The organism is Streptomyces sp. V4I23, assembly GCF_030817975.1.
Classification (GTDB): Bacteria; Actinomycetota; Actinomycetes; order Streptomycetales; family Streptomycetaceae; genus Streptomyces.
On record NZ_JAUSZW010000004.1, the window covers coordinates 854128 to 966095 of the forward strand.

104 protein-coding genes and 2 pseudogenes (2 of these 106 only partly in view) are annotated in these 111968 nt (G+C 71.8%); 46 read left to right on the forward strand and 60 right to left on the reverse strand.

Annotation, left to right across the window (positions count from 1 at the left end):
- From QFZ82_RS06010 to QFZ82_RS06040, 7 genes are all read left to right on the forward strand, one after another.
- Positions 1-719 carry the final stretch of an IucA/IucC family protein gene (locus QFZ82_RS06010; RefSeq protein ID WP_307712134.1) on the forward strand. The gene continues 1060 nt to the left of window position 1, outside the view, so only the last 719 of its 1779 coding nucleotides appear in the window; its start codon lies off the left edge, out of view; its stop codon occupies positions 717-719.
- 94 nt (positions 720-813) lie between these two features.
- Positions 814-2580 carry an IucA/IucC family siderophore biosynthesis protein gene (locus tag QFZ82_RS06015; RefSeq protein WP_307712135.1) on the forward strand — a complete coding sequence of 589 codons (1767 nt, stop codon included), beginning with the start codon at positions 814-816 and terminating at the stop codon, positions 2578-2580.
- Positions 2577-3785, forward strand: a complete 1209-nt coding sequence (locus QFZ82_RS06020; protein ID WP_307712136.1) for a type III PLP-dependent enzyme — start codon at positions 2577-2579, stop codon at positions 3783-3785. The genes QFZ82_RS06015 and QFZ82_RS06020 overlap by 4 nt, the downstream gene beginning before the upstream one ends.
- Positions 3786-4468: 683 nt before the next feature.
- The gene (locus tag QFZ82_RS06025; protein ID WP_307712137.1) at positions 4469-5119 is read left to right on the forward strand and encodes a (2Fe-2S)-binding protein; all 651 of its coding nucleotides are present in this window, start codon (positions 4469-4471) and stop codon (positions 5117-5119) included.
- A gap of 12 nt (positions 5120-5131) precedes the next feature.
- Positions 5132-6112 (forward strand): xanthine dehydrogenase family protein subunit M, encoded by a 981-nt coding sequence (locus QFZ82_RS06030; RefSeq protein WP_307712138.1) that lies wholly within the window; start codon positions 5132-5134, stop codon positions 6110-6112.
- The gene (locus QFZ82_RS06035) at positions 6109-8304 is read left to right on the forward strand and encodes a xanthine dehydrogenase family protein molybdopterin-binding subunit (protein ID WP_307712139.1); all 2196 of its coding nucleotides are present in this window, start codon (positions 6109-6111) and stop codon (positions 8302-8304) included. Before QFZ82_RS06030 ends, QFZ82_RS06035 begins: the two co-directional genes overlap by 4 nt.
- A gap of 153 nt (positions 8305-8457) precedes the next feature.
- Positions 8458-9669 (forward strand): XdhC family protein, encoded by a 1212-nt coding sequence (locus tag QFZ82_RS06040; protein ID WP_307712140.1) that lies wholly within the window; start codon positions 8458-8460, stop codon positions 9667-9669.
- A 14-nt stretch (positions 9670-9683) separates the two neighbouring features.
- Here the strand turns inward: QFZ82_RS06040 and QFZ82_RS06045 are convergent.
- From QFZ82_RS06045 to QFZ82_RS06065, 5 genes and pseudogenes are all read right to left on the reverse strand, one after another.
- Positions 9684-9866, reverse strand: a pseudogene (locus QFZ82_RS06045) (SDR family NAD(P)-dependent oxidoreductase); the annotation flags it as partial.
- An 11-nt stretch (positions 9867-9877) separates the two neighbouring features.
- On the reverse strand, positions 9878-11134 hold the full coding sequence (locus tag QFZ82_RS06050; protein ID WP_307712141.1) for an MFS transporter: 1257 nt from the start codon (positions 11132-11134) through the stop codon (positions 9878-9880).
- Between the two features lie 32 nt (positions 11135-11166).
- The gene (locus QFZ82_RS06055) at positions 11167-11706 is read right to left on the reverse strand and encodes a cyclophilin-like fold protein (RefSeq protein WP_307712142.1); all 540 of its coding nucleotides are present in this window, start codon (positions 11704-11706) and stop codon (positions 11167-11169) included.
- Between the two features lie 17 nt (positions 11707-11723).
- Positions 11724-12389, reverse strand: a complete 666-nt coding sequence (locus tag QFZ82_RS06060; protein WP_307712143.1) for an SDR family oxidoreductase — start codon at positions 12387-12389, stop codon at positions 11724-11726.
- Positions 12390-12480: 91 nt separating this feature from the next.
- Complete coding sequence (locus tag QFZ82_RS06065) at positions 12481-13497, reverse strand: zinc-dependent alcohol dehydrogenase family protein (RefSeq protein ID WP_307712144.1); 1017 nt, start codon at positions 13495-13497, stop codon at positions 12481-12483.
- A gap of 172 nt (positions 13498-13669) precedes the next feature.
- On the opposite strand from QFZ82_RS06065, the gene QFZ82_RS06070 reads away from it, so the two are divergent.
- Complete coding sequence (locus QFZ82_RS06070; protein ID WP_373429240.1) at positions 13670-14551, forward strand: helix-turn-helix domain-containing protein; 882 nt, start codon at positions 13670-13672, stop codon at positions 14549-14551.
- Between the two features lie 200 nt (positions 14552-14751).
- On the opposite strand, the gene QFZ82_RS06075 is transcribed toward QFZ82_RS06070, so the two are convergent.
- Positions 14752-15888, reverse strand: a complete 1137-nt coding sequence (locus tag QFZ82_RS06075; RefSeq protein WP_307712146.1) for an ROK family transcriptional regulator — start codon at positions 15886-15888, stop codon at positions 14752-14754.
- A gap of 275 nt (positions 15889-16163) precedes the next feature.
- On the opposite strand from QFZ82_RS06075, the gene QFZ82_RS06080 reads away from it, so the two are divergent.
- From QFZ82_RS06080 to QFZ82_RS06105, 6 genes are all read left to right on the forward strand, one after another.
- Positions 16164-18329: an alpha-galactosidase gene (locus QFZ82_RS06080; RefSeq protein WP_307712147.1), complete on the forward strand. Its 2166-nt coding sequence runs from the start codon at positions 16164-16166 to the stop codon at positions 18327-18329.
- Positions 18330-18405: 76 nt separating this feature from the next.
- Entirely contained in the window at positions 18406-19650 is a 1245-nt protein-coding gene (locus QFZ82_RS06085; RefSeq protein WP_307712148.1) for an ABC transporter substrate-binding protein, read from the forward strand.
- A 23-nt stretch (positions 19651-19673) separates the two neighbouring features.
- Positions 19674-20612: a carbohydrate ABC transporter permease gene (locus QFZ82_RS06090; RefSeq protein ID WP_307712149.1), complete on the forward strand. Its 939-nt coding sequence runs from the start codon at positions 19674-19676 to the stop codon at positions 20610-20612.
- Positions 20612-21472 (forward strand): carbohydrate ABC transporter permease, encoded by an 861-nt coding sequence (locus QFZ82_RS06095; RefSeq protein ID WP_307712150.1) that lies wholly within the window; start codon positions 20612-20614, stop codon positions 21470-21472. The genes QFZ82_RS06090 and QFZ82_RS06095 overlap by 1 nt, the downstream gene beginning before the upstream one ends.
- Positions 21469-23181 (forward strand): alpha-glucosidase, encoded by a 1713-nt coding sequence (locus QFZ82_RS06100; protein WP_307712151.1) that lies wholly within the window; start codon positions 21469-21471, stop codon positions 23179-23181. The genes QFZ82_RS06095 and QFZ82_RS06100 overlap by 4 nt, the downstream gene beginning before the upstream one ends.
- Before the next feature lie 266 nt (positions 23182-23447).
- Positions 23448-24362, forward strand: a complete 915-nt coding sequence (locus QFZ82_RS06105) for a triacylglycerol lipase (protein WP_307712152.1) — start codon at positions 23448-23450, stop codon at positions 24360-24362.
- A 78-nt stretch (positions 24363-24440) separates the two neighbouring features.
- Here QFZ82_RS06105 and QFZ82_RS06110 read toward each other — a convergent pair whose 3' ends face one another.
- Entirely contained in the window at positions 24441-25406 is a 966-nt protein-coding gene (locus QFZ82_RS06110) for a pirin family protein (RefSeq protein ID WP_307712153.1), read from the reverse strand.
- Between the two features lie 125 nt (positions 25407-25531).
- On the opposite strand from QFZ82_RS06110, the gene QFZ82_RS06115 reads away from it, so the two are divergent.
- The gene (locus QFZ82_RS06115) at positions 25532-25876 is read left to right on the forward strand and encodes a tetratricopeptide repeat protein (protein WP_177147263.1); all 345 of its coding nucleotides are present in this window, start codon (positions 25532-25534) and stop codon (positions 25874-25876) included.
- A gap of 145 nt (positions 25877-26021) precedes the next feature.
- Here the strand turns inward: QFZ82_RS06115 and QFZ82_RS06120 are convergent, their stop codons facing one another.
- Positions 26022-27248 (reverse strand): glycoside hydrolase family 64 protein, encoded by a 1227-nt coding sequence (locus QFZ82_RS06120; RefSeq protein ID WP_307712154.1) that lies wholly within the window; start codon positions 27246-27248, stop codon positions 26022-26024.
- A gap of 167 nt (positions 27249-27415) precedes the next feature.
- The gene (locus QFZ82_RS06125) at positions 27416-28849 is read right to left on the reverse strand and encodes an NAD(P)/FAD-dependent oxidoreductase (RefSeq protein WP_307712155.1); all 1434 of its coding nucleotides are present in this window, start codon (positions 28847-28849) and stop codon (positions 27416-27418) included.
- Between the two features lie 119 nt (positions 28850-28968).
- On the opposite strand from QFZ82_RS06125, the gene trxA reads away from it, so the two are divergent.
- Positions 28969-29355, forward strand: a complete 387-nt coding sequence (trxA, locus tag QFZ82_RS06130; protein WP_177147266.1) for a thioredoxin — start codon at positions 28969-28971, stop codon at positions 29353-29355.
- A 200-nt stretch (positions 29356-29555) separates the two neighbouring features.
- Here the strand turns inward: trxA and QFZ82_RS06135 are convergent.
- From QFZ82_RS06135 to QFZ82_RS06150, 4 genes and pseudogenes are all read right to left on the reverse strand, one after another.
- Positions 29556-30739, reverse strand: a pseudogene (locus QFZ82_RS06135) (acetyl-CoA C-acyltransferase).
- Between the two features lie 118 nt (positions 30740-30857).
- The gene (locus QFZ82_RS06140; protein ID WP_177147267.1) at positions 30858-31127 is read right to left on the reverse strand and encodes a hypothetical protein; all 270 of its coding nucleotides are present in this window, start codon (positions 31125-31127) and stop codon (positions 30858-30860) included.
- Positions 31128-31199: 72 nt separating this feature from the next.
- Positions 31200-32222, reverse strand: a complete 1023-nt coding sequence (locus QFZ82_RS06145; protein ID WP_307712156.1) for a LacI family DNA-binding transcriptional regulator — start codon at positions 32220-32222, stop codon at positions 31200-31202.
- Positions 32223-32450: 228 nt separating this feature from the next.
- On the reverse strand, positions 32451-33320 hold the full coding sequence (locus QFZ82_RS06150; RefSeq protein WP_307712157.1) for a TIGR02452 family protein: 870 nt from the start codon (positions 33318-33320) through the stop codon (positions 32451-32453).
- A 140-nt stretch (positions 33321-33460) separates the two neighbouring features.
- On the opposite strand from QFZ82_RS06150, the gene egtA reads away from it, so the two are divergent.
- The 4 genes from egtA to egtD are packed head-to-tail and all read left to right on the forward strand — an operon-like array spanning position 33461 to position 37762.
- Entirely contained in the window at positions 33461-34735 is a 1275-nt protein-coding gene (egtA, locus tag QFZ82_RS06155) for an ergothioneine biosynthesis glutamate--cysteine ligase EgtA (protein ID WP_307712158.1), read from the forward strand.
- Positions 34732-36048, forward strand: coding sequence for an ergothioneine biosynthesis protein EgtB (egtB, locus tag QFZ82_RS06160; protein ID WP_307712159.1), 1317 nt, complete (start codon positions 34732-34734; stop codon positions 36046-36048). Before egtA ends, egtB begins: the two co-directional genes overlap by 4 nt.
- Positions 36048-36803 (forward strand): ergothioneine biosynthesis protein EgtC, encoded by a 756-nt coding sequence (gene egtC / locus QFZ82_RS06165; protein ID WP_307712160.1) that lies wholly within the window; start codon positions 36048-36050, stop codon positions 36801-36803. Before egtB ends, egtC begins: the two co-directional genes overlap by 1 nt.
- Positions 36800-37762, forward strand: a complete 963-nt coding sequence (gene egtD, locus QFZ82_RS06170; RefSeq protein ID WP_307712161.1) for an L-histidine N(alpha)-methyltransferase — start codon at positions 36800-36802, stop codon at positions 37760-37762. The genes egtC and egtD overlap by 4 nt, the downstream gene beginning before the upstream one ends.
- On the opposite strand, the gene QFZ82_RS06175 is transcribed toward egtD, so the two are convergent.
- The 3 genes from QFZ82_RS06175 to QFZ82_RS06185 all read right to left on the reverse strand — a co-directional run bounded on the left by QFZ82_RS06175 (position 37657) and on the right by QFZ82_RS06185 (position 40780).
- A complete protein-coding gene (locus tag QFZ82_RS06175) occupies positions 37657-38526 on the reverse strand; it encodes a 1-acyl-sn-glycerol-3-phosphate acyltransferase (RefSeq protein ID WP_307712162.1) in 870 nt (289 codons plus the stop codon). The two genes, egtD and QFZ82_RS06175, sit on opposite strands and share 106 nt — an antisense overlap.
- On the reverse strand, positions 38523-39359 hold the full coding sequence (locus QFZ82_RS06180) for a GNAT family N-acetyltransferase (RefSeq protein ID WP_307712163.1): 837 nt from the start codon (positions 39357-39359) through the stop codon (positions 38523-38525). The genes QFZ82_RS06175 and QFZ82_RS06180 overlap by 4 nt, the downstream gene beginning before the upstream one ends.
- A gap of 173 nt (positions 39360-39532) precedes the next feature.
- Positions 39533-40780 (reverse strand): extracellular solute-binding protein, encoded by a 1248-nt coding sequence (locus QFZ82_RS06185; RefSeq protein ID WP_307712164.1) that lies wholly within the window; start codon positions 40778-40780, stop codon positions 39533-39535.
- 289 nt (positions 40781-41069) lie between these two features.
- On the opposite strand from QFZ82_RS06185, the gene QFZ82_RS06190 reads away from it, so the two are divergent.
- Together QFZ82_RS06190 and QFZ82_RS06195 are read left to right on the forward strand one after the other, a co-directional pair.
- Positions 41070-42086 carry a tetratricopeptide repeat protein gene (locus tag QFZ82_RS06190; protein ID WP_307712165.1) on the forward strand — a complete coding sequence of 339 codons (1017 nt, stop codon included), beginning with the start codon at positions 41070-41072 and terminating at the stop codon, positions 42084-42086.
- Positions 42087-42620: 534 nt separating this feature from the next.
- Complete coding sequence (locus QFZ82_RS06195) at positions 42621-42836, forward strand: dodecin (protein ID WP_307712166.1); 216 nt, start codon at positions 42621-42623, stop codon at positions 42834-42836.
- Positions 42837-42861: 25 nt separating this feature from the next.
- Here QFZ82_RS06195 and QFZ82_RS06200 read toward each other — a convergent pair whose 3' ends face one another.
- Positions 42862-43356 (reverse strand): hypothetical protein, encoded by a 495-nt coding sequence (locus QFZ82_RS06200; protein WP_307712167.1) that lies wholly within the window; start codon positions 43354-43356, stop codon positions 42862-42864.
- 79 nt (positions 43357-43435) lie between these two features.
- Between QFZ82_RS06200 and QFZ82_RS06205 the strand changes: the two genes are divergently transcribed.
- Entirely contained in the window at positions 43436-44473 is a 1038-nt protein-coding gene (locus tag QFZ82_RS06205) for an MsnO8 family LLM class oxidoreductase (protein WP_307712168.1), read from the forward strand.
- A gap of 28 nt (positions 44474-44501) precedes the next feature.
- Positions 44502-46841, forward strand: coding sequence for an excinuclease ABC subunit UvrA (locus tag QFZ82_RS06210; RefSeq protein ID WP_307712169.1), 2340 nt, complete (start codon positions 44502-44504; stop codon positions 46839-46841).
- A gap of 201 nt (positions 46842-47042) precedes the next feature.
- Here the strand turns inward: QFZ82_RS06210 and QFZ82_RS06215 are convergent, their stop codons facing one another.
- Entirely contained in the window at positions 47043-47996 is a 954-nt protein-coding gene (locus QFZ82_RS06215; RefSeq protein ID WP_307712170.1) for a LysR family transcriptional regulator, read from the reverse strand.
- Positions 47997-48087: 91 nt separating this feature from the next.
- On the opposite strand from QFZ82_RS06215, the gene QFZ82_RS06220 reads away from it, so the two are divergent.
- Together QFZ82_RS06220 and QFZ82_RS06225 are read left to right on the forward strand one after the other, a co-directional pair.
- A complete protein-coding gene (locus QFZ82_RS06220) occupies positions 48088-48930 on the forward strand; it encodes a serine hydrolase (RefSeq protein ID WP_307717638.1) in 843 nt (280 codons plus the stop codon).
- Between the two features lie 84 nt (positions 48931-49014).
- Positions 49015-50025, forward strand: coding sequence for an MBL fold metallo-hydrolase (locus QFZ82_RS06225; protein WP_307712171.1), 1011 nt, complete (start codon positions 49015-49017; stop codon positions 50023-50025).
- Here the strand turns inward: QFZ82_RS06225 and QFZ82_RS06230 are convergent.
- Genes QFZ82_RS06230 through QFZ82_RS06240 form a run of 3 tightly spaced genes read right to left on the reverse strand, consistent with a single transcriptional unit; the run spans position 50015 to position 53425 of the window.
- Positions 50015-50761 (reverse strand): succinate dehydrogenase/fumarate reductase iron-sulfur subunit, encoded by a 747-nt coding sequence (locus tag QFZ82_RS06230; RefSeq protein ID WP_177147301.1) that lies wholly within the window; start codon positions 50759-50761, stop codon positions 50015-50017. The two genes, QFZ82_RS06225 and QFZ82_RS06230, sit on opposite strands and share 11 nt — an antisense overlap.
- Positions 50758-52716: a fumarate reductase/succinate dehydrogenase flavoprotein subunit gene (locus QFZ82_RS06235; protein WP_307712172.1), complete on the reverse strand. Its 1959-nt coding sequence runs from the start codon at positions 52714-52716 to the stop codon at positions 50758-50760. Before QFZ82_RS06235 ends, QFZ82_RS06230 begins: the two co-directional genes overlap by 4 nt.
- 1 nt (position 52717) lies before the next feature.
- Entirely contained in the window at positions 52718-53425 is a 708-nt protein-coding gene (locus QFZ82_RS06240; RefSeq protein WP_307712173.1) for a succinate dehydrogenase, read from the reverse strand.
- 93 nt (positions 53426-53518) lie between these two features.
- Here QFZ82_RS06240 and QFZ82_RS06245 point away from each other — a divergent pair, with 93 nt between their 5' ends.
- Complete coding sequence (locus tag QFZ82_RS06245) at positions 53519-54400, forward strand: LysR family transcriptional regulator (protein ID WP_307712174.1); 882 nt, start codon at positions 53519-53521, stop codon at positions 54398-54400.
- 352 nt (positions 54401-54752) lie between these two features.
- Here QFZ82_RS06245 and QFZ82_RS06250 read toward each other — a convergent pair whose 3' ends face one another.
- From QFZ82_RS06250 to QFZ82_RS06260, 3 genes are all read right to left on the reverse strand, one after another.
- Complete coding sequence (locus QFZ82_RS06250; protein ID WP_307712175.1) at positions 54753-56915, reverse strand: bifunctional diguanylate cyclase/phosphodiesterase; 2163 nt, start codon at positions 56913-56915, stop codon at positions 54753-54755.
- The gene (locus QFZ82_RS06255) at positions 56912-57724 is read right to left on the reverse strand and encodes an SAM-dependent methyltransferase (RefSeq protein ID WP_307712176.1); all 813 of its coding nucleotides are present in this window, start codon (positions 57722-57724) and stop codon (positions 56912-56914) included. The genes QFZ82_RS06250 and QFZ82_RS06255 overlap by 4 nt, the downstream gene beginning before the upstream one ends.
- Positions 57725-58010: 286 nt before the next feature.
- Entirely contained in the window at positions 58011-58994 is a 984-nt protein-coding gene (locus QFZ82_RS06260; RefSeq protein WP_307712177.1) for an SCO0930 family lipoprotein, read from the reverse strand.
- Between the two features lie 724 nt (positions 58995-59718).
- Here QFZ82_RS06260 and QFZ82_RS06265 point away from each other — a divergent pair.
- Positions 59719-60234 (forward strand): hypothetical protein, encoded by a 516-nt coding sequence (locus QFZ82_RS06265; RefSeq protein ID WP_307712178.1) that lies wholly within the window; start codon positions 59719-59721, stop codon positions 60232-60234.
- Positions 60235-60340: 106 nt separating this feature from the next.
- On the opposite strand, the gene QFZ82_RS06270 is transcribed toward QFZ82_RS06265, so the two are convergent.
- Positions 60341-60496: a hypothetical protein gene (locus QFZ82_RS06270; RefSeq protein ID WP_307712179.1), complete on the reverse strand. Its 156-nt coding sequence runs from the start codon at positions 60494-60496 to the stop codon at positions 60341-60343.
- A gap of 51 nt (positions 60497-60547) precedes the next feature.
- Here QFZ82_RS06270 and QFZ82_RS06275 point away from each other — a divergent pair, with 51 nt between their 5' ends.
- Positions 60548-61507, forward strand: a complete 960-nt coding sequence (locus QFZ82_RS06275; RefSeq protein WP_307712180.1) for a hypothetical protein — start codon at positions 60548-60550, stop codon at positions 61505-61507.
- Positions 61508-61789: 282 nt separating this feature from the next.
- A complete protein-coding gene (locus tag QFZ82_RS06280; protein WP_307712181.1) occupies positions 61790-62461 on the forward strand; it encodes a class F sortase in 672 nt (223 codons plus the stop codon).
- Between the two features lie 67 nt (positions 62462-62528).
- Here QFZ82_RS06280 and QFZ82_RS06285 read toward each other — a convergent pair whose 3' ends face one another.
- A complete protein-coding gene (locus QFZ82_RS06285; RefSeq protein WP_307712182.1) occupies positions 62529-63383 on the reverse strand; it encodes a polysaccharide deacetylase family protein in 855 nt (284 codons plus the stop codon).
- 155 nt (positions 63384-63538) lie between these two features.
- On the opposite strand from QFZ82_RS06285, the gene QFZ82_RS06290 reads away from it, so the two are divergent.
- The 3 genes from QFZ82_RS06290 to QFZ82_RS06300 all read left to right on the forward strand — a co-directional run bounded on the left by QFZ82_RS06290 (position 63539) and on the right by QFZ82_RS06300 (position 65659).
- Positions 63539-64000, forward strand: a complete 462-nt coding sequence (locus QFZ82_RS06290) for a universal stress protein (protein ID WP_307712183.1) — start codon at positions 63539-63541, stop codon at positions 63998-64000.
- Between the two features lie 440 nt (positions 64001-64440).
- The gene (locus QFZ82_RS06295) at positions 64441-65058 is read left to right on the forward strand and encodes a sigma-70 family RNA polymerase sigma factor (RefSeq protein ID WP_307712184.1); all 618 of its coding nucleotides are present in this window, start codon (positions 64441-64443) and stop codon (positions 65056-65058) included.
- A gap of 136 nt (positions 65059-65194) precedes the next feature.
- Positions 65195-65659, forward strand: coding sequence for a hypothetical protein (locus QFZ82_RS06300; RefSeq protein WP_307717639.1), 465 nt, complete (start codon positions 65195-65197; stop codon positions 65657-65659).
- 24 nt (positions 65660-65683) lie between these two features.
- Here the strand turns inward: QFZ82_RS06300 and QFZ82_RS06305 are convergent, their stop codons facing one another.
- The 5 genes from QFZ82_RS06305 to QFZ82_RS06325 all read right to left on the reverse strand — a co-directional run bounded on the left by QFZ82_RS06305 (position 65684) and on the right by QFZ82_RS06325 (position 70447).
- A complete protein-coding gene (locus QFZ82_RS06305) occupies positions 65684-66913 on the reverse strand; it encodes a sensor histidine kinase (protein WP_307712185.1) in 1230 nt (409 codons plus the stop codon).
- Positions 66910-68643 carry a cation acetate symporter gene (locus tag QFZ82_RS06310; RefSeq protein WP_307712186.1) on the reverse strand — a complete coding sequence of 578 codons (1734 nt, stop codon included), beginning with the start codon at positions 68641-68643 and terminating at the stop codon, positions 66910-66912. The genes QFZ82_RS06305 and QFZ82_RS06310 overlap by 4 nt, the downstream gene beginning before the upstream one ends.
- A 2-nt stretch (positions 68644-68645) precedes the next feature.
- A complete protein-coding gene (locus QFZ82_RS06315) occupies positions 68646-69026 on the reverse strand; it encodes a hypothetical protein (protein ID WP_307712187.1) in 381 nt (126 codons plus the stop codon).
- Between the two features lie 175 nt (positions 69027-69201).
- The gene (locus QFZ82_RS06320; protein ID WP_177147315.1) at positions 69202-69471 is read right to left on the reverse strand and encodes a hypothetical protein; all 270 of its coding nucleotides are present in this window, start codon (positions 69469-69471) and stop codon (positions 69202-69204) included.
- Between the two features lie 148 nt (positions 69472-69619).
- Positions 69620-70447 carry a LytTR family DNA-binding domain-containing protein gene (locus QFZ82_RS06325; RefSeq protein WP_307712188.1) on the reverse strand — a complete coding sequence of 276 codons (828 nt, stop codon included), beginning with the start codon at positions 70445-70447 and terminating at the stop codon, positions 69620-69622.
- 158 nt (positions 70448-70605) lie between these two features.
- Between QFZ82_RS06325 and QFZ82_RS06330 the strand changes: the two genes are divergently transcribed.
- Complete coding sequence (locus tag QFZ82_RS06330) at positions 70606-71280, forward strand: anti-sigma factor (RefSeq protein ID WP_307712189.1); 675 nt, start codon at positions 70606-70608, stop codon at positions 71278-71280.
- 83 nt (positions 71281-71363) lie between these two features.
- Here the strand turns inward: QFZ82_RS06330 and QFZ82_RS06335 are convergent, their stop codons facing one another.
- Positions 71364-72224 (reverse strand): Fpg/Nei family DNA glycosylase, encoded by an 861-nt coding sequence (locus QFZ82_RS06335; protein ID WP_307712190.1) that lies wholly within the window; start codon positions 72222-72224, stop codon positions 71364-71366.
- A gap of 327 nt (positions 72225-72551) precedes the next feature.
- Between QFZ82_RS06335 and QFZ82_RS06340 the strand changes: the two genes are divergently transcribed.
- Positions 72552-73718, forward strand: a complete 1167-nt coding sequence (locus QFZ82_RS06340; RefSeq protein WP_307712191.1) for a PP2C family protein-serine/threonine phosphatase — start codon at positions 72552-72554, stop codon at positions 73716-73718.
- Between the two features lie 339 nt (positions 73719-74057).
- Here the strand turns inward: QFZ82_RS06340 and QFZ82_RS06345 are convergent, their stop codons facing one another.
- Complete coding sequence (locus tag QFZ82_RS06345) at positions 74058-74261, reverse strand: hypothetical protein (protein WP_307712192.1); 204 nt, start codon at positions 74259-74261, stop codon at positions 74058-74060.
- Positions 74262-75164: 903 nt separating this feature from the next.
- Between QFZ82_RS06345 and QFZ82_RS06350 the strand changes: the two genes are divergently transcribed.
- Together QFZ82_RS06350 and QFZ82_RS06355 are read left to right on the forward strand one after the other, a co-directional pair.
- Complete coding sequence (locus QFZ82_RS06350; RefSeq protein ID WP_307712193.1) at positions 75165-76124, forward strand: serine protease; 960 nt, start codon at positions 75165-75167, stop codon at positions 76122-76124.
- A 53-nt stretch (positions 76125-76177) separates the two neighbouring features.
- Positions 76178-76405 (forward strand): hypothetical protein, encoded by a 228-nt coding sequence (locus QFZ82_RS06355; RefSeq protein WP_307712194.1) that lies wholly within the window; start codon positions 76178-76180, stop codon positions 76403-76405.
- Positions 76406-76579: 174 nt separating this feature from the next.
- Here QFZ82_RS06355 and QFZ82_RS06360 read toward each other — a convergent pair whose 3' ends face one another.
- From QFZ82_RS06360 to QFZ82_RS06390, 7 genes are all read right to left on the reverse strand, one after another.
- On the reverse strand, positions 76580-76708 hold the full coding sequence (locus QFZ82_RS06360; RefSeq protein ID WP_307712195.1) for a hypothetical protein: 129 nt from the start codon (positions 76706-76708) through the stop codon (positions 76580-76582).
- Positions 76709-76786: 78 nt separating this feature from the next.
- Positions 76787-77653 carry an amidohydrolase gene (locus QFZ82_RS06365; RefSeq protein ID WP_307712196.1) on the reverse strand — a complete coding sequence of 289 codons (867 nt, stop codon included), beginning with the start codon at positions 77651-77653 and terminating at the stop codon, positions 76787-76789.
- Entirely contained in the window at positions 77626-77952 is a 327-nt protein-coding gene (locus QFZ82_RS06370; RefSeq protein WP_307712197.1) for an L-rhamnose mutarotase, read from the reverse strand. Before QFZ82_RS06370 ends, QFZ82_RS06365 begins: the two co-directional genes overlap by 28 nt.
- The gene (locus QFZ82_RS06375) at positions 77949-79043 is read right to left on the reverse strand and encodes an aldo/keto reductase (RefSeq protein WP_307712198.1); all 1095 of its coding nucleotides are present in this window, start codon (positions 79041-79043) and stop codon (positions 77949-77951) included. Before QFZ82_RS06375 ends, QFZ82_RS06370 begins: the two co-directional genes overlap by 4 nt.
- 129 nt (positions 79044-79172) lie before the next feature.
- Positions 79173-80540 (reverse strand): wax ester/triacylglycerol synthase family O-acyltransferase, encoded by a 1368-nt coding sequence (locus QFZ82_RS06380; RefSeq protein ID WP_307712199.1) that lies wholly within the window; start codon positions 80538-80540, stop codon positions 79173-79175.
- Between the two features lie 102 nt (positions 80541-80642).
- Positions 80643-82715 carry a SpoIIE family protein phosphatase gene (locus tag QFZ82_RS06385; RefSeq protein WP_307712200.1) on the reverse strand — a complete coding sequence of 691 codons (2073 nt, stop codon included), beginning with the start codon at positions 82713-82715 and terminating at the stop codon, positions 80643-80645.
- A gap of 55 nt (positions 82716-82770) precedes the next feature.
- Positions 82771-83940 (reverse strand): DUF6777 domain-containing protein, encoded by a 1170-nt coding sequence (locus QFZ82_RS06390; RefSeq protein WP_307712201.1) that lies wholly within the window; start codon positions 83938-83940, stop codon positions 82771-82773.
- 155 nt (positions 83941-84095) lie between these two features.
- On the opposite strand from QFZ82_RS06390, the gene QFZ82_RS06395 reads away from it, so the two are divergent.
- Genes QFZ82_RS06395 through QFZ82_RS06405 form a run of 3 tightly spaced genes read left to right on the forward strand, consistent with a single transcriptional unit; the run spans position 84096 to position 86894 of the window.
- Entirely contained in the window at positions 84096-84917 is an 822-nt protein-coding gene (locus tag QFZ82_RS06395; protein WP_307712202.1) for a YndJ family protein, read from the forward strand.
- Complete coding sequence (locus QFZ82_RS06400) at positions 84914-85456, forward strand: DUF1990 family protein (protein ID WP_307712203.1); 543 nt, start codon at positions 84914-84916, stop codon at positions 85454-85456. Before QFZ82_RS06395 ends, QFZ82_RS06400 begins: the two co-directional genes overlap by 4 nt.
- Positions 85457-85487: 31 nt before the next feature.
- Complete coding sequence (locus QFZ82_RS06405) at positions 85488-86894, forward strand: lipase maturation factor family protein (RefSeq protein WP_307712204.1); 1407 nt, start codon at positions 85488-85490, stop codon at positions 86892-86894.
- 100 nt (positions 86895-86994) lie between these two features.
- Here QFZ82_RS06405 and QFZ82_RS06410 read toward each other — a convergent pair whose 3' ends face one another.
- The 3 genes from QFZ82_RS06410 to QFZ82_RS06420 form a co-directional block, all read right to left on the reverse strand.
- Complete coding sequence (locus QFZ82_RS06410) at positions 86995-87165, reverse strand: hypothetical protein (protein ID WP_177147326.1); 171 nt, start codon at positions 87163-87165, stop codon at positions 86995-86997.
- 298 nt (positions 87166-87463) lie between these two features.
- Positions 87464-88927, reverse strand: coding sequence for an SDR family NAD(P)-dependent oxidoreductase (locus QFZ82_RS06415; protein ID WP_307712205.1), 1464 nt, complete (start codon positions 88925-88927; stop codon positions 87464-87466).
- A 93-nt stretch (positions 88928-89020) separates the two neighbouring features.
- On the reverse strand, positions 89021-89731 hold the full coding sequence (locus QFZ82_RS06420; RefSeq protein ID WP_307712206.1) for a (2Fe-2S)-binding protein: 711 nt from the start codon (positions 89729-89731) through the stop codon (positions 89021-89023).
- A gap of 330 nt (positions 89732-90061) precedes the next feature.
- Between QFZ82_RS06420 and QFZ82_RS06425 the strand changes: the two genes are divergently transcribed.
- Positions 90062-91099, forward strand: a complete 1038-nt coding sequence (locus tag QFZ82_RS06425) for a DMT family transporter (RefSeq protein WP_307712207.1) — start codon at positions 90062-90064, stop codon at positions 91097-91099.
- Here QFZ82_RS06425 and QFZ82_RS06430 read toward each other — a convergent pair.
- The 6 genes from QFZ82_RS06430 to QFZ82_RS06455 form a co-directional block, all read right to left on the reverse strand.
- On the reverse strand, positions 90980-92308 hold the full coding sequence (locus QFZ82_RS06430) for a peptidoglycan DD-metalloendopeptidase family protein (RefSeq protein WP_307712208.1): 1329 nt from the start codon (positions 92306-92308) through the stop codon (positions 90980-90982). The two genes, QFZ82_RS06425 and QFZ82_RS06430, sit on opposite strands and share 120 nt — an antisense overlap.
- Before the next feature lie 159 nt (positions 92309-92467).
- Positions 92468-93457 carry a zinc-dependent alcohol dehydrogenase family protein gene (locus QFZ82_RS06435; RefSeq protein WP_307712209.1) on the reverse strand — a complete coding sequence of 330 codons (990 nt, stop codon included), beginning with the start codon at positions 93455-93457 and terminating at the stop codon, positions 92468-92470.
- Positions 93454-94329 carry a carbohydrate ABC transporter permease gene (locus tag QFZ82_RS06440; RefSeq protein ID WP_307712210.1) on the reverse strand — a complete coding sequence of 292 codons (876 nt, stop codon included), beginning with the start codon at positions 94327-94329 and terminating at the stop codon, positions 93454-93456. The genes QFZ82_RS06435 and QFZ82_RS06440 overlap by 4 nt, the downstream gene beginning before the upstream one ends.
- Positions 94326-95315, reverse strand: a complete 990-nt coding sequence (locus QFZ82_RS06445; protein WP_307712211.1) for a carbohydrate ABC transporter permease — start codon at positions 95313-95315, stop codon at positions 94326-94328. The genes QFZ82_RS06440 and QFZ82_RS06445 overlap by 4 nt, the downstream gene beginning before the upstream one ends.
- Positions 95312-96667 carry a sugar ABC transporter substrate-binding protein gene (locus tag QFZ82_RS06450; protein ID WP_307712212.1) on the reverse strand — a complete coding sequence of 452 codons (1356 nt, stop codon included), beginning with the start codon at positions 96665-96667 and terminating at the stop codon, positions 95312-95314. Before QFZ82_RS06450 ends, QFZ82_RS06445 begins: the two co-directional genes overlap by 4 nt.
- A gap of 118 nt (positions 96668-96785) precedes the next feature.
- Positions 96786-97547: a DeoR/GlpR family DNA-binding transcription regulator gene (locus QFZ82_RS06455; RefSeq protein WP_307712213.1), complete on the reverse strand. Its 762-nt coding sequence runs from the start codon at positions 97545-97547 to the stop codon at positions 96786-96788.
- Between the two features lie 384 nt (positions 97548-97931).
- On the opposite strand from QFZ82_RS06455, the gene gndA reads away from it, so the two are divergent.
- On the forward strand, positions 97932-99374 hold the full coding sequence (gndA, locus tag QFZ82_RS06460; protein WP_307712214.1) for an NADP-dependent phosphogluconate dehydrogenase: 1443 nt from the start codon (positions 97932-97934) through the stop codon (positions 99372-99374).
- Between the two features lie 372 nt (positions 99375-99746).
- On the opposite strand, the gene QFZ82_RS06465 is transcribed toward gndA, so the two are convergent.
- The 11 genes from QFZ82_RS06465 to dhaM form a co-directional block, all read right to left on the reverse strand.
- On the reverse strand, positions 99747-100457 hold the full coding sequence (locus tag QFZ82_RS06465) for an aspartate/glutamate racemase family protein (RefSeq protein ID WP_307712215.1): 711 nt from the start codon (positions 100455-100457) through the stop codon (positions 99747-99749).
- Positions 100458-100501: 44 nt separating this feature from the next.
- Positions 100502-101314, reverse strand: coding sequence for an MBL fold metallo-hydrolase (locus QFZ82_RS06470; RefSeq protein ID WP_307712216.1), 813 nt, complete (start codon positions 101312-101314; stop codon positions 100502-100504).
- 223 nt (positions 101315-101537) lie between these two features.
- A complete protein-coding gene (locus QFZ82_RS06475) occupies positions 101538-101879 on the reverse strand; it encodes a GNAT family N-acetyltransferase (RefSeq protein ID WP_307712217.1) in 342 nt (113 codons plus the stop codon).
- Positions 101880-101952: 73 nt separating this feature from the next.
- Complete coding sequence (panD, locus tag QFZ82_RS06480; RefSeq protein WP_307712218.1) at positions 101953-102369, reverse strand: aspartate 1-decarboxylase; 417 nt, start codon at positions 102367-102369, stop codon at positions 101953-101955.
- A gap of 735 nt (positions 102370-103104) precedes the next feature.
- Positions 103105-103347, reverse strand: a complete 243-nt coding sequence (locus QFZ82_RS06485; protein ID WP_307712219.1) for a DUF5302 domain-containing protein — start codon at positions 103345-103347, stop codon at positions 103105-103107.
- A 191-nt stretch (positions 103348-103538) separates the two neighbouring features.
- Positions 103539-104954 carry a DEAD/DEAH box helicase gene (locus QFZ82_RS06490; protein ID WP_307712220.1) on the reverse strand — a complete coding sequence of 472 codons (1416 nt, stop codon included), beginning with the start codon at positions 104952-104954 and terminating at the stop codon, positions 103539-103541.
- A 618-nt stretch (positions 104955-105572) separates the two neighbouring features.
- Positions 105573-105809 carry a hypothetical protein gene (locus QFZ82_RS06495; protein WP_307717640.1) on the reverse strand — a complete coding sequence of 79 codons (237 nt, stop codon included), beginning with the start codon at positions 105807-105809 and terminating at the stop codon, positions 105573-105575.
- Between the two features lie 242 nt (positions 105810-106051).
- On the reverse strand, positions 106052-106420 hold the full coding sequence (locus tag QFZ82_RS06500; protein ID WP_373429241.1) for a hypothetical protein: 369 nt from the start codon (positions 106418-106420) through the stop codon (positions 106052-106054).
- Positions 106421-106437: 17 nt separating this feature from the next.
- A complete protein-coding gene (locus QFZ82_RS06505; RefSeq protein ID WP_307712221.1) occupies positions 106438-106929 on the reverse strand; it encodes an ATP-binding protein in 492 nt (163 codons plus the stop codon).
- Positions 106913-107197: an HPr family phosphocarrier protein gene (locus tag QFZ82_RS06510; RefSeq protein WP_307712222.1), complete on the reverse strand. Its 285-nt coding sequence runs from the start codon at positions 107195-107197 to the stop codon at positions 106913-106915. The genes QFZ82_RS06505 and QFZ82_RS06510 overlap by 17 nt, the downstream gene beginning before the upstream one ends.
- Positions 107181-107564, reverse strand: coding sequence for a dihydroxyacetone kinase phosphoryl donor subunit DhaM (dhaM, locus tag QFZ82_RS06515; RefSeq protein ID WP_307712223.1), 384 nt, complete (start codon positions 107562-107564; stop codon positions 107181-107183). Before dhaM ends, QFZ82_RS06510 begins: the two co-directional genes overlap by 17 nt.
- A gap of 68 nt (positions 107565-107632) precedes the next feature.
- Here dhaM and QFZ82_RS06520 point away from each other — a divergent pair, with 68 nt between their 5' ends.
- The 4 genes from QFZ82_RS06520 to QFZ82_RS06535 form a co-directional block, all read left to right on the forward strand.
- A complete protein-coding gene (locus QFZ82_RS06520) occupies positions 107633-108397 on the forward strand; it encodes an IclR family transcriptional regulator (RefSeq protein ID WP_307712224.1) in 765 nt (254 codons plus the stop codon).
- Positions 108398-108937: 540 nt separating this feature from the next.
- Positions 108938-109564: a dihydroxyacetone kinase subunit DhaL gene (gene dhaL, locus QFZ82_RS06525; protein ID WP_307712225.1), complete on the forward strand. Its 627-nt coding sequence runs from the start codon at positions 108938-108940 to the stop codon at positions 109562-109564.
- A gap of 119 nt (positions 109565-109683) precedes the next feature.
- Complete coding sequence (locus QFZ82_RS06530) at positions 109684-110658, forward strand: aldo/keto reductase (RefSeq protein ID WP_307712226.1); 975 nt, start codon at positions 109684-109686, stop codon at positions 110656-110658.
- Positions 110659-110710: 52 nt separating this feature from the next.
- Positions 110711-111968, forward strand: the 5' portion of a protein-coding gene (locus tag QFZ82_RS06535; protein ID WP_307717641.1) for a dihydroxyacetone kinase subunit DhaK. Its footprint extends 143 nt past the window's final position; only the first 1258 of its 1401 coding nucleotides appear in the window; it begins with the start codon at positions 110711-110713; its stop codon lies off the right edge, out of view.

The window sequence follows — 111968 nt, forward strand, 5'->3', positions numbered from 1 at the left end:
CCCGCCGCTACCCCGCCGGACTCGACGCCGCCGTCGTCACGCCCATGGCCGCCCTGCTGAGCGAGGCACCGAGCGGCGCAATGGTGATCGACCACCTCGCCGACCGCTTCTACGGCGGCGACCCGATCGCGCTGCTCGACGCCTGCCTCACCCTGCTCTTCGACTGGCAGACCACGCTCTTCGGCTACGGCATCGCGCTGGAGTCCCACCAGCAGAACGTCTCCGTCGTCCTGGACCGGGACGGGGAGAGCCGAACACGTCTACGGCTGCTGCTCAAGGACAACGACGGGCCGCGGATCAACACCGCCCGCATGCGAGAGGCGCTGGGAGCCGACGCCCCGGAGCCGTCCGACTTCGACGACGCCCGGATCTTCGGCGAGGACGACAGGCCGGTCACCGACCTGTTCACCACCATTACCGTCCACCTGTGCACCGGGGCCTACGCCTTCGGGCTCGCCCGGCAGGGCCGCGCCCCGCTGGGAACGCTGCTGGATCTCGTACGCGACCGGCTCACCGAGGCCGTCGACCGGCTCGGTACCGGGGCCGGGAAGCCGGGCGGGATCCTGCGCGCCCATGTGCTCGACGCCCACGAGCTGCCGGTCAAGGCGATGGTCACCGCGGGAACGCTGCTCACCAAGGAGCGTTCGGGGGCAGCGGACATCAACAAGCACTACACCACCGGCCCCAACTACCTCCTGCGGGCGGCGATGGCACGATGAGCGCCCCCGCGCTCCCCAAGCCCCTGGCCGGCCACGGCAAACGCCGCCCTCCGTCCCTGAACCTCCGTTCTCTCCGCATCCGCTGGAGCCGTTCATGCCGCTGACCGATTCGATCGGTGCCACCCCCGTCTCCGCCACCCCCAGCGGGCTTCCCACCGCGGACGACGCCGTGGCCCACACCCTCCTCAACTGCCTGGTGCGGGAGATGCCCGGCCCTGAGCACCGGACCGTCACCGACGGCCACCTGCTGCTGCGTCTGCCCCGCCGCGGCGTACTGCTGCGCGTCGCCCTGCGCCGCACGTCGCTGCTGGGCGCGCACCGCTTCACCGGGCCGGTGCGGGAGCAGCGCGACGGCGACTGGAGGGAGATCGACTGGCGGCGCCTCGCCGCGTACACGCAGGACGAGTTGTCGTCGCGCACGGGCGTGCGCAACGAGGAGTTCCTGGACCAGATCGCCTCCAGCCACCAGGCGGTCGCGGCCGCCCTCGGCGTACGCGCCGCACGGCCCCAGCCGCGCGCCGGCGTCATGGACGGCCTCGCCACCTATCTGGCCTCCGAGCAGTCGCTGCTGTTCGGCCATCGCTTCCACCCCACCCCCAAGGCACGCAGCGGCGACCCCGCCTCATGGCTGTCGTACGCGCCCGAGACCGGGGTCTCCTTCCCCCTCCGCCACCTCGCGGTGCGCGAGCATCTCATCGCGCAGGAGACCGCCGAGCGCGGCTCGGCCGACGTGCTCGACCGGCTGCGTCCCGACGTCCCGGCCGGCTACCGGCTGCTGCCGGCCCACCCGTGGCAGTACGAGATGCTGAGCGCACACCCCGGGCTGCGCGAGGCCGTCGAGCGGGGCGACATCCTGGAACTGGCCCCGGCCGGGAAGCCGTTCGCCGCCACCGCGTCCGTGCGCACCCTGTACGACGGCGAGACGTTCCTGAAGTTCAGCCTGAACGTCCGCATCACCAACTGCCTGCGCAAGAACGCCAGTTACGAGCTGTCCGGCGCGGTGGCCATGACCCGGCTGCTGGGGCCGGTCCTGAACGCCATGGCCACCCGCTTCCCCGGCAGCGCCGTGCTCCGCGAGCCCGCCTACCGAAGCCTGCTTCTGCCGGGGCCCGACGGTGCTCCGGACCGCGCCCTGCTCGAAGGCTTCGGCGTGATCGTCCGCGAGGGCCTTGCGGCGAGGCTGTTGCCGGGCACCACCCCGCTGCTCGCGGCGGCCGTCGCCGACGAGTACCCGACCGGTCCCGGCCACATCTCCCGGCTCCTCGAAGGGGCAGGGCCGGGGACCGCCCTCGACTGGTGGTCGGCGTACCTGAAGCTGCTCGTCCCACCCGTCCTGGCCGGGTACTTCGACCACGGCCTGGTCCTGGAGCCGCACCTGCAGAACGTCCTCGTCTGCGTCGACGAAGAGGGCATGCCCGCCCAAGTCCTCTTCCGCGACCTGGAGGGCACCAAGCTCGTCCCCGAGCACCACGCCGACGCCCTCGACGGGCTGCCCGCCGCGGTCGCCGGCCCCATGACGTACGACGCCGAGCGCGGCTGGGACCGGGTCGTCTACTGCCTGCTGGTCAACCACGTCGCCGACATGCTCGCCGCCCTCGCCGACCTGCATCCGCAGACCGAGCGCGCCCTGTGGGCCGAGGTCCGGGCCACCCTCCAGGCGTATGCGGACCGGTACGGCTGCCCGCCGCGGCTCGCCGCGCTGCTCGCGGGCGTACCGCTGCCCGCCAAGGCCAACCTGCTGACGCGCTGGGAACGCAAGGCCGACCGCGAAGCCGGTTACGTCCGCCTGCCCTCGCCGCTCGCCGAGGACGTGCTGTCCGAAACGGTCCATGACCACGACACCTGGAGCGACGCCCGATGACCGCCCCCACCGCCGCGGTGCGTGACCGCGTCCTGTCCCTGCCCGCCGACGAGCTCCCGGCGTACGTCTACGACCTGGCGGCGCTGCGCGAGCACGCAGCCGCCGTGCGGGCGGCCCTGCCCGAGCACGTCGAGCTGTACTACGCCGCGAAGGCCAACCCGGAGCCGGAGATCCTCGCCGCGCTGGGCCCGTACGTCGACGGCTACGAGGTCTCCTCGGGTGGGGAGCTCGCCCACGTCCGCAAGGCGGTACCGGGCCGCCCGCTGGCCATCGGCGGCCCCGGCAAGACGCCGGCCGAGATCGCCTCGGCCCTGGAACTGGGCGTGGAACGCTTCCACGTCGAGAGCATGTACGAGCTGCACATGCTGGCGGAGCTGGCCCGGCGGGCGGACGCGATGGCCGGGGTCCTGCTCCGCTTCAACCTCGCGGTGTCCGACGGCTCACTGGCGGACAGCTCGCTGGCGATGGGCGGCCGGCCCACCCCGTTCGGCCTCGACCCGGCCGACGCCGACACGGCCGTCCGCCTGCTCAGCGACGGCACGTACCCGCATCTGGGGCTGCGCGGCGTCCACGCCCACCTGGCCAGCGGCCTGCGCGCCCCCGAACAGCTCGCGGTCGCCGAATCCATCGTGACGTGGGCGACGGAGCTGGCCGCCCGCCACCGCGTCCGCCTCGCCGAGGTGAATGTCGGCGGCGGCATGACCGTCGACTACGCCGCGCCCGACCAGCGCTTCGACTGGACGGCGTACGGAGTCGGGCTCGCCCGCCTCGCGGCCGCCCATCCCGCCCTCACCCTGCGCATCGAGCCGGGCCGCGCCCTGACCGCGTACTGCGGTTGGTACGCCACCGAGGTGCTGGACGTGAAGCACAGCCACGGTGAGGAGTTCGCCGTCGTCCGCGGCGGCACGCACCACCTGCGCACCCCGGCGACCAAGGGTCACGACCAGCCCTGCTCCGTCCTCCCGGTGGACACCTGGCCCCACCCCTGGCCCCGTCCGGCTGCCCAGCAGGACCGGGTCACGCTGACCGGCCAGCTGTGCACCCCCAAGGACCTCCTGGCCCGTCACGTCCCGGCACCGGGTCTGCGCGCCGGCGACCGGGTGGCATTCGCCCTCGCGGGTGCCTACGCGTGGAACATCTCGCACCACGACTTCCTCATGCACCCCCGGCCCGGCTTCCACTTCCTCGACCGGACAGGAGCCTGACCGGGGCCCGTGCGACGGGGGCGAGGCGACTCCCTCGGCACATCGCGGCCACGCCGCGCTGCGGCGCCAGGACGGCTTTCATTGAGAGATCTCTCCCTGGAACCCTCATTCCCCCGGAGGCTGTGCTCCCCCCTCCCGCCCCCTGAACTCGGAAAGCGATCACACGCATTCCGGTGGGATACCTTCCGCGGGCAGGTCCTGTCGCCGCTTCACTGACTTGTCCGCGCCGCATGGGCCCGCAAAAGGATGATTCCTTCCTGAGAGGGCGACAGCCAGGGCGGAAACCCTCCCCCTCACCCTGCCGGCGAACGGTGCCGGACTCGGCGCACATGACGACACAGGCCAGTGGTGTCGGAGACGACGGCCCGGCAGCCGCCGCCGTCCACACGGCACTCCCCAGTGGGCGACATATTCCCTGTTCCTGGACGTTCCTGTGCCGGCGCCCCCGCCCTTTTCTGCTGATGCCGGTGCGTCTTTGCTGTCCGCGGAAATCAGGTGCCGAATGGATTGGGGGGAGAAAGTTCTCCCTGCCACCGGCACCGCGGATGATGTCAGACTTCCCGCGTGACCAGCCGCGGCTCTCTGAGCGTGCTGCTTCCGGGGTCCTGCGGCGACGACGCGGGCCCACGTCCGGCCAAGCCTCTGTGCAAGGCCGAATCCGTCCGCGATTCGAAAGCGTGCGTATGTCCACTGAGCTGAATGATTCTGCCGTTGAACCTCCCACCGATTGCGGCGATTCCTCCTCGGCGCCCACCCGGCGCACCTTCATCGCCACGACCGCTGCGGTCGGTGGTGCCGTGGTCGCGGGCAGCCTGATCGCAGGATCGCCCCTCATCGGAGCAGAGGAGGCGGCCTCATCCGAGGCACCGCCCACCAGCAGCATCACCCTGACCGTCAACGGCACCCGACACAACGTCACCGTCGACAACCGCACCTCACTGCTTGATCTGTTGCGCGAGCACTTCGGCCTCACCGGCTCCAAGAAGGGCTGCAATGCCGGCGCCTGCGGCGCTTGCACGGTGCTGGTGGACGGCCGGCGGGTCAACTCCTGCCTGACCCTCGCGGTCCGTCTGGAGGGTGCTGAGGTCACCACGATCGAGGGTCTCTCCGTCGGTGACCAACTGCACCCGTTGCAGCAGGCGTTCATCGACGAGGACGCCTTCCAGTGCGGCTACTGCACTCCCGGGCAGATCATGTCCGGCGTCGGCTGCATGCAGGAGGGCCACACCGGTTCGCCGGAAGAGATCCGTGAGTGGATGAGCGGCAACATCTGCCGCTGCGGCTGCTACGTGAAGATCGTGCGCGCGGTCGAGCAGACGGCCGGCCGGAACTGAAGGAGCGGCCGAATGTATCCCTTCTCCTACACCAAAGTCTCCGGCACCGGTGCGGCGCTTGCGGCGGGCCGGCGTGGTGGCCGGTACATCGCCGGGGGCACCACGCTGGTCGACCTGATGCGCGAGACCGTCGAGCGGCCTGAGACGCTGGTCGACATCAGCGGCCTGCCGCTGGGCGAGGTCACCGTCACCGAGCGTGGCGGGCTGCGCATCGGTGCGTTGGTGACCATGTCCGAGGCCGCCGCCCATCGCAAGGTGCGCACCCTGTATCCCGTCGTCTCCGAGGCGCTGGAGCTGAGCGCGTCGGCCCAGCTGCGGAACATGGCGACCATCGGCGGCAACATCATGCAGCGCACTCGTTGCACGTACTTCCGTGATGTGACCGCCGCCTGCAACAAGCGCGAGCCCGGTTCGGGGTGTGCCGCCCGTGAGGGCTTCAACCGCATGCACGCCGTCCTCGGCACCTCCGACTCCTGTGTGGCCACCCATCCCTCCGATGTCGCCGTGGCGTTCGCGGCACTGGAGGCGACGGTGCACCTGCTGGGCCCGGACGGGGAGCGCACCGTCCCCTTCACGGACTTCCTGCTGCGGCCGGGCAGCAGCCCCGACCGTGAACAAGCCCTTCGAAGGGGCGAGTTGATCACGGCGGTGGAGATTCCCGCTCTTCCGCGTCCGCTGAAGTCCGGCTATCTGAAGGTGCGCGACCGGCAGTCCTACGAGTTCGCGCTGACCTCGGCGGCGGTGGCGCTGCATGTGCGCGGCGGGGTGATCCGTGAGGCGAAGGTCGCCGCCGGTGGCGTGGGCACCGTGCCGTGGAAGCTGCCCGCGGTCGAACAGCGCCTCGTCGGTGAGCGCCCGTCCGAGGCCCTGTGGGCCGCTGCCGCCGCGCGGGCGGCGGAGGGAGCCCGCCCGCTCGCCCACAACCGGTTCAAGGTCGAGCTGCTGCAGCGGACCGTGGAACGCCAGCTGCGTATCGTAGGAGAGAACGCATGAGTCCCCAGCCACAGGCAGCCGTTGGTGCGCCGCTGTCCCGGGTGGACGGCCGGGCGAAGGTCACCGGTCGGGCGCTGTATGCCGCCGAGCACGATGTCGATGGTGCGGTGCACGCCGTCATCGTGGATGCGAGTATCGGCCGCGGCCGCATCACCTCGATCGACGCCCGTGATGCCGAGGCCCACCGGGGTGTGCTGCGGGTGATCCACCACGGCAACGCGCCGCGGCTGCCCTACCGTGACAACGCCGGGTCGAACAACCCGGCCGGCCGCAGGCTGCGCGTGTTCCAGGACGACCGGGTGCTCTTCCACGGTCAGCCGGTCGCCGTCGTGGTGGCCAGCACCCTGGAGGCCGCGCAGCACGGCGCGAGTCTGGTCGTGGTCGAGTATGACGCCGAGCGGTCCTCGACCGATCTGGCCGAGGCGGAGCCGGGCGAGCCGACGAACTACGCGCGTGGTGATGTCGAGGTGGGACTGCGTGAGGCGGCCGTGCGGCTGGATCTGACGTACCACTTGGCGCGCAACCACCACAATCCGATGGAGCCGCACGCCACCATCGCCCGCTGGAACGGCAACAAGCTCACCGTCTGGGACAAGACCCAGTGGGTGATGGGCACGCGGGACGAACTCGCCGCAGTGTTCGATCTGTCCGCGGACTCGGTGCGGGTCGTCTCGCCGTTCGTCGGCGGCGGCTTCGGCAGCGGACTGCGATGCTGGCCGCACGTCCCCATCGCCGCCCTGGCGGCGCGGGAGACGGGCCGTCCGGTCAAGCTCGTACTGAGCCGCAAGCAGATGTTCTTCGGTGTCGGCTTCCGGCCCTCCTACGAGTACCGTCTGCGCGTGGGCGCCGACGGGCGGGGCCGGCTTGTCGCCATGGACCACGAGATGGACCACGAGACCTCCTCGTACGAGACGTTCGTCGAGGGCGTGATGGACCCGGGCCGGATGCTCTACAGCACGCCGAACGTGAGCCAGGCGTACCGGACGGTGCCGCTCGATGTGAGCACCCCGATCTGGATGCGTGGCCCGGGCCCTGCGACGGCGTCCTACGTGATCGAGTCGGCGCTGGACGAACTCGCCAACGAGCTCGGTATCGATCCGATCGAGCTGCGCCGACGCAACGAGCCGGCCGAGGACGAGTCGTCCGGACTGCCGTGGTCCACCCGCCGGCTGCGCGAGTGCTACACCGTGGGCGCCCGTGAGTTCGGCTGGGACCGCCGGCCCACCAGGCCGCGCTCGCGGCGGGAGGGCGACTGGCTGATCGGCATGGGTATGGCCGCGGGTGTCTACCACACCGCGCGTATGCCTGCCGAAGCCCGGGTCCGACTGGACGCCGACGGCACGGCTGTGGTCGAGACCGCGTCCAGTGACATGGGGCCGGGTACCTACACGTCCCAGACCCAGGTCGCCGCCGACGCGCTCGGGCTGACCATGCGCGCGGTGACTTTCCGGCTCGGCGACTCCCTCTACCCGCAGACCGGGCCGCACGGCGGCTCGATGACCATGGCGAGTGTCGGCTCCGCCGTCCTCGACGGCTGCAACCGGGTCCGCGAGCAGGCGGTCAAACTGGCGATCGAGGACGAGGAGTCGCCGCTGTACGGCGTGGCCGCAGAGGACGTCGTGGTGCGCAGCGGCCGACTGCACGTAAGGAACAACACGGCTCGGGGCGAGACGTACCAGCGGCTGCTGACCCGCAACAACCGCTCCCGCCTCGAAGCGCACGGCTCCTACGCCGGGCCGCCGTCGTCCGAGCGGCACTCCTTCCACGCCTACAACGCGACCTTCGCCGAGGTGGCCGTCGACGCCACGCTGGGCGTGGTGCGGGTGCGGCGGGTGCTCGGCGTGTACGACGCGGGCCGCATCATCAGCCCCAAGCTCGCCGACAGCCAGGCGATCGGCGGCATGGTGGGCGGCATCGGCCAGGCACTGCTGGAACACACGGTCACCGACCACCGCGACGGCCGGATCGTGAACGCCGGCCTTGCCGACTACCTCGTCCCCGTCAACGCCGACGTCTCCGACCTCACGGCGATCTACCTGGACGGCGAAGACCGCGAGGCCGACCCGCTCGGCGTCAAGGGACTCGGCGAGGTCGTCATGGTCGGCGTGGCCCCGGCCATCGCCAATGCGGTCTTCAACGCCACCGGCCGCCGCATCCGGGAACTGCCCATCACCGCCGAGGCGTTGCTCTGACCCGTGCACCCATGACCGTGCACGCCCGTACGTCCGGCAGGCCCACACCGCCCGGCCTGCCGGACTTCCGGGGCCGCCGCCGCACTCGCGCCCCCCTTGGGCGCGGCGGCGGCCCACTCACCTACTCCGGTCGCCTGCTGTGGAGAGCCCCTCATGCTGAACATCGTGGACACACTGCACCACTGGTGCCGGGAGGCGCGTCCCTTCGCCCTTGCCACCGTCGTCGACGTCACCGGCAGCGCACCTCTGCCGGCCGGCACCTCGGTCGCGGTGGACGAAGACGGCAACGCCGTCGGCAGCATCTCGGGCGGCTGCGTCGAAGGAGCCGTCTACGAGCTGTGCCGGCAAGTGCTCCACGATCAGGCTGCTCCCCAGCGCGCCCGGTTCGGGTACTCGGACGACGACGCCTTCGCCGCCGGGCTGACCTGTGGTGGCGAACTCGACGTCCTCGTCCAGCGCATCGATCCCGCAACCCAGCCGCACCTTTGCACGGCCCTCGCCGAAGTCGTCCAGGGCAGGCCCGCCGCCGTCGCCCAAGTCGTCGACGCTCCGAATGACCTGACAGGCCGGATGTTGTGCGTCGGCGCCGGTGGAGGCACGCAGGGCATTCTGGGCGGCGACGCAGCGGAGCGGCAGGTGCGCGCGCAGGCCGAGGCGCTGCTCCAGGCCGGCCGCACCGCCCGGGTGGATGTGGGAGGCGATGCTGCGACGTGTCCCGAACGGCTGTCTGTACTGGTTCACGTCCATGCGTCCCGGCCGCGCATGCTGATCTTCGGCGCCATCGACTTCGCGGCGGCTCTCAGCCAGGCCGGCCGATTCCTCGGTTACCGGGTCACCGTCTGCGACGCCCGCCCCGTCTTCGCCACCCCGGCCCGCTTCCCCCACGCCGACGACGTCGTCGTCGACTGGCCCCACCGCTATCTGCGGCGCACGCAGGTGGATGCCCGCACCGCGGTGTGCGTCCTCACCCATGACGTCAAGTTCGACATCCCGCTGCTGCGCCTCGCGCTGGAACTACCCGTGGGCTACATCGGTGCGATGGGGTCCCGCCGCACCCACGACCGGCGCTTGGACCTGTTGCGTGAGGCCGGGGTACCAGCGGAGCAGTTGGCCCGGCTGCGCTCCCCCATCGGTCTGGATCTGGGCGCGCGCACCCCTGAGGAGACGGCCGTCTCCATCGCGGCGGAGATCATCGCTCACAGCAACGACCGCACCGGCCTGCCGCTGTCCACCCGCATCGGCCCGATCCACCCGCAGCTTCCCCAGGGGCGACTGGTGGGGGCAGGTGACGGCATCGCACAGAACCCTCGCAGTGAAGGAAGCACCCCTCTGCGCGGAGCAGCCATCCACGCCCCCGCGACATAGGTTCGAGGTACCCGACGACCGGGACCGCCGTCGACGGGGAGGGCGACGCCGTGGACGAAGCCGCCGAGGGACGAGCAGTTGACGGTGGCTCCGCTGCTCTGGGCCCGCATGTGCCTCAGCTCGTGCTTCGTGCCGGCCCAGACACCGCGGAGGTTGATGGCGTTGACGCGGTCGAACCTATCGGCAGGTTCCTCGGCGCAGGCGTGAATCAGTGCTGAGAGGGCGCCGGTGCGGGTTCGTCGTGTCGCGTGTGGGTCGGGGTGGTGCGCTGGGCGACGATCCGAGCGGTGTGGGACGTGCCGCTGAGGGCAAGGGCAATCAGCGGAACCAGGGTGAGGGCGGCGCAGACGGTGCCAACCAGGGCGGGGCCGGTCAGGCCGAGGGAGGAGCTCAGGGCCGTGCCGGCGATCGCCGAGCCGGCGGCGATGCCGGTGTTGTAGGCGGAGGTGGTCAGCGCCGAGGTGAGGGTGGGGGCGTCGCCGGCGAAGCGGACGGCGAGCGAGGTGACGACCGGGTTGACGGTGAACCCGGCCAGGGACATGAGGAAGACCAAGGCGATGGCCGTCACCGGGCTGGTCGACAGCGGGATCAGCAGGAGAAGGGTCAGGGCGGTGGCTGCGGCGGCGGTGATGGTCGTGGCCATCGGGCGCCGGTCGCCGAGTCGGCCGCCGATGGCGGTGCCGCCCAGAGCCCCGACACCGAAAGCAATCAGGACCAGCGGCACTGCACCTGCCGGGATGCCGGCACGGTCGGTCAGCAGCGGGGTGATGTACGTGTAGGTCGCCAGGACCCCGCCCATGATCAGCACCGCGGCGGTCAGCGCGAGCCACAGCCGGCCCTGCCGCAGAGCCCGGACCTCGGCCCGTACCGACACATCGGCGCGCTGCCCGATGGTCGGGAGGAAGCGGCCGACGAACGCGGCGGCGAGGGCGGAGAGAACGGCCAGTGCCCAGAAGGGGCCGCGCCAGCCGGTGAACTGGCCGGCGAAGGAGCCGATCGGCACGCCGACGACGTTGGCCAGGGTCAGGCCGCCCATCATCACGCTGACGGCGCGCGTGGAGTTTCCGGGGCCCGCGGCGGCGGTGGCGATGACGAACCCGACGGCCCAGAACGCTCCGGTGGCCAGTGCGGTGACGACGCGGGCGATGAGAACGATCGAGAAGGAGTCGCTGAGGGCAGCGGCGACATGGCCGAGGGCGAAGACGGCCAGGGCCCGGACCAGTGTCTGACGCTGAGGCAGGCGCAGGGTGGCCAGCGCCATGGTCGGCCCGCCGATGATCATGCCGATGGCGAAGGCAGTGATCAGCAGGCCGGCGTGGGAGACGCTGACTCCGAGGTCAACGGACATCTGCGGCAGCAGACCGGCGATGACGAACTCAGTGGTTCCCATCAGGAACGTGCCGGCGGCAAGTACCCAGACGACGAAGGGCAGCTTGCCGGGAGTGCTTCCGGATGCGGAAGACATGGATGTGGTCTCTCCTTGTGCGGAGTGCGGGGTCAGGCGGCGGCTTCGATGGTGACGTGCTCGGCCGTGGCGAGCCGGTCGGTGTCGCCGTCGACGTGGCCGAGGATGAACAGGTCTGCGGAGGCGGAGGCGCCGTCGCGGTAGAACAGGGCCAGGTTGCCCCAGGGGGCGTAATAGGCGAGGTCACCGGCCCGGGGCGCGGACGTATCCGAAACACCGGAGGTGTCGAGCCTGCGGGGCAGGTCCGCGATCCGCTCCGTCTGGTGGAAGTCCTCCAGGTCCAGGGTCAGCGGGAACAGCGAGGCGAAGTCACGCGCGGCGGCGCTGTCGTTCAAGGTGGCGTCGAGCGGGTGGCCGTCGATGGTGAGCCGGATGTTCATGGCGGTGTTCCTGTCGGAGGGTGCGGTGGATGCCGGGGCAGTCGACGTCCGCTGTTGCCCGGCGGAGGACGACACAGACGACGGTGAGGAGGGAGAGGCCGCCGGCGAGGTGTCGGTGCAGGCGGCCACGGCCAGCAGCACGGCGGCGGCCGACAGCACACGGGCGGGGATGCGAAGGGCGGCAGGGATCACGGATGTCGTCCTGGAGGTCAGTCGGGCATCGGCTCGGCGTAGTGCCGGAAGCCGGTCCGCCCGGTGTGGATGTCGTACAGGCGCTGGGCAAGGACGTCGGGGCTGCTGTGCTCGGCATCGGGCTGAATCGCCCCGGTGATGATCAGCTGGCCGGCGTGGATGTTCTCCCAGGCGAGAGCGTCGTGGAGCATGCGGGCGTAGGCGCTCTCGGCGGCGAAGGCGACCGAGGTGCCGGCACGGTCGGGGTGGGGCCGCACGGCGCTGCCGCCGTTCACGAACAGCAGCGTCCCGCGGCCGAGCGCACGCATGCCGGGCAGAACGGCGTTCACGCAGGTGACGGGTCCCTTGACGGAGAAGCTGAGCGGCGCGTCAAGGTCGTCTGCGCCGGTGTCGAGGACCGGCTTCATGAAGTCGGCGCGGGGCACGGGGCTGTACTGGAGGACCTCGATGGGCCCGAGGGTGTCGGTGGCCTCGTCGAGGGCCGCGGTGAGGGTGGCGGGTTCGAGAACGTCGGCGGCGAAGCCGCGGGCCTGGATGCCCTCGCGGCTCAGTTCGGCCGTCAGGCCGTCCAGGTGCTCGGCGCTGCGGGAGATGAGGGCGACGCCGTGGCCGGCTGCTCCGAAGCGGCGGCCGGTGGCAAGCCCCAGGCCGGGGCCGGCGCCGATGAGGGCGAACGTGGTCATGGTGAGTCCTGGAGTGGGAGTGGGTGTCGTGGGCAGGGGCGGGCCGGGGCTGGGCACCATTGCTGTCCAGCCCCGGACGGACCGGTTGTGGTCAGGGAGTCAGGAGGGTCTTGATGGCGCGGCGCTCGTCCATGGCCTTGTAACCCTCGGCGACCTGCTCGAGTGGGAGGGTGAGGTCGAAGACCTTGCCCGGGTGGATCCGGCCGGACAGGACCCGGTCGATCAGATCGGGCAGGAAGCGTCGCACCGGGGCGGGGCCGCCGCGCAGGCCGACGTGGGAGTAGAACAGCTCCTCGCCGTCGATCTGCACGTCGTGCGGGACGCCGACGAAGCCGACGTTGCCGCCGGGCCGGGCCGAGCGCAGCGCCTGCTGCATGGCCTCGGGGGTGCCGACGCACTCCAGCACCGAGTCGGCGCCGATGCCGTCGGTGAGGTCCTTGACGCAGGCGATGCCCTCGTCGCCGCGTTCGCTGATGATGTCGGTGGCGCCGAACTCGAGGGCGAGCCTCTGTCGGGGTTCGTGGCGGCTCATGGCGATGATCCGTTCGGCCCCGAGTTCCTTGGCGGCGATGACGCCGCACAGGCCGACCGCGCCGTCACCGACCACGACGGCGGTGGAGCCGGGCCGGACCTCGGCTGCGACAGCGGCGTACCAGCCGGTGCCCATCACATCGGAGACGGCGAGCAGACTGGGCACGAACTCGCCGGTCGGGTGCTCGTCGGTGGCGACGAGGGTGCCGTGGGCGTTGGGGATGCGGACGTACTCGGCCTGGCAGGTGCTCATGAACTCGCGGCGCAGGCAGTTGGACTGCCAGCCGTTACGGCAGTTCGCGCAGGTGTTGTCCGAGGTGGCGAACGAGCCGACCACGAACTGGCCCGGCGTGACCGAGGTGACCTCGCTGCCGACCTCCTCGACGATGCCGACGTACTCGTGCCCCATGGGGTGGGGCGCCTCCACCGGCTCCAGACCGCGGTAGGGCCACAGGTCCGAGCCGCACACACAGGTGGCGACCGTGCGGATCACCGCATCGGTCGGCTGGACGATCCTCGGGTCCTCGAGCTCCTGGAGACGCACGTCGCCGGGGCCTTGGATGACTGCTCCGCGCATGGCTGGGTCTTCCTTCACTGCGAGGGTCTGGTGCCGCAGCCGTGACTTGCATACGGCCGCACACGGTCGAACCTCGCACACGAGAGCAGGCACGAAAAGCGGAGAAATACATCCAGGGAGGGAAATAACCTGGGAGTAAATTCTCCTCCCTTCTCCACGTGCGATCGGTGTCATGCTGGGCAGCATGGCCAGCAACGTTCCCCTCAGTGAGCTGGGAGAATTCCTCAAGAAGCGCCGTTCGGAGCTGAGCCCGCGCACGGTCGGGCTGCCCGAGACCGGCCGCCCCCGGCGGGTCGCTGGGCTGCGCCGCGAGGAGGTCGCCCAGCTCGCCAGCATCAGTACGGACTACTACACCCGGCTCGAACAGGGCCGTATGCAGGCCTCCGCGCCCGTGCTGGACGTCCTCGCCCGGGTACTCCATCTGGACGACGACGAGCGGGGCTACCTCTTCCAGCTCGCCGGCAAGACCACCACCCGCACCCGGCGCCGTGGCCGGCAGACGGTCCAGCCGCAGTTGCAGCGCGTCCTGGACGACCTCACCGCCACTCCGGCCATCGTGCAGGGCCGGCGCGGCGACATTCTGGCCTGGAACGCGCTGGCCGCAGCCCTGGTCACCGACTTCTCACGCCTCCCGGAAAAGCACCGCAACTATCCCAGGATCCAGTTCACCGATCCGGCCATGCGCACCCTGTACGCCGACTGGGAGACCTCCGCCCAGATCGCGGTGGCGCAGCTGCGGATGGAGGCCGCGCAGTACCCCGACGACCCCCGCCTGATCGAGCTGGTCGGTGAACTGTCCACGCACGACAAGCAGTTCGCCCAGTGGTGGGGCGACCACCGCGTCGCCGCCCGCACCGTCGGCACGAAGACGCTCAACCACCCGGTGGTGGGCGAGCTGGTCCTGGACTGGGACACCCTCACCGCCAACACGGACCCCGACCAGCACCTGACCGTCTGGACCGCCGAGCCCGGCTCGCCCACCCACGAGCGACTGCGCATTCTCGCCTCCTGGGCCGCCGACCAGAACCTCTCGGCGTCCCACTCCCTCACCTGACCACGGCCGGGAAAGCGGTCGGCGCGTCGAGCCATCCCTGGGGACTGTGGCTGGCCCGTGCCCACCTCGCCAGGGCGGCGGCACCCGCCAACGCGCCGCCCACGCCGTCGAACCGGCGCAGCGGACCACGGATCGGGAGCCGGCCGCGCAGCCAGTGCACACGAGGCTGCGGCCAGGTCCGTGCCGTGAGTGACCGGACCTCAGCCCGTTGCCGTCACGTCGCCCAGGACGTAGGCCTGGATGGCGGTGGCCGCCGCGCCGCGGGCCCAGTGGGTGAAGTCGCTGTGCCGGACATCCACATCGAGGGGGGCAGCACTCGGGGCACGGTCGGTTCGTACGCCCTCGTCCACGGCGGTGCGGGCCACCTCGGCCAGGCGCACGCCTTCCCCCGTGAGCACGATCTTCTGCACCAGCGTGAAGTTGGCGACCGCGGCAAGGAGGCGGCCGAGGGCGCGTCCGGCTGCGGTGATGACCGGTGTGGCGACCGGGTCACCGCCCGCGGCGAGGTCCAGGCACTCGTCGTAGGTCACTGGACGGCGCAGTCCGACGGAGACGGCAGCGCAGATGGAGGGCTCGGACAGCATGGCCGTGGCGCAGCCTCGGTGCCCGCTCGGGCAGAGCGGGCCCATCGGGTCGAGGGGGCAGTGCCCCAGCAGTCCGACGCCGACGTCCGGGGTGTCGACGATGGTGTCATGCATGACCAGGCCGTAGCCGACGCCGGCGCCGATGGTGAGGACCGCGAAGCGGTCGTGACCTCGGGCGGTCCCGAACCAGTGTTCGGCCCGGGTCAGCGCCAGCAGATCGTTGTCGATGGTGACGGGGAGGCCGAGAGCGTCTGCGAGGAGGCTGCCGAGGGGGACGTCCTCGGACCATCCCAGGAACGGCGCGTGCGTGACGGTCGTGTGGTGCGTGACGCGCCCGCCGAGGCTGACTCCGACCCTGCTGATCCGCGGGCCCGCGGCGGTGAGTTCTTCGGTCAGTTCGCAGACGGCCGCCACGACGGAAGCCGGGTCCCGGCCAGGCAGAGACGTGCGCGCGGAGGCGACGATCCCGGCACGCATCGTCGTGAGCACGGCGTGGACCTCGTCGCCGGTCACCTTGGCGCCGATGAAGTGGTGGGCGGCTGGATTGATGTCCAGTGGCCGGGTCCGGCGCACTGTCCCGGACTCGTGATCGGGACCGGCGTCCACCTCCACGAGCAGACCGTTGTCGACGAGCGGCTTGGTGAGGCGGGTGAGGCTGCCGGCCGACATGTCCAGGCGGCGGGCCATCTCGCTGCGGGAGACCGGCCCGCGCAGCAGCACTTCCAGGGCGACGGCGCGGCTGGCGCCTGTCATCGGGGGCGACGGCGCTGACGTCGTGGCATCCACCGGGTGGCCCTCCGCAGGGTCGACTGTCGACAGGTGGGGCCAGCATCCCACACACCCCCGTTACTTCCAACATAAAAATGATCAGCCGAGGCGCCTCGTGTTTCGTCCGAAAAAAGAGAGTGTTTCCGAGGGGTTGACGCGACAATGCTTCCGCATTGAAAGTTCCATGCGAGTCGAACGGCTCACCTCCCCACCCGCCTGATGGGTGTCGGGGCGTTCTCACTCCTCTCAAGGGATCCCGTATGGCCGAGCGTCTTCACGACGACTACCTGCACTTCCGCGCCGCCGGTATGAGCCTCGTCCTGGACTGCACCGGCGGTCTGCTCCCACGGGTCGTCCACTGGGGCGCGGATCTCGGAGACCTCACCCGCGACGCCCTGGCCTTCCTGGCCCTCACCGAAGCGGCGCAGGTCATGTCGTGCTCGCTCGACGAGCCGGTGCCGGTCAGCGTGCTGCCCCAGCAGTCCGCCGGATGGCTCGGCACGGCCGGGCTCACGGGGCACCGGAACGGGGAGGACTTCTCCACGTCCTTCTCCGTCCGATCCGTGCGATCCGTGCGACCTGGTGCCGGGGAAGGCCCGGTGGCGCACCGCCTGACCGTGGACGCCGTCGACGGCCAGGCGGAACTCGCGCTGGCGCTGGAGATCGAGGTCACCACATCGGGCCTCGTACGGCAGCGGGCCACCCTCACCAACGAGAGCGACCGCCCCTACACCGTGGACGGCCTGCTCCTGACCCTGCCCGTGCCCGGCCAGGCCACCGAGCTGCTCGACCTCACCGGCCGGCATCTGCGCGAACGCTCCCCGCAGCGGCACCAGTTCACGCTCGGGACGCATCTGCGGGAGAACTGGCGGGGCCGTACCGGCATCGACGCGACGCTCGTGCACGTCGCGGGCGAGAGCGGTTTCGGATTCCGCACCGGTGAGGTGTGGGGACTGCACGTCGCCTGGAGCGGCAACCATCGCTCGCTGGCCGAGCGCACCCCGGCGGGCGTGAGCCTGCTCGGCGGGGGCGAAAGCCTGCTGCCCGGCGAGGTCCGGCTCGCCGCCGGCGAGTGCTACACCTCGCCGTGGATCTACGGGTCGTACGGACACGGGCTCGACGAGCTGGCCGGGCGCTTCCACGGCTACCTGCGGGACCGCGCGCACCACCCCCGTTCGCCGCGGCCGGTCACGCTCAACACCTGGGAGGCCGTCTACTTCCAGCACGACGTGAGCAAACTGAAGGCGCTCGCCGACGCGGCGGCCGAGGTCGGCGCAGAACGCTTCGTCCTCGACGACGGCTGGTTCCAGGGCCGCCGGAACGACACCGCCGGGCTCGGCGACTGGTACGTCGACAAGGACGTCTGGCCCGACGGGCTGCATCCGCTGGTGGATCATGTGCACGCGCTGGGCATGCAGTTCGGCCTCTGGTTCGAGCCTGAGATGGTCAATCCCGACTCCGACCTCGCCCGCGCCCATCCCGAGTGGATCATGGCCACGGGCGGGCGCACCCCGCCGACCGCCCGCAACCAGCAGGTCCTCGATCTCGGCCACCCGGAGGCGTACGCCTACCTCCTGGAGCGCCTGGACGCCCTCGTCACCGAATACCGCATCGGCTACATCAAGTGGGACCACAACCGGGACCTGGTCGAAGCCGGGCACAGCCCGCGAGGGACGGCGGGGGTCCACGCCCAGACCGCCGCCGTGTACCGGCTCATCGATGAACTGCGCGTACGCCACACCGGGTTGGAGATCGAGTCCTGCTCCTCCGGCGGCGGACGTATCGACCTGGGCATCCTGGAGCGCACCGACCGGGTGTGGACCAGCGACTGCATCGACGCCCTGGAGCGCCAGCAGATCCAGCGCTGGACCGGTCTGCTCCTGCCGCCCGAACTCCTGGGCACCCACGTCGCCTCTCCCGTCGCGCACACGACGGGCCGCGCCCACACCCTCGACTTCCGTGCGGGAACGGCTCTGTTCGGACACTTCGGTATCGAGTGGGACCTCACCCTCGCCTCCGCCGAGGAGCGCGCTCGCCTCGCGGAGTGGGTCTCGGCGTACAAGCGGCTGCGGCCCCTGCTGCATTCGGGCACCGTCGTCCGCGCCGACCACCCCGATCCGGCCCTGTGGCTGCACGGCGTCGTCGCGCCCGACCGGTCCCGTGCCGTCTATGCCCTGGTGCAGACGGCCACCAGCGTGCAGTCCCCGCCCGGGCGCGTCCGCCTGCCCGGCCTCGACCCCGACGCGGTCTACCGCCTCTCCCCGCTTCCGCCCGGAAACAGCCCCGAGGGTCCCACCGGCTATGCACTCCCCTGGTGGCAAGGCGACAAGGTGGAGCTGGCCGGACGGGTCCTGGGCACCGCCGGCATCCAGGCCCCCGCGCTGTACCCGGAGCGCATGGTCCTCGTCGAAGCCCGCCGCGTCTGACGCCACCCGTCACCGCGCACAAGCGCCGGGCACCTCGGCACGGCGCCCGGCACCCGCTCCGTACCAGGAGAGAACCATGATTCGTGCAAGAGGCAGGGCCGCCGTGTCCGCCTGCCTGGCCGCCGTGCTGCTGAGCGCCTGCGGCTCCCCTCCCCAGCGCCAGGACGAACCGGTGTCCTTGGACTTCTTCCAGTTCAAGCCCGAAGCCGTCGAGACGTTCGACAAGCTCATCGCCGACTTCGAGGCCGAGCACCCGGGCATCGAGGTGAAGCAGCACCACGTCCCCGAGCCGGAGACCGCCATCCGCGCCCGGCTGGTGAAGGACAACGTTCCCGACGTCATCAGCCTCAACGGGAACAGCACGTTCGGCGAGCTGGCCTCGGCCGGCGTGTTCTACGACTTCTCCCGGGAGAAGGCGGCGGACGAGATCGTGCCCGGGGTGCAGCAGGTGCTGAGCGACCTCGGCACCGCTTCCGAGGGCGAGGTCAACGGACTGCCCTTCGCCTCCAATGCCAGCGGCGTCCTTTACAACAAGGGACTGTTCGCCAAGTACGGGGTCGAGGTCCCCAGAACCTGGGACGAGCTGATCGAAGCGGCGAAGACCTTCGAGGAAGCCGGAGTCATCCCCTTCTACGGGGCCCTGAAGGACGCCTGGACCTCGCTGCCGCCGTTCAACCAGCTCGCCGCCAACGCCGTCCCGCCCGATGCATTCTGGGACGCCCGCATCCAGGGCCGTACCAGTTTCGCCAAGGAGTACCCCGAGGTCGCACGGAAGCTGGCGGAAATCTACCGTTACACCCAGAAGAACACGTTCTCCCGGGACTACAACGCGGCGAATCAGGCCTTCGCCAGGGGAGAGGCGGCCATGTACGTGCAGGGCAGCTATGCCCTGCCGCCCGTCAAGTCGTTCAAGCCGGCGTTCGACATCGGGTTGTTCCCCCTGCCGGCCGGGAACGACCCCGGGGCGACCCGCCTGGTCTCGGGTGTGGACGTGGCGCTCACCATGGGCCGCACCCCCCGGCACCCCAAGGAGTCGATGGCGTTCATCACCTACCTCATGCGGCCCGAGGTGGTGAGCGCGTACGCCGAGGAGCAGAGCGCCATTCCCCCGCTGAAGGGCACGGCGCCCTCCGATCCGGCCCTCCGGCCGCTGCTGCCGTACGTCACCGACGGCCGGATCACCGGCTATCCCGATCACCGGATACCGCGGGCCGTCAACCTCGAAGCGGTCGCCCAGCAGTTCCTCATCGACGGCAGACAGGCCGCGTTCCTGCGGACCCTCGACAGCGAGTACACGAAGGTCGTCAAGCGCCGGTCGTGACAGCCGGAGAAGGAGGAAAGACGATGACAGCGGTCGCCGCTCCACCCCGCGCCGCATCCATGGACCCCGGCGAACCGCGGCGTGGCTCCGGCCGACGCCCCCGGTCCACCGGCCGGGCCTACTACCTGATGGTGGTTCCCGCCCTCGCCCTGTTCCTGCTCCTCCACACCTTCCCGGTGCTGCAGGGCGTGTACTACAGCCTCACCGACTACGCGGGCTACGGCCGCTACGACTTCGTGGGGCTGAGCAACTACCTCGACCTCTTCGAGGACAGCCGCATCTGGGAGAGCTACCTCTTCACGTTCCAGTTCGCCCTCGTCGCCACCGTGCTGACCAACCTCATAGCGCTGGCCATCGCCCTGGGCCTCAACGGCAGGATCCGCTTCCGCAACACCCTGCGCGGAGTGTTCTTCATTCCCAACGTGCTGGCGATCCTCATCGTCGGCTACATCTTCAACTACCTCTTCTCCAACTCCCTTCCCTACATCGCCGAAAAGCTGGGCATCGGGGCGCTGAGCACCAGCATGCTCGCCGACCCCGATCTGGCCTGGGTGGGGGTGGTGATTCTCGCCGTGTGGCAGGCCGTGGCGTTCAACGTCATCATCTACCTGGCCGGGCTGCAGACCGTCCCCGAGGACCTGTACGAGGCCGCCACCCTGGACGGGGCCGGGGCCTGGCAGCGGTTCCGGTCCGTCACCCTCCCGCTCATCGGACCGTTCGTGACCATCAACATGGTCCTGGCGCTGCGCAACTTCCTGCAGGTCTTCGACCACATCGCCGCCCTGACCAAAGGCGGCCCCGGAACGTCGACGACCTCGGTCGCCTATCTCATCTACAACGGCGGTCTCAACGGCGGCGAGTACGCCTACCAGACGGCCAATGCGGTGGTGTTCTTCGTCTGCATCGTCGTGATCTCGATCTTCCAGCTGGGCATACTCCAGCGCCGCGAGGGGAGCAGCTGATGTCCACCACCGTCCCCGGGAACGTATCTCTCCCACGACCGAGCAAACCGCGCGTCAACTGGTGGCTGACGTCCCTGATGGCCGTGCTGTCCCTGACGGTCATCGTTCCGCTGTACTTCACCGTCGTCACCGCCCTGAAGACCCCGGACCAGCTGGACGGCTCCGGATTCGGCCTGCCGACGAACATCCGCTGGAGCAACTTCTCCGACGCCTGGAACCTGACGGACTTCCCCTCGGCGCTGATGAACAGCGCCTTGATCACCGTGGGCGCGGTGGTGCTCACGTTGCTGACCAACTCCCTGGTCGCCTACGCCATCGCCCGCAACATGCACCGCAGGTTCTTCAAGGGGCTGTACTACTACTTCGTCTCGGCTCTGTTCGTCCCGTTCCCCATCATCATGCTGCCGGTCGTCAAGCAGACCGCCCTGCTGGGCCTGGACAACCAGGCCGGACTGATCCTGCTGTACGTCGTCTACGGACTGTCCTTCAACATCTTCCTGTACGTCGGCTTCCTGCGGTCGGTGCCCAGGGAACTCGAAGAGGCGGCCCGTACCGACGGCGCCGGCACCTGGACGATCTTCTGGCGGATCATCTTCCCCCTGCTCGCCCCGATGAACGCCACCGTCGGCATCCTCACCTGCCTGTGGGCCTGGAACGACTTCCTGCTGCCGCTGGTCGTCCTCTCCGACCCGAGCGCGCAGACGCTGCCCCTGGTGCAGTTCATCTTCCAGAGCCAGTTCAACACCAACTACACCGTGGCCTTCGCCTCCTACCTCATGGCGCTGGCGCCGGTTCTCCTTGTGTACGTCTTCGCCCAGCGCTGGGTGATCTCCGGAGTGATGCGAGGTTCCATCAAATGACCGAGCCACACCCCTGGTGGACATCGGCCGTCGTCTACCAGATCTACCCTCGCAGCTTCGCCGACAGCAACGGTGACGGCATCGGCGATCTTCCCGGCATCACCAGCCGCCTGGACTACCTCGCCGGCCTCGGCGTCGACGTCCTGTGGCTGTCACCCGTCTGCCCGTCACCCCAGGACGACAACGGGTACGACATCAGCGACTACCAGGACATCGACCCGACCTTCGGCACCCTGGACGACTTCGACAAACTGCTGGCCGCCGTCCACGAGCGCGACATGAAGCTCGTCATGGACCTGGTCGTCCATCACACCTCCGACGAACACCCATGGTTCGCCGAGTCCCGCAGCGGCCCGGACAGCCCCAAGCGCGACTGGTACTGGTGGCGGCCCGCCCGCCCCGGCATGGAGCCCGGTACGCCCGGGGCCGAGCCGAACAACTGGGGCTCGGCCTTCTCGGGGCCGGCGTGGGATTACGACCCGGACAGCGGCGAGTACTACCTCCACCTCTTCTCACCCAAGCAGCCCGACCTCAACTGGGAGAACCCCGAGGTCCGACAGGCCGTGTACGCCATGATGCGCTGGTGGCTCGACCGCGGCGTCGACGGCTTCCGTATGGACGTCATCAACTGCATCTCCAAGGACCCGGCCCTGCCGGACGGCCATGTGCCCGAGGGCAGCCGGTTCGGGGACGGATCGCCGTCCTTCAACTGCGGTCCCCGCATCCACGAGTTCCTCCAGGAGATGCACCGCGAGGTCTTCGCCGGCCGCCAGAACCGTCTCCTGACCGTCGGCGAAATGCCCGGGGTGACCGTCGAGGAGGCCAAACTCTTCACCGACCCGGCCCGTGCAGAGGTCGACATGGTCTTCCAGTTCGAACACGTCGCTCTCGACCACGGGGACAGCAAGTTCGACGTTCGGCCACTGCGCCTGCACGACCTCAAAGCATCGCTCGGCCGCTGGCAGGCCGGGCTCAACGACACCGGCTGGAACAGCCTCTACTGGAACAACCACGACCAGCCGCGGATCGTCTCACGCTTCGGCGACGACGGCCCGCAGTACCGCGAGCGGTCCGCGACCATGCTGGCCACAGTCCTGCACCTGCACCGCGGAACGCCCTACATCTACCAGGGCGAGGAACTCGGCATGACCAACGCCGCGTTCACCTCGATCGACGACTTCCGGGACATCGAGTCGCTCAACCACTACGCCCACGCGGTCGCGAGCGGCGAAGACCCCGAGCGGGTCCTCGAGGGTCTGCGGGCCATGAGCCGGGACAACGCCCGCACCCCCATGCAGTGGGACGGCTCCCCCAACGCCGGCTTCACCACCGGCGAGCCGTGGATCCCCGTCCACCCCGACCACGTGGAGATCAACGCCGAGAAGGCCCTCGCCGACAGCGCGTCCGTGTACCACTACTACCGGCGCCTGATCGCTCTGAGACACACCGAACCCGTCGTGGCCCACGGCGACTTCACGCCACTGCTCCCGGACGACGAGCGCGTGTACGCCTTCACACGGCGCTACGAGGACATGGAGCTCCTCGTCCTCGGCAACTTCACAGGCGAACCGGCGCACGTCCGCCTTCCCGCTGATTGGGAGCACGCCGAGCTTGTCATCGGAAACGTCCAGGACGCCGCCCCCTTGAAAGCGTCACTGACTCTGGAGCCCTGGGAGGCACGCGTGCACCGCAGAGGGCCGGCTCAGTGAGAATCCGCTCACGCAGGCGGTGCTCCGACGAACAGCTGAAGACCCACCTGACCTGACCTGACCAGGTCAGTCGAGTGTCGAAGACAGACGGGTGAGCCTCTTGTGGGAGGCTCACCCGTCGCGTCGTCTCCACGGTCTCTTCCGGGACAGGCCGCTGACCAGTTGGGACAGCACGGATGTGTCCGGGACACTCACGGACCGTCGACGCGGCCTCGTGCGGGGTGCCACCGTCGCTCACGTCAGGAACTCCATCACAAGCAGGGGGAATGATGGGCAGACGAGTTCGTGCCCTGGCCGTGGCGACCACGTGTGCAGTTGCGCTCCTGGGGCTCGGCGCACCGAGCGCCATTGCTGACCCGGGCCCGACACCGCCGCCGCGCGACAACACCAGCACCGAGACGGTCTACCTGGTCAAAGGCTACGACCCGGACGGCAGGCCGGGCGTCAACTGCGCGAGCCGCTGGGACGGCGCCATCAGCGCGATGAAGCGCTGGGGGTGGAAGGGGGATTTCGTCCGCGTGGGCTTCTACACGGGCGACAAGAAGAAGAACGGCTGTGACATCAACCTGGCCAAAAGGGACGGCACTCGAGACCTCGGCATCAAGGAGCTCGGGCGGCGGCTGGCGTGGAACATCCACCTCAACCATTCCCGGTGGGACAGGAGCGTGGACCTGGTCGGTCACTCCATGGGCAGCCTCATCATCAGGGCCGCTCTGGCAGGCACCCAACGGCAGGAGAAGGGCTGGCCGCCGTACATCTACGTCGAGGACGCCGTCACCCTCGGGGGCCCGCACTACGGCTCACGGTGGGCCACGGTCTGCAAGGAGTTGCAGGCGTACCAGCAGTGCGTCGACATCTCGTACCCGTCGAAGTTCCAGAGCTGGCTGCACACGACCGGTGTTCCGCAGTCGGAGCAGGGCACCGACTGGACGCTGGTCGGCTCCAAGGCCGACACCACAGTGCACAGCAACAGCGCGGTACCGGATCAGGACGGTGCGCCGCACCTGGTCCTCTACACCGCGTCGAGCCGGATCGAGCACAGTCAGCTCCGGCAGATCGCGTACGGCTGGTGGCCCATGCGCTACTCCGACAACGGTGGCAGCAGCTGGGCGAACGACAGCAGCGGAGCCGCGCCGCTCCGGGTCGCCTTCAACGCCCTGTACTGGGAGTCCAAGTGGTGACGTACCCGTAGCGGCGTGGGGCGGGACCCGTGCGGATGCCCGACACGGGTCCCGCCACCGCGGCCCGGGGCACCCACGTCACCGCACGCGCCCCCGCGGCTTCAGCGCCACCGGCGGCAGTGCCGGGGCCGGGAGGCGGCCCCCGTCGTAACCGTGGACCTCGCCGAAGCGGGAGCTCTCCATCCAGTCCGTACGGGCCGCCTCGATCTCCTCGTGGGACCGGCCGATGAAGTTCCACCACATCACGATCTCCTCCTCGAACGGCTCCCCGCCGAGCAGCATCAGGCCGGCGTCCGACTCGGCGCGCAGCGGGAGTTCGGAGCGGCCGCAGCCGAGGTAGAGCATCGAGCCGGGGAGCACCGGGACCCCGTCCACGTGGGCCTCGCCCGACATGGACAGCACCGCGTACTCGAAGTCCGGATCGAGGGGCAGCATCGCCTCCGCGCTGCGGGCCAGGGTCAGGTCCGCGCCGACGATCGGGGTGTACGTCGTGCCCGGCGACGTCGCTCCGTCGAGGGTGCCGAGCACGACCGTCGCGGTCAGCCCCGGGGCGGTGACCTGCGGAAGCTCGGCGTGGTGCTGGAAGTGCGGCTCGACCGTCCGGTGCGCGTCCGGCAGCGCCACCCACAGCTGGGCGCCGTGCAGGAAGCGGGCGTGCTGCCGGGGGCTCTCCTCCGAGTGGCTGATCGCCCGCCCCGAGGTCATGAGTCCCAGTTCCCTCGGGCGGATGGTCGCCAGCGAGCCCGTGCTGTCGCGGTGCAGCACCTCGCCCTCGTGCAGCCAGCTGACGGTCTGCAGGCCCATGTGCGGATGCGGCGGGACCTGCATGCCGGGTTCGTCGGCGATGTCGTCGGGGCCGTAGTGGTCGACGAAGGCCCAGGCGCCCACCATGCGGCGGCCGAGGTTGGGCAGCAGCCGGCGGACCTCGGTGGACTCGCCGAGCTGGACTCGGCGGGGGCTCAGGAGCTCGCGGACGGGCTCGGCAACGACGAAGCCCCGGCCGCCGCACACGGACGGGGCGGCCTGACGATCGAGATTGCTCATGGGCACAACCTAGTTCCTGTTCGGTGTCCCGGTCCGGTCATGGGCCCGACTTCCTGAGGTGGAATGGAAGGACCCGCCGTGCTGTTGACGGGGTCGGCAAGCGCGTGACCGGGGAAGGAGAGCACATGAGCGAGAGCTACTACGAGTTCGGGACGGCCGCGGAGCGGTGGAACCGGGCACAGCTGTTCTTCGACGCCAAGGAGTACATGACGGCGGTCCGCATCCTGCGCGGTCTGGTCGAGGAGGTGCCCGAGCAGGTGGCGCCCCGGCTGCTGCTGGCCCGTGCCTACTACCACTCGGCGCAGCTGGGCAGGGCCGAGACCGAGCTGCGTGCCGTCCTGGAGCGCGACCCGGTCGAGCACTACGCGCGGCTGATGCTCGGCCGCACGCTGGAACGGCAGGGCAGGCCGGACGAGGCGGCGCCGCACCTGCGGATGGCGGCGGCGATGGCGGGTGAGCAGCCGGTCTGACCGCGTCGGCTCCCGGCCGGCGCCCGCCCCGGTATCCGCGTCGGCGTCCGAGCCGGCTCACGCCGGCATCCAGGCGATCGCGGACAGCGAGCCGCTCCCGGGACCACGGTCCCGGGAGCGGCCGCTGCGCGGTAAGGCGGGGCGCTCAGTCGAACGGGTCCAGCGTGATGTACGCGTGCTGCGGGTTGCCGTCGTGCACCAGCGATTCGTGGGCGCCGACGTCGTCGAAGGCGAAGGCGTACGCCTTGCCGTCCGCCATCTGCGCGTGGATCTTGCGGGCGTAGTGGTTGGTGACCGTGTCCCGGTAGAAGTTCGCGTTGCCGCTGTCGGGCTGGTTGGGGTTGACCAGCAGTGTGGAGCGGTTGAATCCGGCACACAGGGTGCGCGAAATGGGCCCGCGCACCTGGTCGTTGGGCGCGTCCAGTTTCTTGTAGCAGCCGAAGATGCTGTCCGCGTCGGGCTTCTGGAACGAGGTGACCACGGCACCGGAGGCGTCGGTGAAGTTCATGACGCCGCCCGAGACGCGTCCGTAGTACTTGGTGCCCGGCCGGTCGGCGAACGGGGTGACCGTGAGCGTCGAGCCGGCGTACTTGTTCCAGACGCGGTTGACGTAGTCGTCCATGACGCCCGCGGGCAGGGCGCCGGCCGCCATGCCGTGGCCGGGGGCGAGGGCGCGCAGGACGGTGCCGTCGGAGCGGGTCTGGATGAGGTTCGCCCAGCCGCCGGGCTGGCCGCGCAGCGCGTTGTAGAACCCGCGGTAGCCGCCGGGCTTCAGCCGGCCGGTGTTCCTCACCGTGCCGTCGGCCGCCTTCACGCCGACCGCGTACGGGGCGGAGAACATGTCGACCTGGGTGCTGTTGAGCCAGAGGCCGGCGTCGTTGAGCGTGTACTCAGACCAGTTGAAGAGGATGTTGCGGTTGGGGTCGGACGGGTTCTGCACGGCGGGCTGCACGAGGCCGCCGGTGGTGAGTTTGAAGACCAGCTTCTGCCCGAACGAGAAGTAGATCCGGCCGGAGAACTTGGGGACGCGGATGGTGAGGGAACGGCCGTTGGCCGGACCGGCGATCGAGGCGTCGGGTGCGGGAGTGGGCGGGTTGCCGCCGGCCGGCCAGGCGTGGAACGTGCCGGAGGCGTCGGCCCAGCCCTGACGGCCACTGCTCAGCTGGGTGCCGAGGTTGTAGACGTGGACCGGTTCACTGCGGCCCGAGTTGTTGGTGATGGTCAGCGGTACGGTCTCCGGAACCGCGGCGCCGGCCCGGGCGTCGGCCGGGATCGTGGCGTCGGCCGGGGCCGGCGGCCCGGCGGCGGTGAAGCCCGCGGCGCACAGCAGGGCGGCGGCCGCGAGTGCGAGCGTTTTCCGTGGAACACGCATGTTCCACCTCCTCGGCGTCGATGTCGGTGGGGGTCGGCCATCTCCGTGAGAGCGCTCTCAGACTCGGGGGCGAGGAGCCGCCCGTCAAGGTGCCGGACAAGGATTTCCGGGCCCGGACACGACGGCGCCCGGTCCGGACGCACCGGACCGGGCACCGTGACGCGGCATCAGCCCCGGTATGTCTCCAGCAGCCGCAGCCAGATCTCGCTGATCGTCGGGAACGCCGGAACGGCGTGCCACAGACGGTCGATCGGCACCTCGCCCGCGACCGCGACGGTCGCCGAGTGCAGCAGCTCGCCGACGCCCGGGCCGACGAAGGTGACGCCGAGCAGCACCTCGCGGTCCAGGTCGACGACCATGCGCGCCTGGCCGCGGTAGCCCTCCGCGTACAGCGCCGCTCCCGACACCGAGCCGAGGTCGTAGTCGACGGCGCGTACGCGGTGGCCCGCCTTCTCGGCCTCGGCGAGCGAGAGGCCGACGGCCGCCGCCTCGGGGTCGCTGAAGACGACCTGGGGCACGGCGAAGTGGTCGGCGGACGCGCTGTGTGCTCCCCAGCGGTCGTTCTCCAGCACGGGTACCTGCCGGGCCCTCGCCGCGATGGCCGCCCCGGCGATCCGGGCCTGGTACTTGCCCTGATGGGTCAGCAGGGCGCGGCGGTTGACGTCCCCGACCGCGTAGAGCCAGTCGGTTCCGTCGACCAGGCAGCTGTCGTCGACGGTCAGCCAGGAGCCGTCCTCCAGGCCGACGGAGTCCAGTCCGATGCCGTCGGTGCGCGGGGCGCGTCCGGTGGCGAACAGGATCTCGTCCGCCTCCGCCCTGCTGCCGTCCTCCAGGACCAGCGTCACGGGCCCGGTGCGGCCGCCGGGGCGGTCGACGGCCGCGACGGAGGTGCCGAGCCGCACGTCCGCGCCCGCCTCCTTGAGCGCCGCCGCGACGTGTTCGCCGACGAACGGCTCCATGCGGGGCAGGAGCCCGTCGCCGCGTGCGAACAGCGCGACCTGGGAGCCCAGGGCCTGCCAGGCGGTGGCCATCTCGACGCCGACGACTCCCCCGCCCACGATCGCGAGCCGCCCGGGCGCCTCGCGCGCGCTGGTGGCCTCACGGCTCGTCCACGGGTGCGCGCCCCTGAGGCCGGGCAGGTCGGGCACGACGGCGCGGCTGCCCGTGCAGACGGCGACGGCGTGCCGGGCGGTCAGCACATGGTGCTCACCCTCGGGCCCGTCGACGACGACCGTTCTGGGGCCGTGCAGCCTGCCGCGACCGCGGTGGACGCGGGCGCCGATCGAGTCGAGCCAGGCGGCCTGGCCGTCGTCCTTCCAGTGGGAGACCTGCTCGTCGCGGCGGGCCAGGACGGCCCGGGTGTCGAGGGGGCCCTGGACCGCGTCGCTCAGTCCCGGGAGCCGTCGGGCGTCCGCGCGGGCGATCACCGGCCGCAGCAGCGCCTTGCTGGGGATACAGGCCCAGTACGAGCAGTCACCCCCGAGCAGCTCGCTCTCCACGACCGCGGTGCTCAGGCCCGCCGCTCTGGTCCGGTCGGCCACGTTCTCCCCCACGGGGCCCGCACCGAGCACTACGACGTCGTACTCCACAGCTTGGGTCATAGGGTCAGTCTGCTGCCGGGTGTGCGACCTGGCCACATGGGCAGGGGCAGGAATAGCACGGCCCCGGGCGCCGTTGTGCGGGGCGAGTCCACCGGACACCAGGAAGAGGTAGACAGGCGATGAGCACACTCGAGCTCACCAAGGAAAACTTCGATCAGGTCGTGACCGACAACGACTTCATCCTGATCGACTTCTGGGCTTCCTGGTGCGGACCCTGCCGTCAGTTCGCCCCCGTCTTCGAGGGCGCCTCGGAGCGGCACCCCGATCTGGTCTTCGCCAAGGTCGACACGGAGGCGCAGCAGGAGCTGGCCGCGGCCTTCGAGATCCGTTCCATCCCGACGCTGATGATCGTCCGCGACAACGTGGCCGTGTTCGCGCAGCCCGGTGCGCTGCCGGAGGCCACGCTGGAGGACGTGATCGGGCAGGCTCGCGCGCTGGACATGGACGAGGTGCGCAAGTCGATCGAGGAGGCGCAGAAGAACGGCGGCGCACCGGAAGCCGGCTGACCCGGCGCGGTCCGGCCGGCGGCAGCGACGCTCGGCACACACGGTTACGGCCGGGGTTCCGCGAGGGCTCATCCCTCGCGGAACCCCGGCCTCCGCGTCTCGTGCGTGTCAGGGCCCGCGCAGGCGTTCCCGCCGTCGGCCCGCGTCTCGTGCCTGTCAGGGCCCCGCGGGCGTTCCCGCCGTCCGCGTGGCGCCCGTCGTCAGCGTTCGAGGACCAGGGCGAGGCCCTGCCCCACACCGATGCACAGCGCCGCGACGCCCGTGCCGGAGCCGGCCGCCGCGAGCTGGTGGGCGACCGCACCGGCCAGCCGCGCCCCGGACGCGCCGAGCGGATGACCGATGGCGATGGCGCCACCGCGCGGGTTGACCACGGCCGGGTCCAGCTCCGGCCATTCGGCGAGACAGCCGAGTGACTGGGCGGCGAAGGCCTCGTTGAGCTCGAAGGCCGTCAGATCGCCGAACGACCGGTCCGCCTTCGCCAGCGCCCGCTGCACCGCCTCCACCGGTCCGAGGCCGAACAGCTGCGGCTCGATGCCCGTCACCGCTGAGGCGCGGACACGGGCCAGCGGTTCCCGGCCCGTCGCCCGCAGTCCTTCCTCGTCGACGAGGAGCAACGCGGCCGCACCGTCGTTGAGCGGTGAGGCGTGCCCGCGGTCACCGTGCCGTCGGGGCGGAAGGAGGGCTTCAGCTTGGCGAGCGCCTCCATCGAGGTCGTGTCGCGGATGCATTCGTCGCGCGGCAGCTCCACGCCCTCGTACGCGACGACCTCGCCGTCGTAGAGCCCCTTCGCCCACGCCTCCGCGGCCTTGCGGTGGCTGGCGAGGGCGAACGCGTCCTGCTGCTCGCGGCCGATGCCGTGCTTGTCGGCGACGAGTTCGGCGCCCTCGCCGAGCTGCACGGTCCACTCCGCGGGCATGCGCGGGTTGGTCATGCGCCAGCCCAGGGTGGTCGAGTGGAGCTGCTGGTGACCGGCGGGGAAGGCGCGCTCCGGCTTCTGCAGCACCCACGGGGCGCGGGACATGGACTCGACGCCTCCCGCGATCGCGATCGAGGCGTCGCCGAGTGCGACGGCCCGGGCGGCCTGGATGACGGCCTCGAGTCCGGAGCCGCACAGGCGGTTGACGGTCACACCGGGCACGGAGACGGGCAGGCCGGCCAGCAGTACCGCCATCCGGGCGACGTCGCGGTTGTCCTCGCCCGCGCCGTTGGCGTCGCCGAAGACGACGTCGTCGATACGGGCCGGGTCGAGCTCCGGAGTACGGTCCACGAGCGCCTTGACGACATGGGCGGCGAGGTCGTCGGGCCGCACGGAGGAGAGGGCGCCCCCGAACCTTCCGATCGGGGTGCGGACGGCGTCGACGATGTAGACGTCGCGGATACTCATCGATTCTCTCCCGGGCCAGGACCGAGGTTCCCCTGATGAACCATGGTCCACAATCGAGTCGCCCGAGTCTGTGCCGGTCCCCGCCCTCTGTCAACGGCCGCCCGGGGCCGGCGGCCGCTCAGGCGTCCGCGGCGTCCACCACCCGCACGGTGAGCCCGTAGCCGAGCTCGGCCCCGTCGACCAGCAGCGCCTCCACCGTGCGGGTCAGCGGGTCGATGTCGGCCTCGACCCCGTCGCCGACGTAGCGCGGGTAGCCGGAGGCGCCCAGCTCGCCGGTGGCGTCGACGACGGCCGAGCGGATCGCGCTGTCGGCCGCGGTGACCGGGTCGTCGCCCTCGACGTGCTCGGGCAGGATCAGGATCCCGAAGCGCTGCGGTTGAGTACTCATGCAGGCGACGCTAGACACCCCCCGCCGCCCTCGCATGTCGTCTCCACGGGCCGGGCGCCTCTCCCCGCGGCGTCAGCTCGACTCACGCTGCACCGGCCCCACCGCCATCAGCTCGTGCCGCTCGGGCCGCGTAGCCGGCTCGCGGACCACGCGGTCCACGAGCTCGGCGAGCCGGCGTCCGCTGACGAGGTCGATGCTCACCGTGCTCAGCCGGGGCCGCAGCAGCCTGCCGAGCAGCAGGTCCCCGGCGCCGATCACGGCCGTCTCGCCGGGGATGTCGACGCCCTCGTCCTGCAGGGCGCGCATGAGCAGCATCGCGTACTCGTCGTCGTACGCGTAGACGCCGTCCAGGCCGAGTGCGCGCCAGCGGGCGGCGAGCACCGCCGCCGACTCCTCCTCGTACGCCATGGTCAGCGGGACGATGCGCGCGCCCGTGCCGTCGGCGGCGGCGAACGCGCCTTCCAGGCGCGCCCCGGCGGTCGGACGCAGCGCCGCCTCCTCGGGCACGACCACCCCCACGGCCCGCCGGCCGCGCCGGATCAGATGCGCCGCCGCGCAGCCGCCGACCGCGCGCTGGTCCATGACGAGCGCGTGCGCGCCCTCCACGATGTGCGGCCCGAGGGTGACGACGGCCCGGGCACCGGACCGTTTGAGCACCTCCACGCCGTGTGCCGTGGGCTCCGCGTCGCCGAGGCACACGACGGCGACCGGACGCAACTCGGCCCAGGCCCGCGCGGCTTCGTCCCCTTCGAGGCCGAGGCTGCCGTACTGGACGACGGTGTAGTCCAGGCGGCGCAGGGCCCGCTGGAACTCGTCGGAGAAGGGCCCGGGCAGCGGTCCGAGCGGCAGATGGGCCGTGGGCAGCAGCACGGTGCGGGTGCGTCCGGCGCGCAGACTGCGGGCCGCGGCGTGGGGCACGTACCCCAGTTCCTCGGCGGCGGCGCGGACCCTCAGCCGGGTGGCTTCGCTGATCCGGACCGACGCGGTGTTGTTGAGGACGTACGAGACGGTGGCCCGGGAGACTCCGGCCAGCCGGGCGACGTCGGCACTGGTCGGGACGGAGCGTTCCACGGGCAGTTCGGGTGTCTGGCTCATCGCCCGCGTCATCCTTCCAGACCGGCCGTGCACCGGATCCGGCGCATGGCCGGAAACACCGCTGGCACCAACTCTGCGGCAACAAAGAGCAATTGCGCGGACGAACTGCTCACGGGGGTGCTGCGGGCCTGCTCGCGGCGCCCGTCATGGCGTGGCCCCGGCAGCCCCGGCGCCCGCGCCCCGAGACGCCGGATGGCCGGATCTCACGCCGGCACGCCGAAGGCGGCGCTACGCGGCCTCGCCGCCGAGGACCCGGCGGAACGCCCCGAGGGTTCTCTCGCCCGCCGTGCGGTCCAGGACGGCGAACACGACCTCGTCGAAGTGGCCCGCGAACCGGCCGCCGGGTCCCAGCAGCGCACGGAACGCACCGGCGACCTCGGCGGGGTCGTTGCGGAAGACTCCGCAGCCCCAGGCGCCGAGCACGAGGCGGCGGTAGCTGTTGACGGCGGCGACCTCCAGGACGCGTTCCGCACGGGCGACGAGAGCGGCGGGGATGCGGTGCGCCTCCTCCGGCGTACGGCGGGTGATCACTCCGGCGTTCGGGGCGGGCGAGGTGAGGAATCCGACCGGGTACGGGGCTTCCAGGAGCTGGCCCCGGTCGTCGCGGAAGACGGGGACGTTCGGGGAGTGGATGACGCGGTCCGAGTAGAACGGGCTGCGGTCCGCGCGATGGTGCTCGTAGTACGCGGGAGCGCGCAGCAGCGTGGTGTACAGCGCGGAGGCGCGGCACAGGGCCTCTTCCTGCGCCTGTGCGCCGTTCACGTAGCCGCCTCCGGGATTGCGCGCGGAGGCGAAGTTGAGCACGGCGACCGAAGCGAGACCTGGGGGTCCCCCCGGCCGAAGGGTGGAGGGTCCGGGTTCCGCGGCGGTCAGCCGCCGGGCCGCCTGGGTGCTGCTCTCGCCGGTGACCTCGACGACGGTCGCGCGATCGGTGTCGGGCGTGACCTCGACGGGCTCGGGGCCGTACAGCCGCGTTGCCTCGACGGCGGCGGCGACGGCCTCCCCCAGGCGTATCTCACGGCCGTCCGGCAGGCGGTATCCCCCCGTCGCGACGATCTCCTCGTTCTGCTTCGCGATCCCCCGCAGTCGTGCGCTCATGGCGGCATGCTCCGTGACCAGTGAGGACACGGGCAACCGTATTTCCGCTCCTCAAGGGCACTCTTGTGCGAACCGGCGGCGGTGGCCTTAGGTTGAAGCTTCAGGCCCTGCCGAGGGCCTGCGACGGGAGGAGTGGATTCATGCATCCACCGGATACCGGCGACTTCGGTCCTCCGATATCGGAGGACGAAGCCGAGGACCTGCTCCGATGTATCTGCTTCAAGACCGGCCCGCCGCGCACCGTGGGCGTGGAGGTCGAGTGGCTGGTCCATGATCTCGACCGGCCCCGCACACCCGTACCGTCCGGACGCCTCGCGGCGGCGTTCGACGAGGTACGTGCCCTGACGCTGGACTCGGCTCTGACGTTCGAGCCGGGCGGCCAGCTGGAGCTCAGCTCCCGTCCCGCCGCGAGCCTGATGGAGTGCATCGACTCCACCGCCGCCGACCTGCGCGCCGTACGGGCCGTGCTGCGCACCGCGGGTCTGGCCACGACCGGATACGGTCTCGATCCCTGGCACCCGCCCCGCCGCCTCCTCCACGATCCGCGCTACGACGCGATGGAACGGCATCTGGACCGTTCCGGTCCGGCCGGGCGCACGATGATGTGCAGTTCCGCGTCCGTGCAGGTCTGCCTGGACGCGGGCGAGGAGGAACCCGGCCCGCTCGGACACGCCAGACGCTGGCTGCTGGCCCATCTGCTGGGCGCGGTTCTCGTGGCCGCCTTCGCCAACTCCTCCGTGCGCGCCGGACGCCGCACCGGTTGGCGTTCGGCCCGGCAGGCCGTGTGGGACGCCCTCGACCCCGTGCGCCCGATGGCCCCGGACCCGCTGCGGGAGCCGCGCTCCGCCTGGGCCGTGCACGCCCTGGACGCGCCGGTGATGTGCCTGCGCCGGGAGGAGGGCGACTGGGACTCCCCGCAAGGGCTCACATTCCGGCAGTGGCTGCGCTCGCGAGCGCCGCGGCCGCCGACGGCAGAGGACCTCGACTACCACCTGACCACCCTCTTCCCGCCGGTCCGGCCGCGCGGGCACCTCGAGCTGCGCATGATCGACGCCCAGCCGGGCGAGGACGGCTGGATGGTGCCGCTCGCCGTCACCACCGCGCTGTTCGACGATCCGGAGGCCGCGGAGACGGTGTACCGGGCGGTCAAACCGCTGGCGGAGTACGCCGGTTCGCGGCGGGCGCCGCGCAACCCGCTGTGGGTGGCCGCCGCCCGGCACGGGCTCGCCGACCCCGAGCTGCACGCCGCGGCCCTCACCTGCTTCGCCGTCGCGCTGGAGGCCCTGGACCGCATGGGCGCGTCCGAGGCCGTGCGCGGGAGCGTCGCCGCATTCCACGAGCGCCACGTCCTGCCGGGCCGGTGCCCCGCCGACGACCAGCTCGATTCCTCCGTGCCCTGGGAGCCTGTCTCATGACCGACGAACTGCGGCGCGACGCACTCGACGCGCTGACCCGTGCCCGTTCCCGTACCGCCGTCCTCACCTCGTGCCTCGACGACGGCGAACTGACGGCCCAGCACTCGCCGTTGATGTCCCCCCTGGTGTGGGACCTGGCGCACATCGGCAACCAGGAGGAGCAGTGGCTGGTGCGCGCCGTCGGCGGCCGTGAGGCGCTGCGGCCGGACATCGACTCCCTGTACGACGCCTTCGAGCACCCCCGGGCGTCCCGCCCGTCTCTGCCGCTGCTGGCTCCGGCCGAGGCGCGGGTGTACGCCGACGACGTACGCGGCCGGGTGCTGGACATCCTGGAGCGCACCCCGCTGGAGGGGGCTCCGCTGGTCGACGCCGCCTTCGCGTTCGGCATGATCGCGCAGCACGAACAGCAGCACGACGAGACGATGCTGATCACCCATCAGCTCCGCAAGGGCCCCGCGGCGCTCACCGCGCCGGAGCCGCCCGCCCACCCCGTGGAGCCTCTTCCGGCCGAGATCCTGGTGCCCGGCGGGCCTTTCACCATGGGAACCTCGACGGAACCGTGGGCGCTGGACAACGAGCGGCCCGCGCACCGCCGGGACGTGCCCGCCTTCTGGATCGACACGGTCCCGGTGACGTGCGGCGCGTACCAGGCGTTCATCGACGACGGCGGCTACACGGAACGGCGCTGGTGGGCCGAGGAGGGCTGGGACCAGATCCGGGCCCATGACATCGCGGCACCGCTGTTCTGGCGGCGCGAGGGCGGGGTGTGGCTGCGGCGGCGCTTCGGTGTCACCGAGGAGGTGCCGGCGGACGAGCCGGTGCTGCACGTGAGCTGGTACGAGGCCGACGCGTACGCCCGCTGGGCCGGCCGCAGGCTGCCGACCGAGGAAGAGTGGGAGAAGGCGGCCCGGCACGATCCGGAGTCGGGACGCTCCCGGCGCTACCCGTGGGGCGACGCCGATCCGGAGCCGGTCCACGCCAATCTGGGGCAGCGGCATCTGCGGCCCGCCCGGGCCGGCGGCTACCCCGGGGGCGCCTCGCCGCTCGGGGTGCGTCAGCTGATCGGCGACGTGTGGGAGTGGACGGCGAGCGACTTCCTGCCGTATCCCGGTTTCGCCGCGTTCCCGTACCGCGAGTACTCCGAGGTGTTCTTCGGCAGCGCGCACAAGGTGCTGCGGGGCGGGTCGTTCGCCGTGGACCCGGTGGCCTGCCGGGGCACCTTCCGCAACTGGGACCTGCCGGTGCGCCGGCAGATCTTCTCCGGCTTCCGTACCGCGCGGGACGCCGAGGTGCGCACGGGAGGTGCCGCCTGATGTGCCGGCACCTCGCCTACCTCGGGCCGCCGGAGCCGCTGGGCGCACTGCTCACCGCCCCGGAGCACGCCCTGATGCGCCAGTCGTGGGCGCCCCGTCGGCAGCGCTACGGCACGGTGAACGCGGACGGTTTCGGTGTCGGCTGGTACGCGCAGGGCGATCCGCTGCCCGCCCGCTACCGTCGCGCCGGGCCGATCTGGGCCGACCTGTCCTTCACCGATCTCGCCCGGGTCGTGCGCAGCGAGGCGCTGCTCGCGGCCGTGCGCGATGCCACCGAGCCCGGGGCGGACAACGAGGCGGCGGCCGCGCCGTTCGCCTCGGGCCGGTGGCTGTTCAGCCACAACGGCGCGGTGAAGGGCTGGCCGGGTTCCCTGGCGGGCCTGGCCGCGTCACTGCCGGCGGCGGAGCTGCTGTCGCTGGAGGCGCGCAACGACTCGGCCCTGATCTGGGCACTGGTGCTGCACCGGCTGCGGGCGGGCGACAGCCTCGGTCAGGCCCTCGCCGACACCGTGCGCGACACGGCTGCTGCGGCCGGCGAGTCCCGGCTGAACCTCCTCCTCACCGACGGCCGCGCGATCGCCGCGACCGCGTGGGGCGACACCCTGTGGTACCTCACCGGTTCCGGCGGCCGCCTGGTCGTCGCCTCGGAGCCGTACGACGACGATCCCCGCTGGCAGGAGGTGCCGGACCGGACCCTGCTGACCGCGACGCGCGCCGATCTCCTGCTGACCGAGCTCAAGGAGCCGACCCAGTGAGCCCGTTCCTGCTGACCCGCACCCTGCCCGAGGACGCGACGGACGCCGATCTGCGTGCCGACGTGCTGCACGGCCTGACCCGCACGCCGAAGGTGCTGCCGCCCAAGTGGTTCTACGACGCCCGCGGCAGCGAGCTGTTCGAGGAGATCACACGGCTGCCCGAGTACTACCCCACCCGTGCCGAGCGGGAGATCCTGGCCGCGCGCGCCGGGGAGATCGCGGCGGCGACCGGGGCACGCACGCTCGTCGAGCTGGGGTCGGGGTCGTCGGAGAAGACGCGTTTCCTCCTGGACGCGCTGACGGATCTGCACACCTACGTACCCGTGGACGTGAGCGAGAGCGCCCTGACGGGAGCCGCGAAGGCGTTGCTCGCCCAGCGGCCCGAGCTCGCTGTGCACGCGCTGATCGCCGACTTCACCCGCGGCCTGGCGCTGCCCGGCACGCCGGGGCCGAGGCTGGTCGCGTTCCTCGGCGGCACGATCGGCAATCTGCTGCCGGCCGAGCGCGCGGTGTTCCTGAAGTCGGTGCGCGATCTGCTGTCGCCGGGCGACTCGCTGCTGCTGGGCACCGACCTGGTGAAGGACGAGGACGTGCTGGTGCGCGCGTACGACGACGCGGCCGGGGTGACGGCGCAGTTCAACAAGAACGTGCTCGCCGTCATCGCCCGGGAGCTGGGCGCGGACGTGGACCCGGCCGATTTCGACCACGTGGCGGTCTGGGACCGCGAGAACGAGTGGATCGAGATGCGGCTGCGGGCCCGTGCCGCGCTCAGCGTGAAAATCCGTGCGCTGGATCTGGTGGTGCCGTTCGAGGCGGGCGAGGAGCTGCGCACCGAGGTGTCGGCGAAGTTCCGTCAGGCCGGTGTGCGCAGCGAACTGGCGGGTGCGGGAATGGAGTTGACGCACTGGTGGACCGACGAGGCGGGCCGCTTCGCGCTGAGCCTGTCGACGGCGAGCTGAGCCGACAGGGCGAGTGAACGGCGGTCGGTGCGGCTGCCGGGGAGGATCGGCGGCAGCAGCCGTATCTCCGCGGTCAGAGCACCGGCCGTCACGACCCGCCACAGGGACGCCGGGAGCGGGTCGTCGCCCACGAACGCGGCCGCGCCGGTGGGCCCGTAGCCGATGTGCACGGGCTGGACGGCGGCGCCCGCGTCCAGGGCGGCCTGGAACGCGGCGGGCCGGAACCGGCCCTGGCCCCGGCCGCACCAGGTGGAGCCCTCGGGGAAGACGATCACCCGGGCGCCGCCGCGGAGGGCGTCGGCCATCGCGGCGACGGTGGCGGGCAGGGCACGCAGCCGGTCGCGTTCGAGGAACAGCGTGCCGCCGCGGGCCGCCAGCGGGCCGAGGACCGGCCAGCGGCGCACCTCGGTCTTGGCCAGCATCCGGCCCGGCATCACGGCGGCGATCAGCGGGATGTCCAGCCAGGAGATGTGGTTGGCGACGACGAGCGAGGCGCGTTCGCCGTGCGGGACGCCGGTGACGCGCAGGCGTACGCCGAAGGCCCGCAGCACCGCGCGCGCCCAGTACCGGGTCAGCGCGTGCCCTGCCCGCGGGCCGAACAGCAGGCCGAGCAGCGCCGCGAACGGGGAGAGGACCACCCCGGCGAGGACGGCCGACACGCCGGCGAGCAGGCGGAGCACGGCGAGCGGCGCGGCGGCCGTCCGTCCCATGTGGGTGGCGCACGCCTCGGGCGTGCACGGCGCCGTGGGCAGCCAGACGCTCATCGCACCGGGGCGAGGGAGAGGAAGTGGCGCAGGTAGCGGGGATTGGTGCGGCGCAGCGACAGCAGGACGTACAGGTCGGCGACGTTGAAGTCGGGGTCGTGCGCGGGGGCGCCGCAGACCCAGGCGCCGAGCCGCAGGTAGCCGCGGAGCAGGGGCGGGAGTTCGACGCGTCCCGCGGGGCGGGCGACGCCGTCGGCGTTCCAGAGCTTGTGCGGGGTGACCCAGTACTCCTGCGGGGCGAGGTTCTTGGCGCGCACGGTGTCCCAGGTCGCGGCGGCGAGCGTGCCGCCGTCGGCGAGCGGGAGGGAGCAGCAGCCGGCCAGCCAGTTGTGCCCGGTGCGGGTCATGTAGCGGGCGAGGCCGGCCCAGATCAGGGCGATGACGGCGCCGTTGCGGTGCAGCGGGTGCACGCAGGAGCGGCCGACCTCGACGAGGTCGTCCCGGATGGGCTCCAGGCGGGCGAGGTCGAACTCGCCCTCCGAGTAGAGGCGGCCGGCGATGCGGGCGCGCTCGGGGGGCAGCAGCCGGTAGGTGCCGACGACGTCGCCGGTCACCGCCTCGCGGACGAGGAGGTGGTCGCAGTACGCGTCGAAGGCGTCGGTGTCGAGCCCCGGCTCCGGGCCGTCGAGGCGGGCGCCCATCTCTCCGGCGAACACCTGGTGGCGCAGCCGCTGGGCCGCGCGCACGTCCTCCTGGTCCCGGGCGAGCGAGACGATGTAGCGGGGCTCGTCGGCCTCGGGGGTCTGGGCCGGCGCCGGGGCTGGGGCGGGGGCGGGGGCGGGCGCCGGGATCAGGGCGGGCGCCGGGGCGACGACGACGGGCGATGCTGGCATGGCGGTCTCCTGTGCCGGACGAAGGGGACGGACCGCGGGTGCGGCGGCCCGGCTCCTTACTTCTTCCGTGGCCGGCTGGATTCGACATGACCGCCCGGCGGAGAGCGGATGTGGGGACGCTGAATGCCGGGCATTCGGCGTACGGATCCGTTCACCCGCCGGTGTCCCCGTGGTCAGGGAAGCAGCGCGGCGGTGATGCGGTCGGAGGCGGTCCGCGCGGCGCGCCGCGCGTCCCGGCCCGTCAGGACGGCCGTCATGTACGGCTTGATCGGGTTGTCCGCCTCGACGTTCGCCCACTGCGGGGAGTTCGGGGTGGCCCTGCCCTGTGCGGCGCCGGCGGCCATGGCGGAGGTGCTCTCCTCGCCCTCCAGCTCGTCGGCGAGCGTGGTCTTGTTCGGCACGTAGTTCATCGTGCGGGCGAGGTCGAGCTGCCATGTGTCGCTCGCCAGGGCGGAGACCACCTCGACGGCGGCGGCCCGCTCGGCGGAGTTCTCGGGCACGATGAGGTCGGAGCCGCCGATGAAGACCGCGCCCGGCTCGGCGGCGGTCCGGCCGGGTACCGGGAAGAAGCCGAGCTTGCCCTTGAGCGCGGGGTTGGCCTGCTCGATGACGGTGGCCGCGCTGGGCACCGCGATCATCTGGGCGACCGTGCCCTTGGCGAAGACCTGGGCCTGGGGCGGGGTCTCCTCGTCGCCGTCCTTGGGTCCGGAGCCGTGCGACTGGAGCCGCTTGTAGAAGTCCATGCCGCGCAGGGCGGCCGGGGTGTGCAGCGCGCCCTCCCATTCGCCGGCCTTCTCCACGGCGAGCTCGCCGCCCTCGTCCCAGATGAAGCCGGCCAGTGTGTACCAGTCCTGGCCGGACAGGTAGATGCCGTCGATGCCCGCGGTGTTGAGCCGTTCGGAGACCTCCAGCCACTCCGCACGGGTCTTCGGCGGCTCCTCGACGCCGGCCTCGGCGAAGAGGTCCTTGTGGTAGATGACGACGCGATTGGCCGCGTACCAGGGGATGCCGTACTGGGAGCCGCTGATGCTGCCCGGTTCCGCGAGGCCGGGCAGCCAGTCCTCGTTGCCGAGGTCGCGGACGGACTCGAGGGTCAGGTCGCGCAGGTCGCCGCTCTCGGCGTACTGGGCGACCTGGGTGTTGCCGACCTCGATAATCTCGGGGGCGTCGTCGCTCGCCAGGGCCGCGGTGACCTTCTTCCCGATGCCGGTCCACTCCTGGAAGGCGACGTCGAGCTCGATGCCGGGGTGCTGCTTCTCGAAGGCTTCGGTGAAGCGGTCGAGGAAGTCCTGGGAGACGCTGTCCTTCATCAGCCAGATGTGCACGGTCCGGGTGCCGGATCCGCCGGGCACGAGCCCGCAGCCGCCGAGCGTGACGGCACACACAAGAGCGGTGGACAGGACGAGCGCGCGGTTCTTCACGGGGTCACCTTCTGCGTGAGGGCACGGAGGACGGACCCGACATGGGGGGAAGCGCGCGCGCTCGCACGGGTGTGGCTGGATTTTGGTATGGACCAAAGGACGGGTCAACCCCCGCGCCGGACCGTGCGGGCCGGTATCGCCCGCGACCCGTCCGCCGTAATGACGACCCGGCACCGCCGCGTAGCACTTGGGGCCGACCTCGCGAACACATCAGCAGGCTGATCCGGGCTACGCGCCGACGCTCATAGCTTCTTGATCGAACCCCCCACGGTCAGGAGGCGCTTTCGACATGTACGGCAAGGCATTCGCTCCGGAGTACCAGGGCGATCTGGGCTCGGCGCTCGGCGTGAACTCCTCGTACGACGAGGTCCTCGCCACCGCGCTGCGCGCCCGGCACGAGGCGGGATCGGCCCTCGAGCGGGCCCGGGCCGCACTGGCGCTCGCCGAGGCCAACCGGCGGCTGGGGCGCTCCGCCGACGCGAGGGCAGCGTGGCACGACAGCTACCGCTGCGCGCGCGAGGCCGGTGACACGGCGGGGATGGCGTGGGCGCTGTGGAGCGGCGGGACGCTGGCACGGCAGTGCGGCGCCCTGCGGCTCGCGCGCAGGCTGCTGTCCGCCGCCGTCTCGTGCGCGGACGCGGCGGGCGACCGCATCGCCCACGGCTACGCCCTCGCCGGTCTCGCCGAGACCGGCCGGATACAGGGCGACTACGCGGCCGTGGCCGACCTGCACGAGCAACTCCTGCGGCAGGCGCGGGCGCACGGCGAGTCGCGGCACATGGTGTGGGCGATGTCCGGCATCGCCCAGATGCACCGGAACACCGGCGACCACGCCACGGCGTTGGAGCTGTTCACGGAGTGCGTACGGATCGCGTCCGAGGCGGACGACGCCCGCGGGCGCGCCTGGTCGCTGCGCGGCATGGCCGACGTGCTGTCGCTGCGGGGCGCGACGGACCGGGCCCTCGGGCTGCTGACGCGGGCCGAGGCCGTCTGCCGGGAGATGGAGCTGGCGGGAGCGCTGGCGTACAACCACAAGATGCGCGGCAACGTCCTGTTCCGGGCGGGGCGTTACGAGGAGGCCTGCGCGGTCTACGGAATGGCGCTGCGCGAGTTCGAGGAGATGGACGAGGCGCGGGGCGCGGCGCTGGCCCGCCTGGGCCTCGCCCGGTCACGCTTCCGCTGCGGCCGCCCGCAGGACGAGAGCCTGGCCGAACTCACCGCGCTGGAGGGCGAGTTCGACCGCATCGGCCTGCGCGAGGCCCGCCGGACGGCTGCGTCGTTCCGCGCGGAGCTCCTGGCGGCGTGACGGGGGGTAGGGGCCGTCGCGGCCCCGGCGGCGCAGGTACGGACAGTGCACGGGCTGCGCCCGCACGTCCGGCCTCGCCCGTGGAGGGCGTCGTGGTGCCCACGGATCGCTTCGCGCACCGGACGGCGCATCCGGGCGCGCGCCGGAGCGGCACCGGCTACCACCGCTCCGACCGGCGGGACGGCGCGCGAACCGGGTCGCCGCGGGCAGCGGCCGATGGCCGGCTCCCCGGCGCACCGCGTCGGACTTCCCACGGGCGCCTATCAGGTGCAGGACACCCGACGCACGTGTACGCCATGGCCGCCGGCCCCCGAGCGCCCCGTGCAACTGGTGCAGGCAGCGGCTCCGGCACGGGCGGCACGGGCGGGGCCTCGCGCCCCTCGGCGTCGGCCGCCCCCACGCGCCGGCTCACGTTCAGGGGAGGGCGCAGCGGCCAGGTGGTCGCAACGGGACCGTCGCCCGGATGCGACGTCTCGCGGGACTCCCTCCGGTGGGGCACCGTGGAGGGAACGCATCGAGAGGAGCGCGACGCACATGTCGAACCACACCTACCGTGTCACCGAGATCGTGGGCACTTCCACGGACGGCCTCGACCAGGCCATCCGCAACGGCATCTCGCGCGCGTCCCAGACGCTGCGGGGCCTCGACTGGTTCGAGGTGACGCAGGTCAGGGGCCATATCGTCGAGGGGCAGATCGAGCACTACCAGGTCGGGCTGAAGGTCGGCTTCCGCCTGGAGGACGGCGCCTGAGGCCCGGCCCGGGCGCAGCGGGGCCTCAGGTACGCCCCTCGCGCTCCTGCGCGTCCTTCATCGCCTCACTCGTGCTCCTCGCGCCCCACCGCGCCCGCACCACCCGGAATCCCGCGCGCTCGGCGTCCTGACACACCAGCTCGTCGTCGTCGACGAACATACGGATCTCCCGGTCGCGGCCGAGCCGCCGCAGGATCTCCAGCTTGGTCCTGCGGGCCGGCCGCCGGTCGTCGTTGCGCCGCATGAACAGGCGTCCTTCGGGCAGCCCCTGGGCGGCGATCCAGTCGAGGGAGTCCGCGCGGCACCGCTCGGGCCGGCCCGTGAGGTACAGGACCTCGCACTCCTCGGCCGCCTCCCTGCACAGCCGGATACCCTCCGGCAGCGGCGGGTCCTGCGGGGCCGCGGCGAAGAAGGCGTCCCAGTCGCGCGGCCTGCGTTCCAGCAGGTACTGGCGGTGCCCGGCGTCCGACAGCGTCCCGTCGAGGTCGAATACGGCCAACGGCCCGGTGTTTCGCGTCACGGCAGGAGACTAGAACGGCACCGGACGACGAGTCCGCGCGGTGCGGGAATCTGCCCGGCTCAGCGGCGTTGAACAGAAGGTGAGCTCAGTGATCGCCGCCACCCGTCTGTCCGTACTGGACCGTTCCCGTACCCGCGAGGGGCACAGCGGGCCGGCCGCGCTGCGCGACACCGTCCGCCTCGCCCAGGAGCTGGAGGCACTGGGCTATCACCGGTTCTGGGTGTCCGAGCACCACAGCGTGCCCGGTGTCGCCGGTTCGGCGCCCACCGTGCTCGCCGCGGCGGTCGCCGCGGCCACCTCCACCATCCGGGTCGGCACGGGCGGCGTGATGCTGCCCAACCACCAACCTCTCGTGGTGGCCGAGCAGTTCGGGGTGCTGGAGTCGCTGTTCCCGGGCCGGATCGACATGGGCCTCGGGCGCTCGGTCGGCTTCACCGACGGCATCCGCAGGGCGCTCGGCCGGGACAAGAAGGACGCCGACGACTTCGCCGCACAGCTCCACGAGCTGCTGGGCTGGTTCACGGGCGGGCAGCGGGCGCATCCGCAGGTGCACGCCCGGCCCGCCGAGGGCCTCAGGGTCCCTCCGTACGTGCTCGCCACCGGCGAGGGGGCCGCGATCGCGGCCCGGGCCGGGCTTCCGCTGGTCATCGGTGACCTGCGGGGCAGGAAGAAGCTGCTGGACGCGGTCGAGGGCTACCGGAGCGGCTTCGAGCCGTCCGAGTGGTCCGAGCGGCCGTACGTGGTCGTCGCCGGCACGGTCGCGGTCGCCGCGACCGAGAAGGACGCCCGCCGGCTCCTCGTGCCGGAGGCGTGGTCGATGGCGTACTCGCGTACGCACGGCGTCTTCCCGCCCCTGCTGCCGCCGGAGCGGATCGAGGCGCTGACCATGACCGACAAGGAGCGCGGCTTCTACCTCGCGGGGCTCGAGGGCCACATCGCCGGCACGGAGGAGCAGGTCGCGGACGCCCTGGAGACGGTGATCAAGGACACCGGCGCGGACGAGGTGCTGGTGACGACCAGCACGTACGACCGCGACGCGCTGCTCGGTTCCTTCCGGCGCCTCGCCCGCGTCGCCGATCTGCCCGGGGCCGTCCCGGCCCGGCCGACGGCGGCCTGACCAGCGCGGACGCCTAGACTCGTTCCTCATGCACAGCAGCCCCCACGACTCGTACGTCCGTGTCCGCGGCGCACGGGAGCACAATCTGCGCGGTGTCGACGTCGACATCCCGCGCGACGCGCTCGTCGTCTTCACCGGCGTCTCGGGATCCGGCAAGTCCTCGCTGGCCTTCGGCACGATCTACGCGGAGGCGCAGCGGCGCTACTTCGAGTCCGTCGCCCCGTACGCCCGCCGGCTGATCCACCAGGTCGGCGCGCCGAAGGTCGGGGAGATCACCGGGCTGCCGCCCGCCGTCTCCCTGGAGCAGCGACGCTCGGCCCCCACCTCCCGCTCCTCGGTCGGCACGGTCACCACCCTGTCCAACTCGCTGCGCATGCTCTTCTCACGGGCCGGCCGCCATCCCGAGGGAGCGCCGCGGCTCGATTCGGACGCCTTCTCGCCGAACACGGCCGCCGGCGCCTGCCCCGAGTGCCACGGCCTCGGCCGGGTCCACGGCACGACGGAAGAGCTGCTGGTCCCCGATCCGTCGCTGTCGATCCGCGAGGGCGCGATCGCGGCCTGGCCGGGCGCCTGGCAGGGCAAGAACCTGCGGGACGTGCTGGACACGCTCGGTTACGACGTGGACCGGCCGTGGCGCGAGCTCGCTGCCCGGGACCGGGAGTGGATCCTGTTCACTGACGAGCAGCCGGTCGTCACCGTGCATCCGGTACGGGAGGCGGGACGTATCCAACGTCCTTACCAGGGCACGTACATGAGCGCCCGCCGCTATGTGATGCACACCTTCGCGGACTCCAGGAGCCAGACGCTGCGCGCCAGGGCCGAGCGGTTCCTCACCAGTGAGCCGTGTCCGGTGTGCCGGGGCAGCCGGCTGCGTCCGGAGGCTCTGGCGGTGACCTTCGCGGACCGTACGATCGCCGAACTGGCCGCGCTGCCGCTGACCGAGCTGGCGGCCGTCCTGCGGCACGAGGAGGGCGACGAGACGGCCCGCGTGCTCACCGCGGACCTCCTGGCCCGTCTCGGCACGGTGACCGAGCTGGGCCTCGGCTACCTGAGCCTGGACCGGGCGACCCCGACGCTCTCCAGCGGGGAACTGCAGCGGCTGCGCCTGGCGACGCAGCTGCGGTCGGGGCTGTTCGGCGTCGTCTACGTGCTGGACGAGCCGTCGGCCGGGCTGCACCCGGCGGACACGGAGGCGCTGCTGGTCGTCCTCGACCGGTTGAAGGCGGGCGGCAACACGGTCTTCGTCGTGGAACACCATCTCGACGTGGTGCGCCGCGCCGACTGGCTGGTCGACGTCGGGCCCCGCGCGGGCGAGCACGGGGGGCGGGTGCTGCACAGCGGCCCGCCGGGAGAGCTCGCCGGGGTGGCCGAGTCGGCGACCGCCCGTTTCCTGTTCGGCGCGGGCCCGGCGCCGGTACGGACGCCGAGGGAGCCGTCGGGGCACCTCGCGCTCGGCCCGCTGACCCGCCACAACCTGCGCGGCCTGACGACCCGGCTCCCGCTCGGGGTGCTGACGGCGGTCACGGGGGTGTCGGGCTCAGGCAAGTCGACGCTGGTCGGTTCGATCACGGAGGAACTGCCGGGCGTGGAACGGCTGGTGGCGGTGGACCAGAGGCCGATCGGCCGCACGCCCCGGTCCAACCTGGCCACGTACACGGGGCTGTTCCACGTGGTGCGCAAGCTGTTCACCGGCACCGACGCGGCGCGCGAGCGCGGCTACCGGCCCGGCCGCTTCTCGTTCAACGTGGCCGGCGGGCGGTGCGAGACCTGCCAGGGCGAGGGGTTCGTCTCCGTCGAGCTGCTGTTCCTGCCCAGCACGTACGCCCCCTGTCCGGACTGCGGAGGCGCCCGCTACAACCCGCAGACGCTGGAGGTCGGTTACCGGGGCCTGAACATCGCCGAGGTGCTGGACCTGACGGTGGAGGCGGCGTCCGACTTCTTCGCGGACGTGCCGACGGCGGCCCGCAGTCTGCGCGCGCTGACGGACGTGGGACTCGGCTACCTGCGGCTCGGCCAGCCGGCGACGGAGCTGTCCGGCGGCGAGGCGCAGCGCATCAAGCTGGCGAGCGAGTTGCAGAGGATGCGCCGCGGTCACACGCTCTACGTGCTCGACGAGCCGACGACGGGACTGCATCCCGCCGATGTGGAGGTGCTGATGCGCCAGCTGAACGGGCTGGTGGACGCGGGGCACTCGGTGGTGGTGGTCGAGCACGACATGGACGTGGTGGCCGGCGCGGACTGGGTGATCGACCTCGGCCCCGGCGGCGGCGACGAGGGCGGCCGGATCGTGGCGTCCGGTACGCCGGCGGAGGTGGCGTCCGCGCCGGAGAGCCGTACGGCGCCGTACCTGGCCGGGGCCCTCGGCTGACGGCAGAGGGAATGCCGACGCGTCTCGCCGCCAGGCCGTCCTCGCGCGGCCTCTCGGCGCGGGGCCGTCCGCACGTGGCCGCCGCCAGGAGTCGGCCGGCCGCGCAAGGCCATGGGCACGACGCGCTCGACACGGCCCGAGGCCGGCCCCCCGCACGCAGCCGCGGCTGCCCGAGGCGCCCGTCGGCACGACCGGCCCTGCTCAGCCGAAGACCACCGACCACGGGCGCGGTGCCTCCCCCGCGTCGCCCATCGGCACGGCCGTCGTGTGGTCGCGCGCCAGCACGTCCGCCGCGACCGCGGCGAACTCCCGCGCGCCCGGGTGCGGTGACTGCCGCGGCCAGGCCGCGCGGATCCGCTGGGTGAGCGGCCGCCCGGCCAGTGGCCGCCACGCCACCCTGGGCTCCTTGCGGGCCACCGGCCCCTGGTCGAAGGCGACTCCGTGGCCCGCCGTGACGAGCCCGATCAGGAACTCGGGGTTACGGGCGTGGCGTACGCGGCCGGGCACGAACCCCGCCGCGCGGCAGATGCCGAGCGTCCTGTCGTACCAGCCGGGTGCGGTGGAGCGCGGGAAGAGCACCAGGTCGTGGCCCGCGAGTTCGGCGAGTGCCACCTCGGGCAGCCGGACGAGGGGCGACGTCCTCGGCAGCACGACTCCGAGGTCGACGCCGGTCTCGGGACCGAGGACGATGTCGGTCGCGTCGACGGGGGCATGCACCAGGCCGACGTCCAGCCCGCCGGACGCCAGCAGGCGCACCTGCTCGTCCGTCGTCACCTCCTGGAGGTCGACCCGCAGCGCGGGTGCCCGGTCGGCGCACTCCGCGAGGAGGGCGCCGAGGACCGCTGCCGAGATGTCGGGCGGCACCCCGGCGCGCAGGGTGCCGAGGTCGCCGTCGCGGGCACGCCGTATCAGGACGCGGGTGCGCTCCTCGCGCGCCAGCAGGTCCCGCGCCTCGTCGAGGAGGACCGTGCCGGCCGGCGTGAGCCGGATCTGTCGCCGTGAGCGGTCGAAGAGTTCGGCGCCGAGGTCGTCCTCCAGTCTGCGGACGGCGCGGCTGAGCGGGGGCTGGGCCATGCCGAGCCGCTCGGCGGCCCGCCCGAAGTTCATCTCGTCGGCGACGGCGAGGAAGATACGCAGGTGGCGCAAGAGATCCACGGGACGACAGTAGGCGAGGGGGCGGGGGCTCGGGGTGCGGATCGAGGACAGGCTGGGCGCGGTGTTCGCGGCAGCGGGTGCGGAGGGCAGGATGCACGCGCTGGACATCGATTCCGGCGGGGACGTGGGGTGCGGCGCCGACGAACCGGTCGTGGTCGCCTCGGTGTTCAAGGTGCTGCTGGTGCTGGAGTTCGCCCGGCAGGCGGCGGCCGGTCAGCTCGATCCGCGGGAGCGGGTGCTGGTCACGGCCGGGCACCGGCTCGGCGGCTGGGGCACGGCGGGGTGCCTGGACGACGTGGAGGTCTCCCTGCGGGACCTCGCGCACTTCGCGATGTCGGTCAGCGACAACACGGCCGCGGATCTCCTGCTGGAGCGGGTGGGCGTGGACACCGTGAACCTGCTGGCGAAGGAGCTGGGGCTCGTGCGCACGCGGATCGTGGGCGGCCCCCGGCAGCTGCTGGAGTCGATGCTCGCGGAGGTGGGGGCGCGGGACGAGCGGGAGTTCGCCGCCCTGTTCCCGGCGTTGTCCCCGGCCGAGGTCGGTGCGCTCGGCGTCTTCGACCCGGCGCGGACGAACGCGAGCACACCCCGGGAGATGACGCGGCTGCTGCGGATGATCTGGTGCGACGAGGCCGGTCCCGCGCAGGCGTGCGCCCAGGTACGGGACCTGATGATGCGTCAGGTGTTCCGGCACCGGCTCGCGGCGGGGTTCGGGGACGGCGTGCGGGTCGCGGCGAAGACGGGCACGCTGCCGGGACTCCACAACGAGGTCGGTGTGGCCGCGTACCCGGACGGCGGGCGGTACGCGGTCGCGGTCTTCGCCCGTACGCCGGATCCGGTGGCGAACCGCACGCGGACGGACGTGGCGATCGGCACGGCGGCGCGGACGGCGGTGGATTTCCTGCGCGCCCCGTCCGGTGGACAGAGCCGGTGACCAGGTGTCATACACCTGACGGTATGGGTCATGAGCGGCTCCGGTCTTGGACGCGCACGGCCTGGGGCTGATCTTCTGCGTGTCATGAGCGAATTCGAGAACACCACGGAGGAAGGCGGCCGGCGGTCTTTCGTCCGCAGGACGCTGCTGCGCGGCGCCGCGCTCGGAGCGACGGCACCCCTGCTGCCCGTCGCGGCCGGGGCGGCGGAACGGAGCGGCGACGCGGCCGCGCGGGTACGGGCGGACAGCGCGACCCTGCGCTGGCTCGGCACCTCCGGCTGGCGTGTCGGCATCGGCGGGCGCGGTGTCCTCTTCGACCCGTACATCACGCGTTTCGAGACCGGCCTGTTCGGCCCGAAGGGCGGCTTCGACCCGGCCACGGAGCTGACCTGTGACGAGGACCTGGTGACCCGGCACGCGGGCAGGCCGGAGACCGTCCTGGTCAGCCACACCCACTGGGACCACGTCAACGACGTCCCGTACATCGCGAAGTCCACGGGCGCACGGGTCTTCGGCACGGAGACGACGTACCACGTGCTGCGGTCCCTAGGGGTCGATGCGGCGCAGATCAGCGTCGTCAAGGGCGGCGAGGTGCTGGACTTCGGCGACTACACGGTCGAGGTGGTCTCCAGTCGGCACAGCCGCAACGCGAAGTGGTCGTACTTCGCCCCGGGCACGCTGCACGCGCCGCCGCCGCGTGCCCCGCGCACCGTCTCGGACCTGCCGGAGGGCGACACGCTGGCGTTCCAGCTGACGGTGGCGGGCGGTCCTTCGGTGTTCTTCATGGGCGCGAGCGACGTCGACGAGCGCGCGGTGGCCGGGCTGCGCCCGGACGTCCTGATGGCGGCGGTGCCCTCCAGCCGGGCGACGCACCGCTATGTCCCGCGGCTGCTGGGTGCGCTCGGCGGCCCCGCGACCGTCGTCCCGGTGCACTGGGACCACTTCGAGAGGCCGTTGAGCGGGCCGCCTCTGCGGGATCCGGTGATGGACCTCGACGGTTTCGTCGCCGAGGTCCGCCGGTGCAGCCCCACTTCCCGGGTGGTCGTCCCTGACTACACGACGGTCTTCGGGGCAGACCTGACGCCTATCGCCTGACCTTGCGGTTCGCCCGCAGCCACTCCTTGTTCATCGCCGCGATCGACGGCAGCGGGATGCCCTTGGGGCAGGCGGTGGCGCACTCGCCGGTCAGCGTGCAGCCGCCGAAGCCCTCCTCGTCCATGGCGGCGACCATGTCGAGCACGCGGGTCTCGCGCTCCGGGGCGCCCTGCGGCAGCACGTTGAGGTGGTTGATCTTCGCCGAGGTGAAGAGCATGGCGGAGCCGTTGGGGCAGGCCGCCACGCAGGCGCCGCAGCCGATGCACTCGGCGTGCTCGAAGGCGAGGTCGGCGTCGGGCTTCGGCACCGGCGTCGCGTGGGCCTCGGGTGCGGATCCGGTGGGGGCGCTGATGTAGCCGCCGGCCTGGATGATCCGGTCGAAGGCGGTGCGGTCGACGACCAGGTCCCTGACGACCGGGAAGGCGGCCGCCCGCCACGGCTCGACGTCGATGGTGTCGCCGTCCTGGAAGGAGCGCATGTGGAGCTGGCACGTGGTGGTGCGCTCGGGGCCGTGGGCGTCGCCGTTGATGACGAGCGAGCAGGCGCCGCAGATGCCCTCGCGGCAGTCGTGGTCGAAGGCGACCGGCTCCTCGCCGCGCAGGATGAGGTCCTCGTTGAGGGTGTCGAGCATTTCCAGGAAGGACATGTCCGGGGAGATCCCGTCCACCTCGTAGGTGGCCATGGCGCCGGGGGCGTCGGCGTTCTTCTGGCGCCAGACGCGCAGGTTGAGCTTCATGCGTAGCTCCGCTGGGTGGGGTGGACGTACTCGAAGACGAGGTCTTCCTTGTGGAGGACGGGGGCTCGGCCCGTGTCTGTGAACTCCCAGGCCGCGGCGTAGGAGAACTCCTCGTCCTTGCGGGCCGCCTCGCCGTCCGGCGTCTGGGACTCCTCGCGGAAGTGACCGCCGCAGGACTCGGTGCGGTGCAGCGCGTCGAGGCACATCAGCTCGGCGAGTTCCAGGTAGTCGACGATGCGGTTGGCCTTCTCCAGCGACTGGTTGAACTCCTCGCCGCTGCCCGGCACCTTGATGCGGCACCAGAACTCCTCGCGGATCTGCGGGATCCGTTCCAGCGCCTTGCGCAGCCCGGTCTCGGTGCGGGCCATGCCGCAGTACTCCCACATGAGCTCACCGATCTCGCGGTGGAAGGAGTCAGGGGTGCGGTCGCCGTCGACGGAGAGCAGCAGGCTGATCCGGTCCTCGGTCTCGGCCACGGCCCCTTGCACGACCGGGTGTTCGACGGTGACCGGCTCCTTGTGCGGGTTGCGGGCCAGGTAGTCGTTGATGGTGGAGGGGAGCACGAAGTAACCGTCGGCGAGGCCCTGCATGAGGGCGGAGGCGCCGAGCCGGTTGGCTCCGTGGTCGGAGAAGTTGGCCTCGCCGATGGCGAAGAGGCCCGGGACGGTGGTCTGGAGGTCGTAGTCGACCCACAGTCCGCCCATCGTGTAGTGCACGGCGGGGTAGATCCGCATCGGCACCTCGTACGGGTTCTCCGCGGTGATCCGCTCGTACATGTCGAAGAGGTTGCCGTACTTCTCCTCGACCTTCGCCCGGCCCATGCGGGCGACGGCGTCGGCGAAGTCGAGGTAGACGCCCTGGCCGCCGGGGCCGACGCCGCGCCCCTCGTCGCAGACGTTCTTCGCGGCGCGCGAGGCGATGTCGCGCGGCACGAGGTTGCCGAAGGACGGGTACATCCGCTCCAGGTAGTAGTCCCGCTCGTCCTCGGGGATCTCGTTCGGCGGGCGGTGGTCGCCGCGTGCTCTGGGGACCCAGATGCGTCCGTCGTTGCGCAGCGACTCGCTCATCAGGGTCAGCTTGGACTGGTGGTCGCCGGTGCGCGGGATGCAGGTGGGGTGGATCTGGGTGAAGCAGGGGTTGGCGAAGTAGGCGCCGCGCCGGTGGGCGCGCCAGATCGCGGTGGCGTTGGAGTTCATGGCGTTCGTCGACAGGTAGAAGACGTTGCCGTAGCCGCCGGTCGCGAGGACGACCGCGTCGGCGACGTACGTGGAGATCCGGCCGGTGACGAGGTCGCGGGCGACGATGCCTCGGGCGCGGCCGTCCACCACGATCAGGTCGAGCATCTCGGTGCGGGCGTGCAGGGTGACGTTGCCCGCGGCGATCTGGCGGGAGAGGGCCTGGTAGGCGCCGAGGAGGAGCTGCTGGCCCGTCTGCCCGCGGGCGTAGAAGGTGCGGGAGACCTGGACGCCGCCGAAGGAGCGGGTGTCGAGCAGTCCGCCGTACTCGCGGGCGAAGGGGACGCCCTGCGCCACGCACTGGTCGATGATCTCGACGGAGATCTGGGCGAGCCGGTGGACGTTGGACTCGCGGGCGCGGAAGTCTCCGCCCTTGACCGTGTCGTAGAAGAGGCGGTGGATGGAGTCGCCGTCGTTGCGGTAGTTCTTGGCCGCGTTGATGCCGCCCTGGGCGGCGATGGAGTGGGCTCGCCGCGGGGAGTCCTGGTAGCAGAACTGCTCGACGTGGTAGCCCTGTTCGGCGAGTGTGGCGCCGGCGGCGCCGCCGGCGAGGCCGGTGCCGACGACGATGACGGTGTGGCCGCGGCGGTTGGCGGGGTTGACGAGCTTCGCCTCGAAGCGCCGCTTGTCCCAGCGTTCGGCGACGGGCCCTTCGGGCGCTTTGGCGTCGGCGAGCGGGGCGCCGACCTCGTAGCCTGTGTAGTCGACGAAGTCGTTCATGTCAGCTCACCACTTCGGTCATGACGGCGACGGGTACGGAGAGGAATCCGGCGGTCAGTGCGAGCGCCAGCACGTTCGCGGTGGTCTTGAGGACGCGGTCGCGGGTGGCGCTGCCGACGCCGAGCGTCTGGGCGGCGCTCCAGAAGCCGTGCCGGATGTGGAGTCCGACGGCGAGCATGGCGACGATGTAGATCACGTTGCCGTACCAGGTGGAGAAGGTGTCCACGACGTTCTGGTAGGGGTGGCCCTCCTGGAATCCGCCCGTGTGCACGGTGCCGGTCGTCAGGTCGAGGAGGTGCCAGACGATGAAGAGGCCGAGGATGACACCGCCCCAGCGCATGGTGCGGGTGGCGTAGCTCGCGCGCGGCCGCTTGTTGACGTAGCGGCTGGGACGGGCCTTGATGTCGCGGCGGCTGAGCTGGTACGCGGAGACCGCGTGCCCGATCACGGCCGCGAGCAGCACCACGCGGACGAGCCACAGTGCCCAGGAGTGGTGCAGGACCGGGGCGCCCATGGTGCGCAGCCAGTGGCCGTACGCGTTGAACTCGCCCGGCCCGAAGAAGATCTTCAGGTTGCCGAACATGTGGGCGACCAGATACCCGAGCATGATCAGACCGCTGACGGCCATGACCGTCTTCTTGCCGATGGTCGATGCCCAGAAGGTGCGCGTCCTGGACGGTTGTCGTTCCGTCCGCGTTGCCAGAGCCATGCCGTCGACGCTAGGGCGGAGAACACGAGAGGTCCAAGACATGATTCTGCTCGGGTCAATAGGCTGGCCCTATGGAAGCTCTAGAGTGGTGCCATGCAGCTCCAGCAGCTCCGCTACTTCGTCGCGGTCGCGGAAACCCGTCACTTCACCCGCGCCGCCGAGCGCGTCCATGTCTCCCAGCCCTCCCTCTCCCAGCAGATCCGGGCCCTGGAGCAGGAGCTCGGCGCCGACCTCTTCGCCCGCGCCCGGGGCAACATCGCCCTCACGGACGCCGGTGACGCGCTGCTCCCGCTGGCGCGCCGCATCCTCGCCGACACCGAGACGGCCCGCCGCGAGGTGCAGGAACTGGCCCAGCTGCGCCGGGGCCGGGTCCGTCTCGGCGCCACGCCGAGCCTGTGCACCGGTCTGCTGCCGCAGGTACTGCGCACCTTCCACGATCTGCATCCGGGCATCGAGATCCTGATCGAGGAGTCCGGCTCGCACGATCTCGTACGGGAGCTGGCGCGCGGTGCGCTCGACCTGGCGCTCGTCGTGCTGCCCCTGCCCTCGCCCTCGCCGGCGCTCACCACCGTCGAACTGCTGCGGGAGGACCTGGTGGTGATCTCCTCACCGGCGGCCGCGGCGCCGCCGGCTCCGGCGCGGATCGCGGATCTCGCGGGCGAGCCGCTGGTGATGTTCCGCCACGGGTATGACCTGCGGGAGCTGACGGTGGCCGCCTGCCGCGCGGAGGGCTTCGAGCCGTCGTTCACGGTGGAGGGCGGCGAGATGGACGCCGTGCTGGGGTTCGTCCGGGCGGGGCTCGGCGTCGCCGTCGTGCCCAGCATGGTCGCGGAGGGCGCCGGAGGGGGCCTGCGGGTCACCCCGCTGGCCCGCCCCGGTCTGCGGCGCACGATCGCGCTCGCCCACCGCAGCGATGTGGCGCCGCCGCGTGCGGCCCGCGAGGTGCAGCGGGTACTGCTGGACTCGCGGACCTGAGCGGCCGGCCTTACCGGAGCGCCGGGGCCTCCGGCGCCCGGAACGGTCCCGGACCGGGGCCGACAGGTCCGGACCGCGGCCGACGGCCACCGGGGAGGCTTCCCCACCCCGCCCTCCCCCTACGGCCTGGCGGCCGTGGATGGGGTCCCCTCGGCGAAGCCAGGGGGTAACCCCCATCCCGAACCGGGGCTCCGCCCCAGGCCTTCGGTACCGCGCTTCGCGCGGTGTCCTCAATCGCCGGACGGGCTGGATGTACCGCAGGCAGATCACGCCCCGCTGGGGGCACCTCCCACGGCCGCCAGGCCGTAGGGGGAGATTGAGGCGCGGGGTTCCGGTGGGGACCCCCACCGGATCAGACCGCGTCCGCCAGGACCAGCGCGTGGATGCGGTCCGGCGCACCGGGCCGTGCGTAGTACCAGCCCTGGGCCGTGTCGCAGCCGAGCTCGCGCAGCTGCTCGGCCTGGGCTCCGGTCTCCACACCCTCCACGGTCACGGCGAGTTCGAGACTGTGCGCCAGCGACACGATGCCCTCGACGATCTTCAGATCGACGGGGTCGGCGGGGTGCTGCTGCATCCCCTGCGTGAAGGAACGATCCAGCTTGAGCACGCTCACCGGCAGTCTGCGCAGGTTGGCCAGGTTCGAGTAGCCGGTGCCGAAATCGTCGAGCGCGATGTCCACGCCCATCTCGGCGAGTTGGCGCAGCGGCTTGAGCAGGTCCTCGTCGGCGCCGATGAGCGCGGACTCGGTGACCTCCAGGCACAGGGCGCCGGGCTCCAGGCCCGAGCGCTCCAGCACGTCCACCGTGTCCGCGACGAGCCCCGGGTGCTGGAGCTGGGCCGGCGAGAGGTTGACGTTGATGCGCAGCGGGCCGCCGTCGGTGTGCCGAATGCTCCAGAACCGGGCCTGCCGTACGGCCTCCTGGAGAACCCAGCGGCCGAGCGGCACGATCAGCCCGGTGCGTTCGGCGAGCGGGATGAAGCGGTCGGGCCCGAGCACCCCGTACTGCGGGTGGCACCAGCGCACGAGCGCCTCGGCGCCGTGCACGCTGCCGTCGCCGAGGTGGACGAGCGGCTGGTACTCGATGAAGAACTCGTCGCGCTCCAGCGCGGCGGGCAGGGCGTTGGTCAGCCCGTGCCGGGTGATGGCGCGGGCGTCGGCCTCCGGGTCGGCCAGCTCGAAGCGGTTGCCGCCCGCCGACTTGGCCCGGTACATGGTGATGTCGGCACTGCGCAGCACCTCGGCGCTGGTCCGCTCGCCCCCCGGGCCCTCGACGATGCCGATGCTGCCGCGCACGGTGAACTCGCGCCCGTCGATGGTCACCGGTGAGGCGAGCGAGCCGAGGATGCGGGAGGCGAGCTCGTCGACCTCGCGCTCGGTGTCGGGTCCGGTGGTCAGCGCGACGAACTCGTCCCCACCGAGCCGGGCGACCATCTCCCCCGGCGCGGTGGCACAGCTCTGCAGCCGGTCGGCGACCTCCACGAGCAGCCGGTCGCCGGTGGCGTGTCCGAGGCTGTCGTTGATGGCCTTGAAACCGTCGAGGTCGAGGTAGCAGAGCCCGAAGCGGGCGCCGTCGCCGGCCGACACGGCCTTCTCGAGCCGCTCGAAGAACAGGGTGCGGTTGGGCAGTCCGGTCAGCGCGTCGTGCGTGGCCTCGTAGCGCAGCCGCAGGTTGAGGAGCCGGCGCTCGGTGGTGTCCTCCAGGAGGGCCAACTGGTACTGCGGGGCTCCCTCGGCGTCGCGCAGCAGCGAGACGGTGAGGTTGGTCCACAGAACCGTCCCGTCGTTGCGGTAGAACGGCTTCTCCGTCCGGTAGTGCTCGCGCTCGCCGCGCACCAGTTCCCGGTAGAGGTCCCAGACCTGGGGCCGGTCCTCGGGGTGCACCCACTCGGTGACCTTGCGGCTGCGCACGTGGTGTTCGAGGCCGCCGAACATCTGCATGAGGGTGTCGTTGACCTCCAGCAGATTGCCGTCGAGGTCGGCGATCCCGATGCCGATCGCGGCCCCGTCGAACACCGCCCGGAAGCGGACCTCGGTGGCGTGCATCGCCTCCAGGGCGTCGTTGCGCGCGAGCAGCGAGGAGCGGGCGATGGCCTCCTGCTCGGCGAGGGTGCGTTCGCGCAGCGCCGCCGCGAACCCGGCGGCGACGGCGTGCTGGAGCCGGGCGCAGCGCGCCCTGTTCTCGTCGGCGGTCTGCTCGTGGTCGCCGCAGTACAGCACGAGGTAGGACTCGACGACGCCGAGCGTGCGGCTGAGCGCGTCGGGGTCCGTGCAGTGGGCGTCGACGAGCGACCTGCCGATCCGCTGCGCGGACTGCGGGTTGAACGGGCGCTCGCGCAGTACGCGGCACAGGTCCCGTGCCACCGGCAGCAGATGCTGTTCCAACTCCGGCCGGGTGAGCGACGTCGACGTCACCGGGAAGACGGCCCGGCTCCAGATCGTCGCGAACCGTCTGAGTCTGTCCTCAAGGGCGTCCGCCTCCGCGTCGGGACCGGTCGCCTGCGACGACGGCTTCACGCCTTGCGCCCCACCCCGGAGAAGCCCGAGAAGGCATATGGGTCCTCCTGGTCGACGGGGGTGTCGGGCCGCCAGTGGGGCATGGCGACCAGTCCGGGCTCGACCATGTCGTATCCCTCGAAGAAGGCCGCGATCTCCTCGCGGGTGCGCATGACCAGGGGGTTGCGGATCTCCTCGTAGACGGCGACCGCGCCGCCCGCCACGTCCTCGGGGACCGGTATCCCCTCGTACGAGGCGTGGGTGATGATCAAGAGGCTGCCCGGCGCGAGCGCGTCGCGCAGTTCCGCCACCGCCGCGTACGGGTCGTCCGCGTCCTCGAGGAAGTGCAGTACGGCCACGAGCAGCAGGGCCACCGGCCGCTCCAGGTCGAGCAGCCCGGTGACCTCGGGGCTGTCGAGGATCTGCCCCGGCTTGCGGAGGTCGGCGCAGACCACGCCCGACCGCTCGTCCCCGGCGAGTATGGTCCGGCTGTGGGCGACGGCCACGGCGTCGTGGTCGACGTAGACGACACGTGCCTCGGGGTCCGCCGCGCGGGCCACTTCGTGGACGTTGCCGAACGTGGGAATGCCGGAGCCGATGTCGAGGAACTGGCTGATCCCCTCGCCCACCGCGTAATTCACTGCCCTGCGCATGAACGCGCGGTTCGCCTGCATGATCTTCGGGAGGCCCGGCATGAACCGCATCGCCTTGCGCGCCGCTTCCCGGTCGGCCTCGAAATTGTGCGAGCCGCCCAGGTAGAAGTCGTAAATGCGGGACACGCTCGGCACCGATATGTCGATGCTCTGCGGGGCCCAGGCGGGACGCTCCATCGATGTCTCCAACAAGTCGCCACGGCGGATCGGCCATGTCCATGGCCAGCGTTCGAGCCGAGGCTACTGATCGCCCGCCAAGAGGGCGAGCCCAAACGGAAATTAGCGGTCCGTTCTTGGTCACACGTCGTCGTCACGTACACGGGTCATGACCGATCGTCACAGGACCGCGGTACGGTCCCCCCGCACATGCGGCCGGCCCGCCGTCACACCCTGGGGGTGCGAGGCGGGCCGGCGGGGGGCCTTTCCCCGAGAAAGGCCCCGGGTCGGAGGCGCGGTGTGGGGACTACTTGGGCGCTCCGACCGGCTTGCCCTCCGGCGACACGGCGTACCAGGTGCCGCCGACGCCCTGGCCGTTGGTGTCACCGGGCTTGGCGTCGCCGGAGAAGGTGTAGATGGGCCAGCAGTCGATGGTCTGCTGCTCGATTCCGTCGGGCCGGTCGAAGGTGACGAAGCCCTTCTTGAGGATTCCCTCGGTGTCGTTCTTGTCGACGGGCTCGACGACGGGCCACTTCTCCAGGCACTCGCCGGTGCAGGCCGTCTTCATGGGCCAGGCCGAGTCCTTCATGAAGCGGTAGACGGTCATGCCGTTCTTGTCGACGACGATCTCGCCGAGCTTGGGGTCCTTGCGTACGGACAGGCCCACGAGATCCGCCGCCTCGCCGCTCTCCTCCTCGCCGCCCTCGGCACCGCCGCCCTCGGCACCGCCGCCGGGTGCCGCCTTCTTGCCGTCGGGGGCGGACGCGTACCAGGTGCCGCCGACGCCCTGACCGTTGACGTCGCCGGCCTTGGTGTCCTTGGCGTAGCGGTACATGGGCCAGCCGTCGATGGTGAGCTGCTTCGTGCCGTCCTCCCTGGTCACCTCGCCGATCAGGGACGGGTCGACACCGGGCGCCGCGGTCGCGCCGCCGGCGGCCACGACGGGCCACGCCTTCGCGCAGTCCCCGTCGCAGTTGGACTTCGGCGGCTTGGCGGTGTCCTTGTCGAACCGGTAGAGCGTGAAGCCCGCGCTGTCTGTGACGACCTTGCCGAGGTCCTTGCTCTCCCAGACGGCGAGCTGGCCCGCGGGCTTGGCCGCGGCCGCCTCCCCCCCGGCGCCGGATCCGTACCCGGCGTCCGCTCCGTAGCCTCCGCTGCCTGGCTGCGCGGGATTCGCGGCGCCCACCGCCTGGCCGGGGGTTTCGGTGCCCTGGTCCTGACCGCACGCCGTCGTCAGCGCGAGTACGGCCGCCGCAGTCACCGCGAGCGAGGCGTTCCGCCAGGTGTTCATGTCCACTCCCGTAGTTCTTCCAGCCGGTTCCGGCGCCTGGGGGCGCCGTTCATGGCCCTAGGTACGGACGGGGGAGCGGCCTGTGTTCAATGCGCGCGAAAAAATCTTCGAAGCCGGCGCGGACACGAATGGGGAAATCCCGGTGGCACCAGGTGAATTCACCCCGATCCGGCAGCGCGGGAAATGGCTTGAACTCAACTCAACCATGTGGCCCTTGTGTCACGCCGGCGCCGGTGTCTCACCAGCGGCGGTCCCGTGCGGGGCGCATCCGCGTACGCAGTTCTGTGCTCCCCTTGTGCCCCGAATCCTCCATTCGACGACCAGTTCCGCACCGGTACGGGGCCGCGGACAGGATCGCCCTCTCTGCGGGCCGGGGGCGCGGCGGGCGAAGCAACGACCGGCCATCCCCATCGGCGCGAGACGCGCCGTCGTCGGCCGCCCGCCGTGCGGGTCCGGCCCCGTCGTACGAGTCCAGGACAGGACGGCTCTCCCCGACCCTGCCGGCCCCGCGAACAGCGGCGTCGTCGCCTTTCGCATCCCCGGCCCGTACAGATACGCCGACACGCCCGGCATCTCCCCCGCTTGGCGCAGCGTTATGCCCCGTTTGACCTACACCGATCGCGTCCGTCCCACGCCGCTCTTAACGTTTCGGTGATCGAGGAGCACTCCCCGACCTGTGCGGAACGGTTCCGCTACTGCTCCTCGAGAACCCGGAGGTCCGACCATGCGCGCGATACGTGCCGCGTCCGCCGCTCTGCTCGGAGCGGCCGCACTCGCCCTGACCGCTCCCACCGCAGCCTTCGCCGTGAACAACACGCCGTACGACTTCCGCGTGACGCCCTCGACCGTCGCCCCGGGCGGCCGCGTGACCCTGACCGCGGGCGGCTGCCCGAGCACGACCACCGTGACGTCCGGTGTCTTCGACGCCGTCACCATCCCCCAGAACGGCGCGGCCACGGCCGTGGTCGACCGGGACGCCGCGCCGGGCGCCGTGTACTCGGTCCAGTTCAACTGCATCGGCCGGATCGGCACCCTCGATCTCCGGATCTCCGGCGGCACCTCCACACCGACCGTGAGTTCCACGACGACCATCGCCCCCTCGGGTGTGGGCGGCGGCCTGGGCGGCAGCTTCGAGGACGTGAACACGACCGAGATCGTGGCGGGCGGTGTCCTGGTCGCGGCCGCCGCCACGGCGACCGTCCTCGTCGTCCGCAGGCGCGCGGCGCACCGCCGTCACTGATGAGCGGCCAACGCCCTTCTCAACCGGACCCCACCGCCCGCCGCCCCGAGTCCCGCACAGGACTCGGGGCAACGGGCGGTTGGGTCCGACCGGGAGGTTCGACCGATCAGGCCTGACCGCTGACCGTGCGGCGGCGGCGGACGATGAAGAGGCAGCCTCCGACGGCCGCCGTGGCAACCAGGCCGGCGCCGACCGCCATCTCGGTGCCGGTGGGCCCGATCGACCCGCCGAGACCGCCCGCCGCACCGCGTGCGCGGATCACCGTGAACGAGGCGGTGGCGGTCCGCGAGCTGTCGTTGCACCGGACCGTCAGGTGGTAGGTGCCGGGAGCAGCGTTGTTGCGGACGCGGGCCGTGGCCGTGGCCGTACCCCCACCGTCACCGCCAAAGTTTCCGCCGTCACCGCCAAAGTTGCCACCGTCCCCACCAAAGTTGCCACCGTCCCCACCACGCGGGTCACTGTCCCCACCACGGTTGTCACCCTCGTCGCCACGGTTGCCGCCGTCACCGCCTTCGTCACCACGGTTGCCACCGTCATCACCACGGTTGCCACCGTCGCCGCCACGGCCCCCACCGTCACCACCAAAGTCGCCACCGTTGTCACCGCGGTTGCCGCCGTCACCGCCAAAGTCGCCGCCGTCACCGCCACGGCCCCCGCCGTCATCACCACGGTTGCCACCGTCGCCACCACGGCCGCCGCCGTCACCGCCAAAGTTGCCGCCGTCGCCACCACGGCCCCCACCGTCACCACCAAAGTTGCCGCCGTCGCCACCACGGCCCCCACCGTCACCACCGCGGTTGCCACCGTTGTCACCGCGGTTGCCGCCGTCACCACCAAAGTTGCCACCGTCGCCACCACGACCGCCGCGGTTGCCACCGTCGCCACCACGGCCCCCACCGTCACCACCACGACCGCCACCGTCGCCGCCACGGCCCCCACCGTCACCACCACGACCGCCCCCGTCACCACCACGACCCCCACCGTCACCACCACGGCCCCTACCGTCCCCACCAAAGTTGCCGCCATCACCACCACGGCCGCCGTCGTTCCGGGAGAGCACGGCGTCGGGAAAGGCGTTCGAGCTGACGACGCCACCGCGGTGGCAGCCGTCGACGCTGATCGTCAGGGTGCCTCCGGGGAAGACCGAGGACGGGCTGACGTGGACGTTCCTCGGGCCGTCGCCACCGCCGGCGGCGGCCAGCGGAGCGCAGAGCCCGACGGCCGCGAAAGCGGTCGCGGTCGCCGCGAGAGCGCGTGTAGCACGCATCGTTGAACCTCCAGCGGAAGACGCTCCGGAGCGGCGCTCCGGGATATTCGACGAGGACGCCTCCCATGACGAACCCTCACCGCCAGTGACGTGGGTCGCATTTCGGCCTTGGTCCACCCCAGTGAGCGACACGCCGTGCGGGCGACCCGCCACCTGACGGAGTCGCAGGTCACAGACCGTCAGGATGTTTATCAGCCCGTTACTCGGATGGGTCACCCCGAGTGGCCGCCGCCACCCGTTCGCCCTTCCCTTCTCGCAGCGCCCGGCGACCGCACTTAGCGTGACCACATGCGCACAATGGGGAGAACCAAGGGCCAGGACATCTACGGCTCCGAGCGGAGACGACGCTCGCCCTGGGGCGTGCTGGCCCTCGTCATGCTCAGCGGGATCGCGCTGATGAGGAACGGCGTCGACGCGGGGATCGGGCCCCCGCAGCCCGCGGCCGCCGCGTCGCTCGGCAAGCACGCGGGCGAGACGTTCCTGCCCGTGCCGCTCGAACCGCTGCCGTACGCGCCCCCGACCCGGGTACGCGTCTCCTCGCTCAAGGTGGACGCGCCGATCATGGACGTCGGCCTGGACGAGAAGGGGTGGATCGCGGCACCGCCTGCGCAGGAGCCCAACCTCGCGGGCTGGTTCCAGAACGGCGTGGCCCCCGGTCAGCGCGGCACCGCCGTGATCGTCGGGCACGTCGACAACCAGGCGGGCCCGGCGGTGTTCTACGGTCTCGGCTCGGTGAAGCCCGGGGATTCGGTCGAGGTGCCGCGACAGGACGGCAGGACGGCTGTCTTCGAGGTGTACGGCGTGGAGGTGTTCTCCAAGACGGACTTCCCCGGGGTCCGCGTCTACGGCGACACCGGTTCGCCCGAGCTGCGGGTCATCACCTGCGGAGGCGGCTACTCCAAGACGCACGGCTACGACGGCAACGTCGTCGTCTTCGCACGTATGGTCAAGGCCCGCTGACCCGCGGCCCGTTGCCGGCCACGGCCTCCGTGGCCGGCGGCCGGCCGGTCGCCGGCCACCGGCCCGCTCAGCGACGGGGGACGGTGATGCGGTAGCCCTCCTCCAGCAGCTTCGGCAGGTACTTGCGCAGGGCCGCGACGCTCTGGGAGCGATTGCCGCCCGCGTCGTGGGAGAGCACGACGACACCCGGGGCCGCGCCCTGCAGCACCCGCCTGACGATGGTGCGGGTGCCGGGGGTCGTCCAGTCCAGGGTGTCCAGGGTCCAGGCCAGCGGTTCCATGCCGAGCTCGGCGCCGATCTCGAAGGAATGCCGGTTCCACGCTCCGTAGGGCGCCCGGTACCAGAGCGGTGCGGCGCCCACCGCCTCCTCGACGACGTCGCTCGTCCTGCCCAGCTCGTCACGGATCCGGGACGGCGCCAGGCCGGGGACGAGCGGGTGGGACCAGGTGTGGTTGCCGATCACGTGGCCGTCGTCGGCCATCTCCCGCAGCAGGTCCCCCTGGTGCGTCGCCATCTCCCCGCAGACGAAGAACATCGCCTGCACGCCGTGTTCGCGCAGGGTCGCGAGGATGCCGGGGGTGTAGCGCGGGTCCGGTCCGTCGTCGAAGGTGAGCACCATCGTGCGGTCCGTCGCGGGCACCCTGCGGAAGGGCCTCGTGCGCACCGGCGGGACCGCGCGGCGCAGACTCGCGGGGGGATACGCGGTCATGGGCTCCAGACGGTAGGACGACGCCTTCGGCGGCCGTGCCGCGGTCCGAGGTCCCGCGGCACGGCCAGGCGGAGCGAGGGCGGGCGCGGGCGCGGTGCGGCCGGATGTGATGGGCTCGCCGACGAACAGCTCGCCGACGACGGCGGCACCGCCGAGGCAAGCAGCGAGGCGGAGCACCGAGCGGCGTCCGCGGAGCAGCTGGTCCTTGTCCATGGCCCATGGCTCGCACGGCTGACGCCGCGGGCAACCGATCGACACCGGGTTGCGGGGCGGATTGACCCGATGGGAGCAGTACCGCGGGCCGGGCGCTCCGCAGGGGGCCTGAGGCGCGTCGGCGGCCGTCCGGCCGGGGTACTAGCCTCGGTGGCGTGACCGAGCATCCAGCCCACCGGTTCGAACGCGGTACGGACGGGCCGAAGGTGATCCTCGTCGGCCTGGACGGATCGGATTCGTCGCTGCGGGCCGCGGCCTACGCGAGCGGTCTCGCACGGCGGCAGCGTGCGCTGCTGGCGATCGTCTACGTCCAGCCGGTGATGCCCGCGGGCGCGGCGCTCGGTGTGCCGGTGGCCGTCGCGACCGGGGAGATCGCCGAGGGCCTCGTCGCCGAGATCCGTGCGGCGGCCGAGCGGGTGCGCGGTATATGGGACGCCCGCTGGGAGTTCCACACCTTCCGCGGCGACCCGTACACGGGTCTGGTCACCGCGGCCGACGAACTCAAGGCGGACGCCGTGGTGGTGGGGGCCTCGGAGTCGGCGGGCCACCGGATCATCGGCTCGGTCGCGGTGCGGCTGGTGAAAGCGGGCCGGTGGCCGGTGACCGTCGTCCCGTAGGGCCGGTGCCCGGGGCCCTCGGCGGCCCTTGGTGAGTCCGTCGTGCCGCGCGCCGTGGCCGGGCACGACGGCGCCGACGTCCGCGAGGGCCGTGCGGTGGTCGTCGCGTTCGGGATCGGTCCCCAGCGCCTCGGGCAGGCTGACGACACGTCCGGCGACGGTGTCCGTCCACTGCGGGAGTGGACATGTGCCGCCCGCGGCCGGCGGGACGGGCCTGCCTCCCGCGGCCGCCAGGGCGGTCGGTTCCTCCCGCCACGGCGACGAGCAGCTGGGCGGTGACCGCGCAACGGGCGTACCGGTCCGGCCGACCGTTCGCCGCACCACTCGCCGCTCGGTGCGACCGTTCGTCGACGACCGCTGTGCGGCGTCTGTCGCCGTGCGCCCGGATGCGTTCGTATACGGCACGTGGCAGCGACCGACGGGTGAAAGGGTGTTTGGCGATGGCAACGGCAACCGCGACGACCGACGAGCGTGCCATGGCGGAGCTGCAGCGCGACCACGGCCCCGCCCTCATGAGCTTCCTGCTCGGCCTCACCTACGGGGACCAGCAGCGCGCCGAGGACCTGCTGCAGGAGACGCTGGTGCGCGCGTGGCAGCACCCGGAAGCGTTCGAGGGCCCCTACGAGTCGATGCGGCCCTGGCTCTTCACCGTAGGCCGGCGCCTCGCCATCGACGCACGGCGCTCCCGGCTCGCGCGCCCCACGGAGATCGGCGACGGCGTCCTCGCCACCACACCGGACCCGAAGGACCCGACCGAGAGCACGGCCCTGGCCCTCGACGTCCGGGCCGCGATCGGCGCCCTGAGCCCCGAGCACCGCGCGGTGCTCGTGCAGATCTACTTCCGCGGGCTGAGCGTCAACGAGGCCGCACAGGCGCTCGGCATCCCGCCGGGGACCGTCAAGTCGCGCTCGTACTACGCGCTGCGCGCCCTCGCCCGGTCCCTGCCGGGCTACAGCAGGCGCGCCGTCCCGTCCGCCCCGCCGGCCCCGGTGCCGCACTCCGTGCACACGGATCACGACCACACGGTGTCCCTATGCCGAACGTCACGCCGGAGTTGAGCAAAGAAGGGCCCCCGGCCGTCTTGGACGGTGGAGGCTCGTCATCGAGTCCCGGACGCGGTCGAGAGGAAAGTGGGTGGGAGGCGTGCAGCGCGAGAGTGCGAACGGCGCCGGGGGACCGGGGCTGGCGGTCCCCATGGCGTGGCTGTGCGCCGAGTACACGGCCGAGGAGATGCTGCGGGCCGGCGCGCTCGTCGAGTACGGCTCACTCGAGTTCCGGGCGGGGCGCCGGGCCCTGGCGCTGACCATCCACCTGTGCGACGGCCCGGGAGCACCGGAGGCGGTGCGCTCGGCGGCCACGATCGAGGAGTGGCTGTCGCTGACCTCGTACGGACACCCCTGGCAGGAGTGGGTCGAGGAGCGGCTCGCCACCAGGGCGGCCCGGGAACGGCACGGCGGCCCGGACCCCGATCTGGCGCTGGCGACCGCCGCCTGGGACTGGCTGCGCACCACCGAACTGCTCGCGGCCGACCTCGGGGACCTGGAGCCGTGGCATCCGGCACTCCCGCTCGCCGCCGGCGTGGACGAGGCGAGCCAGGTGTGGACCCCGGCGTGGCAGCTGGGACTGCCGCTGGGGCATCTGGCGATCCACCTGTGGTGAGGACCACACCACGGCCGGGCGGCCTCAGTCGACGCGCCGGCCCGCCGAGAAGTGCACGCCCGCACGGTATTTGGGGATCCGGATCGTGATCTTCATGCCGGCTCCGACGGCCGTCTCGATGACGAGCCCGTAGTCGTCGCCGTACACCTGGCGCAGCCGCTCGTCGACGTTCAGCAGCCCGATGCCCGACGCGGTGGACCGCTCCCCCGCCAGGATCGCGCGCAGCACCTCGGGGTCCATGCCCACCCCGTCGTCCTCGATCGTCACCGTCGCCTCCGAGCCCGCGTCCTGGGCCGCGATCATGATGCGGCACTCGTGCCGGGAGTCCTCGAGGCCGTGCTTGACGGCGTTCTCGACGAGGGGCTGCAGGCACAGGAAGGGCAGGGTCACCGGCAGCACCTCGGGGGCCACCTGCAACGTCACCTTCAGCCGGTCGCCGAAGCGGGCGCCCGCGAGTGCGAGGTACTGCTCGATGCAGCGCAGCTCGTCCGCGAGATGGGTGAACTCGCCGTGCTGGCGGAAGGAGTAGCGGGTGAAGTCGGCGAACTCCAGCAGGAGGTCGCGGGCACGCTCCGGATCGGTCCGGACGAACGAGGCGATGGCGGCGAGGGAGTTGAAGATGAAGTGCGGGGAGATCTGGGCGCGCAGAGCGCGGATCTCCGCCTCGATCAGCCGGGTGCGGGAGCGGTCGAGCTCGGCGAGTTCCAGCTGGACGGAGACCCAGCGGGCGACCTCGGTCGCCGCCCGCACCAGCACCGCCGACTCCCGCGAGCCGTAGGCCACCAGGGTGCCGAGCACACCCTCCTCTCCGGTCAGCGGCGCGATGACCACCCAGCGCAGCGGGCACTCCAGGTCCTCGCAGTCGGAGTGCACGCTCTGGCTGCGGCCCGAGTCCAGGACCTCGGCCACCCGCACCATCACCTGCCGCTCGTGGTGGTCGGCGCCCGGCCCGTCCCACGCGAGGACGCGCTCTCGGTCGGTCAGGCACAGCGCCTCGGTGCCGAGCAGGGAACGCAACCGCTTGGCCGCCTTGCGCGCCGTGTCCTCGGTCAGCCCCGCGCGCAGCGGCGGGGCGGCGAGGGACGCGGTGTGCAGGGTGTGGAACGTCGCGTGCTCCACAGGCGTGCCGAGGTCGAGGTCCGGCCGCACGCCACGGCGGGCGCCGGCCCTGCCGAGGGCGAGACCCAGCACCGCCCCGACGGCGAGCAGCACGGCGCCCGCCGCGGCCAGCGCGGCCGCTTCCGTACCGGTCATCGCTCCGCTCCTTCGGGCTGCGGCCGGCCGGCGAGGTCCTCCGGGAGATGCAGCCGGGCGAGGATCGCGGCCGCGCCGGCGGGTATGTGGCGTGCGGTGGCCAGAGAGACGGCCACCATCGTCAGGAAGCCCAGCGGTACGGACCACAGCGCGGGCCACGCCATCAGCGTGTGCGGCCAGCCGTCCGGTGCGAGGCCCGCCCGCGTGGCCATGACCGCGGTCAGGGCCGAGCCGCCGCCGAGGACCAGGCCCGCTGCCGCACCGGGCGGGGTGAGCCCGCGCCACCAGATGCCCAGCACGAGCAGCGGGCAGAAGGACGACGCGGCGACGGCGAACGCGAGCCCCACCGCGTCGGCCACCGGCACGTTGCTGGTCACCACGGACAGGCCCAGCGGCACGGCCATGGCGAGCAGGGTGGCGAGCCGGAAGTGCCGTACGCCGCGCGAGGGCAGGACGTCCTGGTTGATGACCCCGGCCACCGACATCGTGAGGCCGGACGCCGTGGACAGGAAGGCGGCGAAAGCGCCGCCCGCCAGTAGCGCGCCGAGCAATTCCCCCGCGAGCCCGCCGATCACCCGCTCGGGCAGGACGAGCACGGCGGCGTCGGCGGCACCGGTCAGGGCCAGTTCGGGAGCGTAGATGCGGCCGAGGGCACCGTAGACGGGCGGCAGCAGGTAGAAGGCGCCGATCAGGCCGAGCACGACGAGGGTGGTCCGGCGAGCGGCCCGGCCGTTGGGACTCGTGTAGAAGCGGACGGCGACGTGCGGCAGGCCCATGGTGCCGAGGAACGTGGCGAGGATGAGTCCGTACGTCGCGTACAGCTGGTAGCCGTCCCGCCCGCCGGACAGGGGCTGGGACCAGCTGACCGGGTCCGTCCCCGAACCGGTCCGCTCGGGCACCTCCGCGCCTTCCGGCAGGCGCAGGACGGTCCCCGCCTCGATGCGGTGGGTGCCCTCGCCGAGGGTGACCTTCTCGCCGTGGTGGCGGATCTCGTCGACCGCGCCGATGACGCCGAGGGTGAGAGGTCCGTCGAGGTCGACGCGTACGGTGTCGCCGAACCGGACGTCGGTGTCCGCGCGGAGCACGGCGGGTGCGTCGAAGCGGGCGCGCGGCGCGTCGTCGCCCGCCCAGGCGGCGACGAGGAACAGTGCGGGCACCAGCAGAGCGGTCAGCTTGAGCCAGTACTGGAAGGCCTGCACGAACGTGATGCTGCGCATGCCCCCTGCCGCGACGGCGCCGGTGACGACGACGGCGACGACCAGGGAGCCGAGCCAGTCCGGCGCGCCGGTCAGGATCTGCAGGGTCAGCCCGGCGCCCTGCAGTTGGGGCAGCAGGTACAGCCAGCCGATGCCGACGACGAACAGGGACGCCAGCCTGCGGACGGCGGCGGACTCCAGGCGGGCCTCGGCGAAGTCGGAGAGCGTGTACGCGCCGGAGCGGCGCAGCGGGGCGGCGACGAGCACGAGCAGGACGAGATAGCCGGCGGTGTACCCGACCGGGTACCAGAGCATGTCGGGCCCCTGGAGCAGGACCAGGCCCGCTATACCGAGGAAGGAGGCCGCGGAGAGGTACTCGCCGCTGATGGCGGCCGCGTTGAGGCCCGGCTTGACCGTGCGCGAGGCGACGTAGAAGTCGGAGGTGGTGCGGGATATGCGCAGGCCGAGCGCGCCGATGAGGACGGTGGCGAGCACCACGACGGTGACCGCGGCCACCGCGTAGGTCTGGTTCACGGTCAGCGGCCTTCGACGAGCCTGGTGAAGTCGCGTTCGTTGCGCTCGGCCCGGCGCACGTACCGGCGGGCGGTCAGCCACATGACGGGGTAGACGCCGAAGCCGAGGGCGGCCCAGACGAACGGGGCCGGGGAGCCCGGGGACCCGCCGAGCACGGCGGGCAGGGCGAACAGGAGCGGCAGCGTACCGACGAGGAGCACGAGGGCGCCGAGCGCGACGAGGGCGGCCCGCAGCTGGCTGCGCATCAGGGAGCGCACGTATGTGGTGCCGAGCGTGGTCTGCTCGCTGATCTCGAACCGTGCGGGCGCGTGGCCGGGGGGCCGCCGCGTGGCCCGCGGCACCCCGGTGACCACCTCGCGGCGAGGGGGCTGCTCTGCTGACATCGTCCGTCCGCTCCAGCGTCTGTCGGCGAAGGCGGGTGGATGGGGAGTCTACGCAGCGGCGATCACGGTGGGTAGGGGCGAGCCGGCCGCGGACGCGGCCCGGCGCGACGGGCGGCTTGCCCATGGGCTCCGGGACTCCGTGGCCGCCGTTCCCACCGGGCCGGGGCGGGTGCGGTCAGTGCGGGCGCGGGCCCGCGCAGGCGCTGAGGGCGATCTCCAGTTCCACGTACGACTCCTCCGCCCGGCGGAACGCCACCTCCAGGGCCGCTTCGGTACGGGGACCCGCGAGGCCCCTGGACGCCTCGCGGATGCCCTCCAGCACATCCGCCCAGCGGCCGGCCGCGCTGCGGGCGGCGGCGAGCAGTGCCTCCAGATCGGCCGGGCCCGAGGGAGGCGCCGAGGGCAGTCCGTTCAACTCGTCCAGCAGTGCTTCGATGTCGGACATCAGGCCCCTTCTTCCCCCGGCGTGATCAAGGTTAGATCCGCGGCGCGCGGCCCGGGAGGCCGGCGGAGGGCGCCTCGCCCAGCGGGGCGGGTCCGTCGCCGGACGGCCCGCCGCCTGCGACGAGCGGCTTCTCGCGGCCGTCGAACGGTCAGCCCCGGACGCCGGGAGCGGGCCCGCCCGAGCCCTTGGGACCGCGTGGAAGCATCAGCAGGTCGCGCAGCTGGCGCGCGTGGCGGCGACTCACCGCCAGCTCGGCGGTGCCCACCCGCACGGTCGTCGTCCCGGCGTCCAGGCGGAGTTCGTCGATGCGGCCGAGCGCGACGAGGTGGCTCCGGTGGATGCGCACGAAGCCGCGCGAGGCCCAGCGCTCCTCCAGCGTGGACAGCGGGATGCGGACCAGGTGGCTGCCCTCGGCGGTGTGGAGCCGTGCGTAGTCGCCCTGCGCCTCGACATAGGTGATCTCGTCGACCGGTACGAAACGGGTCACACCACCCAGCTCGACGGGTATCTGCTCGGGACCGGGCCCGGGCACCACCGTGGGCAGCGCTGCCGGCACGGGCTGGGGGCGCTGCGTGTCGCGCTGCGGGACGACCAGGTCCCGGACCCTGCGGACCGCCTCCGCCAGCCGTTCCCTGCGCACCGGCTTGAGGACGTAGTCGACGGCCTTGAGATCGAAGGCCTGCACGGCGAAGCCCTCGTGCGCCGTGACGAACACGATGAGCGGCGGCCTGGCGAACCCGGCGAGCAGCCTGGCGACGTCGAGGCCGGTCAGCCCGGCCATGTGGATGTCGAGGAAGACGACGTCGATGGCCTCCTCGCTGTCGGGGCCCGCTTCGAGGGCCCGCCCGATGCGCCGGAGCGCCTCGGTGGCGTCGGTGGCCCCTTCGGCGCTGCGGATCCGGGAGTCGGCCCGCAGGAGGTAGAGCAGCTCCTCGAGCGCCGGTCTCTCGTCGTCGACAGCCAATACGCGCAGCATGCCGCGGAGTCTAGGCGCGGCCCGGAGCGAGGACCACGCCCCTGTTTCCGTACGCCTTCGCGGTCGCGTCCGGCGCCTGGCCGCCGGGTTGAGCAGAGCGACTTCCTGCTGCGTATACCAGGGTGACCGCCCGTAACACGAGGAAACGAGGACCCCCGATGAGCCGCCAGCAGCCGCACGAGGATGTGGCCGCCTACGCGCTGGGCGTCCTGGAACCCGCCGATGCGTTCCGTTTCGAGGAGCATCTCGCCGAGTGCGTCATGTGCGCGGTCCGGCTCTCGGACTTCACCGCCGTCGCCCGGGCCGTGGCCGAACTCGCCGGTCCCGCCCGTGCCGACTCCCGACCCTCGCCCCGCCTGCTGGACCGGCTCACGGAGCACGTGGCGCTGGAACGGCGGCGCGCCCGCCGGCGGCGGCTGCGGCTGGCGGCCGCGGCGGCCGTGCTCGCCGTCGGCCTGCCCGCCGCCGTGGTCGTGGCCCAGGACGGCGGAGATCGGCCGGCGTCGCCGCAGCGGGTCGTGGCGTCCGACCCGGTGACGGGCGTGCGGGCATCGGTGGCCCTGGAGGACCGGAGGTGGGGGACGTCGGTGGCGATGCGGTTGGCGGGTCTGCCGGGGCCGCGCACATGCCGGCTCGTTGCGATCGGCAAGGACGGGGTGGAACATCCGGTGCTGAGCTGGTGGGTGCCGGCCGGCGGGTACGGCGTCGCCGACGGCCCCGGGTACGCGGGGCCTCTGGACATCGAGGGGACCACCGGCCTGCACACGGCGGAGATCGGCCGCTGGGAGGTGCGCGGCGACCGGGGCGAGCGGCTGCTGTCGATCGGCGGCTGAGCCCGGGGCGTACCGCGCGGGGGCGGTCGGGCATGGCGCTTGTCGGAGGAACGCCGGGCGGGGAGGGGGAGCGGGAGGCGCCGTCACTTCAGCAGGCGCGAGAGCCTCCGGTCGGCGAGCGGCTTCCCGCCCGTCTGGCATGTGGGGCAGTACTGCAGGGACGAGTCGCTGAACGACACCTCGCGGACGGTGTCACCGCAGACCGGACACGGCTCCCCCGTGCGCCCGTGGACCCGCAGCCCGCTCTTCTTCTCCGACTTGAGCCGTCCCGCCGCCAGGCCCCGCGAGCGTTCGACGGCCTCGGCGAGCGTGGTGCGCAGGGCCTCGTAGAGCACGTCGGTCTCGTGCTCGTCCAGGTTGTGGACCGGTTTGAAGGGAGACATCTTCGCCGCGTGCAGGATCTCGTCGCTGTAGGCGTTGCCGATGCCGGCGATCAGGCTCTGGTCGCGCAGCGCGCCCTTGACCTGGCGCCGCTCCCCCACGAGCACGGCGGCGAAGGCGGCGCGGTCGAAGTGGTCGGCGAGCGGGTCGGGCCCGAGCCTGGACACGCCGGGCACATCGGCGGGGTCGCGTACGAGATGCACCGCGAGACGCTTGGTGGTGCCCGCCTCCGTGAGGTCGAAGCCACCGCCGTCCGTCAGGACCGTGCGCAGCGCGAGCGGCCCCTTGCCCGGCCGGGGCGGCGTCGCGGGGAAGTCGTCCTTCCACTGGAGCCAGCCCGCGCGGGCGAGATGGACGACGAGATGCAGGCCGCCGGCGGTGATGTCGAGCCACTTGCCGTACCGGTCGACGGCGGTGACGTCGGCCCCCTCGATCGCGGTCAGCGGCGGGTCGTACGTCTTGAGGACACTGACGGCCACCGGCACGACACGGGCGACCCGTCGGCCGACGAGATGGCCGTCGAGGAACTCTCGGAGTGCTTCGACCTCGGGCAGTTCGGGCATGTCTCCACCCTGCCGCACGGGGCGGCCTGCCGCACCAAGTGCGGCCCGTCCCGCACGGGTGTCACACCGGAGGGACAGGGGCAGGTACAGACCCGGTGGGGGGCTTTCCGGTACACCAGCATCGAAAGAGGGTGGCACCGACCAGGAGGACGGGTTCCGTCGACTGTGCCACCGGTGAACCGGGCTTGAGCGCCACGTGGTCCGCGCGCTTGCTGACCATCCGGCATGCAGCGTCGTGCGCGGCTCCGCAGTAGCCGTACGGGCTCTCCGACGTCCGGGGCGTTTTCCTGGGAGGACACAAGGCCCTCAGCGAGGCAGGCTGTACCCATGCGGTCGCTCTTCCGCTCACCTCCTCGACCGGGGGGCAGTCACAGCCAGGTCCTCTTCACGCTTGCGCAGGGTCTGCCCTTCGCGCTCGCACTGGCCGTGCTGGGCGTCGAGCTCTCGCCCATGCATGATCTGGTCACCGGCCCCCTCCTCATCGCAACGCCGGCGCTGGCCGCGCTGACGATGGGGCCGGCAGGCACCCTCTGCGCGGCAGCCGTCGCTCTGGCCGTCAGCGTGACGACCGCCACCTACAACCAGGCGTGGGGCACCCCGCAGGTCTACGGGAACTTCCTGGGTCTGCTCGTGGTCTCCGTGGCCGGTGTCATCCTGAGTAACGCGGTGCGTACGCGCCGACAGAACGAGCTCGACCATGTGCGCCGGATCGCCGTGGCAGCACAGGAGGTCATCCTGCGCCCTGTCCCCACTCGGCTGGGTCCGGTGCGGGCCGCGAGCCTGTGCCTCGTGGCTGGGACCGGGGCCCAGGTCGGCGGTGATCTGTACGATGCCGTGCATACCCCCTACGGCGTCCGCATGATCGTGGGCGACGTTCGCGGCAAGGGGCTGAATGCCATTCGCGCGGTCGCGGTGGCGCTGGGCGCGTTCCGGGATGCCGCGCACTACGAGGACGAGTTGGTGGAGGTCATGAACCACTGCTCGGCCGCGTTGCGCCGGGAGGCCGCCGTGCCGGGCGCATTCGAGCAGGAGGCTCTGATGGAGGGATTCGTCACCGCGCTCATCGCCCAAGTGCCCGACAAACCCGTCGTGCAACTAATCAACCGTGGCCATCCGCCCCCGCTGGTGCTGCACCAGGGCAGGGCCCACGCCCTGATGCCCACCTCACCACTGCCACCGCTCGGCTTGGAAGACCTCATCACCGGCCCTCCCGAAAAGCCCGAGACCTATCCGTTCCTACCGGGCGACCGTCTGCTGCTCTACACCGACGGCGTGATCGAAGCCCGCAGCCCCGACAACGACTTCTTCGACCTTCCCGGGGCCATGGAAGCGGCGCACGCCCTCCCCCGACCGGAGTTCCTGGACGAAATGCACCAGCACTTGCTCCGCCACACCGAGGGCCGCCTCACAGACGACGTGGTGATGATCCTCGTCGACCGGCTCGACGAAGAAGCCGACACACAGGTCAACGCAGCCGGCCGCCTCCTCACGTGACAGCCATACTGGCTCGCCGAGTTCGGCACTCCGGTCCACGCCGTACGCGGCCACGCCTGTCCGGCGCGCGGGCCGTAGCAGACGAGGCCGATGTCCGAGCGGGCGTTGCACACGCCGACGAGGAACGAGCCGGTCACGCCGATGACGTCGGCGGCCCCCGCGCTCACGACCCAGTGATGATGGCGAGCAGGTCCTTGCTCACCGCCGAGCCGTCCAGCAGCTCCGGCGACCGGTGCAGAGTGGCCAGCGCCTGCCGGCACGCGGCACGCCGGTGATGACGCACCCCACTGCGGGTGAGTAGACGTAGCACTCGGGCCGGTCGGCCGGGATCCCGAACGCCTAGGAGACGACGGAGTCCTGCCGGTACACGCGCCCGAACAGCGCCCGGTCGCCGCGCTGGTGGGGGTAGTACTTCACGTACCCCCGCCAGTGCGAGTTCCGGTGGACGTCGCCGATCACCTTGAAGATGACGCCGGACCGGTCCAGGAGGTAGTCGCGGAAATCGGAATCGAAGGCCCCCCTCCTGGGGCGCGCTGAAGGCAACCGAGCACCAAACGGGCGAACGACTCGACCCGAACACGCCTCTGTTCACCTCCGCGCTGAGGCTGCACGTCTCGCAGAGCCCTACCGGGATCTCCTCGCCGCGTCGTCCCACATGGTCGCCATTGCCCATACCTGATCAGCGGCTTACCCGCCGTGCGGGCTGCCCCCAGAACACCCCCCGGGCCAGCACTGGATGAGCCTCTGTCGGCTGGATCGAACAGGTTCTCGCGCTTCCCGCGCGAAGGCGGCATCCAGCGCCCTCGCCATAGGCCGCAGACGCTCCCGCAGGATGGCACCGTCCGCGCGGCGCGTCTTGGCTGAAGCGGCGGGCGATCACGGGGGCGTACGCGGCGGACATCGATGCGCTGTACCTACCCCCTGACGAGGCCCCACGAGCCGCCGACCAGGTGGGACGGCTGAACCGTCCGATATCCAGGGCCCGATGAAGAAGATTCGGGTGGCCGGCCTTTCCGGAAGAGGCGGCATTCAGGTTTATGCGTCAACGTAACCCAGAAATCCTCAAGCGTCGGGGAAATGACCTGCGGTTGATGGCTGCTGGCGTGGTCGTTTTTTCTCGGAGAGAAAAACACATCCAGCCCCTGGAGCCACACCACTCACATCCCCGCAGGTCAGCCGGATACCACAAGGTGCCACCGTCAGCTCCCAGCACACAAGCATTCGGCAGGCAAGCGGTGGGCCCCGACTGACCTGAATACGCGGCACGACAAGTGAATAGCGGAGGGACTCATTTCGTACTATCGCGCTGGCACTTGCCAGACCTACGGTCGCTTCGACTCCGCACATTGACTGGAGAACTGCAGCAATGTGCGTCCGCATCGACCATTTGGGGTACCACTCGTGCGCAGTCTCAGACAGGCACTTCTCCCGCTGGCCACTGCCGTCATGCTGGCATTGGTCGGGGCGGGCCCCGCCGTGGCGGGCCCCGCGGCCCCTACCGAGCCCGGATCCGCCGCCGTCCCGGCCGGCAGCGCAACCACCGCCGCCACTCCGCGGCTCGCCGGCGGTGCGCCGGTCGACTCGGCGGCCACCGCCGCCGCGCTGGCCCGCTACTGGACGCCGGAGCGGATGAGCAAGGCCATCTCCCTCGACCGGATAGCCGGGTCGCCGCGCGCCGCCCAGAGCAAGGCCGGCCCCACCGGGAAGCCGGGATCGACACCGCCCGCCGAGGGACGGTCGGACACGGTCCGGCCGCTGGTCACTGAATCCGCCGCGGTGGGCAAGGTGTTCTTCACGAACCCCAGCAACGGCCTCAACTACACCTGTTCGGCCGGTTCCCTCAACAGTCCCTCCAAACAGATGCTGATCACCGCCGGGCACTGTGTGCACGGGGGCAGCGGCGGCACCTGGATGACGAACTGGACCTATGTGCCGCGCTACCGGTCCGGTGCCCGTCCCTTCGGCACCTACGCCGCCAAGCAGTTCCGCACCTTCAACAGCTGGATCAGCAGCAGTGACCTCGGCCGGGACGTGGCGATGGTGACCACCTGGCCGCTCAACGGCAACAAGGTCGTCAATGTCACCGGCGGTCACGGACTGAGCTGGAACTACTCGCGCACCCAGGCCATGACCGTCATGGGCTACCCGGGCAACCGCGACGGCGGCCAGATCCAGTGGGCATGCCAGGGCACCACGCGAGCGGTGGGCGACGGCCGTATTGAACTCCAGTGTGACTTCGGCGGCGGATCGAGTGGCGGGCCGTGGCTGCGGGAGTTCAACGACGCCAACGGCCTGGGGTACGTCAACGGAGCGATGAGCACCCTCGCCACGGGCGGCTGGAACCGCAGCTCGTACTTCGACGACTCCGTCAAGGCGATGTTCGACGCCCAGGGCAGCGTCACCTGACAACCTGACAGCCCGGCAACCCGGCATCCCGGCATCCTGGCGAGGAGCAGTCAATGCGTCGCAGTAGCTTGAGCCGATGGGGCATCGCCGCCGCCCTGCTCACCGGAGTTGTGGCGGTGTCCGCATGGCGTACCGCCACGGCCGCGCCGCCGCCCGAGCCGCAGCCGGACTCCGGGACCACCAGCAGCAATGTGCGACAGAGCCCGGATGAGGTACGGGAATACTGGACGCCGGAACGGACGAAGGAGGCCCGGCCCGCCCCCATGCCGGAAGACGGCTGAGGACGGCAAGCGGGACCGGGCGGGCCGGGCCCATGACGGACGCAGGTGGTGCGGGCAAGACCCGCGCCCCCGCGCCCGTTCGGCCTGCGAGGCGTATGTGGCCGGCAGTCCGAGGCGATCCGCCGACGGCCGGACCTCGGCAGCCAAAGAGTGTCAGTCGGTTTAGAGGTTGTCTCACGTGGCAAGTTTCGCGAGCTTCTTGTAGCAGGTCAGGGCGGCGGCCATGGCCAGGCCTCGGCTCTGCCAGTCGTTGCGGACCACGTACGGGATCTTGAGACCACGAGCAGCCCGTGGCAGGCTCATGCCGCATGATCGATGAATTCGCGAAAGACAACCTGCACGGGACAGCGAATTTCGTCGGTGGCCCACAGGGGGCTCGGGTCACAGTCCGTAGACGCGGGAGGCCGTCGCCCCGAACACGGCCCGTCGCTCGTCCTCGCCGAGGCCGGCCGTGAGCTGCCCGGCCGCGTCGACGACCTCGCCGTAGGAGGCGGCGAGCCGGCACACCGGCCAGTCCGATCCGAACATCAGCCGATCGGGCCCGAAGGCGTCGAGCACCGTGTCCGCGTACGGCCGCAGGCCGTCCACGGTCCAGCCGTCCCAGTCGGCCTCGGTCACCAAGCCGGACAGCTTGCAGACCGTGTTCGGCCGCGCGGCGAGCGCGCGTACCGATCCGGCCCACGGGTCGAGTCCACCGGAGGCGACGGGCGGCTTGCCGAGGTGGTCCAGCACGAAGGTGAGTCCGGGGACCCGGGCCGCGGCCTCGGCGGCGGCGGGCAGCTGAGGCGGCAGGACGACGAGGTCGTACGCGAGCCCCGCACGGGCGACGGCCTCCAGCCCGCGCAGCACGTCGGGACGGAGCAGCCACCGCGGGTCGGGCTCGCCCTGAACCTGGTGACGGATGCCCACCAGCCGTCCGCCGCCGGGGAGTTCGCGCAGGGCGGCGAGGGCGTCGGCCACGTCCGGGGCGGTGAGGTCGGTCCAGCCGACGACCCCGGCGACGAGGTCGTCGGTGTCGGCGAGGGCGAGGAACTCGGGGGTCTCCTCGGCGACGCAGACCGTCTGGACGAGCACGGTGGCGTCCACCCCGGCGGCGTGCGCCTCGGGACGCAGGTCGTCGGCGGAGAAACTGCGGCGGATGGGGGCCATCTCCGCCCCCTTGATCCACTCCTGGTCCCGCACGGCGAGGTCCCACACATGATGGTGTGCGTCGACGACCGTCACCGGCTGTCCGCCTCCAGGTCCCATACGACGGGCAGCGAGGCGTCCTTGCCGTCGGACGAGTAGTCGTGGACGACGTCGAGGAGTCCGGCCATGCGCGCCTGCCAGGCGACGTTGACCGGCAGGTGCTCCAACTCGGCGAGCAGCCGCGCGTAGTCGTCGCATTCGAGGAGGTGGAACAGGTCGGTGCCGCTGCGCCAGATGGTCCAGGAGGTGACGCCGGCGGCGCGGATGGCGTCGGTGAGCGCCTCGGGCACCTCGCGGTGGGCCTGTTCGTAGGCGTCGATGCGGTCGGCGCGGACCCTGGTGTGCAGGGCGACTCTCATCGGGTGACCTCCGCGTCATGGTGCGTGCCGGGCCACGCCGGGCCGGGCGGGGGCGGCGGCTCGTGCGCTGTCCCGGGCGGGTGCGGTGTCGCGGGAGTCGGCTCGTCCGCCGGTCCGGGCACAGGCGGCGTCTCGGGCAGCAGTCCCTCGGCGCGCAGTTCGTCGTAGAGGGCCGCCGGGACGGGCGCGGCGTGCAGCCGCGCCGCGTCGCGCACCTCGGCCGCGCTGCGGCAGCCGATCAGCGCACCGGCGACGGCGGGGTGCCCGAGGGAGTAGTGCAGGGCGGCGGCCCGCAGGGGTACGCCGTGCCGGGCGGCGATCTCCTTCAGACGCAGTGCGCGGTCGAGCACGGGCCGGGGGGCCGCGGCGTAGTCGTAACGGGCGCCCGGCCGGGGGTCGGCGAGCAGTCCGGAGTTGAAGACCCCGCCGACCACGACGCTCCTGCCCCGTGCGGCCGCCTCCGGCAGGAGCTCGGTCAGGGCGCTCTGGTCGAGCAACGTGTACCGGCCCGCGCACAGGACGGCGTCGACGTCGGTGTCGCGCAGGAAGCGGGTGAGCATCGCCGACTGGTTCATCCCGGCGCCGATGGCCCCGACGACGCCTTCGGCGCGGAGCCTCTCCAGGGCCGGGTAGCCGTGCCGGAAGGCCGCTTCCTCGTGGTCGTCGGGGTCGTGCAGATAGACGACGTCGACGCGGTCGAGGCCGAGGCGGGCCAGGCTGTCCTCGATGCTGCGGCGGATTCCGTCGGCGGAGAAGTCCCACACGCGGCGGTGGTCGGCGGGTACGGCGAAACCGTGGGCGAGGTCGTCGCCTTCGGCCGGGCAGGGTTCGAGCAGCCGTCCGGCCTTCGTGGAGAGGGTGTAGCTGTCGCGGCGCCGGGCGCTCAGCGCCTGGCCCAGACGTCGTTCGGACAGGCCCAGTCCGTAGTGCGGTGCCGTGTCGAACGAGCGGATGCCCGCGTCCCAGGCGGCGTCGACGGCGGCGGTTGCCGCCTCGGGGTCGACGGGGGCGTAGAGGTTGCCGAGCGCTGCGGCGCCGAAGGAGAGTCGGGTGATCTCCACCGTGCTGCGTCCGAGCGTGCTGCGTCGCATCCCGTTGCTGCCCCTTCGCCGTGGGTCCGGGCGACCTTCGACCACCGACATATTCATCGGACCACTGCGACGGAGTCAACAGCTGCGCACGGGAAATCCCGCAGCACGCCCGACTACCGGTCCGATCTATTACGCCATTCGCGCGGGGGATCCATCGCCGCCGACGAGGCTCAGCAACGCGTCCAGCTCCTCTCGCGCCGCATGCGCCAGACGGTCGAGGTCGGGCAGCGCCTTGCCGTCGGCGACCAGCCCGATGTGCACCTGACCGCCGTACGTCGACATGGCCACCGCCAGCGACTGTCCCCGGGCGAGCGGCGCCATCGGGTAGATCTCGCGCAGGGGGCAGCCGCCGAGGGACAAAGCCGATCGGGGCAGCGGCACGCTGGTGACGAGGACGTCGAAGAGCATCCGTGCGGCGCCGCCCGCGATCGGGGCACCGAACCGGTGGGCCAGTGGCGGCAGTTGGTCCGCGAGCAGCGCGACGGCTCCGGCCCCGCGCGCCGGCCCCGCCGCCTTGTTGCGGTCCATGGCCTCGCGGACGGAGGCGAGGCGCTCCAGCGGGTCCGGCTCGGCGACGGGCAGCTGGAGCAGGTAGGCGGACAGTTTGTTGCCCGAGCCGGAGGGGCTGCCGGGACGGCGGCGCGAGACCGGCACCAGGGCGCGGGGGCCCGCGGCGGGCAGCCGTTCGCCGCGCTGGTGCATCCAGCGCCGGAGCGCGCCGGCGACGACGGCGAGCAGCACGTCGTTGGCGGTGCCGCCCGCGACCCGGCGCACCTGCTGCACGTCGTCCAGCGGCAGCACGGCGGTGCCGAGCCGTCGCGTACCGCTCGGGGCCGCGGTCAGCGCGGGCAGTCCGCGCGGGTCCAGCCGGCTGGCCCGTACGACGGAGGCGCCGACGCCGACCGCGCGGCCCAGTTCCTCGATACGGCTCTGGGCGAGGTCGGCGAGCATGCGGGGCCCGGCGAGCCAGGAGCGCGGGGGCACGGGGCGCGTGCGGCGGATACCGGTACGGCGGGCGTCGGCGATCTCGTCGAAGATGCCCGCGCCGATGGCGACGGCGCGCATGCCGTCGGCGAGGGCGTGGTGGAGTTTGACGAGCACGGCGAAGCGTTCGCCGCGGGGGTCGCGCAGGAGGTACATCTCCCAGGGGGGCAGACCGCGTTCGAGCGGACGCTCCATCAGCTCACCGGCCGCCGCCGTGACTTCGGCGGTGAAGTCGTCGCCGGTCAGGCACACGTCCCGGACGTGGCGTCGCACGTCGAAGTCCTTGGCGGCGCTCCAGGCGGCTCCGCCGACAGGGAGCAGGACGTCGCGGACCCGCATCCTCAGCCGGGGAATGGCGGCAGCGCGGTCCGCGAGCAGGTCGAGGACGCCGTCGGCGCCCCCGCCCCCGGGCGGGGCGCCGAAGAGGGCGAGGGCGCCGAGGTGCATGGGATGACCGGCGGATTCCAGATGCCAGAACGCCAGGTCCAGCGGGGCGAGAAGCTCAGAGCTCACGTGGTCCTCATGTCTCTGGGAGGCCGGGAGTCGCAGTCAACATCTTCCGGACGGTTACGGTCAAGTATGATCGGTTCACGGACAGTTAACAGTCGCCGACGATCAGATCCGCGGCCGGTCCGGGATGAGGAACTCGCACCACACGCACTTGCCGCTGCCACGCGACTCCACGCCCCACGACTCGGACAGCCGGTCGACCAGCATCAGGCCCCGTCCCGACACTCCCGACTCCCCCGCGTCCCGCCTGCGCGGCAGCGCGCTGGAGCGGTCCTCGACCTCCACCCTCATCCGCCGTTCGATGCCCGACAGCACCCGCACGGTGACGACGGCCCCGCCGTCCGTGTGCAGCAGCGCGTTGGTGATCAACTCGTCGGCGGCCAGCTCGACCTCGTCCGCCCGCTCGTGCGCACCCCAGGCCCGTACGGCGGCTCGGACCATGTGCCGGGACGAGCGCAGCGCCTCCGGGTCGTTCTGTCCGACGTGCTGCTGGAGGCGGCCGAACACCTGAGGCGCGTAGGCCCTCTTGCGGCGCAGCAGCAGGAGGGCCACGTCGTCGTCACCGCCGCGCTCGTCGACGACCTCGCACAGCCGGTCGGCGAGCAGTTGGAGATCGCGTGGCCCGCTGTGCACCAGGGCGGCCAGGAGCTGCATCCCGTCGTCGAGATCGGCGCCGGGCTGTTCGACCAGGCCGTCCGTGTAGAGCAGCAGCGTCTGTCCGGGGTCCAGTTCGACGGTGCTGACCGTGTATTCGAGCCGGCCGAACTCGGCGGAGAGCCCGAGCGGCAGCCCGCCCGGCACCGGCAGCCTGCGGCAGCTGCCGTCCTGGTTCCTGATCAGCGGATCGACATGACCGGCACGCACCATCTGCACCACCCCGGTGGACAGGTCCACCTCGGCATAGGTGCAGGTCGCGAACCGGTCGGTGTCGAGCTCGTGGAGGAAGACCGACGACCTGGCCATCACCGTGGCGGGGGTGTGGCCCTCGGCGGCGTACGCCCGCAGGACGATGCGCAGCTGGCCCATGACGGCGGCGGCGTGCGTGTCGTGGCCCTGTACGTCGCCGATGACGGCGCCGACCCGGCCGCCCGGCAGCGCGATGATGTCGTACCAGTCGCCGCCGATGTCCTGGCCGAGGCGGGCGGCGCGGTAGCGCACGGCGATCTGGGCGCCGGGCACCTCCGGGATACGGCGGGGCAGCATCGCCTGCTGCAGCCCTTCGGCGAGGTCGTGCTCCTGCTCGTACAGGACGGCGCGCTGGAGGCTCTGCGCGATGCTGCTGCCGAGTGCGACCAGCAGATTGCGTTCCTCCGGCGTGAAACCGGTCTTGTCGCGGTACAGCAGGCCGAGTGCCCCGATGGGCCGGGCCTGGGCGATGAGCGGCAGATAGGCGGCGGCGGAGATGTCGAGGTCGCCGATCGCTTGCCAGAGCCGGGGGTAGGACTCGGCGAAGTCCTCCTTGGACTCGATGAACCGCGGGGCGAGCGTGCGCACCACCTCGCTCATCGGGTACTGGTCGTCGACGCGGGTGTAGCGGGTGCCCGGGACGAAGGAGCCCTCCGGCCCCTCGGCGACGAGGCGGATCCTCCCCGATTCGAGCAGGCCCATCACCAGGCTGGTCGCGCCGAGGTGTTCGAGGCCGTGCGAGTTCTTCAGCAGCTCGATGACGTCCTGGACGGTGCGGGCATGGGCGAGCGCGGCCGTGGTGGTCTCGACGACGCTGGTCTGACGGCGGCGTTCCTCGTCGACCTCGACCCGTGCGCTGGAGTCGGCGAGCTCCTGGGTCGCGTCCCGCACGATGCCGATGATGCGGACCGGACGACCGTTCTCGTCGCGGCGCACGTGCCCCTGGGTGTGCGTCCAGCGCAGGGTCCCGTCGCGGCAGCGGATGCGGAAGTACGCGCCGTAGTGGTTGCTCCCGCGCTTGAGGGCCTGCGCCACCACGCTGTCCAGGCGGACGGCCTCGTCCGCCGGCACCCGGGCGGTCAGGCTCGCCGGGTGGCCGTCGTACTCGTCCGGGTGCAGATCGAACACGTCGAGGCCGGGGTCGTCCATGTGCATCAGACCGGTGGTGAGGTCCCAGTCGAAGCAGCCCATACGGTTGAGCGTCAGGCTCACGTCCGCGTGCGCCGGCCAGTCGTCGGGGAGCGACAGGGCACCCGCTGCCCGATCAGCCATGGAGCCACTCTGCCATCATTCGGCGCATTCCACGAGCGGATCGGGCAGGGTCCCCTCAGCCCTGGTAAGGGTCCGGCGCGACGTCGCCCCGGGCCGGTGCCATGTCGTCCGGTGTGGGCGCGTTGTCGTCCGCGGAGGGCGGCACCGCGTCCGGCTCGACCGGCGCCTGCGGCTCCGCGTCCGGGACCGGCGGGTCGGCCGGCATGGGCTCGAACTGGCCCTGCGGGTCCTGAGGCACGTCCGCGAAGGGCTCGTCCACCGGGTGCCCCGGTTCGGCCGGCGACTGCGGCGCGGGCACCGCGTCCTGGAGGGCCGGGGCATCGGGCGCCGGGACGTCGGGCGCCGGGGCCTGGGGCGAGGGCCCGCCGTCGGGCCCGGCGGGGCCGACGGCGCCGGAGGAGGCGCCCTGGTCGGCGGAGCCGGCGGATTCGGAACGCGTCAGGTCCATGAACACCTCGTCGGGGTCGACGGGCGGCAGAACCTCGGGCCGGGTGTCCTCCTCACCGTCGGTGCCGGCGGGCCGTTCGATCCAGGTGCCGTCGGCGGTGTCGACGATCAGCAGGTTGTTGACGACCTGGACAGCCGGCTTGATCACGAGGGCCCGGTCGGCACGGTAGCCCGGCCACGCGTCGCCCTTGGTCGCGACCGTGCGCTTGACGGCGACCGGCGGCGTCAGCGGGTTGCCGCCGGCGCAGCGCACCCGGGGGGCGCCGTACTGGTCGACGAGCACCGCAGTGCCGGTCTGGAGGACGGCCTGGTAGGCGGTCGCCCTGCCGTCGCGGAAGGAGTGGCCGGTGATGCGGGTGTCGGAGCGCAGCACGACGGAAGTGAGGCCGCGCAGGAACTGGGGGATGTCCGCCCGGTCGATCCCGGCGCCCTCGGCGAAGGCGCGGGCCTTGTCCTGGTCGCCGCCGACGAGGCGCACCTGGGCCTCGACGTCGCAGCTCGCGATCGCGTGGGCGCCGGCGTACAGCCCGGGCGTCGAGCCCGACAAGGTGCGCAGGGTCGTCCCCGCGCCGGACAGGCTCCTGGGTGCCGCGGTGACGAGCGGCGGTGCGAAGGCGGGCGTGGGGAGGGCCGTCGACGCCGTGAAGGGATCGGGACCCTTGGCCGCGAGGGGCTGGAGGAGCACCTCCTCCGGATCCGCCGCCCGGCTCTCGCCGCCGCATCCGGCAGCCAGGAGCCCTACACACAGCACGGCGACCGCCGCGAACAAAGGACGCATCGGTGAGCGCACCAAGATCTCCCGCCTTCCGCAACTCGAGACGTTCCTCAATTTCTGACGGATAGACAGACGGGGCGCGACTTGAACACGTTCAGTTCAACCTCTAGGCTCCACTCCAAGGAATTGAACATGTTCAAGCCTGGGGTGGGTGCCTGATGTCCGCACTGGTCAACCTGATCGTGATGCTGGGAATGCTCTTCGTGGTGCCCGCGGGGCTGCGTCTGATCGACCCGGTCCGGCTCGCGCCCGTTCGGCGGACATGGCCGCTGTTCGCGTCGGCGGGAGCGGTCGCCCTGTGGCTGCCCCGCGGCGCGGCCGCCGTCGCGCTCGCCGCCGTCTACGCCGTGGGCACGCTGGTGCTGGCCGCCCAGGCCCCGAGGCGGCTGCTGCGCACGCGGTCGCTCGCCCCGGCGGAGTTCGCCGTGCTCACCGCGCTGGTGACTCCCTCGGTCGCGGGCGTCGCGCTGGTCGCCGAGCGGGCGGGTCACGAGCTCTTCGGTTTCTCCCTGCGGATCCTGGCGCTCACCGTGCCCCACTTCCACTTCGCGGGCTTCGCGGCGGCGCTGGTGGCGGGCCTGGTGTGCCAAGCCACCGACGCAACCGGGCTCGCCCGGTTCGCGGCCCTGAGCGTGCCGGCCGGCACCCTGCTCGTCCTCGGCGGTTACTTCACGGGCGACTGGGCCGAACTGGCCGGGGCACTGGTATTGACCGCCGGCATGTGGGCCGTGGCACTGCTGACCTGGCGCGATGTGCGCGGCGGCGAACGGGACCGCGGCACGCGGGCGCTGCTCGGGGTCTCGGCGGCCGTGCTGGTGGCGACGATGCTGCTCGCACTGAGCTGGGCCGTCGGCGAAGCGGCGGACCTCCCCCACCCGAACCTGACCTGGATGGCCGCCACCCACGGCCTTGGCAACGCTCTGGGCTTCGGGCTCTGCTCGGTGCTCGCCTGGAGACGACTGAAGGAGACTGCCGCATGAACCGCCCGGACGCCCGAGGCTCGCTCACCTACCCCGAGACCGGCGCCACCCGGCACGGCCCGCTGCCGGACGGCTACCACCATCTGCACCACACGGTCCGCATCGGCCGCGGTCGCGCGGCCTTCGAGGCGGCCGGGGCCGCTGTGACCGAATGGGGCATGCACCGCGGGTCGGGGGCCCGGGTGCGCGCCACCGCCGACCGGGCCGAGGCGGGAGTGGGGGTCCAGATCGCGGTGGGCGCCGGACCGCTGCGGCTGATCGCGCCGTGCGAGGTCATCTGGGCGGTGTACGAGAAGGACCGGACGGGGTTCGCGTACGGAACGCTGACCGGCCACCCGGAGTGCGGCGAGGAGGCGTTCACGGTCGATCTGCACGACGACGGCTCGGTGTGGTTCACGGTCCTCGCCTTCAGCCGGCCCGCCGCCTGGTACACCCGGCTCGCCGGGCCGCTCGTGCCCGTGGCCCAGCGGCTCTACGCCCGGTGGCTCGGGCGCACGCTGCGCGGCATCGCCGCCGCGGCCGGGCGCCCGGCCGGCTGATCACCGGGACGGCTGTCCGATACTGGGAGGGATGGAGTGGTTCGGCGACGATGCCTACTGGCTGAGCCGGCTGGTTTTCCAGCGGGCTCTCGCCGCCGTGTACCTGGTCGCCTTCCTCTCGGCGGCGCTGCAGTTCCGCGCGCTGATCGGCGAGCGGGGCATGCTGCCGGTGCCGGCGTTCCTGCGCCGGGTGCCCGCCCTCGAGGTGCCGACCCTGTTCCGGCTGCACTACTCGGACCGCTTCTTCGCCCTCGTCGCCTGGACCGGCGTCCTGCTGTCGGCCGCGCTGGTCGCCGGCGCCGCCGACGACGTCCCGCTCGGCGCCGCGATGGCGTGGTGGGCGGTGCTGTGGGCGCTGTATCTGTCCATCGTCAACGTCGGCCAGACCTGGTACGGCTTCGGCTGGGAGTCCTTGCTGCTGGAGACCGGGTTCCTCGCGGTCTGGCTCGGAAACGAGCGCACCGCACCCCCGGTGGTCGTGCTCTGGCTGCTGCGCTGGGTGCTGTTCCGGGTCGAGTTCGGCGCCGGGCTCATCAAACTCCGCGGCGACCTGTGCTGGCGGGAGCTGACGTGCCTGTACTACCACCACGAGACCCAGCCGATGCCCGGCCCGCTGAGCTGGTTCTTCCACCATCTGCCGAAGCCCGCGCACCGCGTGGAGGCGGGCGCCAACCATGTGGTGCAGCTGGTGGTGCCCGTCCTGCTGTTCACTCCCCAACCGGTGGCGAGCGCCGCCGCTGGCCTGATCGTGGTGACCCAGCTGTGGCTGGTGCTCTCGGGCAACTTCGCCTGGCTGAACTGGCTGACGATCGTACTGGCCCTGCCCGCCGTCGACGGCTCGCTGATCGCCGACGGCCCCGAACTGCCGGACGCCCCGCTGTGGTACACGGTTCTGGTGCTGATCGTGGCCGCGGGGCTGCTGGCCCTGAGCTACCGGCCCGTGCGCAACCTGCTCTCGCGGCGCCAGGCGATGAACCGTTCCTACGACCCCCTCCATCTGGTCAATTCGTACGGGGCGTTCGGGACGGTGGGCCGGGTCCGCTACGAGATCGTGGTGGAGGGCACGGACGAGCGCGTGGCCCACGAGGGCACGGTGTGGCGCGAGTACGGCTTCAAGGGCAAACCGGGCGATGTCCGCAGGCTGCCGCGCCAGTTCGCGCCGTATCACCTGCGTCTCGACTGGATGATGTGGTTCGCCGCGCTCTCCCCCGCCTACGCCCGCTCCTGGTTCCTGCCCTTCGTGGAGCGCCTGCTGGACGGTGACCGGGACACGCTGCGGCTGCTCGCGCACAACCCCTTCCCGGACGCCCCGCCGGTGCAGGTGCGCGCGCGGCTGTACCACTACCGGTTCACGACCTGGCAGGAGTGGCGGCGGACGGGGGCGTGGTGGCACCGGACCGCGATACGGGACTTCCTGGCGCCGACGAGGCTGCGCTGAAACGGCGGGTGTGCCGCGCCCGGTCCTGATGGCGGGCAGTCACGGTGAACACACCCGTGCCCCCTGCCGGGAAGGCAGGGGGCACGGGGCGAAGCGCCGATCAGTCGATGCCGGGAAGGATGTGCGGCTCGGCCAGGTCTTCCTCGTATCCGGCCAACCGGATGGGGGCGGAACGGGCCCAGACCTCGAGGTTGCGGAGCTCCTCGGTCTTGCCGGGCGGTTCGGTGCCGTTCTCCGACGGCCGCTTCTCATGCTTCGCATCTGGTGTCACCGCGCACTCCTCTGTGTCGCGTATGTGGGACAGGGGCAGTTGGGTCGCGGTGGCGCCGTCAACTCGGGCGGGACCGCAGCCTGGTTGCAAGCCTGTCCCAGGACGGCCGAAGGGGGCTTGTGGATCCCTTGGAGGCCGTCCGTTCACCCTAGGGTAACCAAATGAGCGGACCCCCGCTCGATGGGGCCAATAATGCGGCTCAATTCACGCCAACGACCCCCTCCAGATGGACAACGGCCGGTGCACCTGCTGGTGCACCGGCCGAAGGGGGTGGAGTTATGGGCGAGTTGCCCGATTGTTACCAGTTTGCGGGAGCGTAGTCCTTGAGGAAGCAGCCGAACAGGTCCTCGCCGCTCTCGCCGCGGACGATCGGGTCGTACACGCGGGCGGCTCCGTCGACGAGGTCGAGCGGGGCGTGGAAGCCCTCCTCCGCCAGACGCATCTTGTCCGGGTGGGGGCGCTCGTCGGTGATCCAGCCGGTGTCCACGGCGGTCATCAGGATGCCGTCGCTCTCGAACATCTCCTGCGCGCTGGTGCGGGTGAGCATGTTGAGCGCGGCCTTGGCCATGTTCGTGTGCGGGTGGCCCGCACCCTTGTAGCCGCGGCTGAAGACGCCCTCCATCGCGGAGACGTTCACCACGTACTTGCGCCGGCCCGCGGCGGCCGCCATCACCGGGCGGAGCCTGCTGATCAGGATGAACGGGGCGGTGGAGTTGCAGAGCTGCACCTCGAGCAGCTCGACCGGGTCGACCTCGGAGACCGTCTGGATCCAGCTGTTGGTGTCGTGCAGGTCCGGGACCAGGCCGCCGGCGTCGATGGCGGTGCCGGCCGCGATGCGCTCCAGGGACGCGGAGCCGCTGACGAGCGCGAGGTCGGTGACGTCCTGGGCGCTCAGGCCCTCGCCGCGGGACGAGGGCAGGGCGGCGACGGCGTCCACCGCGCCGCTGCCGAACGTGCCGATGACCTGCGCGGGCGGCAGCTCGCCCGCCGGCAGCGGAGCCGACTCGGCGGCGACGAGCTCGCTGTACGCCTGGGGCGAGCGGCGCACGGTCTGGGCCGCGTTGTTGATCAGGATGTCGAGCGGGCCCTCGGCGGCGACGGAGTCGGCCAGGGCCACGACCTGCGCGGGGTCGCGCAGGTCGATGCCGACGATCTTGAGCCGGTGGATCCACTCGTCGCTGTCCGGCATGGCCTTGAAGCGGCGGATGGCGTCGCCCGGGAAGCGCGTGGTGATGGTGGTGTGGGCGCCGTCGCGCAGCAGCCGCAGCGCGATGTACATGCCGATCTTGGCCCGGCCGCCGGTGAGCAGGGCGCGCTTGCCGGTCAGGTCGGCGCGGGCGTCCCGGCGGGCGCGGTTGTCGGCCGCGCACTTCTGGCACAGCTGGTGGTAGAAGGCGTCGACCTCGACGTAGCGGGTCTTGCAGATGTAGCAGGAACGGGGTCGCTGGAGTATGCCCGCGATCTCGCCCATGACGGACGAGGACGGCAGCAGCCCCTGGGTCTCGTCGTCGATGCGCTCGGCGGAGCCGGTGGCGGTGGCCTCGGTGACGGCCCTGTCGTGCGCGGTCTTCGCGGCCCGGCGCTCCTGGCGGCGGCGCTGCTTGACCGTCCGGTAGATGCCGGCGGTGGCGCGGCGCACGGCGATGGCGTCCGGGTGGTCGATCTCCAGCTTGTCGAGCTCTTCGAGCACGCTCAGGCAGACGGCCAGACGCTCGGGGTCGATGCCCGGTCCGTCTACCGGGCTGTCCTCTGTGACGGTCATGGCCTGTGTTGTTCCTCGATCACTCGAATGCCGGAGTTTCAAAAGCGCGATTTTACTGAGTGAAGGGGTGCCGGCCAAATGACGAGCGTCACGTCATGCCCGGCCTCGGCTCTGCGGGCGACCCGGCGGCCGGTCGAACACGCAGTCGCCGCACAGCCCGCCCGACGGACAGCGGTAGTACAGGCAGCAGGTACGGCGCCGCAGCGCGGGACCGTGCACCGTCCCGGCCAGCCCGGGACCGGCGAACAGCTCGCCCGCGAGCGAGGCCGCCCGCTCGGCCGTCTCGGGCCGCCCGGTGCGCCGCGACCACGCCATCAGCTCCCGTACCGCTCCCGCGAGGGCGGAGCCCGCGTTGCCCCACAGCAGCCGCGACGAGACACGGGTGTCGCGCCGCACTGCCTCGGCGAGGGGGACGAGGTGCCGCAGTTGCACGGTCTCGCGGACGGTGGCCGCGTCCGCGGGGAGCCCGCGGACCTCCCGCAGCACGAGGTCGTCGGGCGCGCTCCTGGCCGGATCCCAGTGCAGCAGGGCCGGGTCGAGGTCGGGCACGCGGCCGTGGAGCGCCGCGCAACCAAGAGCCACCGACCACAGGCGGGCTGCGAGCCCGAGGTGGGCGACCGAGGCGGCGACGCGGCGCTCGGGCGCGCGCAGCCCGGCGGCGACCGTGTCGACGCGCACGGTGAGCAAGGGACTCCGGGCCGCGTACACGTCGGCGAGCGGACGGTGACCGGGCTCCGGCTCGCCCGCGCGCAGCGCGAAGAACCCGCCGACGGACGCCGTCTCGGCCAACAGCGTCGGATCCATGCCGCTCCCCCGCTCTCCCACCCGTTCCGGCCCGCCGAAAATCCGGTGACGGCGCACCGGATCACCGTAAGGATGTCGCGGAGTCCGGCGGCGGACGACACCGGTGTCCCGAAGACACGGCCGTCGCCGGCCGTGCCGCGCGCGGCAGGGGTGCAAGAACGGATACTGGGGATGAACCCGTGCGGCGGGCGGGCCGGTGGTCCCCCCGGCCCGCCCGCGCCCCCGCCGGAAGGGGGATCCGGGACGTCCTCCCGTACTACCGCGGCAGTACGGACAAGTGCCTGCTCAAGAACGACGACGTGGAAGCAGAAGGGGGACAGGGTGGTCACCATGAGCTCCCTCGCGCTGTCCGTGCTCCTGTCCCTGGTCTCCGCGGTCGCCTACGCGGCCGGGGCGATCCTCCAGGAGCACGTGGCGACCACCACGCCGTCCCGCACCTACGCGCCGCTGAACCACGCCGGCTGGTGGGTGGCCGTCGTGCTCAACGGCGTGGGCGCGGTGCTCCACGTCGTGGCGCTGGCGTACGGGCCGCTCAGTGTCGTGCAGCCGCTCGGCGCGCTCACGATCGTGTTCGCGCTGCCGATGGCCGCGGTGTTCGTACGACGCGGGGCGGGCGCGACCGCGTGGCGCGGCGCGATCATGGCGACCGTCGGGCTCGCGGGGCTCCTCGCGCTCACGGAGGGCTCCGCCGCCCAGTCCCTGAGCGGCGCGGAACGCGCGGTGCTCGCGGCGGTGACGGTCGGCACCGTGGTCCTGCTCTTCCTGGGCGCCCAGGGGGTGCACCGGCCGATCGTCCGCAGCGTGCTGCTGGCCGGTGCGGCGGGCGTCGCCTTCGGCATCGCCTCCGTGTTCACCAAGACCGTCGCCGTCGACTGGGACTGGGCCTCGCCGGTGACCCAGTGGCCGAGCCTGCTCGTCGTGGCCGTGTTCGCGGTCGGCGGGCTGCTGCTGTCCCAGGCTTCGTACCGCGGAGCCGGGCTCGCGGCACCGCTCGCCACGGTCACGGTGGTCAACCCCGTGGTGGCCGCGGCGGTGGGGATCACGCTGTTCGGCGAGGACTTCCGCTACGGCGTCGCGGGCACGGTGCTGGCGCTCGGCTGCGGTGTGGTGGCCGCGGGCGGGCTGATCCTGTTGACGATCGAGCGGCTGGGCCACGGTGTGCACCCCCCGCACCGGCACACTCCCCACGGACGACCGGACAGGCACGTGCCGTTGCGGGGCGATCGCATCGCCGCCCAGCGCGCCGGGTCAGATCGACACGCCGCCGGCCCTGAGGTAGGCGAGGGGGTCGATGTCGGAGCCGTATCCGGGTCCGGTGCGGATCTCGAAGTGCAGATGCGGTCCCGTGCTGTTGCCGGTGGATCCTGAGCGGGCGATCCGCTGGCCGGACGTCACCTTCTGGCCGGCGCGCACGGTGAGCGCCGACAGATGCGCGTACTGGCTGTACCTGCCGTCGCGATGGCGTATGACGATCTCGTAGCCGTACGCGCCGGCCCAGCCGGCCGACACCACGGTGCCCGGCGCGACGGCCTTCACGGAGGTCCCGGTGGGCACGGGGAAGTCCACGCCCGTGTGGTACCCGCTCGACCAGGAGGAGCCCGCCTTGCGGTACGCGGTCGACGGGCCGGCGGCCACGGGGGCGCTGAAGCCGGCGTGCCGGTCGGGCGCGGCCTCGGCCGGGGTACGCGGCTTGGGCTCGGTCCGCGGTTTCGGCGCCTGCCGCTGGGGCTTGCGCGGTTCGGCGGACCGCTTCTGGGACCGCTGTTCGGGCTTCGCCGCGGGTCCGCCGCGCTCGGGCTTCGCCGCCGGGCCCCCGCGCCGCTCGGGTGCTGTGCGTTCCCGGCTGCCGGACCACGGGGCGTCGGTGCGCTCTCCGCCGGAGGCGCGTTCCTTGCTGCCGGGGCGCTTCTCGACCGGAGCAGCCGGTGCGGCCGGTGCGGCCGGTGCGCGCAGGACGAGCCGCTGGCCGGGGAAGATCAGATCGGGGTCGTCACCGACCACGGCGCGGTTCTGCGCGTACAGCCGCTGCCAGCCGCCCCTGACCCGCTCCTGCTGCGCGATGCGGGACAGCGAGTCCCCGGGGGCGACCGTGTAGCCCTCGCGCTGCGTCGGCACGGTCGTGGGCGACGCGGCGCGCTCGGATCCGCGCAGCCGCTCCGGCTCGGCAGGTCCTGCGGGCGCGAGGCCCGGCGCGTCCCCGCCCCGGCTGAGCCCGGCGCGCTCCGAACAGGTGGGCCACGCGCGCGGGCCCTGCCCTTCGAGGACCTTCTCGGCGACGGCGATCTGCTGGTCCTTGGTGGCGAGGTCGGCACGCGCGGCGTACCGCGTGCCGCCGTACGCCTCCCATGTGGCCTGCCTGAACTGGAGCCCGCCGTAGTGGCCGTTGCCGGTGTTGACCTTCCAGTTGTTCGTGGACTCGCAGGCCGCGACCTTCTCCCAGGCGTCGACGGACGCCGCGTGGGCCGATCCCGCGCCGATGAGGGGCAGCGCCATGCCGGCGCCGCCGGCGGTGACGGTGAGCGAAGCGCGGTTGATACGACTCGGCTGATATCGACGGTGCCGACCGGTTCCGGCCATGGTGTGCTCCCCCACTACATGTAGGTCACGCATGCAGGTCATGCCGCAGGCGGCCAACGTAGGGGCGGAATACGGAGGGTGACAAGGTTTCAGCCCGAGAGTGTCCGGAAAGCTGCCCCGGCCCCGGCCGAAGTCGCACCGCCGGGGCCAGGGCACGGTTTACGGCTCCACCACGATCTTGCGGCCGCGGCCCGCCCGGAACTGCTCCATGGCCTGCGCGTACCGTTCCAGCGGCAGCCGGTCGCTGATGAACACCGACGCGTCGAGCACGCCGGTCGCGAAGAGTGCGGCAGCCCGCTCGTAGCTGTGCAGCACGGCCATCGAGCCGGTGATGGTGATCTCCTGGTTGTAGATGCGGTACGGCTCGATCACCGCCGTCGTCGCGTAGTCGGCGACGCCGAACTGGAGGAAGGTGCCGCCCTTGGCGACGCGGCCGAGGCCGTCCTGGATGGCCTTGGCGTTGCCGGTGGCGTCGATGACGACGTCCCAGCCGCCGGGGCGCTCGATTTCGTCGGCACAGGCCGCCGTGCGCGAGCAGCCGAGGAGACCGGCGGTGGCCAGCCGGTCGGGGTTGACGTCGACGACGTCGACACCGGCCGCGCCGGTGCGCTTGGCGAGCTCCAGCATCATCAGGCCCATCGTTCCCGAGCCGTAGACGAGGACCTCGGCGCCGAGCGTGTTGCTGAGCACGTCGTAGCCGCGCACGGCGCAGGACAGGGGCTCGATGAGCGCCGCGTCCGCGACGTCGACGTGGCCGGGCAGTTTCACGCAGTTGGCGACGGGCGCCACCGCGTACTCGGCGGCGCCGCCGGGGACGGTGACACCGATGGCCGCCCAGCGGTCGCAGAGATTGCCGCGCCCGCTGCGGCAGTAGCGGCACTCGTGGCAGTGGAGCGACGGGTCGACCGCGACCAGGTCCCCGACGGCCAGTTCGGTGACGTCCTTGCCGATGCCGACGACCTCGCCGGCGAACTCGTGGCCGGGCACGATCGGCAGGGTGGGCGCGAACTCGCCCTGGAGGATGTGCAGATCGGTGCCGCACAGCCCGCACGACGCCACGGAGACCACGACGTCGCGGGGGCCCGGAGCCGGGTCGGGCACGGTCGTGACGGTGACCTTGCCGGGTGCTTCGACGATCGCTGCCCTCACTTGACGGCTCCAAGAGACAGGCCCTGGACCAGTTTGTCCTGGGCGGCGTAGCCGGCGGCGAGCACCGGAAGGGACACGACGACGGACGCGGCGCACAGCTGGGCGAGGAACAGGCCCTGACTGGTGACGAATCCGGTCAGGTACACGGGAGCGGTCTGGGCGACGACGCCGGTGAGCACCCGGGCGAACAGCAGCTCGTTCCAGCTGAAGATGAAGCAGATGAGGGCGGTCGCGGCGATGCCCGGCCCCGCCACGGGCGCGACGACCCGGGCGAGCACGGTGGGCAGCCGGGCGCCGTCGACCTGGGCGGCCTCGATGATCGACACCGGTACGTCGGCGAGGAAGGACTGCATCATCCAGACCGCGATCGGCAGGTTCATCGAGGTGTAGAGGAGAACCAGGAGCCAGACGTTGTCCAGCATCCCGGCGTTCTTCGCGAACAGGTAGACGGGGAGCAGTCCGGCGACGACCGGCAGCATCTTGGTGGAGAGGAAGAAGAACATCACGTCGGTCCATTTGCGGACCCGTCTGATGGAGAGCGCGTACGCGGCGGGCAGCGCGAGGACGAGTACGAGGATCGTGGAGAAGACGGACGCGGACAGGGAGTTGATCAGCGGCGGCCAGGGGGTGGGACCGCCGGAGCCGCCGAAGAACTCGCGGTAGCCGTCGAGGGTGAAGGCTGCAGCCAGCGAGGGCGGATTGGTGGCGGCGTCCGCCTCCGAGTGGAAGGAGGTGAGCAGCATCCACAGGGCCGGCAGGCAGAATCCGATTCCGGCCGCCCAGGCCAGCACGCCGAGGGCTACGGAGCGGCGCCGGGCCTTGCGGGCGGCGGGCGGCAGCTGGTGCCGCGGCGGGAGTGCGGCAGTGGTCATGCGCGGGTCGCCTCCTCACGGAAGAGGGACGAGACCGCCCGGAGCGCGAAGGTCGCGATGACGATGGTGCCGATCACGACGACGACTCCCGCGGCGGACGCCAGTCCGTACTCGTGGGCCTGGTAGAAGGTCTGGTAGATCGTGTACGGGAGGTTGGCGGTGCCGAGGCCGCCCGAGGTGAGGGTGAAAACGGCGTCGAAGTTCTGCACGATGTACACCGAGCCCAGCAGGATGCCGAGTTCGAGATAGCGGCGCAGGTGCGGCAGCGTCAGGTACAGGAAGATCTGCCAGGCGCCCGCACCGTCGAGCCGGGCCGCCTCCATCGTCTCGGCGGGTCTGCTCTGCAGCCCGGCGAGCAGGATCAGCATCATGAACGGCGTCCACTGCCACACGAGCGACGCCGCGACGGCGAGCAGCGGCATCTCGGAGATCCAGTCGGGCTGCGCCGGGCTCTCGTCGCCGAACAGCCCGGCGACCCAGGTGAGTGCTCCGTTGAGCAGTCCGTACTCGGGGTTGTAGAGCGCGTGCTTCCACAGCAGTGCCGCGGAGACCGGCACCAGCAGGAACGGGGTGATGAGCAGGGTGCGCACCAGCCCGCGGCCGGGGAAGGCGCGGTCCAGGAGGAGGGCCAGCAGGAGTCCGAGGACCACGGCGGTGACGACGACGGCCGCGGTCAGGAGCACCGTGGTGAGGACGGACTCGCGCAGGGCGGGGTCGGTGAACACCAGGGCGTAGTTGGACAGGCCGGTGAACGCGCGTTCGTCGGGGTCGAGCGAGTTCCAGTCGAAAAGCGAGATCACGAGCGTGGCCACGAAGGGCAGCTGGGTCACGGCGATCAGGAAGACGAGCGCGGGCAGCAGCGGCGCCCGGGTGGCCCAGGCGCGCATACGGTCACTGCGGCGCCGGTCGTGCGCAGGACGTGCGACGGGGTCCGGGGAGGTTCTGCGCGCGCCCGGCCCTGCCGGTGTGCTGAGGGATGTGCTCACTGGTACTCCTTCGCGACCTTCTCGGCCAGCGACTGCGAGGTCTTCAGGGCCTGGGTGACGGACTGGCGGCCGGCGATGGCCGCGCTGATCTCCTGGGAGACCTTCGTCCCGAGGTCGGTGAACTCCGGGATGCCGACGAACTGGATGCCGGCTGTGGGGCGCGGCTGGGTGCCGGGGTCGTCGGGGTTCGCGCCGGTGATGGCCTTCTCCGTGACCTTCGCGAACGCGCCGGCAGCGGCCAGGTACTCGGGCCGGTCGTAGGTGGAGGCCCGCTTTCCCGCGGGTACGTTCGCCCAGCCGCTCTGCTCACCGACCAGTTGCTCGTAGCCCTTGCCGGAAGCCCAGGAAATGAACTTCCAGGCCTTGTCCGACTTCTTGGACGCCTTCTGCATGCCCCAGGCCCAGGTGTAGAGCCAGCCGGAGCTGTCGGTCCGCTCCACCGGCGCCGGTACGTATCCGATCCTGTCCTTCACGGGGGAGCCGGCCGCCTCCAGCGACCCGGCGCCGGCCGTGGCGTCGTACCACATGGCGGTCTTGCCCTGGGTCATGTTGTTGAGGCACTCCGCGTAGCCGGACTGGGCAGCGCCGGACTGGCCGTGCTTGCGCACCAGGTCGACGTAGAACTCGGTGGCCTTCTTGAACTCGGGTGAGTCGAGCCGTGCCTGCCAGTCCTCGGTGAACCAGGTGCCGCCCATGGTGTTGACGACGGTGGTGAGCGGTGCGATGACCTCACCCCAGCCGGGCAGTCCGCGCAGGCAGATGCCCTTCATTCCCTTCTCGGCGCCGTCGGCCTCGGCGGCGAGGTCGGCGACCTGCTGCCAGGTGGGCTGTCTGGGCATGGTCAGGCCGTGCTCGGCGAAGACGTCCTTGCGGTACATGAGGAAGGACGACTCGCCGTAGAAGGGCTCGGCGTACACGCTCCCGTCGTAGCTGAGCGACCGGGCGACCGGCTTCAGGATGTCGTCCTGGTCGAAGGCTGTGTCGGTGCGGGTGTACTCGTCGAGCGGGTGCAGCCAGCCGTTCTCGGCGAAGAACGGGACCTCGAAGTTGCTGATGGTGGCGATGTCGTACTGTCCGGCCTGGTTGGAGAAGTCCTGGCTGATCTTGTCGCGGACGTCGTTCTCCGGGAGCACCGTGAAGTTGACCTTGATGCCGGTCTCCTCGGTGAAGTGCTCGGCCGTCAGCTTCTGCAGTTCGACCATCTGCGGGTTGTTGACCATGAGGACGTTGAGGGCGTCACCGCCTCCGAAGGAGGTCCCGCCCGCTCCGGCGCATCCGGCGAGCAGCGCCATGGCTGCCCCGCCCGCCCCTGCACGTACGCGGAGGCCACGTCGTCGTCGTTGATGGGGCATCTGGTTCTCCTGATCACTGGTAGCGGCTCTGCTGCCGTCGTTTCCGGGTACGCCGAACCCGCCCGGCGGCCCGGGTGCGGCTGATATGGCTCTTGTGGCGGGGCTTCGGCGGCGCGGCTCAGACGCGGACGACCTGCGGCCCCATGAGGGAGTAGCGCTGGGCCTCGGCCGAGGACAGGCCCGTGTCGGTGACGACGGTCTCGAAGTCGCCGACGTCGGCGAAACGGCAGAAGCTCACCGCTCCGAACTTGCTGTGCACGCCGGCGAAGACGCGCCGTCGCGCGCTGCGCATGGCCTGCGCCTTGACCTCGGCGACGGCCGGGTCGGGTGTGGTCAGGCCGTACTCGCGGGAGATGCCGTTGGCCCCGACGTACGCCAGGTCGATGACGAAGCCGGCGAGCATCCGGGTGGCCCAGTGGTCGACCGTGGCCATGGTCTGGCCGCGCAGTCGGCCGCCGAGCAGCAGGACGGCGGTCTTCTCGGCGTCCGCGAGGACGGATGCGACGGCCAGCGAGGCGGTGACCACGGTCAGCGGCCGGTCCCTCGGCAGGTGTTCGGCGACGAGCTGCGGGGTGAATCCCTCGTCGACGAAGACCGTCTCCGCGTCACCGAGGAGGTCGGCGGCGGCCGCCGCGATCCTCGACTTCTGCGGTACCTGGCGCGTCGTGCGCATCGCCAGCGTCGTCTCGAAGCCCGCACTCTCGACCGGGTACGCGCCGCCGTGCGTGCGCCGGACGAGTCCGTGCTCCTCCAGGGTGTGGAGGTCGCGGCGGATGGTCTCCTTGGCCACCTCGAGCCGGGCGGCCAGCGCGTTGACCTCGACCGACCCGTCCCGTCGGGCGGTGTCGAGAATGGCCCGCCGGCGTTCCTCGGTGTCCACGGCCCACATCCCTGCCTGTGCTGGTGCTGCATGGCGGGCCCGTCGTCCGTTCGGGCCCATGCGTCGTTTGTACAAGCAACCGAGGCCGCTGGACCAGCGTCTTCGCCGGACGGGGTATGCCCGTTCCTGCCCGTTTCGCCGAGCGCGTCGTCGCTGGTCGGCCGCCTGCGCGCGGGCGCGACGGGCCCCGTCGGCGCCCGCTTCGCACGTGACGGAGTCCGAACGGTGCCCGAGTGCGGCACGAGCGGGGCCGGGCAGAGTGCGGAACGCCGCCTGTGCGTCGAGGATCGGTGAATGGCCGGGGCCGCCCGCACGTATGCGTATCCGGAACAGCGGGCAGTGACGGCACGGACGGATCTTCCGACGGACTCCAGGAGCACACGCATGAGTGGTACAGCCCAGATCGGTGTCACGGGACTCGCGGTGATGGGCCGCAACCTCGCCCGCAATTTCGCGCGCAACGGGCTCACCGTGGCCGTGCACAACCGCACCGCGGCACGGACGCGCGCGCTGGTCGGGGAGTTCGGTGACGAGGGCACGTTCGTCGCGGCCGAGTCGGCCGAGGAGTTCGTCGCGGCACTGGAGCGGCCCCGCCGGCTGGTCGTGATGGTGAAGGCGGGCGAGGCCACGGACGCGGTGATCGAGGAGTTCGCGCCGCTGCTGGAGGAGGGCGACGTCATCATCGACGGCGGCAACGCCCACTTCGCCGACACCCGCCGACGCGAGAAGGAGCTGCGGGAGCGCGGCATCCACTTCGTGGGCGTCGGCATCTCCGGCGGGGAGGAGGGCGCGCTGAACGGGCCCAGCATCATGCCGGGCGGTTCGGCCGAGTCGTACGCCTCGCTGGGCCCGCTCCTGGAGCGGATCGCCGCGAAGGCCCCGGACGGGACGCCGTGCGTCACCCACGTCGGTCCCGACGGCGCGGGCCACTTCGTCAAAATGGTCCACAACGGCATCGAGTACGCCGACATGCAGCTGATCGCCGAGGCGTACCACCTGCTGCGCGCGGTCGCCGGATACTCACCGGAGCAGATCGCCCGGACGTTCCGGGACTGGAACAAGGGGCGGCTGGACTCGTACCTGATCGAGATCACCGCCGAGGTGCTGGCGCACACGGACGCGGCGACGGGCGAGCCGTTCGTGGACGTGGTCACCGATCAGGCGGAGCAGAAGGGCACGGGCCGCTGGACCGTGCAGATCGCGCTCGACCTGGGCGTGCCGGTGTCGGGGATCGCGGAGGCGGTGTTCGCCCGTTCGCTGTCGGGGCACGCCGGGCTGCGCGAGGCGTCGCGGGCGCTGCCCGGCCCTGTGCCGGAGCCGCTGGGCGCGGACGAGGCGGCCCGGTTCGCCGACCGGGTCGAGCAGGCGCTGTACGCGTCCAAGATCGTGTCGTACACGCAGGGTTTCCATCAGGTGCGGGCCGGCAGCGACGCGTACGGCTGGGACGTCGACTCGGGGGCGGTCGCGGCGATCTGGCGGGCCGGGTGCATCATCCGCGCGGCGTTCCTGGACCGTATCCGCGCGGCGTACGACGCCCAGCCGGAGCTGCCGAGTCTGCTGTCGGACAAGCAGTTCGCGGAGGAGATCGGGGCGGCGCAGGACGACTGGCGCGAGGTGGTCGCGACGGCGGCACGTCAGGGCGTCCCGACGCCGGGGTTCGCGGCGGCGCTGGCCTACTACGACGCGCTGCGCGCGCAGCGGCTGCCCGCGGCGCTGACGCAGGGCCAGCGCGACTTCTTCGGTGCGCACACCTACCGGCGGACCGACCGGGAGGGCTCGTTCCACACGTTGTGGGGCGGTGACCGCTCCGAGGTGCGGTCGGACTGAGGCCGCCTCCTCCCGGCGGGCGGCCTTCCGTGCCCCGGACCGGACCGGACCGGACCAGACCGGCCTCGCCGGCGGCCGGTCCGGGGGGCCGGGTCCGTCAGGCAGGGCCCGGCTGGGGTTCGGGAGGCGGTACGGGCTCCGGAGCAGGTCCCGGCGGCGTGGGGATCGGATCCGGTGCGGGGCCCGGCTGGGGCGTCGGCGTCGGCACCGGCCCCGGCAGCGGCCCCGGGTCGGGGGGCACGCCGGGATCCGGTGTGGGGACGGGAGGCGCGGGGTCGGGGTGGGGGTGGGTCATGCCGGACCTCCAGGGTGCGAAGTCGTGCGTTCCCAGTCTCTACCGGTGCGCGTTCCCACCCTCGCCGGGTCCAGTCGTCAGGCCACCGGATGCGGGGAGACCGGAGGCTGCGGACCGGACGCGGGGGTGCCGTCGGACGTCGTGTCCGCCGGTGCCGGGCCGGCGGACAGCGCGGCCTCGGCCGCGGCCCGCAGTCCGGGCTCCGGGCTGGAGAGCACCGGCAGCGCCGTCCGCGTCCGGGCCGCCGCGTCCGCCATCGACGCCTGGGCCAGCACGACGACGTCCGCGTCGCGCACCCCTTCGACGGCGGCCGCGACAGCGTCGAGGTAGCCGTCCCGGTCCCCCGCCTCGAAGCGCTCCCAGGCGTCCTCGACGACCAGGGTCCGCAGCCGTGGCTCACGGCCGCGGGCCTCCTCGCGGACGAGGGCCGCGGTCGGTTCCAGCGTGCTGGCGACGGTGGCCACGATCATGACCCGCTCCGCGCGGGCCGCGGCGGCGCACATGGGCCTGTCGACCCGCAGCACGGGGACGCCGGCCCGGCCGGCGGCCGCCTCGGCCACGCCGCCGATGGTCGAGCACGTGCACAGCACGGCATCGGCACCGTCCGCGGCGGCGCCGGCGATCACGTCGGCGACGGCGGCCGCGACCGCGTCCGGACCGTCGCGCCGGGCCCGCGCGAGCAGGTCCTCGTGGACGAGGTGGCGGAGCGGCAGGGCGGGGTGGTGGGTGTCGCGCAGGGCGTCGAAGACCGGGACGTGGACCGGGGAGGTGTGCAGCAGTGCCAGCATGCCGGAATCGTAGGGGTCTCGCACGGGGAGGCCGGCACCGGCGCTCATCGAGGGGCGCCTCCCGGTTCGAAGCCGGCGAGCAGTTGCTCCAGCGCCTGCTGGTCGGGGCCGACGAACGGATCGGCTTCGGGCGCCGCGGAGATGTTGTCGATCATCTGCGGTGCGAGGCCGAGCGCGGGAGGCAGGTGGGTGCTCAGCACGGCCTCGGGCGCCATCTCGCGCAGCGGCCGCACACTGGCCGCGTACTTCTCGGGGTCGACGCAGTGGATCCAGGGGCTGTCGACGGTGGCCCACAGCAGTTGCCCCGCCCGCAGCTCGTCGTCCTTGATGTCGCCCGCGGTGGCTCCCCCGGCGAGGTCGGGGCTGGCGATGGGAGCGCCGAAGCAGTCGGAGCTGAAGCAGGCGGCCGACTTGTCGTCGTAGAAGCCGACCGTGGCGGGGTTGTCGAACAGCGGCGGCCGGAAGGCGTGCAGGACCCGGTCGCCGACGTCGAGGGACTGCCCCGGGTTGAGCAGGAAGACCCGGTCCAGGGGCAGGGGCCGCTCGGTCGACATGATGCCGACCGCCAGGTACGTGGTCACGAGGCGCGCCCGCGGCGCCGCGGCCAGCAGCGCGAACAGGCCGCCCGTATGGTCGCGGTCGGGGTGCGTGAGCCAGATCCAGCGCACGTCCTCGGGGTCGACGACGCTGCCGACCATGTCGAGAAAGGTGCGGTCGGGCAGGCCGAGTCCCGTGTCGACGACGACGGGTTCGGCCGCGTGGAGCACGAAGGCGTTGACCGTGAGGTAGCCGATGCCGGGTACCGGCAGGTGGTCGCCGAGGACGCTGATCTCGTGTCCGATTCGGTGAATGGCCATGACTTCTCCGGGAACCCCCCGCGTGCAGGGATCGGATCACGGCTCACGGCGCCGCGGTCACGTGCAGGCCCTGTGCAGGTGAGGCGTGCCCCCCGGGCCGACATCAGTGCTTCTGTCTCACAGTGTCCCCCAGCGGGGCCGGGCCCGCTGCCGCACAAGGTCCCGGCATGCCCCGGGACCGGCGGTGGGACCGCCGGTCCCGGGGCTCACCGTGCCCTTGCCGTCACAGCTCCGGGTGTGCCTTGACCTGCTCCTCGGCCTCCCGGACGAGATCGGCGGGCGCGGCCGGCGCCTCGTCGGGGTGCTTCAGCGCCCACTTCGCGGCGTACGGGCACAGCGGTACGACGGGGACGTTCTCGCGCGCCGCCGTCGCGTAGAACTCGCGCACGAGGGCGCCCCCGATGCCCTGGCCCTCGTGTCCCGGCTCGACCACGGTGTGCACGGCGACGAGTGCGGCGGTGTCCCCGGCCAGCACGAAGTACGCGATGCGACCGGCCACCTCCCCGTCCAGGTGCGCTTCCAGCAGCCCTGCGGACCGGTTGTCGCGGATCTCGATCTCTCCCACGGCGGGGTTCTCTCCTCGATGCGTCGGACGGGGCCGCCGACGGGCGGTCCCCGCCGGCGGTGGAACGAGGGGGTCAGACGACGGCGTGAGGGCTGCGCGCGGTGTCGGTGCCCGGCACGGGGGCGGACGCGTCGGCCCCGAGGGCCACGATCCGGTTGCCGGCGTCGACGTGGACGACGCTGGGCACGAGGGCGCGCGCCTCGGCGTCGTCGACCTGGGCGTAGCTGATGAGGATCACGAGGTCGCCGGGGTGGACGAGGTGGGCGGCCGCCCCGTTGATGCCGATGACTCCGCTGCCGCGCTCGCCCTCGATGACGTAGGTCTCCAGGCGGGCGCCGTTGGTGATGTCGACGATGTGCACGAGCTCGCCGGGCAGGAGATCGGCGGCGTCCATGAGGTCGCGGTCGACGGTGACGGAGCCGACGTAGTGCAGGTCGGCCTGGGTGACGGTCGCGCGATGGATCTTGGACTTGAACATGGTACGCATCATCGAGGTACTCCCGGATGTAGGCTCCCTGCCTGCGTTTATGCAGGTCAAGTGCGGTTTCCTTACCTTACAACGAGTCGCATGTCCGGGCAGCAGTCCCCAGGTTTTCCAGGACTCATGCTGACCACTTGCCGACTTTCCTGACACACCGCCAGGTGACTGCAGGAGGGCTTCGCCCGCTCTCCCGGACCCCACCGCGACGACGGCACAAGCTTACGCAGCACCCTCCGAAGGGTGTCCGTGATCACCGTCACTCCGGCTGTCTGGGCGGCAGTCAGGAGCGAAGGCGGTCGACCGAGAGTCGGTCCGCGCACCGCCATGGATCGGCTGACCCCAGCCCCCCTCTCCTCCACCCCTGAGGAGGTGGGGACCGACTACTCGACCACGCCCGCCTCGTCACCGGAAACCCTGCGTTCCCGCGGCGCAGTTGACACCCCTGCACGCCCCGTGGCGGATCGGGACGGCGGTGTCCGTACCCCCCCGCCGGTCCGTGCATCAGCCGCGCACGGCGGAGGCGAGGACGGCGGGCAGCGCATCGCCGCAAGGGCCGCCCGGGCAACTCAGGCCGCCGCACCCCTCGCCCTGCCGCAGTTGGTCCCTCCCACAGGCGAGACCGCCGGCAACGCCTCGCCCACACCCGCACACGGACATGCGCACGTCGCGGGCCACGGCACCGGGCGGGCGAGTGGACAGCGCGCAGAGCGCCGGCAGAGCGGCCGGACCGCGGGACTGATCGACTCAGCCGCCGCTCTTACGCCTGAACGACCGCTGGCTCGCAGCCGGACCGTGCGCCGCACGCACCTTCGACGCATCCGGGTTGGCGGCAACATCGGCCGCATCCGCCTGCGCACCGCGCTTGCGCGCCAGGGCTTCGCGGAACTTGCGCTTGAGGTCGTAGTTGCCGTCGCTGTCCGGCGCCAGAGGGGACGTCTCGGGGGCAGCCGGCTCCGAACCTTCAGTAGTTACGGGCTCTGCGGTCATGGTGACCTCCTGGGTTCGGGGGTGGGCCAGCACAGCTTGTCATGCCGGGCGCAGTGCGGGGCACCGGCAACATCATCCTGCTCCGCGCGGCCGAGGGCTTTCGCTTCGTAGTGGAGGCACAGGACGGGCTTCGGGCCGGGCCGAGGGTGGTCGATCCCTGGCCAGGAGATTCGCTGACAGGGCAACGGCTTTCAGCCGTTGCGACGCACGAGGGCGGCCTTGCGGGCCTCGGCGAGCTTGCGGGCCTCGCCGGCCTTTCGGGACTTGCCGCCGGCGCCGCGGGAGGTGTCCTTGCTGGTGCCGAGGCCGCGGAAGGGAGCGTTGCTGTTCTTGGGTCGGGGGACGGCAGGCCCGCCGTCGAGCGGGGTGCCAGAGGGAGCCTTGGCGCCGGTGATCCGGCTCAGTACCGCCTCGCCCGAGCGCACCTTGGTGACGGTAGGCTCGATGCCGGCCTCGGCCATCATGCGGCTCGTCTCGCGGCGTTGGCCCGCCGGCACGAGCGTGACCACGCTGCCGGACTCACCGGCGCGGGCGGTGCGGCCGGCCCGGTGCACGTAGTCCTTGGGGTCGGTGGGCGGGTCGACGTTGACCACGAGATCGAGGTCGTCGACGTGCAGGCCACGGGCCGCGACATTGGTCGCCACCAGAACGGTGATCTGGCCGTTCTTGAACTGCGCCAGGGTCCGTGTGCGCTGTGGCTGGGACTTGCCGCTGTGCAGGGCTCCGGCGTGCACCCCGCTGGCCCGCAGATGCCGGGTGATCTGGTCGACGGCGTGCTTGGTGTCGAGGAACAGCAGTACGCGGCCGTCGCGGGCGGCGATCTCCGTGGTGACGGCGTAGCGGTCAGGGCCGTGGACGACCAGAACGTGGTGCTCCACCGTCGAGACCGTGCCCGCGGACGGGTCGACCGAGTGGACAACAGGGTCGTGGAGGTAGCGGCGGACCAGCTGATCGACGTCGCGATCCAGAGTGGCCGAGAACAGCATCCGCTGACCGTCGGGGTGTACCTGGTCGAGCACGTCGGCAACCTGCGGCAGGAATCCCAAGTCGCACATCTGGTCGGCCTCGTCCAGCACGGTGATCCTTACCCGTCCCAGGCGGCAGGCGTTGCGCTCGATCAGGTCGTGCAGGCGTCCGGGGGTGGCGACGACCACCTCGGCTCCCTGGCGCAGCGCAGCGACCTGCCGGCCGATCGACATGCCGCCGACGACCGTGGCCATCCGCAGCCGCAATGCCTCGGCGTACGGCGTCAGCGCCTGGGTGACCTGTAGGGCCAGCTCCCGGGTGGGCACAAGGATCAGAGCGAGGGGCTGCTTCGGTTCGGCGCGCCGCCCGGCCGTACGTGTCAGCAGCGACAGGCCGAAGGCGAGCGTCTTGCCCGATCCGGTGCGCCCGCGCCCCAGGACGTCGCGCCCCTCCAGGGCATCGGGCAGTGTGGCGGCCTGGATCGGAAAGGGTTCGTGCACCCCGAGTCCGCTCAGTGTCCGGAGCACCTCCACCGGCAGTTCCAGGCCGGCGAAGGAGACGGCCGGGGGCAGCGCCGGAGTGGTGGCCTCGGACTGGGCGGGACCGCCGTGAGCGATGCCGGAGTCGTCGGGATGCTTCATGAACAGCCTTCCGCAAGGGAACGTACCGAGGAAGGCCCGGCAGGATGGAACAGCCCACGCACAAGCTGAACCGAACAGGCAGAATCGCCCACCGCGACGACCACGCAAACGCGTGACACTAACACAAGGCACAAAAGGAACCTGCTGTCCCCCAGAACCGGCGGAAGACGCCGGAAGACACCCAGTCCCGCAAGGCAGCAGAGCCCACCAAGGGCGGTGGCCGTGCTCACGGCACCGATCGCGGGAACAAGGGCGGCGGCGAAGGGGGCGGCACGCCCCCGGACCAGCAGCCGAACCACCCCTCCTGAGCGCCCACGCACAGATAGATCACGACAGTTCCGCTGACGGACCTTTCAAGTTCCTCAGCACCGCGAGCGCCGCGGGATGAGCCCGCCCGCTCAGCGCCATGGCACCCGACCGCCGCACCTCGCACGGAAGAGCGCGACCCCGGCCGCGAATGCCTATTTTTCGCGGTCCTGATCTTCTTCACGGTGCGCGCACGTGTGGAGGCGCTGTCGTCCCTCTTGGGGTCGTCGTCAGCAACCGGTTCCGGGTCTTTCGCATCCTCGGCATGGGTGTGCCGGTCGGATTTCAGGTATCCGTGGAGCTGGTGCGGGCTCAGGCGCTATCAGCCAGTTCCGTATGACCCTGAAGGCGGGCGCAGTGCGCACAGCAGAAGAACTGCCCTGCAACCTGCAACCCGTGGCCCAAGATCCTGCATCCGCAGTGATCGCAGATGGGAGCGAGACGATGCGCGGCACACTCAATGCTGTCGAAGACGTGCACCGCATCGCCTGCCGTATGGACTTCGAACGACAAGGCATAATCATTGCCACATACTTCACAGACCGCCATGGTCACTCCTCATCCTTGCCGGCGCGACCGCACCGCCTCTTCTCCAGCGAAGCAGCTGCAGCAGCGGCGTGCGACTTCACACGGCGCACGCCTGGTGCCGGTCTCATCGACCATGCGCCCGCGACCTGCTCCCAGCTGCGGCCACTGGCCACCGGCACCAGTGCCGCTCAGTCGTACGGCTGGAGGCCCTGGCCCTGGGGGTGGGCTGCCGGCCGTGCTGCTGCTGGCTGCCTGGGTGCCGGTCAGCTCGTCATAGACCGACAGCGGTCGGTGCCCGGCCTGGATCTGGGTGGCCGCAGCCTGTTCAGCAGGGCCTGCAACGGGCCGGTCTCCTCGCCCCGCGGCCGCTCGTGACGAGGCTGGACCGGGATGTCGCCGGTGGTGGTCCGGCGTCCCTCGCCGGTGGGCAGGCCGTCCCAGTGCGTCTCGTCGACGACACGGGCGCCGCGTCCGACGGCCCGGTGATGAGTGGTCAGCAGCATGCTGCCGTGGGCGTCGGCGAGTTCGGGCAGGCGGCGACGGTAGCGGGCCCGGAGAATGTCGCCGGGAGTCGCCGGCCCGGCGTTCAGTGCCCGCCGTGTCCATGCCCGCAGTATTCGCCTGTCGCTCACTGGCTGCGCTGGCCTGCTCAGGCTGCGACGGGGAGGTCGGCCCATCTGGTGACACGAGCGGCCCGGTAGAAGAGGCCGTGCTGAAGGGCGAGAGCCCCGACGATGCCTCCTCCACGGCCGCACTCCGCCAGACCGGACCCGGCATCGGCGGGAGCGGACCCAGCGGTGAGAGCAGGGCCGCAGTCCGTGACTTCCACACGCAAGGCCCTCCGACTGCCGCCGACAGGCAGCGAGAGCCGCAGCACGGCCGGCGGCAGGGCATGAGCGATGGCGTTGGTGACCAGCTCGGCTATCACCAGGACCGCGTCGTCTGCCGTCGCCGCCGGTATGGCCCAGCCTCCGAGCACGGTGCGCGCACGATGGCGCGTGGTGCGGACTGTTTCAGGGATATGCGGCAGCGGACAGGTGTATTCGCTTCGCCGACAGGCGCCGCGCCGGCCGGGGGTGCGTACAGATCGCGGCTCGTCATCTGCGGCCTCATGACGGCCAGGGCTATTCGGCGTTGGCAAGGACGCCGGTCAGCGCGGCGACCGCGTCGTGGGCGTCGGGACCGGTGGCCCGTACGGTCACCGTGCTGCCGGCCGTGGCCCCCAGGCCCATGACGCCGAGAACGCCGGTGGGATTGATCGTCTTGCCGTTGTAGTCCAGCTCGATGGTGCTGTCGAACCCGCCTGCGGCACGGGCGAGCCGGCCCACGGGGCGGGCGTGGAGGTTGGCGGGAAGCACTACGGCTGCTTCGTGACTCGTGGCGGCGGGGGTGTCAGAGCTTGCGGACATGGCGGGCCTTTTCAGTGGAGTTGGCGACGGTTTGCGGGTCGGCACCGGATGCGGCAGCGACCACTGCGGCGACGGCGTCCTCGACGAAGGGAGCGTCGACGATGACGACGTCCGGGGGGACCAGGACAGTGCGGGTGGTCAGCACGGAACTGCCGAGGTCGGGGAGAACCAGAACTCCTGCGCCCCGGTCGGCGTCCTTGGTCGCGTTGAGAACAAGGTCGTAGCTGGTGCCGATGCTGCCGTCGTCGGTTCCGGCCGCGCTGACGACGGAAACGACGTCGGAGCCGATCTGCTCCACCAGCGGGCGCAGGCCTGCGGCGAGTTCGGCGCTGTGGGACACGAGTACGATGCCGACGTGTGCACTCATGAACAGTCATGTTAAATCTCGGAACGCTGTTCAGCAATACTGAATCGGAGATTTCTATGGTCCAGGCTGTGCATCGAGCAGTGCAGATCCTTCGGGAACTCGCCTCTGGCGGACCCCGGCTGGGTGTGACAGAACTGGCCGAGCGGCTGGGTGTCGCCAAGCCCACGGTGCACGCACTGCTGCGCACGCTGGAGATCGAGGGGCTGGTCTCGCAGGACCGGGACAGCTCGAAGTACCAGCTGGGACCGAACCTGGTGCATCTGGGCAACGCCTATCTGGACACCCAGGAACTGCGGACGCGGTCGTTGACCTGGGCGGACGCTCTGGCGAACCGGACGAAGGAAGCCGTGTGGGTGGGAGTCCTCACGGGAGATCACGTACTGATCGTCCACCACGCCTTCCGCCCCGAGGGGGCGGTGCAGATCCTCGAGGTGGGTGCGAGCATCCCGTGGAATACCTGCGCCCTGGGCAAGGCCATCGTGGCGTCGTTGCGGGCGAATGAGCGCGACCGTCTGCTCGCCGGGGATCTGGCGGTGCTCACCGGCGCCAGCATGACCAGCCGGGAGGAACTCGAGCGGCACCTGCAGGACGTCTTCAAAGCGGGCTACGCCGTCGAGGACCAGGAGTCGGCCATCGGAGACGCGGGTATCGCCTCGCCGGTCTTCGACCGCTCCGGCGAGGTGGTGGGCGCCATCGGCATCGTCGGCCCGGTCGAGCGCATGCTGGGCGAACCGGAGCGCCAGGAACTCGCCGTCGCAGTCCGCGAGACCGCCCGCAATCTCTCCCGCGACCTGGGCGCCCCACGCCGGGGCGCCTACACCTCGGGCGCCTAGGCGTGCAGCACCGCATCGCGGGCTCGTTCGGCGCCGACGTGCGGCCGACCGGTTGCAGAGCCTCTTGACAGGCATGAAACGCGGGCTTAACTTCCGGAACAGCGTTCATCAATAATGAACTCGAGGGGCGGATCGTCCGGTCCCACATGGCTGCCGGGTTCTGCCCGAACCGGAGGACCCAGCGGCTCCTCCCCTTCCCAGCCCGCATCACGCGGAGGAGGTGAAGCGTCCGTGCCGGCGTCGGCACCGGGCGCCGTCAGATGGAAGAGAACTCCTATCCCCCAAAGCTCCTCGCCGGAACGCTGAGGACTGGCGTGCTGGTGTTCATCGGCGTCGGGTCCGTCCCCGCGGCCGCCATCATCGGCAGCGCCCCGTTCCACGGAGGGCCGCCGGGAATGCTCGGTGGGGCGCCTGAACCGGATCGGGGGCGGGGCTGTGCATGAGGCGCGGCCCGGCAGAGGCGGCCGTGTGAACTGCGCCCCGCTCCCGGCTCTTCCCACCATCGATCCCGTATGCACCGATCATCGAACGGAGACCCCCATGGACATCGACCTCGCCCGTGCATGGGTGCAGGCCATCACCGTCGCCGTGGGCCGGCACAAGGATCACCTCACCCAGCTCGACTCGGCGATCGGTGACGCCGACCACGGGACCAACCTGGATCGCGGATTCACCGCCGCTGCCGCTGCCGTTTCGGACCTCAGCCCAGAGACGGTCGGAGCCGTCCTCATCAAGACGGGCACCACCCTCGTCTCCACCATCGGGGGTGCCTCGGGGCCGCTGTACGGAGGCGCGTTCCGCGCACTGGGCAAGGCCCTGGACACTCCTGTCGCCGACCCGCTCGCGTTCGCCGGAGCACTCGCCGCCGGTCTGGAAAGCATCCAGAAGCTGGGGACGGCCGTCCCCGGCGACAAGACGATGATCGACGCGTATGCGCCCGCCGCGGCCGCCTTCGAGGAGCAGGCCCGTCAGGGAACCGGCTTCGCCGCCGCGGCAGCGGCTGCAGCCGACGCCGCCGAGGAGGGCATGCGCGCCACCACGCCCTTGCAGGCACGCAAGGGCCGCGCCTCCTACCTCGGGGCGCGCAGCGTCGGCCACCAGGACCCGGGGGCCACCTCTACGGCCCTGATCTTCCGTGCCCTCGCCGACACGACGGCCGATGCGTGACCGACCGACCCACCCGCACTGGGCATCAACCGGCTCCCGTCATCGGCCTGGGATGACCCGTTTCTGCCGGCGCCTGCTGCGGTCCACTGTCACAAGAACTGCCAAGAAGGTTTTCTCGTATGAGTCTGACACTCCGGGCGGCCTCGCCCCTGCGGATCGGTCTGGGGCTGGCTGCCGTCGGCCGGCCCGGCTACATCACGCTGGGCCGGGACACGGATCTGCCCGCCGTCCGCTCGGCCAAAGCCCTCGAACACCGGGCCTTCGCCCTGATGGATGCGGCCTATGCCCAGGGAGTGCGCTACTTCGATGCCGCCCGCTCCTACGGGCTGGCGGAAACGTTCCTCGCCCAGTGGCTTCAGGCCCGTCCCGACGTCACGGACATCGTGGTGGGCAGCAAGTGGGGCTACACCTACACCGCCGACTGGCGCATCCAGGCAGACGTCCACGAGGTCAAGGACCACAGCACGGACGCCTATGACCGCCAAGTCGCCGAGTCCCGCGCCCTGCTCGGAAGCCGGCTCAGCCTGTACCAGATCCACTCCGTCACCCCGGACAGCCCCGCGCTGAGCGACACCGCCCTGCATGAGCGGCTGGCACAACTGAGGGAAGAGGGAGTGACCGTCGGCCTGTCCACCAGTGGCCCCCGCCAGGCAGACACCATCCGCGCAGCGCTGAACGTCACGGTGAGCGGAAGACCGTTGTTCGGCAGCGTCCAGACCACCTACAACCTGCTGGAGCGCTCCGCGGGCGGCGCTCTGGCCGAAGCGCACGCCGCCGGCTGCGCGGTGATCGTCAAGGAGGCCCTGGCCAACGGCCGCCTGGCCGGGCCTCACGTCGTCGCACCCGAGATGAGCGCTCTGCGTGACATCGCCGACCAGACAGGCGCCTCGTGCGATGCCATCGCCCTCGCGGCCGTTGCTGCGCAGCCCTGGGCAAACGTCGTGCTCTCCGGAGCCGCCACAGTCGATCAGCTCACGAGCAACCTCGCGGCAGCACGCGTACAGCTGAGTCCCACCCAGATGGAGCGGCTCACCTCGCTGGCCCAGTCCGCCGACGCCTACTGGGCGCACCGATCACAGCTGGCCTGGGCGTGAGCCGCACGGCCAGCCCGTTCAGCTGACCTCAACGCCCCACCGCCTGAAGGTCATCTACGAGGCCGGCGTGGCCGCCGCGAAGAGCAACGGCGTCCTGCTCATCATCAAGAACTACACCGGCGATGTGATCAACTTTCAGATCGCGGCGGAACGCCTTCGCCACGACGGCATTCCCGTAGCCACTGTCCTTGTCGATGACGACCTGGCCACCGACAAGGCGGACTCGGCGACCGGCCGCCGGGGCACCGCTGCAACCGTCGTCCTGGAGAAGCTGCTCGGAGCCTTCGCCGACCAGGGCGCCAAACTGGACGAACTCGCCACACTGGGCGCGGAGATCGTCGCGCGCTCCCGCAGCCTCGCGGTCGCGGCCCGGTCCCAGACCTCACCCTCGACCGCGGCACCGGCCTTCGACCTGAGCCCCGGCACGCTCGACTACGGCGTCGGAATCCACGGCGAACGCGGTACGCGCACCATCGACCACCGCCCCGTCGAGGAACTCGTCCGGCAGATGACCGACGATCTGCTCCAGGCCCTGCCCGCAGGGCAGGACAAGGTATTGGCCATCGTCAACGGCCTGGGTGCCACGACCAACCTGGAACTGCACGCCATCGGCTCGATCCTGCACGACCTGCTGACTGCCCGCGGCATCCAGCCCCTGGCCATCGTGCCCGGCACGTTCACCGCAGCCCTGGACATGGCCGGCTTCTCCATCACCCTCACCCACATGAAGGCGGAGTGGGCCGACCTGTGGACGGCACCCACCGACACGCCGCTCGTCCTTCCCTCCCTCACCCTGGCGCCGGACACCGCGGCGAGTGTCGTTGCCGAACCGGCCGCCACTGGGGCGCGCGTGAGCGAGGCTGCGGCCAGCCGAGCCGTTCTCGACCGCTATGCGGCGATCGTCTCCCAGGCCCATGACAACCTCACTGCCCTCGACCAGCTCGTCGGCGACGGCGACTTCGGCGACAACCTGGCCGGCGGCGTGCGCCGAGCGGTCAAGCGGAACGCATCGGGGACCGACGGCGTGGCTGCCCTGGCCGAGGCCTTCCTCAACGACGTCGGCGGCACCAGCGGCCCGCTCTTCGGGCTCCTCTTCCAGGACCTGGCCACCGTGTCCTGGTCCGACGACCAGGCGCCTGATGCACTGGCCGTCGCCGACGCAGCGAAGTCCAGCCTCGCTGCCATCCACCGGGTCGGCGGAGCCAAGGTCGGCGACTGCACCCTCGTGGACGCCCTCGCTCCCGCCGTCGACGCCCTGGCCACGGCCGCCCGCGATGGCGCCGACAGCCCCTTCACCACCGCCGCCGAGG

What these genes read in the sequence shown, in the direction of transcription:
- trxA (WP_177147266.1), top strand. Translation starts at nt 28,969, where the DNA reads ATGAGCACACTCGAGCTCACCAAGGAAAACTTCGATCAGGTCGTGACC.
- QFZ82_RS06195 (WP_307712166.1), top strand. Translation starts at nt 42,621, where the DNA reads ATGTCGAACCACACCTACCGTGTCACCGAGATCGTGGGCACTTCCACG.
- QFZ82_RS06210 (WP_307712169.1), top strand. Translation starts at nt 44,502, where the DNA reads ATGCACAGCAGCCCCCACGACTCGTACGTCCGTGTCCGCGGCGCACGG.
- dhaM (WP_307712223.1), bottom strand. Translation starts at nt 107,564, where the DNA reads ATGAGTGCACACGTCGGCATCGTACTCGTGTCCCACAGCGCCGAACTC.
- QFZ82_RS06360 (WP_307712195.1), bottom strand. Translation starts at nt 76,708, where the DNA reads ATGAGCCTGCCACGGGCTGCTCGTGGTCTCAAGATCCCGTACGTGGTC.
- QFZ82_RS06430 (WP_307712208.1), bottom strand. Translation starts at nt 92,308, where the DNA reads ATGGCCGGAACCGGTCGGCACCGTCGATATCAGCCGAGTCGTATCAAC.
- QFZ82_RS06180 (WP_307712163.1), bottom strand. Translation starts at nt 39,359, where the DNA reads ATGCCAGCATCGCCCGTCGTCGTCGCCCCGGCGCCCGCCCTGATCCCG.
- QFZ82_RS06390 (WP_307712201.1), bottom strand. Translation starts at nt 83,940, where the DNA reads ATGCGTCCTTTGTTCGCGGCGGTCGCCGTGCTGTGTGTAGGGCTCCTG.
- QFZ82_RS06530 (WP_307712226.1), top strand. Translation starts at nt 109,684, where the DNA reads ATGAGTCTGACACTCCGGGCGGCCTCGCCCCTGCGGATCGGTCTGGGG.
- QFZ82_RS06260 (WP_307712177.1), bottom strand. Translation starts at nt 58,994, where the DNA reads ATGAACACCTGGCGGAACGCCTCGCTCGCGGTGACTGCGGCGGCCGTA.
- QFZ82_RS06235 (WP_307712172.1), bottom strand. Translation starts at nt 52,716, where the DNA reads ATGAACGACTTCGTCGACTACACAGGCTACGAGGTCGGCGCCCCGCTC.
- QFZ82_RS06220 (WP_307717638.1), top strand. Translation starts at nt 48,088, where the DNA reads ATGCACGCGCTGGACATCGATTCCGGCGGGGACGTGGGGTGCGGCGCC.
- QFZ82_RS06150 (WP_307712157.1), bottom strand. Translation starts at nt 33,320, where the DNA reads ATGAGCGCACGACTGCGGGGGATCGCGAAGCAGAACGAGGAGATCGTC.
- QFZ82_RS06280 (WP_307712181.1), top strand. Translation starts at nt 61,790, where the DNA reads ATGCGCACAATGGGGAGAACCAAGGGCCAGGACATCTACGGCTCCGAG.
- QFZ82_RS06485 (WP_307712219.1), bottom strand. Translation starts at nt 103,347, where the DNA reads ATGACCGCAGAGCCCGTAACTACTGAAGGTTCGGAGCCGGCTGCCCCC.
- QFZ82_RS06100 (WP_307712151.1), top strand. Translation starts at nt 21,469, where the DNA reads ATGACCGAGCCACACCCCTGGTGGACATCGGCCGTCGTCTACCAGATC.
- QFZ82_RS06285 (WP_307712182.1), bottom strand. Translation starts at nt 63,383, where the DNA reads ATGGACAAGGACCAGCTGCTCCGCGGACGCCGCTCGGTGCTCCGCCTC.
- QFZ82_RS06370 (WP_307712197.1), bottom strand. Translation starts at nt 77,952, where the DNA reads ATGAGAGTCGCCCTGCACACCAGGGTCCGCGCCGACCGCATCGACGCC.
- QFZ82_RS06355 (WP_307712194.1), top strand. Translation starts at nt 76,178, where the DNA reads ATGCGTCGCAGTAGCTTGAGCCGATGGGGCATCGCCGCCGCCCTGCTC.
- QFZ82_RS06350 (WP_307712193.1), top strand. Translation starts at nt 75,165, where the DNA reads ATGCTGGCATTGGTCGGGGCGGGCCCCGCCGTGGCGGGCCCCGCGGCC.
- QFZ82_RS06075 (WP_307712146.1), bottom strand. Translation starts at nt 15,888, where the DNA reads ATGACAGGCGCCAGCCGCGCCGTCGCCCTGGAAGTGCTGCTGCGCGGG.
- QFZ82_RS06255 (WP_307712176.1), bottom strand. Translation starts at nt 57,724, where the DNA reads ATGGAGCGTCCCGCCTGGGCCCCGCAGAGCATCGACATATCGGTGCCG.
- QFZ82_RS06110 (WP_307712153.1), bottom strand. Translation starts at nt 25,406, where the DNA reads ATGAGCAATCTCGATCGTCAGGCCGCCCCGTCCGTGTGCGGCGGCCGG.
- QFZ82_RS06420 (WP_307712206.1), bottom strand. Translation starts at nt 89,731, where the DNA reads ATGGATCCGACGCTGTTGGCCGAGACGGCGTCCGTCGGCGGGTTCTTC.
- QFZ82_RS06065 (WP_307712144.1), bottom strand. Translation starts at nt 13,497, where the DNA reads ATGCGCGGAGCAGTCATCCAAGGCCCCGGCGACGTGCGTCTCCAGGAG.
- QFZ82_RS06495 (WP_307717640.1), bottom strand. Translation starts at nt 105,809, where the DNA reads ATGGCGGTCTGTGAAGTATGTGGCAATGATTATGCCTTGTCGTTCGAA.
- QFZ82_RS06340 (WP_307712191.1), top strand. Translation starts at nt 72,552, where the DNA reads ATGCGGTCGCTCTTCCGCTCACCTCCTCGACCGGGGGGCAGTCACAGC.
- QFZ82_RS06400 (WP_307712203.1), top strand. Translation starts at nt 84,914, where the DNA reads ATGAACCGCCCGGACGCCCGAGGCTCGCTCACCTACCCCGAGACCGGC.
- QFZ82_RS06265 (WP_307712178.1), top strand. Translation starts at nt 59,719, where the DNA reads ATGCGCGCGATACGTGCCGCGTCCGCCGCTCTGCTCGGAGCGGCCGCA.
- QFZ82_RS06405 (WP_307712204.1), top strand. Translation starts at nt 85,488, where the DNA reads ATGGAGTGGTTCGGCGACGATGCCTACTGGCTGAGCCGGCTGGTTTTC.
- QFZ82_RS06315 (WP_307712187.1), bottom strand. Translation starts at nt 69,026, where the DNA reads ATGTCAGCAGAGCAGCCCCCTCGCCGCGAGGTGGTCACCGGGGTGCCG.
- QFZ82_RS06050 (WP_307712141.1), bottom strand. Translation starts at nt 11,134, where the DNA reads ATGTCTTCCGCATCCGGAAGCACTCCCGGCAAGCTGCCCTTCGTCGTC.
- QFZ82_RS06230 (WP_177147301.1), bottom strand. Translation starts at nt 50,761, where the DNA reads ATGAAGCTCAACCTGCGCGTCTGGCGCCAGAAGAACGCCGACGCCCCC.
- panD (WP_307712218.1), bottom strand. Translation starts at nt 102,369, where the DNA reads ATGATGCGTACCATGTTCAAGTCCAAGATCCATCGCGCGACCGTCACC.
- QFZ82_RS06020 (WP_307712136.1), top strand. Translation starts at nt 2,577, where the DNA reads ATGACCGCCCCCACCGCCGCGGTGCGTGACCGCGTCCTGTCCCTGCCC.
- egtA (WP_307712158.1), top strand. Translation starts at nt 33,461, where the DNA reads ATGCATCCACCGGATACCGGCGACTTCGGTCCTCCGATATCGGAGGAC.
- QFZ82_RS06140 (WP_177147267.1), bottom strand. Translation starts at nt 31,127, where the DNA reads ATGAGTACTCAACCGCAGCGCTTCGGGATCCTGATCCTGCCCGAGCAC.
- QFZ82_RS06040 (WP_307712140.1), top strand. Translation starts at nt 8,458, where the DNA reads ATGCTGAACATCGTGGACACACTGCACCACTGGTGCCGGGAGGCGCGT.
- dhaL (WP_307712225.1), top strand. Translation starts at nt 108,938, where the DNA reads ATGGACATCGACCTCGCCCGTGCATGGGTGCAGGCCATCACCGTCGCC.
- QFZ82_RS06295 (WP_307712184.1), top strand. Translation starts at nt 64,441, where the DNA reads ATGGCAACGGCAACCGCGACGACCGACGAGCGTGCCATGGCGGAGCTG.
- QFZ82_RS06450 (WP_307712212.1), bottom strand. Translation starts at nt 96,667, where the DNA reads ATGCCCCATCAACGACGACGACGTGGCCTCCGCGTACGTGCAGGGGCG.
- QFZ82_RS06145 (WP_307712156.1), bottom strand. Translation starts at nt 32,222, where the DNA reads ATGAGCCAGACACCCGAACTGCCCGTGGAACGCTCCGTCCCGACCAGT.
- QFZ82_RS06385 (WP_307712200.1), bottom strand. Translation starts at nt 82,715, where the DNA reads ATGGCTGATCGGGCAGCGGGTGCCCTGTCGCTCCCCGACGACTGGCCG.
- QFZ82_RS06225 (WP_307712171.1), top strand. Translation starts at nt 49,015, where the DNA reads ATGAGCGAATTCGAGAACACCACGGAGGAAGGCGGCCGGCGGTCTTTC.
- QFZ82_RS06105 (WP_307712152.1), top strand. Translation starts at nt 23,448, where the DNA reads ATGATGGGCAGACGAGTTCGTGCCCTGGCCGTGGCGACCACGTGTGCA.
- QFZ82_RS06190 (WP_307712165.1), top strand. Translation starts at nt 41,070, where the DNA reads ATGTACGGCAAGGCATTCGCTCCGGAGTACCAGGGCGATCTGGGCTCG.
- QFZ82_RS06465 (WP_307712215.1), bottom strand. Translation starts at nt 100,457, where the DNA reads ATGCTGGCACTGCTGCACACCTCCCCGGTCCACGTCCCGGTCTTCGAC.
- QFZ82_RS06070 (WP_373429240.1), top strand. Translation starts at nt 13,670, where the DNA reads ATGCTGGGCAGCATGGCCAGCAACGTTCCCCTCAGTGAGCTGGGAGAA.
- egtB (WP_307712159.1), top strand. Translation starts at nt 34,732, where the DNA reads ATGACCGACGAACTGCGGCGCGACGCACTCGACGCGCTGACCCGTGCC.
- QFZ82_RS06125 (WP_307712155.1), bottom strand. Translation starts at nt 28,849, where the DNA reads ATGACCCAAGCTGTGGAGTACGACGTCGTAGTGCTCGGTGCGGGCCCC.
- QFZ82_RS06490 (WP_307712220.1), bottom strand. Translation starts at nt 104,954, where the DNA reads ATGAAGCATCCCGACGACTCCGGCATCGCTCACGGCGGTCCCGCCCAG.
- QFZ82_RS06335 (WP_307712190.1), bottom strand. Translation starts at nt 72,224, where the DNA reads ATGCCCGAACTGCCCGAGGTCGAAGCACTCCGAGAGTTCCTCGACGGC.
- QFZ82_RS06375 (WP_307712198.1), bottom strand. Translation starts at nt 79,043, where the DNA reads ATGCGACGCAGCACGCTCGGACGCAGCACGGTGGAGATCACCCGACTC.
- QFZ82_RS06090 (WP_307712149.1), top strand. Translation starts at nt 19,674, where the DNA reads ATGACAGCGGTCGCCGCTCCACCCCGCGCCGCATCCATGGACCCCGGC.
- QFZ82_RS06060 (WP_307712143.1), bottom strand. Translation starts at nt 12,389, where the DNA reads ATGACCACGTTCGCCCTCATCGGCGCCGGCCCCGGCCTGGGGCTTGCC.
- QFZ82_RS06245 (WP_307712174.1), top strand. Translation starts at nt 53,519, where the DNA reads ATGCAGCTCCAGCAGCTCCGCTACTTCGTCGCGGTCGCGGAAACCCGT.
- QFZ82_RS06035 (WP_307712139.1), top strand. Translation starts at nt 6,109, where the DNA reads ATGAGTCCCCAGCCACAGGCAGCCGTTGGTGCGCCGCTGTCCCGGGTG.
- QFZ82_RS06085 (WP_307712148.1), top strand. Translation starts at nt 18,406, where the DNA reads ATGATTCGTGCAAGAGGCAGGGCCGCCGTGTCCGCCTGCCTGGCCGCC.
- QFZ82_RS06425 (WP_307712207.1), top strand. Translation starts at nt 90,062, where the DNA reads ATGAGCTCCCTCGCGCTGTCCGTGCTCCTGTCCCTGGTCTCCGCGGTC.
- QFZ82_RS06300 (WP_307717639.1), top strand. Translation starts at nt 65,195, where the DNA reads ATGGCGTGGCTGTGCGCCGAGTACACGGCCGAGGAGATGCTGCGGGCC.
- QFZ82_RS06395 (WP_307712202.1), top strand. Translation starts at nt 84,096, where the DNA reads ATGTCCGCACTGGTCAACCTGATCGTGATGCTGGGAATGCTCTTCGTG.
- QFZ82_RS06095 (WP_307712150.1), top strand. Translation starts at nt 20,612, where the DNA reads ATGTCCACCACCGTCCCCGGGAACGTATCTCTCCCACGACCGAGCAAA.
- egtC (WP_307712160.1), top strand. Translation starts at nt 36,048, where the DNA reads ATGTGCCGGCACCTCGCCTACCTCGGGCCGCCGGAGCCGCTGGGCGCA.
- QFZ82_RS06305 (WP_307712185.1), bottom strand. Translation starts at nt 66,913, where the DNA reads ATGACCGGTACGGAAGCGGCCGCGCTGGCCGCGGCGGGCGCCGTGCTG.
- QFZ82_RS06325 (WP_307712188.1), bottom strand. Translation starts at nt 70,447, where the DNA reads ATGCTGCGCGTATTGGCTGTCGACGACGAGAGACCGGCGCTCGAGGAG.
- QFZ82_RS06175 (WP_307712162.1), bottom strand. Translation starts at nt 38,526, where the DNA reads ATGAGCGTCTGGCTGCCCACGGCGCCGTGCACGCCCGAGGCGTGCGCC.
- QFZ82_RS06330 (WP_307712189.1), top strand. Translation starts at nt 70,606, where the DNA reads ATGAGCCGCCAGCAGCCGCACGAGGATGTGGCCGCCTACGCGCTGGGC.
- QFZ82_RS06120 (WP_307712154.1), bottom strand. Translation starts at nt 27,248, where the DNA reads ATGCGTGTTCCACGGAAAACGCTCGCACTCGCGGCCGCCGCCCTGCTG.
- QFZ82_RS06440 (WP_307712210.1), bottom strand. Translation starts at nt 94,329, where the DNA reads ATGACCACTGCCGCACTCCCGCCGCGGCACCAGCTGCCGCCCGCCGCC.
- QFZ82_RS06470 (WP_307712216.1), bottom strand. Translation starts at nt 101,314, where the DNA reads ATGGCCATTCACCGAATCGGACACGAGATCAGCGTCCTCGGCGACCAC.
- QFZ82_RS06080 (WP_307712147.1), top strand. Translation starts at nt 16,164, where the DNA reads ATGGCCGAGCGTCTTCACGACGACTACCTGCACTTCCGCGCCGCCGGT.
- QFZ82_RS06365 (WP_307712196.1), bottom strand. Translation starts at nt 77,653, where the DNA reads ATGGGACCTGGAGGCGGACAGCCGGTGACGGTCGTCGACGCACACCAT.
- QFZ82_RS06240 (WP_307712173.1), bottom strand. Translation starts at nt 53,425, where the DNA reads ATGGCTCTGGCAACGCGGACGGAACGACAACCGTCCAGGACGCGCACC.
- QFZ82_RS06025 (WP_307712137.1), top strand. Translation starts at nt 4,469, where the DNA reads ATGTCCACTGAGCTGAATGATTCTGCCGTTGAACCTCCCACCGATTGC.
- QFZ82_RS06415 (WP_307712205.1), bottom strand. Translation starts at nt 88,927, where the DNA reads ATGACCGTCACAGAGGACAGCCCGGTAGACGGACCGGGCATCGACCCC.
- QFZ82_RS06030 (WP_307712138.1), top strand. Translation starts at nt 5,132, where the DNA reads ATGTATCCCTTCTCCTACACCAAAGTCTCCGGCACCGGTGCGGCGCTT.
- QFZ82_RS06320 (WP_177147315.1), bottom strand. Translation starts at nt 69,471, where the DNA reads ATGTCCGACATCGAAGCACTGCTGGACGAGTTGAACGGACTGCCCTCG.
- QFZ82_RS06115 (WP_177147263.1), top strand. Translation starts at nt 25,532, where the DNA reads ATGAGCGAGAGCTACTACGAGTTCGGGACGGCCGCGGAGCGGTGGAAC.
- QFZ82_RS06015 (WP_307712135.1), top strand. Translation starts at nt 814, where the DNA reads ATGCCGCTGACCGATTCGATCGGTGCCACCCCCGTCTCCGCCACCCCC.
- QFZ82_RS06510 (WP_307712222.1), bottom strand. Translation starts at nt 107,197, where the DNA reads ATGTCCGCAAGCTCTGACACCCCCGCCGCCACGAGTCACGAAGCAGCC.
- gndA (WP_307712214.1), top strand. Translation starts at nt 97,932, where the DNA reads ATGAGTGGTACAGCCCAGATCGGTGTCACGGGACTCGCGGTGATGGGC.